The sequence below is a fragment of the Thiosulfativibrio zosterae genome, assembly GCF_011398155.1.
Classification (GTDB): domain Bacteria; phylum Pseudomonadota; class Gammaproteobacteria; order Thiomicrospirales; family Thiomicrospiraceae; genus Thiosulfativibrio; species Thiosulfativibrio zosterae.
Genome location: NZ_AP021888.1, coordinates 503,015 through 616,189 on the forward strand (window position 1 = coordinate 503,015; position 113,175 = coordinate 616,189).

Sequence of the window (113,175 nt, forward strand, 5' to 3'; positions counted from 1 at the left end):
CCTATTTGTCGAATGGCATGAGTGCGGTGCCACCAGATTTAATGTTTACCACCATCGTGTCGAATATTCCTGCCAAAGTAGGTAAGGAAATGTTGGCGATTATTTTGCACGATGTGCATGCCCAGTTAGCGCCCGGCGGTCAATTTGTGGTGGTTACCATTAATGGTCTGCGTGATTATATGAAGCGTAACTTTAATGAAGTGTTTGGCAACTACGACAAAGTGAAGCAGGGCAAAGACTACACCATTTCGCGTTGTGTCAAAAAAGGGTAACCTTGAAAGGTTGCGAAAAGATTGCTTTCAACAGTACAATCGAATAGTATTAAATTCAAAATAAGTCTAATAAGGTTAAAAAAGTGAAAAATAAGTTAATTGTGCTTTTTGTTCTAATTTTTGGTGTATTTGGCATGAGTCAAATGGCTCAAGCCGCGAAGTTTGGCGGGGGTAAAAGCTTTGGTTATAGCAAGCAAGTCGCGCCTAAAAACTTTAACCAACCGGCCAGCAAGCCTGCGGCTCAACCGCAAGCCCCTAAAAACAATCCTGCAACTGCGCCAGCAGCGGGTCAAGCGGCTAAGTCCGGTGCCTCTAAATGGTTAGGCCCTTTGGCAGGTTTAGCAGCCGGTGGTTTGTTAGCAGCCATGCTGTTTGGTGATGGCTTTGAAGGCTTTCAGTTTATGGATTTTTTACTGATTGCGTTGTTAGCCTTTATCGCATTTAAATTATTCAAATCTTTTATGGGTCGTCAAGCGCAGCAAAGACAGTATGCGGGTCATGCCCCTAGAGAAGCTTATGAGCCAGAACAGCAACAGTCTTCCTATCAACCGCAAATGAGAGAAACCCAAGAGCACGAAGCCTACAATCCGCATGGGGGTTCTATCATAGGTTCAGGGTTGTCGGATGCGGCGGTGCCTGTGCAAGATGTCCCCGCTTGGTTTGATGCAGCAGGTTTCTTAGAAGGTGCTAAAACTCATTATTTGAATATTCAAAAAGCCTGGGATGCAAAAGATTTGGCAGAAATTCAGTCTTACTGTTCAGCGGAACTCTATGAGGCGTTACAAGGTGAAATTGCCAATTTAAGTTCAGATAACTATACTGAAGTTGAATCCTTAGATGCCGAGATTGCCGATATGGCGATTGATGGACAATATTTTGTGGTCAGCGTGCGTTACAGTGGATTTATAAAAGAAGGTCGCTTTGAAGATGCACATGCCTTCACTGAAATTTGGCACATTCGCCGCAATGCTGCGGATGAAGGTAACTGGGAAATTGCCGGTATACAGCCAGAAGTGAGAGATGGCGCAGGCATCTAAGTAAATTGTTTTGACGAGGCTCTTGAGGAGGAGACGATGAAGAAACTGTTATGGATGGGGGCGATTTTGTCCCTAATGATGATGGGAGGCTGTTCTAAAGATCCTGTCAAAATAATCTCTGCGCAAGTGGTTGATGACATGGATAAGGGCTCTGGAAACTTTGATAGAGTGCTGAAAATCTGTTTTGATAAGCCAATTTCATCTGACTATTACCACAAGATTATCTTAGTGACTAACGAAGCCTTTAAGTTAGATGGTGGAAACTATTTAAAACCCATGGCTTCTGATCCAGACAATAAATGCCAGTATCGTAATCTTTACACTTATATTCATAAAGACTCACCGTTAAATGCGCGTCAAATGATTAAGGATTATGTGCGTCCGGGTAATATTTCGCAGTTACTCATTCAAATTTATAACGACAAGCCCGAAGGTAAAGAAATCCCAGTGGATGAAAAGTTGTTCAAAAATATCTAAATAAACGCCTCAACTGGCTAAAAAATAACCAGGCCTGGTCAAATTAACCAGGCTTTTTTTGTTTCTAAATCTCGAGAAAACTCATGTCTTATGCTTTTAATCAACTGGCTTATGCCTATGGAAAACCTGAGTGCCAAGGGCAACTGAAAGCCAAGCCTGAAGACTTTCAAGTTGAAGAAATCTTAGGCTTTGAACTGAGTGGCGAAGGGGAGCATTTGTGGCTTTGGGTTGAAAAGCGCGGTGAAAATACCGATTGGGTGGCGCAACAACTGGCTAAATGGGCAGGAGTCAATGAACGCTATGTGGGGTATGCCGGCAAAAAAGACCGCCAAGCCGTCACTCGACAATGGTTTAGTGTGCATTTGCCGGGTAAGCCGAATCCTGATCTGGATTTATTAAATCTAGACAATGTAGAGGTGTTAAAAGTTCAGCGCCATCAAAAAAAATGCCAAACAGGCTGTTTGGCGGGTAATCGATTTGTTCTGGTATTACGAGATTTACAAGGTAATCTAACCCAGTTACAAACCCGCTTACAATCCATTCAACAACAGGGTGTGCCTAACTATTTTGGCGAGCAGCGCTTTGGCAAAGACATGGGTAATCTTAAGCAAGCAGAAGCTTTATTTGCACAATTGCCCGCTGAGAGAGCGGCCAAAAAGCGCCATAAACTATCTGCGGCGCAACAAAACCAGCGCGGCCTGTATATCTCTGCGGCACGCTCATGGATTTTTAATCAAGTATTAAATCAACGCATTTTGGCAAAGTGCTGGGCAGATGAAATCGAGGGGGATTTACTGAACCTTGAAAGTTTGCCAACCGGTCCATTGGTCGGTAGAGGTCGATTAGGGGTTGCAGGTAAAGCACTGGCTTTGGAAACCGAGGTGATGGCTGAGTTTACCGAGTGGTTAAATGCATTGGAGCATTTAGGCTTGCAACAAGAGCGTCGGGCGTTGGTCTTAAAACCGCAAGCAATGACTTGGGCGTTGCAAGACCAGCATTTGCAATTAGCATTTAGCTTACCGGCAGGCAGTTACGCCACTATGTTGGTGCGGGAGCTGGTGGTCGCCAGCGAGTAAAAATTTCTTGTGAGATTAAAAGCAGGCTAAAGCCTGCGCCCCAAAATAGACGATTATCAAAGGGGCGAAGGCTTTAGCCTTCTTGGAATTTTTGCCCTTTGTTCTTTTCACTTCTTCTTAAAGGGCAAACGGCTCTGTCAGACTTCCTAAAGCCCCCTTTGAATCATTTCGTGATGCACCTTAACGAAAGGACTGGAGAAAAAGTGGCGCTGTTTGAGCGCAGCGAGTTCGCCACTTTCCAGTCCTGAGTTTTAGGGGCATAGAAATGATGAGAGGGTCGACTTTTTGGTTACTTTTTGGGCGAGCCAAAAAGTAACAAGGGCGCTAAGAACAAATCTCAATCAGGAAACACAAAGCCAAAAAGCGACCTTAATAAAAGAATCGCAAAAGGTTTTTTGATTTGAGTTGAAAGCAGGCTAAAGCCTGCGCCCAAAGGAGACGATTATCTAAGTGGCGAAGGCTTTAGCCTGCAATCCTGCGCTGCATTAAGATTAAATTCTTTAGAGCAAGAAAGCGTCAGTTACTTTTTGTAAAGGTCTTCTGGGTTGATGAGTGGGTCGCTGGTGATTTCGGCGGTGTGGTCATGTACTTCTGTGTAAAAGCAGCTGCGGCGCCCAGAATGGCAAGCGGGGCCGGTTTGGTCAACTTGCAATAAAATGGTGTCGCCATCGCAATCAAATGCTAAGCTTTTCAGCACTTGAATCTGCCCAGACTCTTCGCCTTTGCGCCAGTAAGCTTGGCGTGAACGCGACCAATAACAGACTCGCCCGGTTTCTAGGGTTTCGCTCAAAGACAACTCATTCATCCAAGCCATCATCAGCACTTCTTTGGTGTCGTACTGTTGCGCGATGGCAGGAATCAAACCCTCTTTGTCGTATTTGATTTGGGATTTGAGCTCATCCCAGTCAAAGGTGTCGCCCTTGTGGGCTTTTTCTAAGCTTTTAAAACTGGTCATGGCCGAGCCTACTTGCGTTTGGCTTGCGCAAAAGCTGCGGCAAAAGGGTTATTAGAAATTTCTTCTTTAAGCGGTTCTGGTTTTTTCATTTTCACTTGCGATTTACGACCCTTTTCCAGCATGCCATTAAACAATTCTGCGGTGGCACGCGCATCGGCTAGGGCATCATGTGCATCGCCAGGGAAAGGCTTGCCTAATAGGGTTTCGTAGGCATCGGTGAGTTTTGGGGTTTTATAGAACCAATACATTTTTTCAGATTGCCAGCGCAATGCACCAATCAGGTCTTTGCTGAGTTCGGCCACATCTAACCAGGTGTTGTAGTCCAACTCAAAGTTAAGCATTTTTTTCTCAGCGCCTTTTTGCAAATAGGCAAAGTCTGATTCGGTGCTATAAGCCAACACCACATCCGCTTCTAGTAGAATTTTGTGCATGGCATCCCAGGCTTCCGCTAAAAATGGCGCACCTTGAACCATCTCAGTGGTGATATTGTGCTTTTCATTGTCAGGAATGTCGTAGCCAGGGTTAATGAGCTGGTTGTAAAGTTCGGTGCCCGCCAAATCGCAAATGGATACTTGAATGATGTCTGCAGTGTCCTTGGTGGAAATGTCAGTGGCTTCTATGTCGATACAAACCACATTTTTTCCCTTGAGGGTTTGGTCGTGTTCTTTTAATTTAAACTGCGCATCATTACGACGCTCGGCCAACAAGTTCACCACTTCGGAAGAAGTAAATTCCTTCACCAGCGTATCTAATTTTTCACGCAGTTTTTTGATCGATTTGGTCAACGCAGTTCTAACAGCTTCGTCTTCACTGGCACGCTCAATGAGTTGTGTCACCGTGAGAAGTTCATCGCCAATCACCAAATTGTCTAAGATGGCGTCCACAATTTTGCTGCCGTTAAACTGCAAAGCTTCAAGCGGGGGAATTTTAAGAGTGGCGGTGAGCAACGCTTTTTCGCCTTTGGCGGGTGAGGCAATAATTTGCAAACCCTTGATGTCTAGGCCGTCTGAGGCGGCGACAGCGACGATATATTCTTTAATGGGTTGGTTGCGTTTATCAATTAAGATGAGTTGTGCGTTGCTCATAAGGTTAGGCATCATAAAATTAAAAAAGCGTATTTTATCAGTATTCCCTTATAAAGACTGATTTTTGCCTTAAAAATGACCAGGCCTGGTTAAATTTGAGTACTTTTTGGCTTAAAAACTATAAACGAATGGCTTTCCAGTAGGTTTTTTGCCAATAAACATTTTGTAAATTTGAGATGGTAATGCCTTTGCTGCTGGAGGCATGAATGAATTGTTGATTGCCAAGATAAATCCCATTGTGACGCGAGTTGCGTCCGGTTCTGAAGAAAACAATATCGCCCGGTTTAAGGGCTTTTTTGGCAATGGTTTTGCCCACTTTAACTTGTGCCAACGTGGTTCTGGGCAGTCGATGCCCTAACTTTTCGGCAAAGGTGCGCTGCACAAAGGCTGAACAGTCAATACCTTTTTGGTTGTCGCCACCATACAAATAGGGGGTGCCTTTCCAAACGCGGTATTGGTCTAGCAGTTTTTGTTTAACTAAACGCGTGTTATTCAAATCAACTGGCTTAGTGACCTTAAGCGGGGTTACGGTGGCATGATGAATTCGGCTGGTCGTACTACAACCACTGAGTTGGCTAAGGCTCAGCGCAACCAAAACACAGCATAAACTGAGTTTTGGCAGCAGAGGAACAGCGGATGCTTGGTTGGGTTTCGCAAACAAAAACATAAGGTCACTGAGTTAAGTTGAATAATGGGTTTTGTAAAAGCAAGGGTTGTTCCAACTTTTAATTAAGTGGGCGGTCATTTCTTGAGTGGGTAATGAAAAAGTTGATTTAAATCTATTAATGAGCCGATATTGCAGGATGCTTGAAGAAGTTGGTTTAGAATTGCCCCCTTAAATTTAGGAATCACCATGAAACGGAATTTGCCTAGCCTTATTCTTCTAATCGTCAGCAGTCTGTTGAGTTTGTTTATCGTGCGCATGGCAGCGGCGGCAGAAACAAGCCCTCTCTTTTTTGCCCCCTTGCCGTTAGAAAATGCGCAGGTGTCTATGGCCAAAAGTCAAAAATTGGCAGATTTTTTGAGCCAAGTGATTGGGCAGCCTGTCGAACCTAAATTTTATAAATCTTATGAATCTATTCTGAATGACTTAGCCGCAGGCAATCTAGCGTTTGCCGAACTCGGTCCCTTCAACTTTTATAAACTCAAACAGCAAACTTCAGCCATTCAACCCTTGGCGTTTATTCGCCATTATGCCAGTCAAGAAGGTTACCGTTGTGTGCTTGCCTCGGCGATTGATGGTGTCAGTACGCTTAAAATGTTAGATGCCGAAGCGCATCCGAGCGTGTTGTTAACCCAACCCTTATCTACCTGTGGCTGGTTTGCCAGTGAATATTTTTTTCGCAAAGCGGGCATGGATTTAAATCAATATGCCCATCCCTATGAAGGGTCACACGAAGGTGTCGCTTTGGCCTTGTTACGCAAAGAAGGCAGCGTGGGGTCTTTAGCCGACTTTATGGCACAGCGTTATCAAGGTTTGGGATTAGAGGTTTTGGAGATTTCGCCGCCTTTGCCGTTTTTCTCGATGGTGGCCAATACGCAATTGGTGAGTACGTCTCAGCTGCAGGCAATCAGTCAGCGTTTGGTTGATTTAACCGCCACGGAAACCCAGGGATGGGGGTTAGGAGAGCATGGATTTTTAGCGTTTGATGCCCAATTACAGGCCAGTTTTGAAACCATGATTACCGAAATGCAACCCGACTTAGGACGCCCGCATGAGTGATATGTTGCACAAGTTTCAAGTGGATTCGTTAAACGAACGCTTATTAGCGGGATTTTTGGTGGTGGTGCTCTGGTTGTTTGGCATGGCCTCTATTTACAATAACTTTCAAACGCACGAAAAACTCTATTTAGACAAGCAGGGTTCTACCCAAGGGGTTGCTTGGAAAGCGGTTGAATTGATTCACCGCACGGGCATAGATGCCTATTTCAACACCCAAATTAATACGCCAGAACTGCACCAATTATTGCGGGATGCACAAAATCCAAATATGGAGAAGATGGCGCGCTTAAATCTTTATCGTCAGCTTTATCCCGCCTATCAAAAACTCACCCAGCAAGGCATCAGTATTCTGCATTTTCATACGCCAGAATTGCGCAGTTTTTTGCGCTTTCACAGCCCCGAAAAATTTGGGTGCGACTTGTCTAAAGTTCGTCCTTCTTTAAAGGTGGTTAAATCAAGTCGCCAGCCAGTGCATGGGTTTGAAGTGGGGTTGCTCTATTCGGGGTATCGCCATCTTTATCCCATTGTCGATCAAGGCGAATATTTGGGCAGCGTGGAATTGTCACAGCCATTTGAGTCGTTACGCCAAGAAATCAGTCGTTTAAACAGTGAAAAAGAATATGCCTTGATACATCAAAAATCAGTTTTGATTGATAAGCGTTTATTTGGATTGGGGCATTTGCTGCAAGACAGTGTGTTTTCCAAAGACTGGTTGGAAGAAGACCCGTTAAGAATTTTGCCTGGTGCAGCCTCCATGATGTCGGTGGATATGCAGCAAGGTGCCAAAAAAATGTTTGCGGTGCCCAGGTTGCAGGCCAATCTTAAAAATGGACAGCCATTTTCGATGAGTGTGCGGTTAGATGGCCATTATCGGGTGTTTGTGTTTACCCCTATCCAAGACATCGAAAATAAAAATACCGCTTATTTGGTGTCTTTTGCCAACGCTGAAGAACTCGACTTAAGAATGCAAGAAGCTGTTTGGTATGGCGCTGGCCTAACGCTGATGATGGCGTTACTGACCATTTTGTTATTTCAATGGATAGCGACCAAACGTTCCCAAGAAGCCAGTTTGCAGTTCTTAGAAAAAATTAACGATACCATGCGTGAAGCCTTGTATGTGGTGGATGAGACAGGGCGCATTATTGAGATTAATGCGTCTGCCTTAGCCTTTTTAGGGATGGAAGAACGCCAAGTGATTGGGCGTTCGGCCTTAGATTTATTTTTACCCAAATTGAGCGCAGACACATTGGCAGACATCTATCCCTCGAGTCACCATGCGCTAAGTCGCAGTCGTCAGGATTTAGAGTCTTTGTGTGTGTTGGATGAGCCCTTTATGGGCGAATATACGCTGATTCAAGCTGGGCAAAAAGTGGTGTGGGTGCATTTGTCGAGCCAGCCGATTGTTGCTCATAAAAAATTCATTGGCAAGGTCGTGGTGTTTCGCGATATTTCGGTCGAGCGCAGCCATAAAGAACAATTGCGGGTAGCGGCGGCTGCGTTTGAGACGCAAGAAGGTATTTTAATTACCGATGCCGCCGGCAAGATTGTCCGGGTGAACCAAGCCTTTAGCGCTTTAACCGGTTATGACGCCGAAGAAATTATTGGCCAGACCCCTGCGATTTTAAATTCGGGCAAACAAGATGCCGCGTTCTATCAGACCATGTGGCAGGCACTGTTAACCCATAAGTGTTGGCAGGGTGAAATTTGGAACCGTCGTAAAAATGGTGAACTCTATTTGGAATGGCTCACCATTACCGCTGTGGCAAACTCCAGTGGTCAGGTCACCGAATATGTGGCGATTTTCTCGGATATTACCGAGCAAAAAAGAGCGCAAGACGAAATTGTGAAACTGGCTTTTTACGACCCCTTAACGGAACTGCCCAATCGTCGTCTATTAGGCGAGCGTTTGACCCATGCGTTAATCAGCAGTGAACGCCAGCGCAATTATGGGGCGGTAATATTTATTGACCTAGATAACTTCAAACAGCTCAACGATACCAAGGGGCATTCGGTGGGCGATATGTTGTTATTAGAAGTGGCCAAACGCTTAAAAGCCTCGGTGCGTGAGATGGATACGGTGGCGCGCTTGGGTGGCGATGAGTTTGTGATTTTATTAGAGTCTTTGGGCACTAAAGAATTAGACGCCATGGATTCCGTGGAGTTAATTGCTTACAAAATATTGCAGGCGTTCCAAAGCCCGTTTTTATTGGACTCAGGCGAACATCGCACCACGCCGAGTTTGGGCGTAGAAATTTTTCAAGGACAAACGCTGAGCACTGAGCAAATATTGCAACATGCCGATGTGGCCATGTATCAAGCCAAACAAAGCGGTCGTAATACGGCCTGTTATTTTGACCCAGAAATGCAACAGCACATTGAAAATGCTTTGTTATTAGAAGAAGACTTGCACCGAGATCAAGCGCTAGGTTTTCAACAGTTGGAACTCTATTACCAGCCGCAAGTGGATGTATTCGGCAAGGTGCAGTCAGTTGAGGCTTTAATTCGTTGGCAGCATCCGGTACGCGGCACAGTTTCGCCTTTAGAGTTTATTCCCATGATTGAAAAAAATGGCCAAATTTTGGCGGTAGGGCTTTGGGTGATTCGCCAGGCCTGTGCGCAATTGCTGCTGTGGGCGCAACATCCAAAGACGGCACACTTGACTTTGGCGGTCAATGTCAGTGCAAAACAGCTTGCAGACCCAAGTTTTGTCGATCAAATCACGCAAATTTTATACGATACCGGTGCTCGTCCTGAGTTGTTAAAAATTGAGTTGACCGAAAGTTCGGTGGTCGAAAATGTCGAACAAGCCATTAAAACCATGCAAGCCTTGCGTGCTTTAGGCCTAGAGTTGTCGATGGATGATTTTGGAACGGGTTATTCGTCTTTGTCTTATTTAAAACGCTTGCCGCTCAGTCAGCTCAAAATAGATCAAGCCTTTGTGCGAGATTTAGAAAGCCAGGCAGACAGCTTGGCGATAGTGCAAACCATTATCGCCATGGCGAAAACCTTAAAACTTAAGGTGGTGGCCGAAGGGGTTGAAACCCTAGGGCAAAAAGAATGTTTGGCCATGCAAGGCTGTGAACTCTACCAAGGTTTCTATTTTAGCCGACCTTTAACGGTGGCCGACTTTGAGCTGTATTTGAACGTGCAAGATGCATAAAAAAACCCAGCCGTCGCTGGGTTTTATGGGTAATTATGAGCCAGTGAATGGCTACAGGCTTATTTAGCCGCAGCGTATAACTCAGAAACTTTGTTCCAGTTAACCACATCCCACCAAGCTTGCATGTAAGCTGGGCGTAGGTTTTGGTATCTAAGGTAGTAAGCGTGTTCCCAAACATCTAATCCTAGAATGGGAGAACCTTTTACTTCCGCGCAATCCATTAAAGGGTTGTCTTGGTTAGGCGTAGAAGACACTTGTAGTTTGCCATCGGCACCCACAGATAACCAAGCCCAACCTGAACCAAAACGCGTTGCGCCAGCAGCATTAAATTTCTCTTTAAGCGCATCTAGGCTACCAAAAGTGGCATTGATGTCATCCGCTAAAGCACCTGTTGGCGCGCCCATGCTGTCGCCAGTCATGATGTTCCAGAAGAAAGCGTGGTTAAAGTGTCCGCCACCGTTGTTACGCACGGCAGGAGGTAAAGTGCCAGCAATGGCGCATAACTCTTCAACCGTTTTGTCTTCAAGCTCTGTGCCAGCAATGGCGTTGTTCACATTGGTGATGTAAGCTTGGTGGTGCTTAGTGTGGTGGATTTCCATGGTGCGCGCATCAATAGAAACTTCAAGGGCATCATAATCATAAGGTAAATCTGGAAGCGTAAAAGCCATGCTAAATTCCTTTCTTTTAATAACAAAATATAAATGGTGTGTGCCTATTCTAATCAGTTTTTGAGATTTGTAAATGCCCGACTGTTTTAATCGGGAATTATTTATCAGTTGTAGACTTAAAATTTAAAAAATATTGTCAAGGCGTTCTGGTGGAGGTGGCATGTCACTGAGTTTTTCGATTTCACTGGGCGGCATTTGAATGAAGTAGCCTTTGGTGGTTAAGGCTTTCATCACTTCAGCGGCATCGGCTCTGGGCATCTTGCGGGTTTCTGTGAGTTCGAAATCAATCACATGTTCTGGTTGACCAAACATCACCAATAATTCTTTGGGTAGATTTTCGAGCTCTGTGTCTTGTGGGATGTATAAAAAAAGTTCATTTTTTTTAGGGCTTTTATAGGCCGAAACGGCTAGGGTTTGCATGATGGGTGAATCCTATGGTTAGTTTTGCGCCCTATTTTAACAAAATTATTCAAAATTATCCTGAGGGTAGTGGCGTTTAAAACTTGACCTAAGCCGGTCAAGTTTTTATGATTGCTCGGTTAAGTTAATCTAATAAGGGAATAGCATGCTTGGAAATAAGGTAGTTGTCTTAGGTGGCGTTGGATTTGTGGGCCGTGCAGTGGTTAATGAATTGTCTAAAAAAGGCTATGAAACGACCGTTGCCGTTCGTCGTTTAGAGAGATATCGCGAGTTTGCATTGTTTCCTAAGACGCGTTTGGCGCATTTGCCTGATATGTCTGAAGCGGCTTTGAATAAGGTGCTGGCTGGGCAAGATATTTTAATTAACTTAACGGCTGACATGACCTCTGGTACAGAAGCCTTAGAAGTTTCTCAGTTGGTTGCCGCCACCCAAAAAATTAAGCAGGTTGCGGATCACCAGGGCATTAAGCGCATTATTCAGTTTACTCAGATTGGCGCAGATGCGACTCAGGTATCGAATGCATTTTTGTCAGCATTAGGTGAAGCTAACGCAATTATGGCCAATTCGATTGCAAAAATCACAACGATTAAAGCAGGTTTGTTGATTGGCGAAAAAGATGCGACCACGTCACAGTTTTTAGCACAATTGAACAGAATGCCGATTTTGCCAGTCGCACAAGGCAAGCGCGTGGTTCAGCCTTTGTATATTCAAGACTTTGCGGTGGCATTGGTGCAAACCCTTAAAGACATGAGCTTGGCTGGCAAAAAGCTAGAAATCGTTGGTGAAGAGCGTTTAACTTTTAAAGAGTTGGCGCAACTAGTGACTGAGATAGCTGGGCAAGAGGATGCACTGGTTTTCCCTATGTGTGGCTTGAATGCCAAAATTATGTCTAAGTTAGGACGCTTTGCGCCGATTGTGTCGGTTAATGAGCAACAGTTGCTGAATGTGTCTTGTGATTTAACGTCTGATATGGATTTTTCAAAGCAGTTTGGATTTGAACCCAAAAGTTTGGTGGCTACGCTGGCGCGTTATGTAGCGCCACATACCATCCGCACGCGTTATAACGGCCATCGCCAAGATGCCGGTCGTAATGCAGAAGAGTTAATTTAAGCACTCTTAATGCTGATTGAAAGCCGTCTAAATGACGGCTTTTTTGTTTAAGTTTTACCTTTCAGGGAGTCGTCGATGCAAGTGTATTTGGTGGGTGGAGCTGTTAGAGATGCTTTATTGGGCATAGCCGTTAAGGATCGCGATTGGGTTGTTGTGGGCGCAAGTCCGCAACAAATGCTGGCAGCAGGCTATGAGCAAGTGGGAAAAGATTTCCCGGTTTTTTTGCACCCCAAAACCAAAGAAGAATATGCCCTGGCTCGCATGGAGCGCAAAGTTGGGCAGGGATATCACGGCTTTGCCATAGACTATGATCCCAAGGTGACCCTTGAAGAAGATTTAATTCGCCGCGATCTGACCATCAATGCCATGGCACAAGATGAGCATGGCCAATTGTTTGATTACTATGGTGGGCAAGCAGATTTACAAAATCGTGTGCTTCGCCATGTGTCAGACGCTTTTGCTGAAGATCCTTTGCGAGTGCTGAGGGTGGCGCGTTTTGCCGCCAAGTTAGCACCCTTGGGGTTTAGCCTAGCACCTGAAACACGAACCCTAATGCAGCAAATGGCGCGCTCGGGTGAATTGCAAGCCTTAACGCCAGAGCGTGTCTGGCAGGAAGTGGTCAAGGTGATGAGCCTTGCAAAGCCGAGTGTCTTTTTTGAGGTTTTGGATGAGGTGGATGCCTTAAGTGTGTTGTTCCCAGAATTGTCGCAATTAAAAGGTGTCACTCAACCCTTAGAGCATCATCCTGAAGGCGATGTTTGGACACATACTTTGATGGTTTTGGATGCTGCCGCCAGCCTGACTGAAAACTTTGATGTGCGCTTAGGCGCCTTGTTGCACGACTTAGGCAAGGGTGTTACGCTCCCCGAGCTTTGGCCAAAGCATCACGGGCATGAACAAGCCGGTGTGCCACTGGTGCAAGCGTTGTGCGCTCGCTATCGTGTTCCCAATAAAAGTGCCTTGTTTGCCGAAAAGGTTGCTGCCTTACATGGTCTGATTCACCAAGGGCTGGATAAGGAGGACAAACCGCACCTCAAACCAGCCACTTTTTTAAAAGTGTTAACGCAAGGCATGGCGCTGAAATCCCCAGAACTATTTGAGCACTTATTGCTGGCTTGTGAAGCAGATGCCAAAGGGCGTTTGGGATTTGAAAATCGCGCGTACCGCCAAAGAACTTTTTGGTCGCAATTGGCAAAAGCTGCCAACCAAGTAGATAACCAAGCCATTTTGGCAACCGGGGTAACCGGCAAAGCGATTGCGGATGCGATTGAACAGGTTAGGCTGCAAAATATCCAAGATTTTATAAAATATTGGCATTTTGAGGGTTGAGTATTAAAGGCTGTTTGTCAGCGAAACGGTCATAAAAACGACCAGGCCTGGTCGTTTTTATGTGTTTTTAGAGGAAATTACATTGCTTTTGAAAAGCTAAATGCGCCGCGAATTTGACCCATTTGATAACCTGTCGCTTGATCTTGTGGGTAGAATTTTGCAATGGCTTCTTTAACCGGTGCGGCCACATCGGTACCGTGGCATTTTAAACACACTTCACCCGTTGGAATGGCTTTCATATAACGAAATTCTTGTTGACCGTTATGACTCACGATTTCTGAAAACTCGATGGTTTTCACATCAATGCCCGACGCCAGTTGAGCATTAAATTTTTCCATCACAGCGGTTTCCCAGCTGTCTGGTGTTGCACTGGCACCACGTGGCTTTAAGCTTACACGATTAACATTCCAACCGCTGCTCTTAGCCAAGTCATGCGCAATTTGGGGCGCTTTGCTGTGGCAAACGCCAATCGCATTGACCGGGCCACCGTTTTTCATACCGGCTTTTAATTCAGGTTGTAGTTTTTCAACAAAAGTTTTTGCCAAACCGCGCGCTTCTTGAGCGCTGGGTTCTTGCGCCATTAGGCTTAACGGGAATAGGGTGGTTAGGGCAATAAGGCCGATTTTTTTCATGGGACTTCCTTTTGATTATAAAAATTAATGACTTAATAGATTTTACTGATGAAAAATATAAAAGCAATTTGACAAGTCTTAATAAAAAATTGAGCAAAGGTTAATCAAGTTTTTCTGAGCTTAGGTTGTTGCAAGCTTTCAAGCTTGTTTGCAGGCTTTTACTGGATTGCGGTGTTTGTTTGTGCCATGAGTTTGGTAGAATGTTGTTTTTAATTTTTGAGTGACGAACCATCATGGCCCTAATACAAAGTTTGAGGGATAAAAGCGGACAGTTTGTAAAAAGTGCGCTGATTCCGTTATTGATTCTAGCCACGGCTGTCGCTGTTTTTGTGTATTTCAAAAACAGTAAGCCGGTGCAACCGCCCGTCGAAATTAAACAAAAGGTTTGGCCAGTTAAGGTTATCAGTGTTGCGATAGATCGCATTTCGCCGTTACACAGTTTATATGGTTCGGTTGAGTCGAATGCCATGGTGGCGGTTTCTGCCCCTTTGAGTGGCGAAGTGGCAGAAGTGACGGTGAAACCTGGAGATGAATTTAAGGCAGGTGATTTACTGATTGCGTTAGATGATGCCGATTTAAATCTGCCATTGCGCGTGGCTCAGGCGGATGTAGAAGATGTGCAGGCGCAACTGGATTTAGAAAAACTGGCCTTTGAAGCCAATGAACAGAAGTTACAAAATGAGCAAAAGGTGTTGGAGTTTAAAAGAACCGATGTGTCGCGTAACTCAAAACTCATTCAAAAAGACCTGACTTCTCAAACGACCTTAGATCAAAGTAAAGAAGTCCTAGTACGCCAAGAATTTGCGGTGGTTAATGCGAAGTTGGCTGTTCAAGAACATCAAATTAAGTTGGCGCAACTCAAAGCGCGTTTGGATAAATCGAAAGCTAATCTTGAGCAGGCTAAGGTAAATGTTCAGCGTGGGCGAGTGGTTGCCCCCTTTGATGGTCGTGTTACGCAAGTGAAGGTTTCTAAGGGCGACCGTGTTGCGCCTGGAACCGTTTTGCTCAGTTATTATGGATACAATTCGTTGGAGCTTAAAGCCAAGTTGCCTGTGTTTGTGATGCCATCGGTTTATCAGAGTTTTGCCAGCGGCTATGCTTTGCAAGCCAATGCCAAGGTAGCTGGCATGAATGTCGAATTGCCTTTGGTGCGCTTAGCGGGAGAGTCTTCTAGCAGCGGTGTAGATGCCTATTTTAAACTGCCAGAAAGCCTAAAAATAACCAGGCCTGGTGATTTGATGCAGGTTTCTTTGGTGGGGCAACCGCAAGAACAGGTGTTTGCCGTGCCTTATTCTGCCATTTATGGCGCAGACAGTATTTATGTGGTTGAAGCGGGTGTGATGCAGGTTAAGACTGTGCAAAACTTGGGCGAAACGCAGGTCAATGGCGAAGCCTATGCGTTACTAAAAGATTCGACTGGCTCTATTACAAACGGCACACAAGTGGTGGTGACGCATTTGCCAAATGCCATTAGCGGACTTAAAGTGGCGGTGGTGCAGTAATCATGACAACTCAAGACACCTCGCACAATACAGAGCATCAAAAGGTAATGCGCCCCGAAGCGCATGAGGGCGATTTTGCCGGTTACCACCCTAAGCACGAAAAATTTAAGTCGCATGGTTTTATCGGCATGTTTGCTCGCCATAAGGTGGCGCCCAACCTGTTGATGATTATCATGATCTTGGCGGGTATTGTGGCCTTGATGAAACTCAATGTGCAGTTCTTTCCAAATTTTGAATTGGATTATGCGTCGGTGCGTGTGGTTTGGCCGGGGGCAAATGCCGAAGATGTTGAAACCTCTATTACCGCACCCATAGAGCGTGTTTTGCGCAATTTGGATAATCTAGATGAAATGACCTCGACCTCGGCAACCAGTGTGTCCTCGGTGACTTTGAAATTCAAAGAAGGCACCAATATGATTGAGGCGAAAGATCAAATCAATCAAAAGGTCAGCGAATTACGCAACTTGCCGCAAGATGCCGAGAAGCCGGTGATTGAACGCATAGTGCGCTACGAATCGATTGCGCGTTTGTTGTTGATTGGGCAACAGGGTTCGGTTGAAGAAATGCGCCATTTGGCGCGTAAGTTTGAGCGTGAGCTGTTAGATGCCGGTATTGATAAGGTGAATTTCAAAGGCTTGCCTGACGAAGAGATGGCCTTAGAAATATCTCAACGCCAATTGCAAAATTACAATTTATCGCTCGATCAAATCAGCAGTAAAGTGGCGGGCATGAGTCGTGATTTGCCAGCGGGCTCGGTGGGCGATGCCGACAGTGTGCGGGATATTCGCGCGATTCAACAGGGTCGCAATGAAATGGACTTTAAGCAACTGCCTTTGCTTAACACAGATGCACAACAAGTTAAGTTGGGCGATGTGGCCACCATCGAGCGCCGTGCCAAAAAAGATGCCGCAGAGCTCTGGGTGGAAGGGCATCCCGCCATCGAAATGCAGTTAATGCGTTCTGAGTCGGGTGACACTTTAAAATCATCCAAAATCATGCAAACCTGGTTGGCTAAAACTGAGCCGACCCTACCTCAAGGTATGCAATTTAAGGTTTATGACGAAACCTGGTCTTTGGTGAATCAGCGCATCATGTTATTGGTGAATAACGGGATTGGTGGTCTGATTTTGGTGGTGTTAATTTTGTATATTTTCATGAACGGTCGCGTCGCCTTTTGGGTGGCGGTAGGGATTCCGGTGTCTTTTATGGCGACCTTGATGATTATGTATTTGGCGGGCGGCAGTATCAATATGGTCAGCTTGTTTGGGCTGATTATGGCGCTGGGGATTATCGTGGACGACGCCATCGTGGTGGGCGAAGACGCATTGGCGCATCATGAAATGGGCGAGTCGGCTTTACGAGCCGCAGAGGGCGGAGCGCATCGTATGTTGGCACCGGTAACCGCTTCATCGATTACCACGGTGGCTGCATTTTTGCCGTTGATGATGATTGGCGGGGAAATGGGCAATATTTTATTTGCCATCCCTTTAGTGATTATTGCGGTCATTTTTGCATCCTTGTTAGAAAGTTTTACCATTTTGCCGGGGCATTTGCGCCATGCGCTTCACAAGGTTAAGCCCGTTGAGCCGGGTTCGATTCGCTATCGCTTAGATGGGGTGATTGACCATTGGCGTAATGTGCAGTTTCGTGGGGCCATTCGTTGGGTGTTGGCGCACCGAGCCATTACCATTGCGGCAACGGTTTCGATGATGATTTTTGTGATTGGATTATTGGCGGGTGGTCGCCTAGCGTTTGTATTTTTCCCATCACCTGAGTCGATAAAACTCAATGCGGATGCACGCTTTGTGTCTGGCACGCCTGCCGAAGTGAGTCAGGCCTATGTGGATCATTTGTACAAGGCGTTGTTAGAAACCGAGCAAGAACTTGAACCCGGCATTTTAAAAGTGGCGGTGGTGCATTACAACGAAACCTCAAGACAGCAGGGGGCGAATTTCAGTGGCATTAACATTGAATTGGTGGAGCCAGATCAGCGTAAAACCCGTAATGAAGAATTTATTCGCGTTTGGCAGTCTAAAGCTGGCACTGTCCCGGGATTAGATGTGTTGACGATTGAAGCGCCACGCATGGGCCCTCCGGGCAGTGATTTGGAAGTGAGATTATGGGGTGTTGAGCCACGCGACTTAAAACAGGCAGCCTTAGACTTGCAAGAAGTCTTAGGGCAAATTCCGGGTGTTATTGGCGTGCGCGACGATTTGCCCTATGGCCGTGATCAAATGGTTTATGAGTTGACATCGCATGGCAAAGCGCTTGGGTTTACGGTGGCGAATTTGGGTCAGCAATTATCAGATGCCTTCTCTGGGCGCTTGGTGCAGATCTTTACCGATGGCGAAGATGAAGTCGAAGTGCGCGTGCAATATCCTAGAGATGAGCAAGCAACGATTGCGACGATGGGGCGAATGCAAGTGGTTGCTCCGAGCGGTGAAAGAGTGGCTTTAAGTTCGGTCGCCACCTGGAAAACCCAACGCGGTTTTGATGCGGTGCGTCATGTGGATGGTCGCCTCGCAGTGACCGTGATTGCAGAAGTGGATAAAAGCGTGAATAACGCCAATCTCATTTTGGCGCAGCTTAAAGAAAGTACATTGAAAACCTTGGTTGAAAATTATGGTTTGCAATATTCATTAGAAGGTCAAAATGCGCGTCAAGCAGAAACCATGGGCGATATGAAAATCGGTTTATTGATTGGTTTATCGATGATTTATATTGTTTTGGCTTGGGTGTTTGCATCCTATGCATGGCCATTGGTGGTGATGTTAGCCATTCCTTTTGGATTGGTGGGCGCTGTGCTTGGGCATTGGTGGTTGGGTATTGATATGACCATCTTATCGATGTTTGGCTTCTTTGGTTTATCAGGGATAGTGGTTAACGATTCTATTATTTTGGTGAGTTTTTATAAACGCTTGCGAGAAGAGGGAATGGCGGTCAATGATGCACTGGAGGAGGCGTCTGTTCAGCGTGTTCGGGCTGTATTGTTAACTTCTTTAACCACTATTGCAGGGCTATTGCCTTTGTTGTTTGAGACCTCATTACAAGCGCAATTCTTAATCCCTATGGCGGTGTCAATTGCTTTTGGTTTGGCTTTCTCAACCATTTTGATTTTGTTGGTCATTCCTGCAACCTTATCTTTTTATGAGTCTTGGCAAGAAAAGCGCCAGAAACAATCGGCGCAATTAGTTGAGCAGGTTGCCTAAGTTTTGAAGGGCTGAAAGGCTAAAACAAAAAAGGGTTGCTATGCAACCCTTTTTTGTTGGCGTTCAAAACTATTCGTTGGTATAACCTGGGTTCCACGGATGGTCACAGCGAATCAAACCGTTTTCAATCGGCGGGGTAGAAATAGCGCCACCAAAAGCTTTCCAGGCATTAAATCCACCACTTAAGTTGACCACATTGGTGTAACCCATTAGGTGCATGGTATAGGCAGCTAAAGCGCCTCTTCCGCCAGCCTGGCAAAAAATAATCCAAGGTTGGTTAGGGTCTGAGAGTTCGGATTGGTGTCCGTCAAAACACATATCGCATTTAGGTTCTAGTAAACCGCGCGGTATGTGCAAAGACATGGGGATGGTTCCATCTAGATATTCCGAGGCTTCGCGAACATCTAATAATTTATAACCTTGGCATTGGAGATTGGCCACTTCGTCGCAGCTAACTTCTTTTATCGTTTCTTTGGCAGTCGCTACCAAATCTTTTAATCTGAGTGGCATAAATCCTCCTAGGTATCAAAAAAATTATGACATCACAAATTTTAGCACAGCTTTAGTGCATAAAAAGGCTATCAAACCGCTTTCATAAAATATTCAAATTAAGGTCACAAAAAACATTGATGTGATTTTCATGCGGCTGTCATTTAAAGTGAATAGGCTTGATGTGCTAAATTTTTTAAGTAACTTAGTTTGTAGGATTTAAAACAAAGATTTTGAGTCCAAAGATAAGAAAACTTGATGATTTTGCTGATTTAAGCGACAATGCACGTCCTAATCTTTAGCTTGTCTGTGAATTTTGTTCGCACGAAATTCAAAATTCAGCTTTTAAGTTGTTGAATTTAAAAGAGCTTAGGCTGCTGAAAAGTCAAGAAAACCGAATTTTTATAACTTTGAGGGAAGTTGCCAATGTCAACTCGTAGAGAACTTGCTAATGCTATCCGTGTTTTAAGTATGGATGCTGTTCAAAAAGCTAATTCTGGTCATCCAGGTGCCCCAATGGGTATGGCGGATATCGCCCAAGTATTGTGGAATGACCACATGAAATACAACCCAACCAATGCTAAGTGGGCTGATCGTGACCGTTTTGTACTATCAAACGGCCATGGTTCAATGTTGCTTTATTCACTATTGCACTTGACTGGTTTTGATTTAAGCATGGAAGACATCAAAAACTTCCGTCAACTTCACTCTAAGACCGCGGGTCACCCAGAATATGGTTATGCCGATGGTATCGAAACAACCACAGGTCCTCTAGGGCAAGGTTTAACCAATGCAGTAGGTATGGCGATTGCAGAGCGTACTTTAGCCGCACAATTCAACAAACCAGGTCATACAGTTGTTGATCACAACACTTATGTATTCATGGGTGATGGTTGTTTGATGGAAGGTTTGTCTCACGAAGCGGCTGCGATGGCAGGGACTTTGGGGCTAGGTAAATTAATCGGCTTCTGGGATGACAATGACATCTCTATCGATGGTCACATTTCTGACTGGATGGAAAAAAGTGTTCCAGGCCGTTTTGAATCTTATGATTGGCATGTTATTCGTGATGTTGATGGTCATGATGCTGAAGCAATCAACAAAGCCATTATTGCAGCTAAGGCTGAAACCAATAAGCCAACTTTGATTTGTACGCGTACGACCATCGGTTTCGGTTCTCCAAACCTATGTGGTTCTCATGATTGTCACGGTGCACCTCTAGGGCATGACGAAATCAAATTGACGCGTGAAAACCTAGGTTGGACGCACGAGCCTTTCGTGATTCCTGAAGAAATTTATGCAGGTTGGGATCACAAAGCTAAGGGTGCGGCAGATGAAGCAGCTTGGAACGAAGCCTTTGCTGCTTATGCGTCTGAATACCCAGCTGAAGCGGCTGAATTTAAGCGTCGTATGGCGGGTGAATTGCCAGCGAACTTTGAAGTTGACATGGATAAGTTCATCGCTAAGGTTCAAGCCGATATGCCAAACATTGCTTCTCGTAAAGCATCACAAAACGCCATTGAAGCCATGGGGCCATTACTACCAGAAATGTTCGGGGGTTCTGCTGACTTAACTGGTTCTAACCTAACTAACTGGTCAGGTACGGTTAAAGTCAACCATGCAAACGCTAACGGTAACTACCTATCTTGGGGTGTTCGTGAGTTTGGTATGGCGCACATGATGAACGGTATGGTATTACACGGCGGTTTCAAAGTGTACGGCGCAACTTTCTTTATGTTCATGGAATTCATGCGAAATGCATTGCGTATGTCTGCTCTAATGAAGATTGGTACTATCTATGTTTACACTCACGATTCTATCGGTTTGGGTGAAGATGGTCCTACGCATCAGCCAGTTGAACAAATGGCCACTATGCGTGTGATTCCAAACTTCCAAACTTGGCGTGGATGTGATGCGATTGAATCAGCGGTTTCTTGGAAAGTTGCGGTGATGCGTAACAATGCGCCAACAGCGTTGGTTTTCTCTCGTCAAAACCTAACGCCTATGCCTCGTACAGCTGAACAAGTTGCGAACATCGAAAAAGGTGGTTATGTATTGAAAGATTGTGCGGGTACGCCAGATGTTATCTTGATTGCAACTGGTTCTGAAGTTGGTTTAGCGGTTCAATCGGCTGAAGCTTTAGCGGGCAAAAAAGTACGCGTGGTTTCTATGCCATGTACCAATGCATTTGACGAACAAGACAAAGCTTACCGTGATTCAGTATTAATTCCGGGTGTTAAGCGTGTTGCGATTGAAGCCGGTGTTGCTGAATCTTGGTACAAGTATGTTGGTTTAGATGGCGGCATCGTTTGCATGAAGTCATTTGGTGAATCAGCACCTGCGCCTGCTTTATTCAAAGAATTTGGTTTCACGGTTGAAAATGTTGTGGCCACAGTTGAGTCAGTTTTAGCGTAATTTTAAGTTAGTAATTTTTGTAATCCAGGCCTAAAAATAACCAGGCCTGGTGATTTTAGGAGAAAAAGTAGATGACAATTAAAGTTGGTATCAATGGTTTCGGCCGTATCGGTCGTATGGCTTTCCGTGCAGCAGCAAAAGACTTCAAAAACATTGAAGTGGTTGCGATTAACGATCTTTTAGATCCAGAATACCTAGCTTACATGTTGAAGTATGATTCTGTTCACGGTCGTTTTGACGGTGATGTTTCTGTGGTAGACGGTAACCTAGTGGTTAACGGTAAGACTATCCGTATCACAGCTGAGCGTAATCCTGCGGATTTAGCTTGGGGTGATGTTGGCGCTGATTTGGTTATCGAATGTACTGGTTTCTTCTTAACTGAAGAATCTTGCCAAGCGCACATTGAAGCCGGTGCTAAGAAAGTTGTGCAATCTGCACCTTCTAAAGATGCTACGCCAATGTTTGTTTACGGTGTTAACCACACTGAATACAAAGGACAAGCGATCGTTTCTGCGGCCTCTTGTACTACTAACGGTTTAGCACCTGTGGCTAAAGTATTAAACGACAGCTTTGGTATTAAGCGTGGTTTGATGACAACTGTTCACGCGGCTACTGCAACTCAAAAAACGGTTGATGGTCCTTCTTCTAAAGATTGGCGCGGTGGTCGTGGTATTCTTGAGAATATCATCCCATCTTCAACAGGTGCGGCTAAGGCGGTAGGTGTTGTTCTACCTGCGCTTAAAGGTAAGTTGACTGGTATGGCTTTCCGTGTACCTACTTCTGATGTGTCAGTGGTAGACTTAACGGTTGAGTTAAACAAAGAAGCGACTTACGAAGAAATCTGTGCTGCTATGAAAGCCGCTTCAGAAGGTTCTATGAAAGGTGTTCTTGGTTACACTGACGAGTCTGTGGTTTCTACAGATTTCCGTGGTGATTCTCACCCATCTATCTTTGACGCTAAAGCCGGTATCGCATTAGATGCTACTTTCGTTAAAGTGGTTGCATGGTACGACAACGAGTATGGTTACACTTGTAACATGATGCGCGTTGTAGAGCATGTTGCTAACAACTAATCGAAAGAAAAGTTGACGAGGAAGGCGGTTTTTACCGCCTTTCTTTCAATCAGTTTTCTTTTAAGTATTGTTCAGTGCTTAAACGAAAATTTATTGTTAAAAACCAACAGTATTCGCATTCTGCTAATACTTCATTAATCAAAAAGAGGACTTACTATGTCTGTTATCAAGATGTCTGATTTAGCCCAAGCTGGCAAACTCGCTGGCAAACGCGTACTAATTCGTGAAGACTTAAATGTACCGATTAAAGATGGAAAAGTAACTTCTGATGCGCGTATTCGTGCATCTATGCCGACCATTAAGATGGCCGCTGAAGCGGGTGCTAAGGTTATGTTGATGTCTCATATCGGTCGTCCAGAAGAGGGTGTTTATGATGAAGCTTCATCACTAGCGCCTGTGGCTAAAGACTTATCTGAAAAACTAGGCAAAGAAGTTCGTTTGATCAAAGACTATATTGATGGTGGATTTGAGGTTGCTGATGGTGAAGTCGTTCTTTTAGAAAACGTGCGCTTCAACAAAGGCGAAGGCAAAAACACAGAAGAGCTTTCTAAGAAATACGCAGCCCTTTGCGATGTTTATGTTATGGATGCTTTCGGTACTGCTCACCGTGCGCAAGCCTCAACGCATGGCGCGGGTGCATTTGCAGACACCGCATGTGCAGGTCCTTTATTGGCAGCTGAGTTAGAAGCCCTAGGTAAAGCATTGCACAATCCAGCGCGTCCTTTAGTGGCGATTGTTGGGGGTTCAAAAGTATCTACTAAGTTAACAGTTTTAGAATCTTTATCTGAAAAGGTTGATCAGTTAGTTGTGGGTGGTGGTATCGCTAACACCTTCATCGCAGCCGCTGGAAACAATGTAGGTAAGTCTTTATATGAAGCAGATTTAATCCCTACTTGTAACAAATTGAACGAAATTATGTCTGCGCGTGGTGCAGCCATTCCTTTGGCAACAGATGTTGTAACGGGCAAAGAATTCTCGCCAACAGCCGCTGCTGAAACTAAAAATGTTTCTGAAGTGGTTTCTGATGACATGATTTTTGATATCGGTCCAGATTCAGCCGCTGAATTAGCAGCAATCATCAAAAATGCTGGCACAGTGGTTTGGAATGGTCCAGTAGGTGTGTTTGAATTTGACCAATTTGGTGAAGGCACAAAAGCCATCTCTATGGCGATTGCAGAATCTTCAGCCTTCTCTATCGCAGGCGGTGGTGACACTCTAGCTGCGATTGACAAATACGGCATTGAAGATCAAGTGTCTTACATCTCAACTGGGGGCGGTGCGTTCTTAGAGTTTTTAGAAGGCAAAATCCTACCAGCCGTTGAAATGCTAGAAAAAGCAGCAGCTAAAAAATAATCGAATTTTCGATTAAAAACCACCAGGCCTGGTCATTTTTCAATGTGTCAGGCCTTGTTTTTACAACTATTTGAAGTCTATTACCAAGCGTTGAAAGACAAGAGGATGTCACGGACAGTGAACTTAATGTGAGTTTCTTGTTCGAGTCATCTTGCTTTCATTTGGAATAGCAAAATTTGATATAAGGAATTAAGTTAAATGGCATCAGGATTAAGAAGAGCCAAGATTGTCGCCACTTTAGGGCCAGCGACTGACCGCGAAGGCGAAATGGAAAAAATGATTTTGGCAGGTCTGGATGTTGTGCGTATTAATATGTCGCACGGCGAGCCAGAAGAGCATATCGGTCGCGCGAATCGCGTTCGTGAATTGGCAGAAAAATATGACCGTCAAGTCGGTGTATTAGTCGATTTACAAGGTCCTAAGATTCGTATTACCCGTTTCAGAGATGGGTTTATCATGTTGAAAGAAGGCGATAAATTCGCACTCGATAACAATGTTGATAAATACGAAGGTAACCAAAACGAAGTTGGTTTAACCTACAAAAATTTACCCTATGACTGTAAAGCAGGCAATCGTTTACTACTGGATGATGGCCGTATCGTGATGGATGTTGACAGTGTTGAGGGTGAGCGCGTTAACTGTACGGTTGTTGTGGGTGGAAAGTTATCCAATAACAAGGGTATTAACCTAATGGGTGGCGGTTTATCGGCAGCAGCGTTGACTGAAAAAGACAAAGAAGACATCCTAACTGCGGCTAAGATTAACTGTGATTATTTAGCCTTATCTTTCCCGCGTTCAGCCGAAGATGTAGAAGAATGTCGTGCATTGGCTGAAAAAGCCGGTTTGTTCTGCAGTATAGTTTCGAAAGTAGAACGCGCTGAAGCCGTTGCCGATGATTTTACCTTAGATGGAATTATTCTAGCCTCAGATGTCATTATGATTGCCCGAGGTGATTTAGGGGTTGAAGTCGGTGATGCACAGCTTCCTGCACTACAAAAGAAAATGATTAAACGCGCCCGTCAGTTAAATCGTGTCACCATCACGGCAACGCAAATGATGGAAACTATGATTGATAACGCTATACCGACTCGTGCGGAAGTGTTTGATGTGGCCAACGCGGTTATGGATGGTACGGATGCGGTTATGTTATCTGGCGAAACCGCTGTTGGCCATTCTCCAAGCTTGGTCATTAAGACCATGGGTGAAATTTGTCGCGAAGCAGAAAAATCACGCTCAACCCGTGAATCAACGCACCGTATTGACGAATCCTTTACGGCTGTGGATGAAACCATTGCTATGGCTGCGATGTATGCTGCCAACCATTTTAATGTGTCTTGTATCGCCGCCTTAACAGAATCGGGTAACACACCCTTGTTAATGTCGCGTATTAGTTCTGGCATTCCAATTGTTGCTTTAACGCCGCATTTAGCAACTCGCCGTAAAGTTACCATGTACCGTGGTGTTTATCCTTCAACAGTGGATTACACCGGCTTAACTGACGAAGAAGTACAAACCAGTATTATTAACCAACTTAAGTATCGCAATATTGTAAAATCGGGTGATACTATGTTGATCACTCGTGGACAAGCTCGTGGCGCCATGGGTGGCACGAACCAGTTAGAAATTGTTAAAGTTCCTTAATTGCAACCTTAACGCTTTTTACTTAAACAAAGATATTTCAACCGGCTGAGAAGCTTGTTAAAATAACTAAATTAAACCATTTTTTAATAAACCAACTAGAGGAGTCACGCACAATGGCGATGATTACACTTCGTGAATTAATGGACTACGCAGCAGAACACAGTTTTGGTATGCCTGCGTTTAACGTAAACAACATGGAACAGGTTCGTGCCATCATGCGCGCTGCCGCTGCCGTTGACTCTCCAGTAATCCTTCAGGGTTCTGCAGGTGCGCGTAAGTATGCGGGTGAGCCAATGTTGCGTCACATGATCGCAGCCGCTTGCGAAATGTACCCAAATGTTCCAGTTGTTATGCACCAGGATCACGGTTCTGATGTTGGCGTATGTTTACGCGCAATCCAGTCTGGTTTCACATCAGTTATGATGGACGGTTCTTTAATGGCCGATATGAAAACACCAGCTTCTTATGAGTACAACGCTGGAATCACTGCTGAAGTGGTTAAGATTGCCCACGCAGGTGGTGTATCTGTTGAAGGTGAGCTAGGCTGTTTAGGTTCTCTAGAAACTGGTAAGATGGGTGAAGAAGATGGTCACGGTTCTGATGATGTTTTAGACCATTCTTCATTGTTAACTGACCCAGAAGAAGCCGCTCAATTCGTTAAAGATACTAACGTTGACTGTTTAGCGGTTGCAGTAGGAACTTCTCACGGTGCTTACAAGTTCACTTCTAAGCCTTCTGATGATGTTCTAAAAATTGATCAAATCAAAAAAATCCACGAGCGTATTCCAACAACTCACCTTGTAATGCACGGATCTTCTTCTGTTCCAGAAGATTGGCTAGAAATCATCAACAACTACGGTGGTGACATGGGCCAAACTTACGGTGTGCCAGTTGAAGCCATCGTTGAAGGGATTAAGTACGGTGTTCGTAAAGTTAACATCGATACTGATTTGCGTATGGCATCTACTGGTGCAATCCGTAAACACCTACACGACAACGCTTCAAACTTTGACCCACGTAAATTCTACAAAGCAGCTGAAGATGCCATGATGGAAATCTGCAAAATGCGTTTCGAAGCTTTCGGATGTGCGGGTCACGCTTCAAAAATCAAATCACTTGGTTTAGAAGAAATGCAAGCACGTTATGCAAAAGGTTCTTTAGATCAACAAGTTCGTTAATTCGACATTGATTTGAATCAATCTAAAAGCCCGAGTTTATCTCGGGCTTTTTTGTATGGATAAAAAAAGGAAAAATTATGTGTGTTGGAATCAGTCTAGCCCTGACTTTTTTAATGGCCTATTACACCTACGCAACGCTAGTCGATTACAGTCTGGCACAAACAATCAACGAACAAACCGTCGTTGTGGCCAATGGCATGGAAATGATTGAAGTGATTTGGCCAGTGATGTTTTTGGGTGCTATTGTAGGGGTAATGCTGATGTTGGTATGGATGAAATATAAAAAGATTCTGTAATAAATGGATATATTACTTATCTTAGGAAGTATGAATAAAAAAAACTGATTTTGACAATTAAAAGTTAGTGTTGGTAAGTGCTACTTTCATTAGGTACAATCTCTTTTTATTTATTGATAGAACTATAAAAAGGTAACTCCCCTTTGGATAAGCGTTTTAAAATTTTTTCAGTGTATTCAACAGTCTTTATCAGTGTAATCACTGTTTGGATGCTAGGTAAATTGATCGCAGAAAGCTTACACATATCTTCAGGTTATCCTATGCCTCAACTCAAAGCACAAATCAATTCAACAAATACTTCTGGGGTAGATTCTTATTTATTTGGTCAGGTTGTGAAATCTCAAGCAACATCAGTTGTAAAACCCATGGCCATTTCACAAGAAGTTGTTGCAACCAAACTAAACCTAAAACTACTCGGGATTATTGATTTAGGTGATCGAGGTGTTGCTATTGTTCAGAATGGGGGTAAAACTCAAGTTGTTGCGGTTAATGAAGAGTTTATGTCTAAGGTGATTTTATTGGATGTGTTTGCTGAGGGGATTTTGATTGATAATCGCGGTAAGCGGGAGCGTTTATTGCTTGAGCAAGATGCCAATCATTTGGTGAGCAAAGTCAAAGAAAAAGAAGCTGTCCCCGTCGCCTTAGTCGGGCGTTTAAATGAGGCGGAGCAAGAGCAACTAAATTCTATAGGGGATACTTTACGCAAGTCGCCTATGTCCATCTCTAAATATATTAAGTTTCAACCTTTAAATGAAAACGGCCAGTGGGTTGGCGTTAAGATATGGGCTAATTCAGATCCTAAACTCTATAAAAGTTTGGGCTTTGAAGAAGGTGATATTTTGCGCGAAGTAAATGGCAACTCTATTCAAGATATGGTGAAAGATCCTAAGCTGTGGCAGACTTTCTTGAATTTAGATCAATTTGATTTGGTGGTGGATCGCAATGGGTCGCCACAAATGATTAATGTTAATTTTCGATAACGAATACAAAGACACACTAAATGAAATTCTTTAATACTCGATGGCTAGCGGCCAGTTGTTTAATACTCAGTTTTGCAATGCCTCAGGCATTGGTGGCAGCACCTGTTAACAGCCCACTGGCTCAAAACAAAGTTCAACTCACCCAGAGTTTTCAGCAAGCTGAACTGGAAACCGTTATCGAGGCGGTTGCTAAGTTAACTGGTAAAAACTTTATTATTGATCCACGCGTTAAAGGCAAGGTAACCTTGTATGCCCCAGAACCCATGGCGCCAGAAGACTTATATGAAACTTTGCTTTCTATTTTAAGAGTGCATGGTTTTGTGGCAATTCCGGGTAAAACGGCCATTCAAATTATTCCAGCCAATACCGCGCGTGATCAAGTGCCTTATGACTTTAAGGGCGCAGAAGAAAGTGATTGGATTACAGAGGTTTTAACCGTCAACAATGTTGATGCTTCTAAGTTGGTTGCGGTACTGCGTCCATTGGTGGCGCGTGATGGACATTTAGTTGCTTTATCTGACAGTAACAAACTGATTATTACCGATAGTTTGATTAATGTTGAGCGTGTTAAAACGATCTTAAAAAGAGTGGATGTCGATGAGTCTGCGGGCTATGAAGTGATTAAATTAGAATATGCTTCAGCAGAGGATTTGGTGCAAACTATTAAGAAAATTGCGCCAAAATCGGCCAGTAATGCTGTCAATATTTCTTTTGATGAACGCTCTAATAAAATCATTATGGCTGGCGATTTAACAAAGCGTCGCGAGATTCGTATTCTGATTGCAGAATTGGATGTCAAAGTGCCTTCCGAGGGTAATGTTCAAGTCATTTATTTACACTACGCCAAAGCCAAAGATTTGGTGCCTGTGTTGCAAAAAATTTCAACTAACCGCTCTTTACTCAATTCAGCAGCGGCGAATGATGGCGGGGCAACCGAAGTGCCTGCCACCGCAGAAGCGACTGCGGAAACTAAACCTTCTGGGGTTAAAGTCACGCAGTTAGATGATAAAACTCTAAAATCACGCATTAGCATCGAAGCAGAAGAGCGCATGAATGCAATTGTTATCAGTGCGCCACCTTCGGTGGTCACCGCTTTAAAAACCGTGATTAAACAGCTGGATATTCGCCGCGCACAGGTCTTGATTGAGGCTATTTTGGTTGAGGTTTCTGAATCAAAGCAGGCAGAGTTAGGCGTGGAATGGGGTGCTGCTGGACCCAATGGCGTGGGTTTGATTAATTTCTCAGGCACTTTACCGACAATCGTTGGTAGCATTGCTGCGGGCACGCCTGCTACAGGAGTCACCGCATTGGGGCGAGGTGCCAGTACAGTGGTTGGCGAAGTGAGTGCTGATAACACTGGTTGGGGGGCTTTAATTCGTGCACTCAACAGCGACACGGGATCAAACATCTTAGCAACACCCTCTTTGCTCACTTTGGATAACGAAGAAGCCGAAATTGTCGTGGGTAAAGAAGTACCCTTTCAAACAGGCAGTTATACGGGCACAGGCACTTCAACCACACCGACCAATCCCTTTAATACCATTGAGCGTAAAAATGTTGGCTTAAGTTTAAAGGTGACCCCGCAAATTAATGAAGGCAATGAGGTCTTTTTAGAAATTGACCAAGAAGTCTCCGATGTTTTGCCCAAAGGCGATGCGGTTGATATTCAAACCTCTAAGCGTCAAATCAAAACCAGCATTATTGTGGGCGATGGCAATATGATTGTGTTGGGTGGTTTGTTAAGCGAGAAAGAAACCGAAGTCGAGTCAAAAGTACCAGGCCTGGGTGATTTACCCTTAATTGGTGGGTTATTTCGTTCCACATCCAACCAGCGTGAAAAGGTCAATTTAATGATTTTCTTGCGCCCAGTCATCGTGCGCAATAATGAAATGAGCGATTACTACTCGAGCAAAAAATACAGTTATATCCGAGATGAGCAGTCTAGAGTGCTGGAGCAGGATTCTGGATTGTTAAATGGCTTGCGCCCAAGAATGCCCTCGGAACAGCAATGGAAAAACTCAGAACCTGCTAAACCCTATGTTTCAGAATTAGAGGCAAAAAAACAAGCCGATCTTGATGCAGAAAAGGCCAAGCAAGCGGCCGTCAAAGCCGCACCTGAGAAAACCTTTGCCGAGGAACTATTGGGGTTATGAGTTTTTCTATGAGCCGAGAAATTCCATTTTCTTTTGCCCGCAAACAGGGGGTGATGTTGCGCAATCATCCCGACCAAGGATGGATGTTGTCCTGTTTAGAGCGCACGCCTTTAGAGGCCTTGTTAGAAATTCAGCGTTTACAACAGGGTAAGGGTTTCCCGATAGAAGTGCTCAGTGAAGCAGCATTCGAAAAAGCCTTACAAACCCAATATGCCAACCAAAGTGCTTCCATGGAAACCATGGATGATGTCGATGTCGACGATCTTGAAAGTGTGATGGCCCAAGCCAATGCCGCGGAGGACTTGTTAGAAAGCGCCGATGATGCACCGATTATTCGCTTGCTGAATGCCATCCTAGCTGAAGCCATTCGTAAAAACGCATCAGATATTCACATTGAACCTTTTGAAAATCAATTGCGTATTCGTTTTCGCATGGATGGTCAGCTTAAAGTCGTGCTCACGCCTAAGGTTGCCTTAGCCACTATGTTGGTATCGCGTATTAAGGTTATGGCAAAACTCGATATTGCAGAAAAACGCTTGCCCCAAGACGGAAGAATTGCCACCAAGCTAGGCGGCCGTGCTGTCGATTTAAGGGTTTCGACCATACCTTCAAGTTTTGGTGAACGCGTGGTGATGCGTTTGTTAGATAAGAGTGCAGGCCGACTCAATCTAAGTGATTTGGGTTTGCCAGCCGCGCAGCTTGAAGGACTTAAAAAACTACTCAATAAACCTCATGGTATTTTATTAGTCACCGGTCCGACCGGTTCGGGTAAAACCACCACGCTCTATGGAGCGTTAAGTCGTCTTAACAATCATCAGCGCAATATTATGACCGTTGAGGACCCGGTCGAATATAACATTGAAGGCATCAACCAAACCCAAGTCAATACCAAAGCCGACATGACATTTGCCAAAGGCTTGCGTGCCATTTTGCGTCAAGATCCAGATGTGGTGATGATTGGGGAAATTCGCGATATTGAAACCGCAGAAATTGCCGTGCAAGCTTCTTTAACCGGACATTTGGTGTTATCCACTTTGCACACCAATACGGCGGTGGGTGCTATTACGCGTTTAAAAGATATGGGGGTTGAACCCTTCTTGCTCTCGTCAAGTTTATTGGGTGTGATGGCACAGCGTTTGGTGCGTAAGTTATGCCCCATTTGCAAACAAGCCCATGAAGCGGATGCGGCAGAATGCGCGACCTTAAGTGTGCCTCAGGCCACCATTTATCAACCGGTTGGCTGTGATGCTTGCAATCACACTGGCTATCAGGGGCGCATGGGGGTTTATGAGCTGGTGTCGGTAGACGACAAAATGCGCCAGATGATTCACAGTGAAACTGCTGAGCAAGACATTGAAGCCTATGCGCATCAATTTACTCAGTCGATTCAAGCCAGCGCACAACAGTTAGTCTTAAGCGGTCAAACCAGCCTTGAAGAAGTGCTGCGAGTCACTCAGAAGTAATCATGGCAACCTTTGAATATAAAGCCTTAACCGCACAGGGTAAAACGCAAAAAGGGTTTAGTGAAGGCGACTCTGCGCGCCAAGTGCGCCAAGGTTTGCGAGACCAAGGCTTAACACCTTTGGAGGTGACGGCGGTTGAAGCCAAAAAATCGGCGCACACCGGTAATGGGTGGTTTGTTCCTAAAATTAAAACGGCAGATTTGGCCTCTTTAACGCGCCAGCTTTATACCTTGCTAGAGGCGGGCATGCCGCTCACAGAATCGCTCAAGGCAGTGGCGCAACAATCAGACACCAAACTGGTCAAAGGGTTTGTGAATAGCCTTTATAACAAGGTGACAGAAGGTCATTCCTACGCCCAAGCCTTACTGTTGTCGCCTTATAAAGTGTCCGAAGAATATATTGCAACGATTCGTGCCGGTGAGGAAAGTGGTCATTTAGAACAGGTGCTGTCGCGTTTGGCGGATGCCATTGAACAGCAAGAAAAAATGAATCGCAAACTCAAGTCCGCCATGATTTACCCCACCCTAATGGTGGTGATGTCAGTAGCCATTATTGTGTTTTTAATGGCGTTTGTGGTGCCCAAAGTGGTGTCGGTGTTTGACAATATGTCGCAAGAACTGCCGCCCTTAACCCAAGGCATGCTGGTGATGAGTGATTTCGTACAGCATCAATGGGGTTTGTTGCTACTGATTATTTTGGGGTTGGGGATTTTGTATAAAATTTTAATGCGCAATCCCCGCTGGAAGTTTCGTCGCGACAGCGTTTTGTTGCGTTTACCCTTGGTTAAAAAATTTTTAATCTATGCTTCTGCTGCTCGTTGGGCCAGAACGCTAGGCGTGTTATTGTCGAGTGGTGTAGCGGTGACCGACGCATTACGCATTTCATCAGAAGTGATGACCTTGCTGCCCCTCAAAGAAAAAGTGCTTAAGATGGTTGAAGAAGTCCGCGAAGGCAAAAAGCTGCAAGACGCCATGCGCGATGCCAGATTTTTTCCCGCCTTAATGTTGAATTTGGTGCAAACCGGCGAAGGTCAAGGTCAGGTTGATGCCATGTTGCTTAAAGGTGCCAGTCATTATGAGCAAGAAGTAGAAAGTGTTGCCGCCACCCTGGTCGCTTTGTTAGAACCTTTAATGATTGTGGTGATGGGGGGTGTGGTTTTGACCATTGTCCTGGCCATTATGCTACCGATATTCCAAATGAACCAAATGGTGGGTCACTAATGCTATTTAAAAGAAACGAGGAAAACATGAAAATGCAACAACGCAAAAAACAACAAGGTTTTACGCTGATTGAGTTAATGGTGGTTGTGGTGATTTTAGCCATTTTGGCGGGGATTGCTGTGCCCATGTTAATGGACCGACCTGACGAAGCCCGTATGGTCAAAGCCAAGCAAGACATTGCCTCCATGTCATCGGCTTTGCAATTATACAAACTGGATAACTACCGTTATCCGTCCACCGATCAAGGCTTAGAGGCTTTAGTGAGCAAACCCAATGGCGAACCCGAAGCTCCCAATTGGAAACCTTATATGCAACAACTGCCTAAAGATCCTTGGGGCAAAGACTATATCTACCTCAGTCCTGGTGAGCATGGTGCATTTGATTTATACAGTTTAGGGGCAGACGGTGAAGAAGGCGGCGAAGGTGTCAATGCTACCTTTGGCAACTGGACGCTCAAATAAGTTATCCATGAACCGTCACTCCCAACAAGGCTTTACTTTGATTGAACTCATGGTGGTGGTGTTGATCGTGGCGGTGTTGCTGGCAGTCGGCATGGTGTCGATGGCGCCGAATGATTCGGCTTTGTTGCGTCAACAAGTTAAGCAGGTGCAAGGGGCTTTGCAACAAACTTGTGACCAAGCTGCTTTTTCGCAGCACATGATGGCCTTGGTGCCCAGTGACAAGGGACTAGAAATGCTTGAAGTTTCGCAAGGGCAGTGGCAAGCCTTTGCTGGCGCCAAAGATATGGCTTGGCTAGCCGGTATTAGAGTGACTTGGCAAGCAGATGAAACCGTCGCAAAAGCCCAAAAACTGACCAGGCCTGGTTGGATTTGCTGGCCCAGCGGTGAGATTTTACCCGGTGAAATGCGTTTTCAATCCACGGATTTAAAAGCACAATTGAGTTGGAACCCGATTCTACGATTTGAGTTGAAGCAATGAAGCCTGGTATCAAACAAACTCAACAAGGTTTTACCCTAATAGAAGTGCTGATTGCGCTGGTGATCGTCGCGGTGGCTTTAGCTGCACTCAGCCAAACCTTGGGGCAAACGGTGTTTCAGCAAAGTGGTTTGCAAAATCGGGTGATTGCCACTTGGGTCGCGCAAAATCGCTTAATTGAATTGCAACAGGCTTTGGATACATCAAGTTCGGGTGGCGACAAAAAACAAACCGTTAATTTTATGGGTGCCGACTGGCAAACCGAACTGGTGTTAGAACCCACTTTGGTGCCCGATGTGCAAAAAGCCACGCTTAAAGTCACTTTAATTGAGGCCGGCAATCGACAAGTGGAACCCAGTGCCGCCATCATCACGGTGGTGGGCAAGTGAAACAGAGCCAACGCGGTTTTACGCTGATTGAGTTATTGGTCGCTCTGGCGATTTCGGCGGTGATAGCTGTGCTGGCCTATCAGTCGATTGCTGAAGTGACGGAGGTGTCGCAAAACCTAGAAAGCAAGAGCACGGAGTTTGCTGACTTGCAGCGCGCGGTTTGGTGGATGGAGCAAGATTTTTCGCAGATGGCACCCCGCACCGTGCAAGATGTATTGGGTTCCAGTTTGCCTGCCTATTGGGTGCAGCCAGATAGAGTGGAATTGACCCGAATTGCGCTTTATCCCTCGCCTTACGGCATTTCTGGGTTGGTGCGCGTGGCTTATAGCGTGGATAATAAAAAATTGATTCGTTGGGTGTGGCCAGTGCTGGATAGAGCGCCGAATACGGAGCCACAAAAAATAGAAATTTTAGACGGCGTGACCCAGTTTGAAGTGCGTCAGCTTAATGCTCAAAAAGCTTGGCAAACCAACTGGCCAGAAGCAGAACAAACCGCCACAGAACTCCCAGGCCTGGTTGAAATTCGGTTTAATTATGCTGGTTTTGGTGAAGTAAGGCGTTTGATTTTAGGCGTAGATGGTTTAGCTGCGATTGCCGGTGCGAGCAAAGCCACAGGGACGACGCCGCCATGATCTGCAAACATCAACAAGGATTTGCGCTGATGACCGTGATGTTGGTGGTCGCGCTGGTGTCGATTATCGTGTCGCAGTTGTTGTATCAACAGCATTTGGATATTTTGCGCAGTCAAAATCGTCTAAACCAAGCACAAGCCATGGCCGTGGCAAATGGGCTAGAAGTTTGGGTTAAGAAAGGTTTGTCTTTGGATGCACAAGCCAATAAGTTTGACCACTTAAATGAACAATGGGCTCAGCCCATGCCGCCAATTCCTTTTGGCGGAGGACAGATTTCGGGTTTTTTAACGGACCAACAAGGTCATTTGAATCTGAATAATGTTATGGAAAAAGACGAAGCCAAGCGCAAGGTGTGGCAAGCAATTTTACAACGCTATTTTGAGCGCAAATCCTTGGCGCCCGATTTAAGTGATGTGGTGACCGACTGGGTGGATGCGGATAACACCATCAGTCCCATGGGGGCGGAGTCTGAAACCTATTTGCTGAATCAGCCGCCTTATCGCACCGCCAATCAACCCTTGGTGTTGGTGCAAGAGTTACGCTTGTTGAAAGGCTTTGATGATCAAGCCATGCAACTGCTGCAAGAGGAAGTCGCCACCTTACCAGAGGTGACCCAAATTAATGTCAATACCGCGCCAGCGGGCGTTTTGATTGCATTGGCAGATTGGATGACTCCAGAATTGGCGAAAGCTTGGGAAGATGAGCGACAGTTAAATCCGGTGGAGCAGGTCGCGGATTTTAGAAAATTTATGGTCGATCAAACGCAGTTTGAAGTCGAAGAAGTGAATAAAGATTTACCCGATACGGTCTTGACCACGCAAAGCAATTATTTTTTATTGCAGGGTCAAATCAGTTTTGGGGTTGCTGACCAAGCATTGTCAGCCATTTTATATCGGGGTGCTGATAAACAAGTCAGTTTAGTACAGCGTTGGTTTGGGGTATTAGAAACTCCACAACCGCCGACAGACAACACAACGCCTGAAGAATAAACGAGAATTTATGCAAAACACACACTTACCGCCTGTTTCAAGCCAGCCGCCAAAGCTGGGGTTTGATTTACAGGGACAACTTTGCGGTTTAGAGGGACACAGCCCCGAGGCCTTGAGCCAAGTGACTTGGGTCAGCGTGCCCAGTCAACAGGTGTTGTTAATATCAGCTCCAGTGCCTGGTAAAAGCAAATCGCAATGGCAGCAAGCCTTGCCTTATGTGTTTGAAGAATGGGTGACACAACCCATTGATCAAGTCTTTTTTAAGGTCTTAAATCGCACAGCAGAGGGTGTGACTCAGGTAGCAGTGGTCGATAAGCATTTGATGCAAACTTGGATTGATACCCTACAAGCCGCAGGTTTGCCACAAGCGCAACTGATTCCTGAATGTTTGACTTTGCCTGAGCCAAAGCCAGCGGATGAGCCTGCGACTGCTCCTACAACTTGTTGGGTGCAAACCACAGCCTTTGCCGAGCAAGACTCTCAAGTGGTGCGTACGGGGCGTTATACTGGATTTAGCGGCTCGCCAGCTTGGTGTGCTTTTATGGCACAAAAGCAAGGCGTGCTGTTTGAGTCGATTCAAATTTTAGAGTCTGTTGATTCTGTTATTTTAAATCGTGCGCAGCTTAAAGCTTTTGGTTTGCGTGACGGGGTTTATCAAGCCAAATCGGTGGCTAATGTTGCTTACAAAACATGGTTGCCAGTGGCACTGGCAGCGAGTCTGTTGGCGCTGACTTTATTGGGGCAAACGCTTTGGCAAACTCAGCAACTTGAAAAAAATCGCCAAGTCTTAGAGGCGCAAACCACGCAGTTGTTCCAGCAAATGTTCCCCGATATTAAACGCATCGTCAATTTAAAAGCGCAGGCCAAAACTGCCTTGGCTCAAACGAGCACAGAAGACAATTTAGGGCCAACAGCCATCGTGCAAAAGGTTGAGCAGTTGTTGAAAAATCAGCCCACCATTCAAGTGCAAAGTTTAAGTTGGCGCGGTCAAGAAATGCAGTTGGTGTTGCAAGCCAATGCCTTGGCAGTCTTGCAAACCCTAGAACAACAGTTAAAACAAAATGCGGCATTCAAAGTGCGCTTAGAGGTACAAACTCTAGAGGCCTCCAAAGTCAGTGCAAGGTTGGTGATTCATGTTTAAAACTTGGATGCAGTCTCCCAGTCTGCAAAAATGGTTAGCGCTTTATGAGGGTTGGTTGCAACAACGCACCCCTCGAGAAAAACAATTACTCAGCGGCTTGCTGGTCATTTTGGTGGTTGCGATTTTATATGGTTTAATTTGGGCGCCGATTCAAACGAACCATCAAAAAGCTCAAGCGAAGATGGCAGTGGCAGAAGAAAAGTGGCAATGGCTCAAAGCGCAAATTCCCACTTGGGAGCAGCAGGGGAAGGCTTCGCCCAGCTTAAAATTAAGCTCGCAAAGTGCTTTAATGCAATATGTGCAAACTCAGTTAAAGCAACAAAATCTGTTTCAAGCCATGGACAAAATGACGCCACAACAAAAACAAATCGACATCTCTTTTAAATCGGTCAATGCGCCCAGATTTTTCCGTTGGTTATCGCAAATGGAGCAGCAAGGGTTAAGCGCCAAGACTTTACAAGTCGATTTGCAAGCCCCAGGTTTGGTGGATGCCAAAGTCAGCTTTGAGGTGATGTTATGACCCTAAAGCGCGGTTTGATTGGCTTTTCCCTGTTTGGCTTGACCTTATTGGTGTCTGTGGTTTGGCATTTTCCGGCCAGTTATCTGGTATCTTTGCCAGCAGTACAACACAATTTACCGAAAGCCTTGCAGTTATCCAATGTGCAGGGCACTTGGTGGGCTGGACAAACCCAAGTGAATTGGCAACAGCAGCCCTTGGGGCAAGTCGCTTGGCAGTGGCAGCCGTTGGATGCGCTGGGTGGACAACTGGGTGTTACGCTTAAGTGGCAGCAAGCAGAAGATGAAGTGCTGGCAAATGTAAAAACGAATGGCGAAACGCTGACTGTGGCGAATGTTAATGGGCATTTACAGTTGTCGCGTTTAAGCGGTGTAAATCCAGCGTTGGGATTGTTGGCGGATGCCAAAGGGGATGTGATTTTTAAAAATTTAAACCTGGTTTCACCTCTGCAAGCGCCATGGCCAACTGAGATTGCAGGGCAGGTAGTCTTAGTGGATTTAAATGCCATGGGCATGGAGATTAATACCACCGAAATCACCCCAAGCCTGCAAGATAAAACCCTCGTACTCACCACGCAAGCAAAAGACAAGGGCTGGCAGTTAAGTGGTAAAACCTTGCTCAATGCGCCTAATCGATTTACCCATGATTATCAATTAACCGCCAACACCGCCCAGACCCTACCTGATTGGACACCGCTATTTATGCGCCAGACCTCACCCACACAAGCCATTTTAAAAGGTAGCGGCGCTTGGTAAACCAAAAACTGACAGCCGGACTTTTGCTACTCTCACTGGCAGGTTGCGGTGGCGGCGGTGGTGTAGCAGTTTCAGTGTCGCCAGAAGAAGATACCTGGACAGGTACGGAACTGCCTGAAATCACAAGCCTTGATGACCCACTCTTGTCTTATCAATGGTATTTAAACAATACCGCTCAATTAGCCGATTCACCCAGCGCTGGAACCGCTTACGAAGATATGCACGGATTTTCGGGGGGGATTTATGCGCGAAATTACACGGGTCGAGGCATAAAAATAGCGTTAATCGATACAGGATTAGAAATTGCCCATGAAGATTTAAGCACTAATGTACTGCCGAATGGTTCTTTCAATTTTGTGACCGGTACAACCGATCCTACCAGCACCTTAACTTCAGGTGATCATGGCACGGCAGTAGCTGGTTTAGCTGGCGCTAGAGGGGGTAATGGCATAGGCATTTCTGGCGTGGCGCCTTCAGCTTATTTGCAGGGGTTTAATTTGTTATCGAGTAGTGGCGAAATCACCAAAGAGCTGGCGGCCTTAGGCTATGAGTCCGCGCGTGTAAACTTTGCCAACCTAACCTCTCATTGGACAGATATTTTCAGCCGAAGTTATGGTAATAATCAGGACATAGTCAATCCTGTAAATTCTAGCGATTATCTTTATACCGAAAGTGTTTTAGATGGCATTCAATCAGGCACTGAACAATTGCGCGATGGCAAAGGGGCTTTATATATTAAAGCGGTCGGCAATGAATATAACGGCGGCAGTGCATTTTCAAGTAGTTGGTGTGCTGAAGCTGCGGCTCATCAAGTAACTTGTTATAACGCGAACCAAGAAACCGAAAATGCCACACCTTTCCAAATAGTGGTGGGGGCGTTTAATGCCTCAGGGGTTCGCTCTGACTATAGTAATACGGGTTCTGCACTTTGGATTTCAGCCGCGGGCGGGCAATATGGTGATGATGCACCCGCTTTAATGACCACTGATCAGTCGGGTTGTCGTTCTGGTTATAGCCAAAGCTATCGATATCGGGTAGATGTGGATACTGCATTTAACTTAGGTTTTAGTGGGTCTGGTAATGAAAGTTGTAATTACTATTCAGCATTTAATGGCACCTCAGCCGCCACCCCGTTGGTCAGTGGTGTTGCTGCTTTGCTTCTGGAAGCCTACCCAGAAGCCGGTTGGCGCGATATTAAGCATTTTTTAGCGGCCAGCGCGCGCCAAATTCAACCGGCTTTGGCGGCCAAAACCTTGGATATTAATAGCACTCGCGTCACGATAGAGCAAGGTTGGGTGACCAATCAGGCAGGTTATCACTTTAGTAATGAGTTTGGCTTTGGTGCGGTCGATGTGATTGCGGCGCTAGATAAAGCCCTAGAGTGGAAAAATCTGGGGCAAAAACAACCAGGCCTGGTTGAAATTGAGAGCCAAAATCAGGTTTTAAGTGTCAATAACGAGATTCCGAATTTTGATGCTACTGGCATTTCACGAACGCTGAGTTTTACGCAAACCCGCACAGTTGAAACCATGGAATTAACGCTGAGCATCATGGGGCTTGATAACAATGCGTCTGGCAGTACGGCACATAAGATAGATGCGAGCGATTATTTAATTCAACTCACTTCTCCTTCGGGCACAAAAAGTATTTTAATGACGCCGTTTAATGCCTATCGCTCAAGTTATGACATGCCCAACCTGCGCTTGGTGAGCCATGCTTTTTATGGCGAATCTTTGAATGGCACTTGGACCTTACAAGTATTAGATGTGGATCAGAATACCCAAAATGCCATTCAAGATGTTGGCAAAGGCAAGTTGACCGAGTGGTCTTTAAGGGCCTATGCCCACTGATGTTCACTGATGCTTAGTGAGCCTTAAAGGGAATCAGTTCACAAGGGTAGGGTTTGTGTTTGAGTAGGGCTTGTAAATCTTGGTAGTTGTCTGTGTCCGCATCAGGCGTTATTTGGTTAACCAATACGGCAGCAATCTGTAATCCACTATTTTCAATCGCCGTTATGCTCAATAGGGCTTGGTTAATGCACCCCAAACGATTGCCGACCACCAAAATAAGAGGAAGCCCTAATGCCTTTGCTAGGTCGGCATTGAGTCCATCGGGTGTTAAGGGGGAATAAAATCCACCCGCACCTTCCACCAGTCTAAAGCCATCCGCTTCACAGGCTTTCAGCAAATCTGGTAATAAAATATTTTGTTCTGATTGCGCTATCGCTCTAGCTGGAGAGATAGGTGGCTCAAACACATAAGGGCAAACCATTTCTAAAGATTCGTGAGCGCCGCAGGCTTGCTGAATTAAAAAAGCGTCCTCACTACGCAAAGTGCCATCAGCCAGCAAAATCGCGCCAGAAGCAATCGGTTTGCGCCCAAAAATAACCAGGCCTGGGCAGTTTTGGCGTAAAAACTCGGCAATTTGGCAAGTCACATAGGTCTTACCGCTGTCAGTATCCGTGCCTGTAATGAAAAAACCACCGCATTCGGTGGTTTCAAGCAAGGCTTTTAAAGCATCAAACGGTGGTGGCATTAAGGATTTTCCATCAGTCTGGCTTGGGCTTCTTGGTATTTTTGGATGGTCATGTCGACCACTTCTTGGGGTAATTCAGGCCCCGGTGCGGTTTTGTCCCAGTCGAGGGTTTCGAGATAATCACGGATGTATTGTTTGTCGAAACTCTCGGGGTTTTTGCCGACCTTGTATTTTTTGGCTGGCCAAAAACGCGAACTGTCTGGTGTGAGGGCTTCGTCAATCAAATGAATGATGCCGTTTTCATCTTCACCAAATTCAAATTTTGTATCGGCAATGATAATGCCTCTTTCCAAGGCAAACTCTGCTGCCATTTTATAAAGCGCAATACTAAAATCACGCACTTGTATGGCTTTGGCTTCGCCGATGAGTTTAACGACTTCTTCATAAGAAATGTTTTCATCGTGATCACCAACGGCGGCTTTGGTCGAAGGTGTGAACAAGGGTTGAGGCAATTGTTGCGCTTTTTCTAAGCCTTCAGGTAGCGGAATGCCACATACTGTTTGGGATTTTTTATATTCTTTCCAGCCAGAGCCCACCAAATAACCACGCACAATCGCTTCAACAGGCAAGGGCTTAAGTTTGCGAACAATCATGCCACGGCCATCAATTTGTGCCAATTCGTCTTCGGTGAGCACATCTGCCAAGAATAAATCGTCTGCCAATTGATTAGGTAAGATGGCGGTGGCTTTTTTCATCCAGAAAATGGCGGTTTCGGTCAAAATGCGACCTTTGCCAGGAATCGGGGTGGGAAGCACCACATCAAATGCCGACACTCGGTCAGTGGTGACAATCAGCAGATGTTTATCATCAATATCGTAAAGGTCACGCACCTTGCCTTTGTTAATCATTTTAAGACTGGTGAGATTGGATTCGTATAAAGGTTTCATATCAGGCACCTAAAAAGTTGTTCGGCAGTTGTTCGGTATTATTCGGCTAGGTTTTTTTCGAGTTGTTCGCGGTCTGGGTAGGGCAGTTTTAAATGACCATAGCGCACAATCAAAACGGTTAAGGCAATAATCATCATGGTGACCGCAATCGCCAGCATTTGCCACTCGGTAAGATTTTTCATGTCTAAAATGAGATAACGCGCCAAGGCGATCAAAGCGATATACATTGGGAAGCGTATTGGTAATTTACCGGAATCTAGGTAAATCGCCACCATGGCTAGAATTTCTAGGTAAATAAACATGAGTAACAAATCGCCCAAATGAACTTCCATTAGGCTGACCACTTTGTAAACTTCTTGAATCATGGCAAAGATGGTCGCTAAAGCCACAAAAATCAGGCCAATAACTTCGGCAATTCGGATGCCGCGTTTAACGCTTTTAACAGCGGGGTAATGATGTATATTGCTCATGGCAAGTCCTTCAAAGTTAATTTTGGCAATTTTAGCGCAAAAAGGCAGTAGGAAAAGTTTGTTTTTTTGTTATTGATTAAATTTGTGTCTAGCCAGTGGTGAATGATTTTTGTTTTTGAGAATGAAATCACAGTCTGTTAGAATGGACAAGATTTTACTTTTATCATAGAAGGGCTTAAACATGGCTAAGAAAGAAAACTGGATTGCTCCATCGATTTTATCTGCAGACTTTTCACAATTGGGTAAGGATGTTAAAGATGTCATCGCCGCGGGCGCCGACATTGTGCATTTTGATGTTATGGATAATCACTATGTCCCTAACTTAACCATTGGTCCTCTAGTTTGCGAATCTTTAAAGAAATTCATGGTTCGTGAAGGCGTTAATGCACCGATTGATGTGCATTTAATGGTCAAGCCAGTTGACCGCGTGATTGGTGACTTCGCTTCTGCCGGTGCAGACATTATTACTTTCCATCCAGAAGCCTCTGAGCATGTTGACCGTTCTTTACAATTAATTAAGGCAGAAGGCTGTAAGGCTGGTTTGGTTTTTAACCCTGCAACTTCTTTATCTTACCTTGAGCATGTGATGGACAAAATCGATATGATTTTGATTATGTCGGTTAACCCAGGGTTTGGTGGTCAAGCCTTTATTCCACAAGCGCTAGAAAAATTAAAAATGGCGCGCCAGTTAATTGATGCTTCTGGCCGTGACATTCGTTTAGAAATTGACGGCGGTGTTAAGGTTGAAAACATTCGTGAAGTGGCGGCCGCTGGTTGTGATACTTTTGTATCTGGTTCTGGTATTTTCGGAAAAGCGAATGCTGCTGACGCTAATCGTTACGACACGGTTATTAAACAAATGCGTGAAGAGTTAGCTAAGGCATAACTTGATCAATCAAGAGTTTGTTTTCATGCCTTAGGTATGAGTTTTAGACCAACGCCAGTTAAGCTGGCGTTTGTCTTTTAAGAAAATTGAATTTAAAAGAGATTTCCATGGAAAAGTTTAAACCCGGATTTGTATTGATCGATCTAGACGGTACTTTGGTTGACAGCGTGCCAGACTTGGCTTATTGCGTCGATGAAATGATGAAGCAGTTGGACATGCCATTGCGTGGTGAAGCGGCTGTGCGTAATTGGGTGGGCAATGGCGTACAACGCTTGGTTGAGCGTTCGTTGATTAATGCCATCGATGGCATGCCCGATCCAGAGCTAATGGCAAAGGCTTATCCTATTTATTTGGAACTTTACAAGCACAATACTTCACAACGCAGCTGTGTGTACGAGGGCGTGATTGAAGGTTTAGACTGGATGCAAGCCCAAGGTTACACCTTGGCGTGCGTGACCAATAAAGCCGAGGCTTTCACGGTTCCATTACTGAAAGACAAAGGCTTGTTTGACTACTTCAAAGTTATCGTGTCTGGTGACACTTGTGCTGAGAAGAAGCCACATCCAATGCCCTTGTTATTTGCCGCCGAGCAATTAGGTGTTGCACCTGAAAATGCCTTGATGTTGGGTGATTCTAAGTCTGATGTGAAAGCCGCGCGTGCTGCTGGATTCCATGTATTCTGTACTACTTATGGCTACAACCACGGTGAAGACATTCGCAATTATAAGCCAGATGTCGTGATGGATTCCTTTATGGAATTGCCTAACTATCTAGTCGCAAAAGGCGAGTAATTTTTTAAACGCCAGCAAAGAGACGGTCATGAGCGAAGCGCATTTTTCTAATCTTGCACAGCAGGGCTATCAATCAGCTCCGCTGATGCGTACCATTTTGTCTGATTATGATACGCCCTTGAGTGTCTATCATAAGGTGGCAAATGCTCCCTATTCCTATTTATTTGAATCGGTTCAGGGCGGTGATAAATGGGGGCGTTATTCCATTATTGGTTTGCCTTGTCAAAAGCGACTGCAGGTGATAGGTCAGCAAGTCACACTTTGGAATGGCGATAAGGTGATAGAGCAGCAAATTTCTGATGACCCTTTGGCTTGGATTGAAGCCTATCAAAAACGCTTTAAAGTCTTTCCGCAATTAGGTTTGCCAGCTTTTAATGGTGGTTTGGTTGGCTATTTTGGCTATGATGCTGTGCGTTATATGGAGCCACGCCTTAAAAAATCTGTGCCCCAGAAAGATGATATAGGTGCCCCAGACATAGAGTTAATGGTGTCTGAGGAACTGGTGATTTTTGATAACCTCAGCGGTCAATTGCATGTGATAGTGCATGCAGATTTAACCCAGCCAAAACCCTACGCTAAAGCACAGGCGCGAATGTCCGAAATTGCAGAACTGATTAATCAGCCAATGCCTATGCCCAAAGATTTGCCCAGCGCCACTAAACTCGATGAGCAAGATTTTTCCTCCAGCTTTGGTGAAGAAGCGTTTAAAGCTGCGGTGACCAAAATTCAAGACTACATTCTGGCTGGCGATGCCATGCAAGTGGTGATTTCACAGCAAATGTCGGTTAAGTTTGAAGAAAGCCCGATTGATTTATATCGCGCTTTACGCCATTTGAATCCTTCTCCTTATATGTTCTTTGTAGACTTGGGCGAGTTACAAATTGTGGGCTCATCTCCAGAAATTTTGGTGCGCCTAGAAGAAGGGCAGGTGACGGTGCGTCCAATTGCCGGTACGCGTCGTCGCGGTTTAACACGCGAACTCGATTTAGAGCTTGAGCAAGATTTGCTAAATGACCCTAAAGAAGTGGCTGAACATTTAATGTTAATTGATTTAGGTCGTAATGATGTGGGGCGAATTGCCCAGATAGGTTCGGTTGAATTGACCGAAAAAATGGTGGTTGAGCGTTACTCTCATGTCATGCATATCGTGTCGAATGTGAATGGTTTAGCTAAGCCAGGTATGACGGCGATGGATGTATTACGAGCCACTTTCCCAGCGGGAACCGTATCGGGTGCGCCTAAAATTCGAGCCATGGAAATCATTGATGAGCTGGAACCGGTCAAACGCGGCATTTATGCCGGTGCGGTCGGTTATTTAGGCTGGCAAGGTAATATGGATACCGCCATCGCCATTCGCACGGCCGTTATCAAAGATAAAACTTTGTTTGTGCAGGCGGGTGCGGGTGTTGTAGCAGACTCTGTTCCCCAAAGTGAATGGGATGAAACCATGAACAAAGGGCGAGCGATTTTTAAAGCAGCTAAGTTCGTGACCGAAGGCTTGCAAACGGCAAATCCTCAAGCGGAACATAAATAAGGGTAAGGATTTAAGATGTTGTTAATGATTGATAATTATGATTCTTTCACTTATAACCTGGTGCAATATTTTGGTGAGCTGGGCCAGCAGGTTGAAGTTTACCGCAATGACCAAATAGATTTGGAAACCATTCAAACCCTGAATCCTGATTATTTAGTGATTTCACCAGGCCCTTGTACGCCAACCGAAGCCGGTATTTCGGTTGCAGCGATAAAACACTTTGCGGGTAAAATTCCGATTTTAGGCGTTTGCTTGGGGCATCAGTCGATTGGGCAAGCGTTTGGCGGGGATATTATTCGTGCTAAACAAGTCATGCATGGCAAAACTTCACCAGTGTTTCATCATAATGTTGGGTGCTTTACAGATTTGCCTAATCCCGTGCAAACCACGCGCTATCATTCGTTGGTGATTGACCAAAACACTTTGCCCGAGTGTTTAGAGGTCACCGCTTGGACACAAACTGCCGATGGTCAGTTTGATGAAATTATGGGGGTGCGCCATAAAACCCTTGCCATAGAAGGTGTACAATTTCACCCAGAATCTATTTTGACCGAGCAAGGTCATAAGATGTTACAAAACTTTTTAACCCTGTCCGTTCAGTCTTAATTTGTAAGCTAGGAGTTCGCCCCATGATCAAGCAAGCCTTAGAACAACTGTTAAACCGCCATGAGCTTTTCCCAGAGCAAATGGAAGAGATTATGCGTTTAATGATGTCGGGCCAGGCGACACCCGCTCAGGTGGCGGGTATCTTGGTGGCCTTGCGTATGAAGGGCGAAACCACTGAAGAAATTACCGCAGCGGTTAAGGTGATGCGAGAATTATCCACGCCCGTTGTGGTTGCAGATGCTTCTTTATTGGTGGACACCTGCGGAACCGGTGGGGATGGTGCGAATACCTTTAACATCTCTACGGCCAGTGCTTTCGTGGTGGCTGCAGCTGGCGGTAAGGTGGCCAAGCATGGTAACCGTTCGGTCTCCAGTAAGTCTGGGAGTGCTGATGTGCTTGAGGCCGCTGGGGTAAATTTAAATTTAACGCCACAACAAGTCGCTGAGTGTGTTGAAGAATTGGGCGTGGGCTTTATGTTTGCACCCAGTCATCATAGTGCGATGAAGCATGTCATTGGTGTACGTCGTGAATTAGGCGTCAGAACCATTTTTAATATGTTGGGTCCTTTAACCAATCCAGCCTGCGCGGCGGCGCAAGTGCTTGGGGTTTATGACAAGCGATTAACTAAGTTATTTGCTAAGGTGTTGCAAAAGTTGGGTTCGCGTCATGTGATGGTGGTGCATGCACAAGATGGGCTAGATGAAATCTCGATTGCCAGCAAAACATTTGTGTCTGAACTTAAAGATGGAGTGATTACCGACTGGGAAATTGATCCTTATGATTATGATATGGATCATCCGTCTTTAGCGGATTTGTCGGTGGATTCGGCACAAGACAGCATTAATATTATTCGTTCGGTATTTGCCAATAGTGACAGTGCCGCCAAAGATATCGTTTGTTTGAATGCCGGTGCATCCTTGTATGTGTCTGGTTTAGCCGACACTTATGCGCAAGGCGTAATCTTGGCGAGAACCGTGTTGGCCAGCGGTGATGTTCAGAAAAAACTCAATGCGTTTATTGAAAAAACGCAATCTTTTAACGCTTAAAAGTCCCAAAAAGCCGCTAAAAATAACCAGGCCTGGTTAAATTTAGCGGCTTTTTAGCTTCTCAATACGAAATAAAAATCATGAGTCAAACCCCCGATATATTAAAAAAAATTATTTTTCGCAAGCTAGAAGAAATTCAAGAAGGTTGTGAGTCAATCCCGTTGCGCGATATGAAAATGCGCGCCATGATGGCTAAGCCACCCAAAGATTTTGCAGGTGCCATGCACGCAAAATTGGCAGCGGGTGAGTCGGCGGTGATAGCTGAAATCAAAAAGGCGTCTCCCAGTAAAGGCATCTTGCGCGATCCCTTTGATCCGGTTGAGATTGCTAAAAGTTACGAGCAACATGGCGCAGCTTGTTTGTCGGTATTGACCGATCAAGATTTTTTTCAAGGCAGTAATGAGTATTTGCAGCAGGTGCGTGCAGCCGTTGATTTACCGATTATTCGCAAAGATTTTATTGTGGACGATTATCAAGTCTACGAAGCGCGTGCAATTGGCGCAGACTGTATCTTACTGATAGCTGCAGCCATTGGGGATGCGCAGATGTTTGAGTTGACGCAAACGGCTATGCAACTCAATATGGATGTCTTGATTGAGGTGCATAATGAAGAGGAATTGGAGCGTGCCTTGCGCTTGCCCTTACCGATGATTGGTATTAATAATCGTGACCTGCACAGCTTTGAAGTGTCTTTAGAAACCACCATTCGCATGTTGAGTTTAATTCCAGATGACAGAATTATCATTACTGAAAGTGGTATCTTAAGTTCGGCAGATGTCGCTAAAATGCGTGATCATCAAGTCAATAGTTTCTTGGTTGGGGAGGCCTTTATGCGTGCGCCAAATCCAGGTGAAATGTTGGCAGAGCTTTTTAAATAAAATCAAATCCTTAGCTAAGGTTTTTAGCGTTTTTAAAAACCTTTTGTTAAGTGAAAAAAACACTTGCAAACTTTTAAAAAAAGTTAATAATACGCAACTCCTTTTTTCTCAAAGAAAAATGGTTAAAACCTCACACGGTTGCCGTATCGCTCAGTGTGGTTGGGGTTCGTCAAGCTAGCCTTGTCTTGGCGAATTTTTGTTAATCATTCATTCGTGTAACCAAATTGCGAATGTTTCAGTAAGGTCCTTCCTATGCCAAACTCAGAAAATATTTTAGTCACCGGTAATGAACATTTTGAGGTGATTGAAAAAACCACCCTCATTGATAATACTTGGCCAACTCATGACCAAGCAGCCAGAGATTTAGATTTAACGCTTGACCACTTTATTACTAAAAATGGTAAAACTTATGCGGGTACGCATATTATTGCTGACTTTTGGGGTGCTAGCCAGTTGGATAATTTGGCGTTAATGGAACAGGCATTGCGTGAAGGGATTAAGCAAGCTAAAGCAACTTTGTTGCACATTCATTTGCACCACTTTACCCCCAATGGCGGCATATCGGGTGTTGCAGTTTTGGCCGAATCCCACATCAGTGTGCATTCTTGGCCTGAAAGACAATATGCCGCATTTGATGTTTTCATGTGTGGGGATTCAGAACCTGAGAAAGCTATTGAAGTTTTAAAAGCCGCATTTAATCCATCCAAAGTAGATGTCAATAATCTATTACGCGGTGAGGTCGTTGGCGATGGCCAATAATTATCTTGAAACCTTATATGCTGGCTGGGGTCAGCAGTTTGTGATGGATGAAATCTTGTTCGAAGCTCAAACCGAGCATCAACACTTGGTTATTTTTAATAATGCCCAATGGGGGCGAGTCATGGCATTGGATGGCGTGATTCAAACGACCGAGAAAGATGAGTTTGTTTATCACGAAATGATGGTGCATGTGCCGCTTTTGTCGCATGGTTCTGCGCAGTCAGTTTTAATCATAGGCGGCGGTGATGGTGGTATCCTAAGAGAGGTGCTAAAACACCCAACGGTAAAGCAGGTCACTCAGGTCGAAATCGATCAACAAGTGATTGATTTGTGTAAAGAATACTTACCTAATCATTCTGCGGGCGCCTATGAAAATCCTCGTGCCAATATCGTGATTGGCGATGGGGTAGAATTTGTCAATCAAACGCAACAAAAGTTTGATATTATCATTTCCGACTCAACCGATCCGATGGGACCGGGTGAGGTTTTATTTACATCGCGTTTCTATCAAGGTATTGCATCTTGTCTAAACGAAGGTGGGATTTTTGTGGCACAGAATGGGGTGAGTTTTTTACAAACTCAAGAAGTGATCACAACCGCTAAAAGATTAGCGCCATTATTTGACCAAGCCAGTTTTTACACGGCAGCGGTTCCCACCTATGTGGGCGGAATAATGACTTTTGCTTGGGCAACCAATCAATTAGCACACAAAAATGTGGCATTAGCCACGCTTGAGGCGCGTTACCAAGCCGCAAACTTGCAGACGCGTTTTTACACACCCTCATTGCATCAGGCAAGTTTTGCTCTGCCGCAATATATTATGGAAGCTTTACATAATGGATAAGCAAACACAACAATTCGTAGATACTTTTGCTGAACAATCTCACCCAGATGTTCTTGAGCAGTTTGACCGTGCCAGTTTGGAAGAATTGGTGGCTAAACATGACACGCCATTTATGGTGCTCGATTTAGAAGAAATCGACTATCAATATAAATCGTTACAGGCAGCCTTGCCTGGTGTGAAGTTGTTCTACGCATTGAAATCTCTTTCTCACCCTGAATTGATTAAACGCCTAAAGTCATTGGGCAGTTATTTTGATTTAGCGACCATCGGTGAAGTGGAATTGGTTGAGTCTTTAGGGATTAAAGGGGATCAGTGTATTCACACGCATCCTATCAAAAAAGACAAAGAAATTGCGCGTGCTCTAGAGTTTGGCTGTACGCGTTTTGTGGTTGATAACTTTGAAGAAATGAAAAAGTTCTATAAGTATGCGGGCCAAGTTGAGTTAATCATTCGTATCAGTTATCGCAGTAAGCAAGCGGTGGTGGATTTGTCGCGTAAATTTGGTTGTGTGCTAGAAGAATTGCCAGTGTTGGTTGATATGGCACAGCAAAATGGTTTAGATGTGGTTGGTTTATCTTTCCATGTGGGATCGCAGTCGTTATCGCCTATGACACAGGTGAATGCCATTCGCTCGAGTATCGCGGCGATGAAAGTCATGAAAAATGTGAAGTGGAAATTCCTAGATATTGGTGGCAGCTTCCCAGTTTCTTATCAAGAAGAAGTGATGCCGATTGCAGACTTCTGTGTACCAGTTATGGAAGCCCTTGCAGAATTACCAGAAGGCATTGAAATATTTGCTGAGCCAGGTCGTTTTATCTCTGCGCCTTCGATGATTGAAGTCGTATCCATAGTGGGTAAAGCTAAACGCGGTGCCAGAACTTGGTATTACCTAGATGATGGTGTTTACGGTGGATTTAGTGGACAAATGTTTGACCATGCTGTTTATCCTTTAGCGCCATTAAAAACCATTGATGCGCATGGTGAGTTTTATCCCAGCGTTCTAGCGGGTCCTACTTGTGACTCGATTGATGTGGTCGCTGAAGATATTGAATTACCCGATATGCAAATTGGTGATATTTTGGTTGGCAAGCAAATGGGTGCTTATACCCTGGCCTCTGCAACAGAGTTTAACTACTATCCAAAACCAAAAGTGATTGTGGTCGAAGATATTTTTGACCCAGAAACTGAAGCACTGTAATTCTTAAATAAAGCGGAGAAGTGGTATGACAATGTTGGTTAAATGGCAAGGTGGTATGGCTTTTCAAGCAACGACAGAATCAGGTCATCAGGTTATGATGGATGCTGCTCCTGAGGTTGGCGGTGCTAACTTGGGCGCGCGTCCGATGGAAATGCTGTTGATGGGTTTGGGAGGATGTTCTGGTATCGATGTGATCATGATGTTACAAAAAGGTGGTCAAGAAGTGACCGATTGCCAGATTGAAATCAGTTCACAACGCGCCGAAACCATTCCGAAAGTCTATACTGAGATTCAAGCCCACTATAAAGTGTACGGCAAAGGACTCAGTGAAAAGAAAGTTCAGCGTGCAGTGGAACTCTCGGCAGAAAAATATTGCTCGGTTTCTAAAATGTTAGAAGCGACTGTAAAAATGTCCCACACCTTTGAAATTATTGAAGCTTAAAACCTTTAAACAATTCAAAACTGTCTAAATTAAACCGGCCTAGCCGGTTTTTTTGTTTTATAGGTTTGCATTTAGGATGTTTTTAATTGCCTTAGCCATGCCATCAAGCAGCTTGTTTAGTTGTTCTTTCGGAATATTAAACGCTGGCATAACATACACCAAGCGGCCAAAGGGTCTAAGCCAAATGCCTTGTTTAATCGCTTCAGCTTGTACAAGGGGGGCTAAATCAGAGCGTTTTAATTCTACGACACCAATAGCGCCCAATACTCTGGCTTCTTTAACGCCGGCCAAATCATTTAAGGGTAAAAGCATGGTTTTAAGGGTGTTTTCGATATTTTGCACATGAGTTTGCCAGTCACTCGCAAGCAAAAGGTCAATGGATGCAACGGCTGTGGCGCAGGCAAGAGGATTGCCCATAAAAGTGGGGCCGTGCATCAATAACCCCGGAGTGCCTTGGCTAATAGTGGTGCTAATCTCGTCCGTACAAAGTGTGGCGGCTAAGGTGATATTGCCGCCTGTTAAAGCTTTGCCAACGCATAGAATATCAGGGGTAATCTGAGCCCATTCGCAGGCAAACAATTTGCCTGTTCTGCCAAATCCGGTGGCAATTTCATCGGCAATCAAGAGTACTTCGTATTTTTCACAAAGCGCTTTAGCTTGTCTTAAATAGTCAGCCCGGTAAAACCGCATACCTCCCGCGCCTTGCACTATGGGTTCTAGGGTCAAAGCCGCGATTTCTTGGCGATGTTTTTTTAAGATGTTTTCTAATTCCTCTATGTCATCATTATGGTTATGCAAATTGGGGGCTTTAACAAAAAAATGCGGCGCGAGGATGCTACTAAATAAATGATGCATGCCATTGTCAGGGTCGCAGACCGCCATGGTCGCAAAGGTGTCGCCATGATAGGCATGGCGCAAGCTAACTAAACGATTTTTCTCGGGTTTTTTTTTGCTCATCCAATATTGCAATGCCATTTTAATCGCAACTTCCATCGCAACCGATCCCGAATCGGATAGAAACACTTTATTGAGTCCATCAGGCGTTAAAGCAACTAGGCGTTTGCACAGCTCAATAGCGGGTTGATGGGTGAGTCCGCCAAACATGATATGAGGCATAATCTCAATCTGTTGGTGCATGGCTTGCATGATTTTAGGATGGTTATAGCCATGAATGGCGGCCCACCAAGAAGACATACCATCAATGAGTACTTGACCATTGGCCAGCGTAATCAATGACCCCTGGGTTCTTTGCACCTTGATGGGTGCTTGCTGCGCTGGCATTTTGGCATAGGGATGCCAAATGTGCTGTTGGTCGAATTCATCGGTTAAACTGGCGTCTGTCATAGCGTTGTCGTGTTTGTTTAGAATAAAACATTATAAATCGATGACGAAATTGTGTGAGTGTTAAAATCCCTTTATATTTGATTACTTAGGATAACAGCAGTGAGCTCAACCGATTTTTCTTCCCTTAAATTACACGCAGATACTCTGCAAAATTTGATGTCATTGGGTTATGAAACCATGACCCCAATTCAAGCGCAAAGTTTGCCAGCCATTTTGGCGGGTCAGGATGTGATTGCGCAAGGCAAAACCGGTTCTGGTAAAACCGCGGCATTTGCACTGGGTCTGTTAGAGAAGTTAGATGTCAGTAATCTTGAGGTACAAAGTTTGGTGCTATGCCCAACGCGTGAGTTGGCCGATCAAGTTGCCAAAGAAGTCCGCCGTGTAGGGCGTGCAATTCCCAATGTTAAGGTATTGACCTTATGTGGCGGTATGCCTTTTAAGCCTCAGTTAGGGTCTTTAGAATTTGGCGCACATATTGTGGTGGGTACACCGGGGCGAATTGAAGAACATTTGCGTCGAGGTGCTTTGCGGTTGGCGCACTTAAATACTCTGGTGTTAGATGAGGCGGATCGTATGTTAGAGATGGGTTTTCAACCGTCTTTAGATGCGATTGTTGATCAATTACCGGATGAAAGACAAACCCTGTTATTCAGTGCAACTTTCCCAGAAGGGATTGCCTCTATCGCAAAACGCATTTTAAAAAAGCCTATTCGAGTCACTGTTGAATCCACTCATAGCGAGCTGACGATTGAACAGCATTTTTATAAGGTTAGGGATGATGCGAATCGTTTGCAAGCTTTGAAATTGGTTATTAATGCCTATGGGCAAGAGTCGATAGTGGTTTTTTGTAATACTAAAGCAGATACCCAAATGGTTGCAGATGCCCTAGCGGATGAGGGCATGACTGTTTTGGCTTTAAATGGTGATTTGGAGCAGAAAGAACGCGATCAGGTGTTGGTTCGTTTTGCCAATAAGAGTGTGTCTGTGTTGGTGGCAACCGATGTTGCGGCCAGAGGTTTGGATATTGATGGCCTTGATTTGGTCGTGAATTATCATGTTGCGCGTGATGAAGAAGTTTATGTGCATCGTATCGGTCGTACAGGGCGAGCGGGTTCGCGCGGTGTTGCCTGTTCATTGTTCAGTGAAAAAGAAGGTTATAAAATTGCTATTTTGGGTGACTATTTAGGAACCACAATTGAAGGTGAAAGTTTATCTCTGTTAGAAAAGGCACCTAAAAAGACGCTAAAACCATCCATGGTAACTTTGCAAATTGATGGTGGTAAAAAAGAAAAGCTGCGTCCAGGCGATATTTTGGGTGCTTTGACAGGTGAGGGCGGAATATTAGGCTCGCAAGTGGGTAAGATTCAGTTGTTTGACTATAGAGCCTATGTGGCTGTGCATCGAACAGTGGCTAGCCAAGCGCTGACTAAATTACAAACGGATAAGCTCAAAGGACGCAATTTTAGAGTCTGGTTGATCAAGGGGTAATCGACATTTGAATAAATTTAAGGTTTTCGCTAAATATAGTGTTTGACATTAGTTAGCTTAAGCCTATAATGGAGTCTGGCTTGTTAGTAAGTCTTATATTTATGTACCATTTCGATGTCCTGTCTTAGTTCTAGTTCTGTTTTTTCATAAGTAATAGCAACACTTTCAGCCACCCGGCTTTTAAGGGGTTTTCTCTTAAGGTCAATTAATTACTTTTGAATAAATTTAGGAAATATTATGTCTACTACTACTGGTACAGTTAAATGGTTCAACGAAGCTAAAGGTTTTGGTTTTATCGAACAAGAAAATGGTCCAGATGTTTTTGCTCATTTCAAAGCAATCACTTCAGGAACTGGTTTCAAAACTTTAGTTGAAGGGCAAAAAGTGTCTTTCACTGTGACTCAAGGCCAAAAAGGTCCTCAAGCTGAAAACATCGTAATTCTTTAATTTTAAAGAGTGATGTTGCATACCCTAGGGTATGTATCAGGCTAAATTCTAAAAGGCTGCTTCGAAAGAAGTGGCCTTTTTTTTGTTTTAAGGCTGACTAAAGTTTAAAAAGTGACAAGCTTTAACAAAGCTCGGCTCTAGTGGTGCAGTGATAGAAAGCGGTGTTTTGAGTGACGGGTGGGTTAAGTGCAGCTCGGTTGCAGCAAGATATAGCCGGTGTTGTCCAAGCTGTTCATGGAACAGGTGATTATGATTTCGGTCGCCATGACTGACATCGCCAATAATCGGGTAGCTCAATGCATTTAAATGTCTTCTTAATTGGTGTTTTCTACCAGTGGTGGGCGAAAGTTTAATGAGTGAGTAGCGCTGCGATGAGAATTTATTTAGAGGAATCTCTAGGGTACTGGTGTCTAGTCGTTTCCAGTAAGTTGAAGCGTTTTGGTCGGGCTTATCTATTTGCGATTGTTTGACCATCTTGTCAAAGTGTTGCTTGAGCGGGAGGTGGGTTTCACCTATCTCTGGTATCCAGCCTCTAACAATGGCAAGATAGTGTTTTTGAATAAGCTGATTTTGCATTTGTTGACTAACTTGATTGGCTGTTTGGCTATTTAAAGCAAATAATAGAATGCCTGAGGTTGCCTTATCTAAACGATGTATAGGAAACACGGGTTGATTTAGAAGGCTTTCTAATATTTGGGTTGCAAATTGGGTTTCATGTTTGTCTATAGGTGAAGGATGCACTAATAAGCCAGCAGGCTTATGAATGGCAACTAAGTAATCATCTTGGTAAATGATTTTAAAGTTTTCTAATTGGCAAATAGTTTGCATAAAAGCTTCCAAAATCCATAAAAGTGGCCTACAAGTAACCAGGCCTGGTTAATTTTAGGCGTCTTTTTGGAATTTTTGCACTTTTGTTAAAGAAATGTCACATTTTTTTGTTTTTAATGTTGACACTGAGCGAAACTTCTATAAAATACGCCACACAAATCAGGAGGGTTTCCCGAGCGGCCAAAGGGGGCAGACTGTAAATCTGCTAGCAATGCTTTCGGTGGTTCGAATCCACCACCCTCCACCATTTGCGGGTATCGTATATTGGCTATTACCTCGGCCTTCCAAGCCGATGAGAGGAGTTCGATTCTCCTTACCCGCTCCAAATTCAAAAGCTTCTTTTTAGTCCTAAAAAGGGAAAGGAAAGGGGCTTTTTTTATATTTGCTCTTATAGCTCAGTCGGTAGAGCGCATCCATGGTAAGGATGAGGTCATCGGTTCGATTCCGATTAAGAGCTCCATTTTATTAATGACGCTGGGCTACCTGTGTAGTGCTGCGAAAACGGAGTTTGCATCATGGCAAAAGCAAAGTTTGAACGCTCAAAACCGCACGTAAACGTTGGAACTATCGGTCACGTAGACCATGGTAAGACCACATTAACAGCGGCATTAACAATTGTACAAGCACGTAAATTTGGTGGAGAAGTTAAAGACTACGGTCAAATTGACAACGCACCAGAAGAAAGAGAGCGTGGAATCACCATCTCTACATCACACGTAGAATACGAATCAGAAGCCCGTCACTACGCACACGTAGACTGCCCAGGCCACGCTGACTATGTTAAAAACATGATCACTGGTGCTGCACAGATGGACGGCGCAATCCTAGTATGTTCAGCAGCTGACGGCCCAATGCCACAGACTCGTGAACACATCCTATTATCACGTCAAGTAGGTGTACCATACATTGTAGTATTCCTAAACAAAGCAGACATGGTAGACGACGAAGAGTTAATGGAACTAGTAGAAATGGAAATCCGCGAACTACTAGACATGTACGACTTCCCAGGTGATGACACACCAGTAATCATGGGTTCTGCACTAAAAGCAATCGAAGGTGACCAATCAGAAATCGGTGAACCAGCAATTGCGCGTTTAGTAGAAGCACTAGATACCTACATCCCAACACCAACTCGTGAAACAGACAAGCCATTCTTAATGCCAGTAGAAGACATCTTCTCAATCCAAGGCCGTGGAACAGTAGCAACTGGACGTATCGAAACTGGTGTGATCAAAGTAGGTGAAACAGTACAAATTATCGGTATTCGCCCAACCACTGAAACAACAGTAACTGGTGTAGAAATGTTCCGTAAACTACTAGACCAAGGTGAAGCGGGTGACAACGTAGGTATCCTATTACGTGGAACCAAGCGTGAAGACATCGAACGTGGTCAAGTATTGGCACACAAAGGCACAGTAACTCCACACACCAAGTTCGAAGCAGAAGTTTACGTACTAGGTAAAGATGAAGGTGGTCGTCATACACCATTCTTCAACGGCTATCGTCCACAGTTCTATTTCCGTACCACTGACGTAACTGGCGCATGTCAATTACCAGCGGGTGTTGAAATGGTAATGCCAGGTGATAACGTACAGATGACTGTAGAGTTGATCAACCCAATCGCCATGTCAGAAGGTCTACGTTTCGCAATCCGCGAAGGTGGTCGTACTGTAGGTGCGGGTGTTGTTGCTAAAATTCTTGCTTAATTTCAAATAAAGCTTGAAAAAAAGAAAGGGGGTTTGTATAATCCCCTTTTTTTTGAAAGATGTAAAAAATTCCAGGGGTGTAGCTCCAACGGTAGAGCAGCGGATTCCAAATCCGCGTGTTGGGAGTTCGAATCTCTCCACCCCTGCCAAATTCAATAAACGACCCTTTACGGGTCGTTTTTATCTGTAGTGAAAAATTATGAGTAAGAAGATTGAAGAAAGCGCAACCTCGATGGATAGCGTTAAGTTAATTCTTGCTGTCACAATATTGGTGGGCACCTTGGCTGCCTATTATATGTTTGCGGATGTGCATGCGGTTATTCGAGTATTAGGTGTGATTGCCGGTACCGCAGTGGCTGGTTATGTTTTTTATCTAACTGAAAAAGGCCGTGATTGGTTTTCATACTTGTCAAATGCAAAGAAAGAAGTTGAGCAAGTCGTTTGGCCAACCAGACAAGAAACAACGCAAATGACCTTAATGGTATTTGTGGTCGTAATAATAATGGGTATTTTCCTTTGGTTGGTGGATATGTTCTTTTTATGGGCAGTTCAGCTACTAACAGGTCAGGGTGGATAAAAGATGGCACAAAGATGGTATGTGGTACATGCTTATTCCGGTTATGAGAATAAGGTTAAAAAAGCGCTGGTGGAATATGTTGAGCGCTCAGGCTTGGAAGAAAAGTTTGGCCAAATTCTGGTGCCTTCTGAAGAAGTTGTTGAAATCCGTGACGGTAAGAAAAGAACCAGTGAGCGTAAGTTTTTTCCAGGTTATGTCCTAGTGCAAATGGAAATGGAAGAAGCAACCTGGCATTTGGTTAAAAGTGTGCCACAAGTTATGGGTTTTATCGGTGGAACCAGTGATCGTCCTGCGCCAATCTCTCAAAAAGAAGTAGACCGTATTTTGAGTAAGGTTGAAGAAGGCGTTGATAAGCCAAGACCAAAAGTTATCTATGAACCTGGTGAAATGGTTCGCGTAGTTGATGGTCCATTTAAAGATTTTGAAGCAGTTGTTGAAGAAACTGACTATGACAAAAACAGATTGCAAGTGTCTGTTTTGATTTTTGGTCGTTCTACACCTGTTGAGCTTGAGTTTACTCAGGTTGTAAAAAGCTGATTTGCATATAAGCAATCATTCAAAGGTTTTTCATTAAACCTATTTTAAACCCTGGGGAGTCGAAAGGCGCTTTACCCACAAGGAGATAATCATGGCTAAGAAGATAGCAGCCTATATCAAACTGCAAGTACAAGCAGGTAATGCAAATCCAAGTCCACCAGTTGGTCCAGCTTTGGGTCAAAAAGGTGTGAACATTATGGAATTCTGTAAAGCGTTTAACGCACAGACTTCTCAAATGGAAAAAGGTTTGCCAATTCCAGTTGTTATCACAGTTTATAGTGATAAAAGTTTTACCTTCATCACCAAGACACCACCAGCATCAGTATTGTTGAAAAAAGCGGCCGGTATTAAAAGCGGTTCAGCTGTACCTAACATGAAGAAAGTTGGTACGGTAACTCGTGCACAAGTTGAAGAAATTGCCAATACTAAAATGGCTGATTTGAATGCAAATGACCTTGAAGCTGCAGTTAAAACCATTTCTGGTTCTGCGCGTTCAATGGGCTTGTTGGTAGAAGGGTAATCGAAATGGCAAAATTAACAAAAAAACAAAAGTCATGGGCTGGAAAAATTGATGTTGCTAAGGCTTACCCTGCAACAGAAGGTTTTGCACTAATTTCTGAACTAGCAACGTCTAAGTTTTCAGAATCAGTTGATGTTGCAATCAAACTAGGTATCGATCCACGTAAGTCAGACCAAGTTGTTCGTGGCGCTACGGTTATGCCAAACGGTACAGGTAAAGATGTTCGCGTTGCAGTATTTACAGGTGAAGCAAACCAAGCGGCCGCAAAAGCTGCAGGTGCTGAGTTTGTAGGTATGGATGAATTAGCTGCTGAAATTAAAGGTGGCATGATGGACTTTGATGTCGTTATTGCTTCTCCAGATGCGATGCGTGTTGTTGGTATGTTAGGTCAGGTTTTAGGTCCTCGTGGTTTAATGCCTAACCCAAAAACCGGTACTGTGACGCCTGATGTTGTAACAGCGATTAAAAATGCAAAAGCTGGTCAAGTACGCTTCCGTGCAGATAAAGCGGGTATTATTCACGCTTCTATCGGCAAAGTATCTTTTGCTCCAGAAAAACTAATTGAAAACTTACAAGCATTGATTGAAGATTTAAACAAGGCTAAGCCATCGACTGCTAAAGGAACTTACATGAAAAAAGTTTCTATTTCTAGCACGATGGGTCCTGGTTTAACTTTAGATCAGTCATCCTTGTAATCATTAAAAGAATTTTCTACAGAACTTGTTCTGTAGATTGCGTCGGGTCTCCTAGAAGTTGCCTTCTTTGAGCCCATCGCAGACCGTAGGTGAGGGTAGATGTTACCTTCTTAATAGATTTAAGCCTACGTAGATGGAAGGGTTTGATTGCTTTATATCAAACCGTTTGGAGGTTAAATGGCACTTAATATCGAAGATAAAAAGCTAGTCGTTGAAGAAGTTGCTGCAGTTGCTGCAAATGCGGGTTCAATGGTTGCTGCTGAATATCGTGGATTGACGGTAGAAAATATGACCCAACTTCGTAATGTGGCTCGTAAAGCAGGTGTGCAAATTCGTGTTATTAAAAACACTTTAGCGCGTCGTGCAATTATGGGTACTAAATTTGAAGACTTAGGTGAGACTTTCACAGGTCCACTCGTATTTGCTTTCTCTGGTGAAGAGTTAGGAAATGCTGCTCGTGTTTTCAAAGATTTCGCAAAAACGAATAACAAGTTGGTTGTCAGATCTATGTCAATCGGTGAAGGCGCGTGGGATGCTAGTTACTTAGACAAAGTAGCAGCTCTACCGACTCGCGATGAAGCATTGAGCAAACTACTTTATGTCATGAAAGAACCTGTAGCTAAGTTAGCTCGTGGTCTTGTGGCTGTTAAAGAACAAAAAGAACAAGCGGCTTAATTGACGCCCAATAGACAATTTTAGGAGATTACAATGTCTGTAACAAAAGAAGATATTTTAGAAGCAGTTGCCAATATGTCAGTATTGGAAGTTGTTGCTTTAGTTGAAGCAATGGAAGAAAAATTTGGTGTATCAGCGGCTGCTGTTGCAGTTGCTGGTCCAGCTGCTGACGCAGGTGCTGCTCAAGAAGAGCAAACTGAATTTAACGTAATCCTAACCGGTGCTGGTGCTAACAAAGTTGGTGCTATCAAAGCAGTTCGTGCTGCCACTGGTTTAGGTCTTAAAGAAGCTAAGGACGCTGTTGAAGGTGTTCCATTTGTTCTTAAAGAAGGTGTTTCTAAAGCAGAAGCTGAAGCTTTGGCTAAAGAAATCAAAGAAGCTGGCGCTGAGTGCGAAATTAAATAATTTCGTTTCCACAGTTGCTTTAGCAGCATGAAATGGCTGGCGTTTAGACGCCGGCCTTTTCTCGTTTATAGCAGTGTGTAAAAGTGTAATTATTGTTTTGTTTCTGTTATTACAGTTTTATGCATTTTCTAAATAAAACCGAGTTTTATTTTATCCACTAGGATCAAGAGGTAATCAATGGCCTATTCTTTAACCGAAAAGAAACGCGTCCGTAAAGACTTTTCTACCAGTGCTTCAATTCTTGAAGTCCCTTACTTGTTGTCTTTACAAAAAGAATCCTTTCACGAATTTTTGCAAATGGACAAAAAACCTTTAGAGCGTCAGCTACAAGGTTTACATGCTGCATTCAGTTCTGTTTTTCCAATTCATGGTGTTGCAGGTACCGCCGACCTTGAGTATGTCAGCTATCACATGGGGCAGCCTGAGTTTGATGTTAAAGAGTGTAAACAACGCGGCGTGACTTATGCATCACCTTTAAGAGTTAAGATGCGTTTAGTATTGTTTGATAAGGATGCACCTGCTGGTAAGCGTCCTGTTAAAGATGTTAAAGAGCAAGAAGTCTATTTAGGGGATATTCCTCTAATGACAGATAATGGTACTTTTGTTATTAATGGTACAGAGCGTGTTATCGTTACTCAGCTTCACCGTTCTCCTGGTGTAATCTTTGATAGTGACAAAGGTAAATCGCACTCATCAGGTAAAGTTTTATTTAATGCTCGCATTATTCCTTACCGTGGTTCTTGGTTAGATTTTGAATTTGATCATAATGACGCTGTTTTTGTTCGTATCGATAGACGCCGTAAATTACCGGTTTCTGTTCTTCTTCGTGCCATGGGTTATAACAACGAAGAAATTCTGAATGAATTCTTTGCTACCAGTGAAGTCATAGGCAAAAAAGGTAAGTTTACTTTAACCTTAAATCTTGATCAGTTAAAAGGTCAAATGGCTGTTTTTGATATTGAGCATGAAGGACAAAAAATTATCGAGTCTGGTAAGCGTATTACAGCTCGAAACATTAAGCAGCTTAAAGATTCAAAAATTACAACTTTAGAGGTCTCTCCAGATTATCTGTTAGGCAAGGTTTTAGCCAACGGTATTATGGATACTGAGTCAGGTGAGTTATTGGCCCGTGCTAATGATGTAATTACCGCGGATCTAATCGATTCTTTCTCAGGTATGAAAGAAATTAAACTTTCTTTGTTATACATTGATGAAATGGAGCAAGGGCCTTATATTTCTGACACCATCAATTTAGACTCTACGACCTCGCAACTAGAAGCGCAGATCGAAATCTATCGCATGATGCGTCCTGGTGAGCCACCAACAAAAGAATCTTCAGAAGCTTTATTCCAAAGCTTATTCTTTGATGAAGCACGATATGACTTGTCTGCCGTTGGTCGTATGAAATTAAACCGTCGTTTAGGTCGTGATGAAAACGAAGGTGTTGTTGTTCTTGAAAATAAAGATATCGTTGATGTTGTTCACGAGTTAATAAAAATTCGTAACGGTTTAAGTTCAATTGATGATATCGATACCCTTGGAAATCGTCGTATTCGTGCAGTTGGCGAAATGGCTGAAAATGCTTTCCGTGTTGGTTTAGTCCGTGTTGAGCGTGCTGTTAAAGAGCGTTTAAATCAAGCAGAAACCGATGGTTTATTGCCACAAGATTTAATTAATGCTAAGCCTGTTTCTGCGGCAATCAAGGAATTCTTCGGTTCTTCTCAGTTGTCGCAGTTTATGGACCAAGTGAACCCTTTATCTGAGATTACGCATAAGCGTCGTGTTTCTGCGTTAGGGCCAGGTGGTTTAACTCGTGAGCGTGCAGGCTTTGAGGTTCGCGACGTTCACCCAACGCATTATGGTCGTGTTTGTCCTATCGAAACTCCTGAAGGTCCAAACATCGGTTTGATCAATACTTTGGCTATTTACGCAAAAACCAATAAATATGGTTTCCTTGAAACACCATACCGTAAGGTTATTGATGGCAAGGTAACAGATGAAGTTGAATATGTTTCTGCGATTGATGAAGCCCAGTATGTCATCGCACAGGCAAGTGCTAAAGTGGATGCGGATGGATACCTTGTTGATGATTTAGTTTCTGCAAGACATCAAAACGAATTTACGCTGTCATCTTCTAAAGATATTAACTACATGGACGTGTCTCCAATGCAGATCGTTTCAGTTGCGGCATCATTGATTCCGTTCCTGGAGCACGATGATGCTAACCGTGCCTTGATGGGCTCGAACATGCAGCGTCAAGCAGTTCCTACTTTAAGAGCAGACAAGCCTTTGGTTGGAACCGGGATTGAAAAAATTGTTGCAGCTGATTCTGGTGTAACTGTCGTTGCGTCTCGTGGTGGTAAGGTTATTTCTTCGGATGCCAGTCGCATCGTTGTTAAAGCGAACGAAAATGAAATCGAAGAAGGTGCTTCTGGGGTAGATATTTATAACCTAGTTAAGTACCAGCGTTCTAACCAAAATACTTGTATCAACCAAAAGCCAATTGTTAAAGCGGGTGATGTTGTTACTCGTGGTGACGTTTTAGCTGATGGTCCTTCAACGGACTTGGGTGAATTGGCTTTGGGGCAAAACATGCGTATCGCCTTTATGCCATGGAACGGTTACAACTTCGAAGACTCTATCTTAATTTCAGAACGCGTTGTTCAAGAAGATCGCTATACAACAATTCACATTGAAGAACTAACGTGTTTAGCACGTGACACTAAGTTAGGTTCTGAAGAAATTACTGCAGATATTCCAAATGTCGGCGAATCAGCTTTAGCGCGACTAGATGACTGCGGTATTGTTTATGTCGGGGCTGAAGTTAAGCAAGGTGATATTCTGGTTGGTAAGGTGACGCCTAAAGGTGAAACTCAGCTAACACCAGAAGAAAAATTACTGCGCGCTATCTTTGGTGAAAAAGCTTCTGATGTTAAAGATACCTCATTGCGTGTTGGTAAGGGTATCGAAGGAACGGTTATAGATGTTCAGGTCTTTACTCGCGAAGGTGAGAAGAAAGACAGTCGCGCTTTAGCGATTCAGGCGGATGAGCTTCAAAAAGTCCGTAAGGATATTGACGAGCAATATAAGATTTTAGAGCAAGATTCTTACGAGCGTATCAAAGTGATATTGGTCGGTAAGAGCTTGGTTTCAGGTGCTGTTATTGATGAAGAGATGTTGTCAAAAACAGAGAAATCTAAATGGTTTAATTTAAATGTTGCTGATGAAGAAGTTGTTAGATACCTAGAGTCAGTTGAAGCTCAGCTTAAAGCTAAGCATGAGCAACTTAATGCATTATTTGAAGAAAAGCGTAAGAAGTTAACACAAGGTGATGATTTAGCGCCAGGTGTTATTAAGATGGTTAAGGTGTATGTTGCGGTTAAGCGTCGTATCCAACCTGGTGACAAGATGGCGGGTCGTCACGGTAACAAGGGTGTTATTTCGCGCATTTGCCCAGTTGAAGACATGCCTTACGATGAAACAGGCCGTCCTGTTGACATTTGTTTGAACCCTCTTGGGGTTCCATCACGTATGAACGTTGGTCAGATTCTTGAAACTCACCTAGGTCTAGCGGCTGAAGGATTGGGTGTCAAGATTGATGCTATGTTAAAGCGACAAGCAGACATTAAGGAAATTCGTGGTTTCTTAGATCAAATTTATAACGAATCACAAGGTCAAAAAGTGGCTTTTGAAGAGTTCTCTGATGAAGAAATTATCGAGTTGGCAGGCAATCTTCGTAAAGGTGTACCTTTAGCATCGCCAGTTTTTGATGGCGCATCTGAAGCCCAGATTAAGGCTTTCTTGAGATTAGCAGATTTACCAGAAAGTGGGCAGATGACACTATTTGATGGTATTTCTGGTGAAGCTTTTGACAGACCTGTAACCGTTGGATATATGTATTACTTGAAACTTAACCACTTGGTTGATGACAAAATGCATGCGCGTTCAACCGGTCCTTACAGCTTGGTAACTCAACAGCCTTTAGGTGGTAAAGCGCAGTTCGGTGGACAGCGTTTTGGAGAGATGGAGGTATGGGCGCTTGAGGCTTATGGTGCAGCCTTTACCCTACAAGAAATGTTAACGGTTAAGTCAGATGACTTGAATGGTCGTACAAGAATGTATAAAAACATTGTTGATGGTAATGAATATATGGAACCTGGTATTCCAGAGTCCTTCAGTGTATTACGTAAAGAAATTCGTGCACTGGGTATCGATATTGAGTTGGAGCAAGATTAATGAAAGATTTATTAGGATTCCTAAAACAACAAAACGCTTCAAGTGATTTTGATGCAATCAAAGTCTCTCTTGCTTCCCCAGAAAAGATTCGTTCTTGGTCGTTTGGTGAGGTTAAGAAGCCAGAAACCATTAACTATCGTACCTTCAAGCCTGAGCGTGATGGTTTATTTTGTGCCAAAATTTTCGGACCTATCCGTGATTATGAGTGCTTGTGTGGTAAATACAAGCGTTTAAAACACCGTGGTGTTATTTGTGAGAAATGTGGCGTTGAAGTAACTCAATCTAAAGTGCGTCGTGAGCGCATGGGTCACATAGATCTTGCGACTTCAGTGGCACATATTTGGTTTTTAAAATCATTGCCCTCTCGTATTGGTTTAATGTTGGATATGACGTTAAAAGAAATCGAAGCGGTACTTTATTTTGAAGCTTTCATGGTTGTTGACCCCGGTTTAACACCTTTAGAGCCTTGGCAGTTATTGTCTGAAGAAGAGTATTTAGATGCTTTAGATGAATATGGCGACGAATTTGAGGCGCAAATGGGTGCTGAAGCCATTAAGAAAATGCTTCAATCGATTGATTTAAAATCTGAAGAAGTTCGCTTGAAAGAAGAGATGGATACAACCAACTCTGAAACTAAGCAAAAGAAACTTTCAAAACGCTTAAAGTTAGTGGATTCTTTCTTGCAGTCAGGCAACCGTCCAGAATGGATGGTATTAGATGTATTGCCAGTATTGCCACCTGAATTACGCCCTTTAGTTCCACTTGATGGTGGTCGTTTTGCAACGTCTGACTTAAACGATTTGTACCGCCGTGTGATTAACCGTAACAACCGTTTGAAGCGTTTATTGGATTTGATGGCGCCAGATATTATTGTGCGTAACGAAAAGCGTATGCTGCAAGAGTCGGTTGATTCATTATTGGATAATGGTCGTCGTGGTCGCGCAGTAACAGGTACTAACAAGCGTCAGTTAAAGTCTTTGGCAGATATGATCAAAGGTAAGCAGGGTCGTTTCCGTCAAAACCTGTTAGGTAAGCGTGTTGACTATTCTGGTCGTTCGGTAATCGTGGTAGGTCCTACTTTGCGCCTGCATCAGTGTGGTTTACCGAAAAAAATGGCTTTAGAGTTATTCAAGCCTTTTATTTTCAGTAAATTGCAAAAGCGTGGTTTAGCATCAACGATTAAAGCTGCCAAGAAAATGGTAGACCAAGGGTTGCCAGAGGTTTGGGATGTACTTGATGAAGTCATTCGTGAACATCCAGTACTATTAAACCGTGCACCGACACTCCACAGATTAGGTATTCAAGCATTTGAACCTGTGTTAATTGAAGGTAAAGCAATTAATTTACATCCGTTAGTTTGTTCGGCATTTAACGCTGACTTCGATGGTGACCAAATGGCGGTTCACGTTCCTCTATCGTTAGAGGCACAATTAGAAGCGCGTACTTTGATGATGTCTACCAATAACTTGTTATCACCTGCAAACGGTGACCCAATTATTGTGCCTTCTCAGGACGTTGTTCTTGGGCTTTATTACATCACTCGTCAAAGCATTAACGAAGTTGGCGAAGGTAAGGCTTTCTCTAACTGGCAGGAAGTTCAGCGTGCATTGGATGCCAAAGTTGTCCATTTGCACACGATGATCAAACTTAAGTTAGAGCAAACAATTGTTGATGAAGCGGGTGTTGAAAGTGTTACTCGTGGAATCATTGATACAACGGCTGGTCGTGCGCTATTGTTAAGAATTTTGCCTAAAGGTTTGTCTTTTGATTTGGTTAACAAAGATTTAACGAAAAAAAGCATTAGTCAGGCATTAAATGCTTGTTATCGTTTGTTAGGTCCTAAAGAAACGGTAATCTTTGCTGACCAATTGATGTATACCGGTTTTAAATGGTCTACTTTAGCAGGGCTTTCATTCTGTTCAGATGACATGTTAATTCCTGATGAAAAAGCAGGCATCATTGCTCGTGCAGAAGAGCAGGTTGCTGAAATTCAAGGACAGTTTTCACAAGGTTTAGTAACCGAGGGTGAGCGTTATAACAAAGTCGTTGATATTTGGTCTCATACGAATGAATTGGTTACCAAGTCCATGATGGACGAGTTGCAGTTTGAAACTGTTATTGATGCTAAGGGTAATGAAGTTAAGCAAACATCATTTAACTCTGTTTACATGATGGCGGATTCTGGTGCGCGTGGTAGCGTTGCACAGATGCGTCAGTTAGGTGGTATGCGTGGGTTGATGGCTAAGCCAGATGGATCTATCATTGAAACACCGATCACTGCAAACTTCCGTGAAGGTCTAAACGTACTTCAGTACTTTATCTCTACACACGGTGCGCGTAAAGGTTTGGCAGATACTGCATTGAAAACAGCAAACTCTGGTTACTTAACGCGCCGTTTAGTTGATGTTGCGCAAGATGTTGTTGTGACAGAAAATGATTGCGGAACCTCTGCGGGTATTACTGTATCTTCACATGTTGAAGGTGGTGATGTTGTTGAGGAGCTAAAAGATCGTATTCTAGGTCGTGTACTGGCAGATGATGTGGTTGGCTTAGATGGGTCAGTCATTGTCGCCTCGGGGACTTTATTAGATGAGCGCTTAGTTGCAATCATTGATAAGAGCGGTGTGGATAGCGTCAAAGTCCGTTCAACCATTACTTGCGAAACAAAGTTTGGTATTTGTCAGCGTTGTTATGGTCGTGATTTAGCGCGTGGTCATTTGGTTAACCTGGGTGAAGCAGTCGGTGTTATGGCTGCTCAGTCAATCGGTGAGCCAGGAACTCAGTTAACGATGCGTACATTCCATATCGGTGGTACAGCATCCGCATCTGCAGCTCAAAGCCAAGTTGAAGTGCGTCATGAAGGTAAAGTTAAGTTTGATAACCTAAAAACAATCGCCAACTCTGAAGATCGTTTAATTGTGACTTCTCGCTCGGGTGAAGTTTCAATTTTAGATGAACTTGGCCGTGAAAAAGAGCGTTATAAAATTCCTTACGGTGCTGTGCTAAAAGTTAAAGACGGCATTATGGTTCAGTCAGGTGAAGTTCTGGCTGCATGGGATCCTCATACGCATCCAATCATTACTGAGACTAAAGGTCGTGTTGAATTTGGTAACTTTGAAGGGATTGTAGAAGAGCATACCGATGAATTAACAGGCTTAACAACCCATGTTGTTAAGAGTGCTAGAGATCGTTCAGCAGTCAATAAAGAAACGCGTCCATACATACAGTTAGTGGATGCTGCGGGTGAAGTTGTACCTTTCCCAGGAACGCAAACACCAGCGATGTATTATTTACCTGAAAATGCAATTGTTGTTGTACAAAGTAATGATGATATTCACCCAGGTGACATTATTGCTCGTATTCCTCAAGCGTCTTCAAAGACAAAAGATATTACCGGGGGTCTTCCTCGCGTAGCTGATTTGTTTGAAGCGCGTATGCCTAAAGAACCTGCAATCATGGCAGAAGTAGCTGGTGTTGTCGGTTTAGGAAAAGAAACAAAAGGCAAGCAAAGATTGATCATTACCCAAGACAGTGGTGAACAATATGAATTGCTAATTCCTAAATGGCGTTCATTGGATGTCTTTGAAGGTGAGCGTGTTGAGAAGGGGGATATTGTTGTTGAAGGTAATCCAAATCCGCATGACATTTTAAGACTGTTAGGTGTTGAAAAACTGACGGAATATGTTGTGAGTGAAGTACAAGATGTTTATCGCTTACAAGGTGTAAAAATTAACGACAAGCATATCGAAACGATTGTGCGTCAGATGTTAAGAAAGGTTGAGGTTAAAACTTCAGGAGATACTAACTTAATCAAAGGTGAGCAAGCAGAATATGCAAGAGTTCTTGAGTTTAATGAACTTGCTCGCAGTAAAGGTGAAGTTGAAGCGACTTATCAGCGCGTACTTCTAGGGATTACTAAAGCGTCTTTGGCAACTGAGTCATTTATTTCAGCGGCGTCTTTCCAAGAAACAACTCGTGTTTTAACAGAGGCTGCGGTCAGTGGTAAGCGCGATCAGTTAGTTGGTTTAAAAGAAAACGTTATTGTAGGTCGCTTAATTCCAGCCGGAACAGGTTATGCCTATCATAAAGCGCGTAAAGCAGCGAGTGAGCAGACTCAAATTGAATTGAAGTCTTTTATTGCTGCTCAAGATACTACAACTGAAGAAGTTGTAGAAGTTATGGAAGAGACAACAGAGTTATAATTTTGATAAGTGTAAATCTATATGATTTCAAAAACTTATTCTTGACAAATAGCATGTCAGTCTCTAAAATCTTTCAACCTTGCTCACGGAAGTCTATTTCGTGGGCATTTCGTGTAAATTAAGAGTCAAATCTTAAATGGAGTAAGAATTAATGGCTACTATTAACCAGTTGGTGCGTAAGCCGCGTAAAGATAAAGTAAAAGTATCAAACGTTCGTGCGTTAGAAGCTTGTCCTCAGCGTCGCGGTGTTTGTACGCGTGTTTATACAACAACCCCTAAAAAGCCTAACTCTGCCCTGCGTAAAGTTGCTCGTGTACGTTTAACGAATGGTTTTGAAGTTTCTACCTACATTGGTGGTGAAGGTCATAACCTACAAGAACACTCCGTGATCCTTATTCGCGGTGGTCGTGTAAAAGATTTGCCTGGTGTGCGTTATCACACAGTGCGTGGTGCATTAGACTGCGCAGGTGTGACTAAGCGTAAACAAGGTCGTTCAAAGTACGGTGCGAAGCGTCCAAAAGCTTAATTGCTTTTAACATACCCTTTGCAATATTAGAAATACATTTATACCGGAAGAGTTAAGAATGGCAAGAAGAAGAGAAATACCAAAAAGATTGGTTTTACCCGATCCTAAGTTTGGTGATACTACGTTAACAAAATTTGTTAACATGATTATGGTAAGCGGGAAAAAGGCTGTAGCTGAAAAAATCGTATATGACGCATTAGATGTTGTTGTTGAGAGAAAAAAAGGTGGAGACCACGCTTTATTATTAAGAGAAGCATTAGATAATGTTGGTCCAATGGTTGAGGTTAAATCTCGCCGTGTAGGTGGAGCAACTTATCAAGTACCAGTAGAAGTCCGTCCTGAGCGTAAAGTTGCTTTAGCTATGCGTTGGTTAGTTGACGCTTCTCGTAAGAGAAGTGAAAAGGGCATGATGCTTAGATTAGCAGGTGAGTTGTCTGACGCGCTTGAAAATCGTGGTTCTGCGATCAAGAAGAAAGAAGATACCCATCGAATGGCAGAGGCTAACAAAGCCTTCTCACATTTCCGTTGGTAATCTAATTGAGGCCCTGGAAAGGGCCTTTATTATTTGTGTTTTAATAAAAGGTTATTAAAGTGGCACGTACAACTCCTTTAGAAAGATATCGTAATATCGGTATCATGGCCCACATTGATGCGGGTAAAACAACAACAACTGAGCGTATTTTGTATTACACCGGTGTTTCTCATAAAATTGGTGAGGTTCATGACGGTGGCGCAACCATGGACTGGATGGAGCAAGAGCAAGAACGTGGTATTACCATTACTTCTGCAGCGACAACAGCGCATTGGAGCGGGATGGCTAAGCAATATGCACAGCACCGTATTAACATTATCGATACGCCAGGTCACGTTGACTTTACAATCGAAGTAGAGCGTTCATTGCGTGTTTTAGATGGTGCGGTTACTTGTTTCTGTTCAGTTTCTGGTGTAGAGCCTCAGTCTGAAACAGTGTGGCGCCAAGCGGATAAGTATGGCGTTCCTCGTATGGGCTTTGTTAATAAAATGGACAGAGCTGGAGCTAATTTCTTGAATGTTAACCAGATGGTTATCGATCGTCTAGGTGCAAAACCTGTGCCTATGCAGTTACCAATTGGTGCAGAAGAAACTTTCCGTGGTGTAGTTGACTTGGTTAAGATGCAAGCAATCTACTGGGAAGAAGAGAATATGGGTATGCAGTACCGATATGAAGACATTCCTGCAGACATGATTAAATTGTGTCAAGAATGGCGCGAAAAAATGGTGGAGTCTGCCGCCGAAGCATCTGAAGAATTAATGGATAAATATCTTGAAGAAGGTGATTTGTCAGAAGCTGAAATTAAAGAAGGTATTCGTAAGCGTTGTATCGCAGTTGAAATCGTACCTATGTTCTGTGGTTCTGCCTTTAAAAATAAAGGTGTTCAAACTTTACTTGATGGTGTTATTGATTACTTGCCTGCGCCAATTGATGTTCCTGCGATTAAAGGTGAGCTTGAAGATGGTACACCAGCAGAGCGTCATTCGACTGATGACGAGCCTTTTGCAGCACTTGCATTCAAAATCATGACAGATCCTTATGTTGGGACGCTTACATTTATGCGTGTTTACTCTGGTTTCTTGGCAGCAGGAAGTCCAGTGTATAACTCGGTTAAGCAGAAGCGTGAACGCGTAGGTCGTATGTTGCAAATGCATGCAAACTCTCGTGAAGAGATTAAAGAAGTGCGTGCAGGTGAGATTGCTTGTGCCGTTGGTCTTAAAGATACAACGACTGGTGATACTTTGTGTGATCCAGACAATAGAATTATTCTTGAGCGTATGGATTTCCCAGAGCCAGTAATTTCGATTGCAATTGAGCCTAAAACCAAAGCTGACCAAGAAAAAATGGGTATTGCTTTAGGTAAATTGGCAGCTGAGGATCCTTCTTTCCGTGTACATACGGATGAAGAAACAGGCGAAACGATTATTTCTGGTATGGGTGAATTGCATTTAGACATCATCGTTGATCGTATGAAGCGCGAATTTAGTGTTGAGGCAAATATTGGTGCGCCTCAAGTTTCTTACCGTGAAACTATTCGCACTGCTGTTGAAGCTGAAGGTAAATTTGTTCGTCAGTCTGGTGGTCGTGGTCAGTATGGGCATGTTGTATTCAAAATGTTCCCACAAGAACCTGGTACTGGCTTTGAATTCGTCAATAGCACAGTAGGTGGTTCTGTTCCGCGTGAATACATCAGTGCGGTTGAGAAAGGTGCAAAAGCTCAATTGGAAAACGGTGTAATTGCTGGCTTCCCAATGGTTGATGTTAAAGTTGAATTGATTGATGGTTCATACCATGATGTTGACTCAAACGAAATGGCGTTCAGTGTTGCTGCTGGTATGGGTGTTAAAGCCGGTGCTGCAAAAGCAAATCCTGTAATTCTTGAGCCAATCATGGCTGTAGAAGTAACAACGCCTGAAGAGTATATGGGTGACATCATTGGTGACCTTAACCGTCGTCGCGGCTTAGTATTGGCTATGGATGACATTCCGACTGGAAAGTCAGTAAAAGCTGAGGTACCACTTTCAGAGATGTTTGGTTATTCTAACCAAATGCGTTCTTTGACTCAGGGTCGCGCTAACTACAGCATGGAGTTCAAGAAATACAATGACGCTCCTCGTAACATTCAAGAAGAAATTATCGCAAAGTCGAAAAAAGGTTCTTAATTAAACTTTAGCCCCGTTGGCGGGGCTTCTAATAAGGTAGATAAAAATGGCAAAAGCAAAGTTTGAACGCTCAAAACCGCACGTAAACGTTGGAACTATCGGTCACGTAGACCATGGTAAGACCACATTAACAGCGGCATTAACAATTGTACAAGCACGTAAATTTGGTGGAGAAGTTAAAGACTACGGTCAAATTGACAACGCACCAGAAGAAAGAGAGCGTGGAATCACCATCTCTACATCACACGTAGAATACGAATCAGAAGCCCGTCACTACGCACACGTAGACTGCCCAGGCCACGCTGACTATGTTAAAAACATGATCACTGGTGCTGCACAGATGGACGGCGCAATCCTAGTATGTTCAGCAGCTGACGGCCCAATGCCACAGACTCGTGAACACATCCTATTATCACGTCAAGTAGGTGTACCATACATTGTAGTATTCCTAAACAAAGCAGACATGGTAGACGACGAAGAGTTAATGGAACTAGTAGAAATGGAAATCCGCGAACTACTAGACATGTACGACTTCCCAGGTGATGACACACCAGTAATCATGGGTTCTGCACTAAAAGCAATCGAAGGTGACCAATCAGAAATCGGTGAACCAGCAATTGCGCGTTTAGTAGAAGCACTAGATACCTACATCCCAACACCAACTCGTGAAACAGACAAGCCATTCTTAATGCCAGTAGAAGACATCTTCTCAATCCAAGGCCGTGGAACAGTAGCAACTGGACGTATCGAAACTGGTGTGATCAAAGTAGGTGAAACAGTACAAATTATCGGTATTCGCCCAACCACTGAAACAACAGTAACTGGTGTAGAAATGTTCCGTAAACTACTAGACCAAGGTGAAGCGGGTGACAACGTAGGTATCCTATTACGTGGAACCAAGCGTGAAGACATCGAACGTGGTCAAGTATTGGCACACAAAGGCACAGTAACTCCACACACCAAGTTCGAAGCAGAAGTTTACGTACTAGGTAAAGATGAAGGTGGTCGTCATACACCATTCTTCAACGGCTATCGTCCACAGTTCTATTTCCGTACCACTGACGTAACTGGCGCATGTCAATTACCAGCGGGTGTTGAAATGGTAATGCCAGGTGATAACGTACAGATGACTGTAGAGTTGATCAACCCAATCGCCATGTCAGAAGGTCTACGTTTCGCAATCCGCGAAGGTGGTCGTACTGTAGGTGCGGGTGTTGTTGCTAAAATTCTTGCTTAATATTTAGTTAAGTACAGCGTTTTGTAAAAAGAGAGCTTCGGCTCTCTTTTTTTATTTTAAATTAATAAGTTGCAGTTTAAAAAAGAAGTCAGTATAATCCGCTTCTTTAGTTTGTGGGTGCTTTCAGTGCATCTGCTTTTCTATATCTTAAAATAACGAGAATGAAATTATGGCGACTCAGAATATTCGTATTCGCTTGAAAGCGTTTGATCATAGATTGATTGATCAATCTGCTAAAGAAATTACTGAGACAGCAAAAAGAACTGGTGCACAAGTCCGTGGTCCAATTCCTATGCCTACTCGTAAAGAGCGTTTTACAATTTTGGTTTCACCGCATGTTAACAAAGATGCGCGTGACCAATATGAGCTTCGTACTCACAAAAGAATGCTAGATATCGTTGATCCTACAGATAAAACTGTAGATGCATTGATGAAATTAGATCTTGCTGCGGGTGTGGATGTTCAACTAGAGTTACGTTAATTCGTAACAAGTGCTAGCTATCAATCGTAATAGCTAGGTTTAATAATAATGAGGTGTATTATGAGTATTGGTGTCATTGGGCATAAGATTGGTATGACTCGTATTTTTGATGAATCAGGTGTTTCTACGCCTGTTACAGTCATCGAAGTTCAGCCAAATAGAATTACTCAATTAAAAACTGCTTCAATTGATGGCTATTCTGCAGTCCAGGTTACTTTAGGTAAAAAGCACGCTGGTCGTGTTTCTAAGCCTGAAGCCGGTCACTTTGCAAAAGCTGGTGTTGAAGCAGGCGTTGGTTTGTGGGAATTTCGTGTAGATTCTGACACAGATCTAGCTGGTTTAGAATTGGGTGGAGAGATTACTGTTGCACAACTTTCAGATTTGAATGTAGTTGATGTGACTGGTGTTACGAAAGGTAAGGGTTTCCAGGGTGGAGTTAAGCGTCATAATTTCAGAACGCAAGACATGACTCACGGTAACTCTGTTTCTCACAGAGCACCTGGTTCTATCGGTCAAAACCAAACCCCTGGTCGTGTATTTAAGGGTAAGAAAATGGCGGGGCACATGGGTGCAGTTCGTCAGACTACTCAAAACCTTGGCTTAGTCAAAGTAGATGTTGAAAACAATCTTTTATTGATTAAAGGTGCAGTTCCTGGTGCTAAAGGTAGCACTGTTATTGTACGTAAGACAGTCAAGTAAGGCGGGTGTCATGGAATTTAAATTAATTGAATTAACAACTGGTAAAGAATCAGGTTCTGTATCAGTTGCAGAAAATGTATTTGGCGTTGAGTTTAACGAGTCATTGGTTCATCAAGTAGTTACTGCTTACATGAATGGTGCTCGTTCTGGAACTAAAGGCCAAAAAAATAGAGCAGCAGTCAGCGGTGGTGGTGCAAAGCCTTGGAATCAAAAAGGTTCTGGACGCGCTCGTGCCGGTACTTCTCGTAGTCCAATTTGGGTTGGTGGTGGTCGTGCATTTGCTGGTCACAATAGAGATTTTTCTCAAAAAGTAAATCGTAAAATGTACCGTGGTGCAATGCGTTCAATTATTTCTGAGCTTGGTCGTACTGGTCGTTTGGTGATTGTTGATGAGTTTAAGATTGATGCGCCTAAGACTAAAGAATTTAAAGCAAAATTAGCAAACCTTAGCATTGAAGATGTTTTAGTTGTTACTGAAGGTTTTGATGAGTATTTATACTTGTCAGCTCGTAATTTATATCATGCAGATGTGTGTGATGTTGCGTCTTTAGATCCAGTAAGTTTGATTGGCTTTAAGAATGTCATTATGACTCAAGGTGCTGTTAGACAGCTTGAGGAGAGCTTAGCATGAAGCAAGAACGTTTATTAAAAGTATTGTTGGCTCCACATATTTCTGAGAAGTCAGCTTATGCAGCTGAAGCTAATCAGTACGTATTTAAAGTCGAGCCTACTGCAACTAAGCCAGAAGTAAAGGCAGCGGTAGAGTCACTTTTTAATGTAAAAGTACAGTCAGTAAACATGATTAACTTAAAGGGCAAAACAAAAGTCTTTAAGGGTCGTGTTGGTAAACGCAATGGTGTGCGTAAGGCAATCGTTCGTTTGGTAGAAGGTCAAGAAATTGACTTTTCTGGCGCGGAATAAGGAGTCTTCTGATGGCAATTATTAAAAAATCAAAGCCAACCTCTCCAGGTCGTCGCTTTGTTGTTCAGATTGTTGAACCAACATTGCACAAAGGCAAACCACATGCAGCTTTATTAGAAAAAAAATCTAAGAAAGGTGGTCGTAATTCAAATGGTCGTATTACTGTTCGTCACCAAGGTGGTGGTCATAAGCAACATTACCGTTTAGTAGATTTTAAACGTGATAAAGATGGTATTCCAGCAACTGTTGAGCGTTTAGAGTACGATCCAAACCGTACAGCTCATATTGCTTTAATTAAGTATGCAGATGGACACCGTGCCTATATCCTAGCACCTAAAAATGTTACAGCAGGCGATGTTATTGAGTCTGGTGCGCATGTGTCTATTAAGCCAGGAAATTGTTTACCTTTAAGAAACATCCCGGTTGGTACAGTTGTGCATGCATTGGAAATGCGTCCAGGAAAGGGTGCACAGATTGCACGTAGTGCTGGTGCGGCAGTTCAAATTGCAGGTCGTGATGGTGCTTATGTTTTAGTAAAACTTCGTTCTGGTGAAATGCGTAAGATTCTTTCTGAATGTCGCGCAACTATCGGTGAAGTGGGTAATTCAGAACACAGTCTTCGTAAGCTAGGTAAGGCCGGTGCTTCTCGTTGGAGAGGTGTTAGACCTACTGTTCGTGGTGTTGCGATGAACCCTGTTGACCATCCGCACGGTGGTGGTGAAGGTCGTTCTTCCGGTGGTCGTCACCCTGTCAGTCCATGGGGTGTTCCAACTAAAGGTAAGAAGACTCGTAGTAATAAGCGTACTGATAAAATGATCGTACGTCGTAGAAACAGTAAGTAAGGAAGGATTCATGCCACGTTCAGTTAAAAAAGGTCCTTTTGTAGATCATCACCTTTATAAAAAGGTGATGGAGGCACAAGAATCTGGTAATAAGCGTCCAATTAAAACTTGGTCAAGAAGATCGGTGATTTTACCCGATATGATTGGTTTAACTCTTGCCGTTCATAACGGTAAAGAACATATCCCAGTATTTGTATCAGAAAATATGGTTGGCCATAAATTAGGTGAGTTCTCTATGACTAGAACTTTCCGTGGTCATGCTGCTGATAAAAAAGCTAAGCGATAGGAGAATAATCATGCAAGTCAGTGCAACACATAAATTTGCTCGTATCTCTCCTCAAAAAGCTCGTTTAGTAGCAGATATGATTAGAGGGAAAGATGTCGAGTCAGCCGTCAATATTCTAACTTTTAGCAATAAAAAAGCAGCTGAGTTAATTAAGAAAGTACTTAATTCAGCCATTGCAAATGCTGAGAATAATGAAGGTGCAGATATCGATGAACTAAAAGTAACTGCAACCTTTATCAATGAAGGTCCAATTATGAAGCGTATGCGTGCGAGAGCAAAGGGTCGTGGAAACCGTATCCAAAAGCGTATTAGTCATATTACAGTTACTGTTGGCGATAAGTAAGGAGAACCAGAATGGGTCAAAAAGTACATCCAGTAGGTATTCGTTTAGGAATTACCAAGGATTGGAACGCTCGCTGGTATGCGGATAGTAAGCACTATTCGGATTTCCTTGTAAGCGATGTCGAAATCAGAAAGATTTTAAATGAAAAATTATCACATGCTTCAATCAGTAAGATTCACATTGAGCGTGTTGCTAATGGAGTGCGTGTAACACTTCATACTGCGCGTCCAGGTGTTGTTATTGGTAAAAAAGGTGAAGATATTGAGAAAATCAAACAGTTGTTAATGGCTAAGACTGGCCTACCTGTCAATATCAATATCGAAGAAATTAAAAAGCCTGAGTTGGATGCTAAATTGGTTGCTGAGAGTATTGCTCAGCAACTAGAAAAACGTATCCAGTTTAGACGTGCAATGAAGCGTGCTGTTGGCAATGCTATGCGTATTGGTGCTGGTGGAATCAAAGTGAACATTTCTGGCCGTTTAAACGGTGCTGAAATTGCTCGTGCTGAATGGTATCGTGAAGGTCGTGTGCCTCTACATACTTTCCGTGCTGATATTGATTATGCGACTTTTGAAGCAGATACAACCTACGGGAAAATTGGTGTTAAAGTTTGGATCTTTAAAGGTGAAAAGCTTGGTAAATTTTCTCTAGATAACGAAAAGCAAGCTACTGCCAAAAAAGGCCGCAACTAAAAGGATACTAAATTATGTTATTACCTAAACGTACAAAGTTTAGAAAAGTTCATAAAGGGCGTAACCGTGGTTTGGCTTTAGTTGGTAATAAAGTAAGCTTCGGTGAGTTCGGCTTAAAAGCTGTTGAGCGTGGCCGTATGACATCAAGACAAATTGAAGCCGGTCGTCGTGTTATGACTCGTAAAGTAAAACGTGGTGCTAAGATTTGGATTCGTGTATTCCCTGATAAGCCAATTACCAGTAAGCCTCTTGAGGTTCGTATGGGTAAAGGTAAAGGGAGTGTTGAATATTGGGTTGCTCAAATTCAACCAGGTCGTATGATTTATGAAATGCAGGGTGTTGAGGAAACAGTTGCTCGTGAAGCTTTTGAGCTTGCAGCTGCTAAGTTACCATTTAAGACCCAGTTTGTAACAAGAACGGTGATGTAAGATGTCAGTAAAATCATTACAAGAAAAATCGGTTGATGAGTTACGCGCAGAGTTAATCGCTTTGTTGCAAGAGCAATTTAACTTAAGAATGCAACATGCAACTGGTCAGTTGAAAAATACTGCTCAATTGAAGGCCGTCCGTCGTTCTGTTGCAAGAGTTAAAACCATCATTCGTCAAAAAGTGAGTAAATAAGAATGTCTGGTACAGAAACAAAAGCACGTATGATGCAAGGAACAGTTGTTAGCAATAGCATGCAATCATCTATTGTTGTAAAAATTGATCGTTTCGTTAAGCATCCAAAGTATAAGAAGTTTATTAGAAAGTCTACAAAAGTTATGGCTCACGATGCTGAAAATGCATGTGAAGTTGGTGATACTGTTTCTATTAAAGAATGCAGACCATTATCAAAGAACAAAACTTGGACTTTAGTCAGTATTGACGCAAAAGCTAAACTTTAATATTTAACAATTTAAATTTTTAGCAAATAACCGCCAAAATAACCAAGCCATGAAAATGGGACTAGTTATTCTGGTGGTTTTTGTGCTATAATCGTTTTTTTTCACAATTTAAGTATGGAGTATCACCATGATTCAGATGCAAACAGTACTTGATGTTGCTGATAACAGTGGCGCTAAACGCGTTCAATGTATAAAAGTATTGGGCGGTTCAAAGCGTCGTTATGCTGGTATTGGTGATGTTATTAAGGTTGCAATTAAAGAAGCAGCCCCTCGTGGAAAGGTCAAGAAAGGTGATGTATACAATGCGGTTGTTGTCAGAACAGCTAAGGGTGTACGTCGTCCAGATGGTTCGTTAATTAAATTTGATGGCAATGCTGCTGTTATTCTTAATAACAAAAAAGAGCCAATTGGAACCCGTATCTTTGGACCAGTAACTCGTGAGCTAAGAAATGAAAAATTTATGAAAATTGTTTCATTAGCTCCTGAAGTGTTATAAGGATTTAGATAATGAATCGTTTGAAAAAAGGTGATGAAGTAATCATCATTACTGGTAGAGATAAAGCTAAGAAAGGTTCAATTTCTGCTGTTCTATCAGGTGACAAAGTAATCGTTGATGGTATTAACTTAGTCAAAAAGCATGTCAAAGCAAATCCAATGACTGGTGAGCAAGGTGGTATCGTTTCGAAAGAAATGCCTATTGCTGCATCAAATGTTGCTTTATATAACCCTGAAACACAAAAAGCTGACAAGGTCGGTGTACGTGTAGAAGATGGTGTTAAAGTGCGTTTCTTTAAATCTACAGGAAAAGCGGTTGACGCTTAATTAGGTTAGGAATATGGCAAGATTAAAAAAAATTTATAAAGAAGAAGTATTACCAAAGCTTATGGAAAAGTTTGGTTATTCTTCTCCTATGCAAGCACCTAAACTGTTAAAGATTACAGTTAACATGGGTGTCGGCGATGCAATTGCAGACAAGAAAGTTCTTGATAATGCAGTTGCTGATATGGAAGCAATTACAGGTCAAAAAGTTGTTCGCACCTTGGCTCGTAAATCAGTTGCTAGCTTTAAGGTCCGTGATGGATATCCTTTGGGTTGTAAAGTAACTTTACGTGGCGAAAAAATGTATGAATTTTTAGACCGTTTAGTGAATATTGCTTTACCACGCGTTAGAGACTTCCAAGGCGTCAATGCAAAAGCATTTGATGGCCGTGGTAACTATAACCTAGGTCTTAAAGAGCAAATCATTTTCCCTGAAATTGAATTTGAAAAAGTCGATAAGATTCGTGGTATGGATATTAACTTCGCTACAACTGCAGCAACAAATGAAGAAGCTAAAGCTTTATTAGAAGCATTTAACTTCCCGTTTAAGAAGTAAGGAGTATCTCGTGGCTAAGAAATCAATGATTGCTAGAGAGAACAAAAGAGCTGAGACTGTTGCTAAGTATGCTGATAAGCGTGCTGAATTAAAGGCTGCAACAGTTAATATCAATTTAAGTTATGAAGAGCGTTTAGATGCAATTGAGAAGTTAAGTAAACTACCTCGCAATTCTTCTTCAGTTCGTCAGCGTAACCGCTGTCGTTTGACTGGGCGCCCTCATGGTGTTTATAGAAAGTTTGGTTTATCACGTAACATGCTAAGAATTTTAGCAATGCAAGGTGATGTTCCAGGTTTAAGAAAAGCTAGTTGGTAAGGATTAAGTAATATGAGTATGTCTGATCCAATTGCGGATATGTTAACTCGCATCAGAAATGGCCAGATGGCTGGTCATTCAAATGTTGTCATTCCTTCTTCAAAAGTTAAGGTTGCCTTAGCTAAAGTTCTTAAAGATGAAGGTTATGTAAATACATATAGCATTAAAGAAGTAAACGGTAAGTCTGAGTTGTCTGTTGATCTTAAGTACTATGAAGGTAAGCCTGTCATAGAAATGATCAAGCGTGTTAGTAGACCAGGTTTACGTGTTTATAAAAATAAAAATGAATTACCACAAGTAATTGCTGGTATGGGTGTAGCTATTATTTCTACATCTCAAGGAATCATGTCTGATCGTCAAGCTCGTACTGCGGGTGTTGGTGGTGAGATTATTTGTTACGTTGCTTAAGGAGATTTAGATGTCAAGAATTGCAAAGTCTCCAATTACATTACCCTCTGGTGTTGATGTAAAAGTAAATGGAACAATGGTAACTGTTAAAGGCGCTAAGGCAACTTTGGAAAAACAGTTAAACAATAAAGTCGTTATTAACATTGCTGATAATGTAATCAATGTTAGTCCAGTCTCTGAAAGTATTGAAAACTGGGCACAAGCCGGAACTGCAAGAGCTTTAATCAATAATATGGTTAAAGGTGTAACAGTTGGTTTCGAAAAGAAACTTATTTTGGTTGGTGTTGGTTATCGTGCGAAAGCTGAAGGTCAAAATCTTAATTTGACATTAGGTTTTTCTCACCCAGTAAATCATGCAATCCCAGCTGGAATTACAGTTGAAACCCCAACACAGACAGAAATCTTAATTAAAGGTGCTGATAAACAGGTTGTTGGTCAAATTGCTTCAGAAATTCGTGGATACCGTCCTCCTGAGCCTTATAAAGGTAAGGGTGTTAAGTATTCTGATGAGTTTATTCTTCGCAAAGAAGCTAAGAAGAAATAGGTAGGGAATTGAAAATGGATAAAAAAACTACCAGACTTCGTAGAGCTAAAAAAGTAAGAGCTAAAATTGCTACTCAAAAAGTTGCACGCTTAAGTATCCACAGAACACCAAGACATATTTATGCGCAGTTGATTTCAGCTGATGGTGTGACTGTTGTTGCTTCAAGTTCTACTTTACAAGCAGAAGTCAAAAAAGAAATCAGCTATTCTGGTAACAAGGATGCTGCAAAAGTTGTTGGTAAATTCATCGCTGAAAAAGCAAAAGCTGCAGGTATTACTGCAGTTGCCTTTGATCGTTCTGGTTTTAAATACCATGGCCGTGTAAAAGATTTAGCTGATTCTGCGCGTGAAAACGGACTAGAGTTTTAATAAAAGGGTTCAAAATGTCTTCAAAGGAATTACAAGAAGGTCAAGATGGCCTAGTTGAAAAGCTCGTTTCTGTTCGCCGTGTTGCTAAAGTAGTAAAGGGTGGTCGTGTATTTGCGTTCTCAGCACTAACTGTTGTTGGTGATGGAGAAGGTCGAGTTGGTTATGGAAGTGGTAAGGCAAGTGAAGTTCCTGTTGCAATTAAAAAGGCAATGGAGCAAGCTCGTCGTAACATGAAGTCTGTTAGCTTAGATGGCAGCACTTTACAGTATCCAATTAACTTCAAGCAAGGTGCAGCTAACATTGTTATGATGCCAGCTTCTGAAGGTACTGGTGTTATTGCTGGTGGTGCAATGCGTGCTGTTCTTGAAGCAGCGGGTGTTAAGGATGTATTGGCTAAATGTATCGGTACAACTAGACCTGTAAACGTAGTACGTTCAACCGTAAATGCATTAACTGGAATGAGCAGCCCAGAACTAATCGCGGCAAAACGTGGTAAAACTGTTGCTGAAATTTTAGGTGAATAAGATGGCTGATCAAAAAAAATTAAGTGTTACTTTGGTTAAAAGTTCTATTGGTCGTATTCCTAAGCATGTAGCATGCGTTAAGGGTTTAGGTCTTAGAAGAATGCACCATACTGTAACGGTTATTGATACTCCTGAAAATCGTGGAATGATCAATAAAGTTTCATATATGTTAAAAGTTGAGGAAGCATAAGATGCAACTAAATACTTTACAACCCGCTGAAGGCGCTAAAAAAGCCTATAAGCGTAGAGGTCGTGGACAAGGTTCTGGCTTAGGTAAGATGGGTGGCCGTGGTCACAAGGGACAAAAGTCTCGTTCTGGTGGTATGCCAAGAATCGGTTTTGAAGGTGGTCAAATGCCTTTACAACGTCGTCTACCAAAAGTTGGTTTCACGTCACGCAAAGCAGCAAGCGTTGCAGAGATTCGTTTAGATACCTTGTCTAAAATTGATGCTGAAATTATTGATGTTGCCGTTTTAAAAGCAGCAGATTTTTTTTCTGACACAATTAAAGAAGTTAAGGTAATCAATTCTGGCGAATTAACAAAAGCAGTAAAATTGTCAGGTTTGAGAATTACAGAATCGGCTAAATCAGCTGTTTTAGCAGCCGGTGGTTCAGTCGAGTAATTTATGAAGAGTCAAGCAAGCGTATCAAGTGGAGCTGGTGAGTTAAAAAATAAAATATTTTTTGTACTTGCTGCTCTCATTATTTATAGATTAGGAACTCATGTTCCTGTTCCTTTAATTGATCCAATTGCTCTGGCTGCAATGTTTGAACAACAAAAAGGTACCATTCTTGACATGTTTAACATGTTTTCGGGTGGTGCCTTGCAACGTTTATCTATTCTGGCTTTAGGGATTATGCCCTATATTTCAGCATCTATCATTATGCAGCTTTTAACGGTGGTTTCCCCAACCTTAGAGCAGATTAAAAAAGATGGTGAAGCAGGTCGTCGTAAAATCACCCAATATACTCGTTATGGAACAGTTGTATTAGCAACTTTTCAGGCATTAGGTGTGGCGATTGCGCTTGAATCGCAGAACATAAATGGCATGTCAGTCGTTGTTCAAGCTGGATTTATGTTCAAATTAATTGCAGTTGTAACACTGGTCAGTGGAACAATCTTTTTAATGTGGTTAGGTGAGCAAATTACAGAAAGAGGTATTGGTAACGGTATTTCTTTAATTATTTTTGCTGGTATTGTTGCTGGATTACCGTCAGCTCTTGGTGGTACTTTCGAACAAGTTAATTCAGGTGCTTTACATGCTATTACCATTTTTATTTTATTAGCTTTGGTTTTTGCAGTAATCGCCTTTGTTGTATTTGTAGAAAGAGGTCAGCGTAGAATTCCAATACATTACGCACAGCAAATGCGTGGTCGTAAGTTCTATGGTGGTCAAGAAGGTCATCTACCACTTAAATTAAATATGGCAGGCGTTATTCCTCCTATCTTCGCATCAAGTATTATTTTGTTTCCTGCGACTTTGGGTGGTTGGTTTGGATCTGCTGAAAATTTAGGTTGGTTAAAAGATATAGCAACAACTATGTCACCTGGTCAGCCTTTGTATATATTATTTTATGCAATGGCAATTATATTCTTCTGCTTCTTTTATACAGCGATTGTTTTCAATCCTGATGAAATTGCAGATAACTTAAAAAAATCTGGTGCTCAGATTCAAGGTTTGCGTCCTGGTCCACAGACTGCGCGTAAGATTGACAGTATTATGGGTCGCCTCACTTTAGCGGGTGCGGTATATATTACAGCGGTGTGTTTGTTACCAGAGTTTCTAATTTTGTATTGGAATGTTCCTTTCTATTTTGGTGGAACCTCCTTGTTGATTATCGTTATTGTTGTTATGGATTTCATGACGCAAATTCAAACGCATATGCAGTCAGGTCAATACGAAAAGATGATGAAAAAAGCAAATCTAAAGGGTAGATAATTCTTTTTGAATTATCTCTAGTAATTTATTGTGATTATGGGTATAATTGCCCGTTTTCGAAAGATGGATAGTTAAGGAGCGCAAAATGGCTCGTATTGCCGGCGTAAACATTCCAGCGAACAAGCATATTGTTATTGGTTTAAGATCAATTTTTGGTATTGGTCAAACTTCTGCACAAAAGATTTGTGCAGCTGCAAATATTAACCCTGTAACTAAGGTTCGCGAACTAACTGAAGATCAGTTAGAAGCACTTCGTACTGAAGTCACAAACTATAAAATTGAAGGTGATTTACGTCGTGACATTTCTATGAACATCAAGCGTTTGATGGACATGGGTTGTTACAGAGGTATTCGTCACCGTCGCAGTCTTCCTGTACGTGGACAAAAAACTAAAACCAATGCTCGTACTCGTAAGGGTCCTAAAAAACCAATCAAGAGATAATAAGCATTAATTTGCGAGATTAAGTTATGGCAAAATCAAATTCGCGTGTTGCAGTAAAGAAAAAGAATAGACATGTAGTCACTGATGCAGTGGCGCATGTTCATGCTACTTTTAACAACACCATTATTACGATTACTGATCGCACTGGAAACACACTAAGCTGGGCAACTGCCGGTGGAAGTGGTTTCCGTGGTTCAAGAAAAAGTACACCATTTGCTGCTCAAGTTGCTGCTGAAAAAGCAGGTCAATTGGCTACCGAATATGGTGTTAAAAATATGGATGTCATGGTCAAAGGACCAGGTCCAGGGCGTGATTCAGCTGTGAGAGGACTTAACAGTGTTGGTTTTAAAATTACATCGATTTCTGATGTAACGCCAATTCCACACAATGGTTGTCGTCCACCGAAAAAACGTCGCGTATAAAATTCTGAGGTAATCATGGCTAGATATATTGGTCCAAAGTGTAAACTATCTCGTCGCGAAGGTACTGATCTATTTCTTAAAAGCGGTGTTCGTAGCATCGAATCTAAGTGTAAGATTGATCAGTTACCTGGGCAGCACGGGGCAGGTCGTAAGCGCGTAACCGAATATGGTTTACAGCTACGTGAAAAACAAAAAGTTCGTCGTATTTACGGTGTACTAGAAAAGAAATTCCGTTTGTATTACAAAGAAGCTGACCGTCGTAAGGGTTCAACTGGTGTTAACTTGTTGCAAATTCTTGAAAGCCGTTTAGACAACGTAGTCTATCGTATGGGCTTTGCCTCTACACGTGCTGAAGCTCGTCAGTTGGTATCTCACAAGGCTATCCAAGTAAACGGTTCAAATGTAAATATCCCTTCGTATGAAGTTTCTGCAGGTGATGTTATCAGTGTTCGTGAAAAATCAAAAAACCAAAGCCGTATTGTTGCTGCGATGGGAATGAGTGTTCAAGCTGGTCATGTTAGCTGGGTAGAAGTTGATTCAAACAAACTTGAAGGAACTTATAAAGCAGTTCCTGATCGTTCTGATTTGTCTGCTGATATCGCTGAAAACTTGATTGTTGAGCTTTACTCTAAGTAATACTGATACGGAGAAAATTTCTAATGCAAGAAATGTTAGAACAACTACTAACCCCGCGTTTGGTTGATATTAAAAGAGTTTCAGATTTCCATAGTCGTGTTGTTCTTGAACCAATGGAACGTGGTTTCGGTCATACATTAGGTAATTCTCTCAGAAGAATTTTATTATCTTCTATGCCAGGTGCAGCTCTTGTTGAAGCTCAAATTGATGGTGTTCTTCACGAATATTCTTCTATTGAAGGTGTTCGTGAAGATGTTCTTGAGATTTTGTTAAATCTTAAAGAAGTTTCTATAAAGCTAAACCAGAAATCTGAAGCTCAATTAACTTTGAACAAGAAAGGCCCAGCAATCGTAACTGCTGCTGATATTCAGTTAAATCATGATGTAGAAATCATGAACCCTGATCTAGTCATAGCCCACCTGAGTGAAGGTGCTGTATTAAATATGACTTTAAAGGCTGAAAAAGGTATTGGTTATCGCGCAGCAGTACAGTCTGATTCTGATAGTTCAACAGGCGTTGGCGTTTTAAAGCTAGATGCTAGCTTTAGTCCAGTTCATACCGTAAGTTATGAAGTGCAAAACGCGCGTGTTGAACAAAGAACTGACCTTGATAAACTAATTTTAGAAGTCGTCACAGATGGTACTTTAGATCCTGAAGATGCAATTAAGCAAGCAGCTACAGTTCTGCATTATCAACTACGCGCATTCGTTGATTTGAAGCATCAAGAGATTGAAACGGTTGAAGAGCCCCAAGAAGAATACGATCCAATTTATTTACAACCTGTAGATGACTTGGAGCTAACTGTTCGTTCTGCAAATTGTTTGAAAGCTGAACAAATCTACTATATTGGTGATCTTGTTCAACGTGCTGAATCACATTTATTGAAAACACCTAACTTGGGTAAAAAGTCTTTACAAGAAATTAAAGATATTTTGGCTCAAAGAGGCTTGAGTTTAGGTACTAAATTAGAAAATTGGCCACCCGCTAGCCTTGTTAGCAAAGAGTCAATTTAATTAGAAGGAAGCTATTATGCGTCATCGCAAAAGTGGTCGTAAATTAGGTCGCAACAGCTCTCATCGTAAGGCTATGTTTAGCAACATGACTTCGTCTTTAATTGCTCATGAAGTTATTAAAACGACTGTTGCTAAAGCAAAAGAGTTACGTGGTGTTGCTGAGCCTTTAATTACTTTGGCTAAAGAAGACAGTGTTCATAACCGTCGTCTTGCTTTTTCTCGTTTACGTGATAAAGCTGCCGTTGGCAAATTGTTTACTGAGATTGGTCCTCGTTACCAGACTCGTCCAGGTGGATATATCCGCATTTTAAAATGTGGTTTCCGCGATGGTGACAATGCACCTATGGCATATGTTGAGTTGGTGGATCGTCCTGCCGCTCAAGCTGCTGAGTAAGACCAAAAAAAGCCAGTTTAACTGGCTTTTTTTTCATCCAGTCTAATTGTTTTGAGATATTTTGATACACATTCTCACCAAGGGTATGATCTTCCAGGTCACCATTTATCTCAATTAATCGTCGAAACTCTTCCCCGTTTACCAAAATCACTTTTAAGCCTTAATTTACCCAACACTACATTTTTATATGCATTGGGTCTTCATCCTTGGTTTGTCAAAGACTTTACTAATCTAGAATCATTTAAAGAAGAATTGGTTGATCATAATGTTTCAGCAATTGGTGAAATTGGTTTAGACTTTTTTCCAGATTACCTTCCGTTTAAGCAAAAACAGTTGGTGTTATTTGAACAACAGCTTTCTATTGCTTTAGAACTGAATTTGCCAGTTTCAATACATTGTCGTGCTGCTTTTTCAGAGCTTTATAAGTTGCTCATTCAGTATCCTGTGAAAGGTTGTTTGCATGGTTTTATGGGTAGTTATGAACAAGCAACCCAATTTACAAAATTAGGTCTAAAAATTGGTATTAATGGGGTCGTTTGTAGATCCAATGCAAATAAATATCATCGACTAGCTCGGGAATCTTTGCTTTCTTCTATTGTTTTAGAATCCGATTTTCCTTATGTGACTGATCGTCAGAATAATCCTTTATTGGTAGATAGTGTTGCGTTCTCTATTGCTGCGCTTCGTAAGATGCCGCTGGATGAATTAGTTGAAACCACTTATGATACTGCAACAAAAATATTTAAGGGGTGTGAATGAAGCCATTATTTGAAAGAAGTTTGCTGATTTTTGATGAAGCAGGTATTACTCGATTACAAAATGCGCATGTTTTGGTGGCAGGTGTCGGAGGTGTTGGTGGTTTTGTTATTGAAGCTTTGGCGCGCGCGGGTATTGGTGAGCTAACAATTATTGATCATGACCAAGTGTCTCCCTCAAATTTAAACCGCCAGATTATTGCTTTGGAGTCCACCGTTGGACTTAACAAGGTTGATGTCATGAAAGATAGAATTCTGTTGATCAACCCAGATTGTAAGGTAAATACGCTGGCTTCATTTATAACACCTGAGGCAATGCCTGAATTATTAACGCAATCTTTCAGTTGTGTGGTGGATGCCATAGATAGTTTAAATTGTAAGGTAGCACTGGTTAAAGCCGCTTGTGATGCTCAGGTGCCTGTTTTTTCGAGTATGGGAGCAGGTCGGCGTACTGACCCAAGCAAAGTGATGGTCAGTCGTTTAGACAATACTCATACTTGTGGTTTGGCTCGTAATATGCGTCAGCGTTTAAATAAACACAAAACGGCTTCAAAAATTCCTGTGGTATTTTCAACTGAATTACCACTGCCGCCAGGTCCAATGGAAGACATCGAAGGTGCAAGAGGGCGTGTTGTGAATGGTACAGCCAGTTATATGCCGGGTATATTTGGTTTAATGCTGGGTGGATTAGTAATTAATTACCTTGTTAAAGAAGATAATAAAGGTTAAGGGGTTTGAAATTGATAAAGGCCGCCTGTCTTGACCGACTGGTAGGCATTTTGAATGGTTTGGTCTTTTAACATTTTTTGAATGCTTGCTTTCAGAATTGGCTGACTTTGTGAAAAGCTCATGCCTGCTTTGATTGCTGGATCATAAAGCAGTTTTAACATCACATAGTCTAATCCCGTTAAATAATCGAGTTTACTCGCATCATTGGCAATGCTTGGATTCACCCAGTCAGAATCATTGGGTAATCCAAGGGCTTGGGTGGTTTCTTCCACAATACAGGCTGGTAAAAGCCCACGGCTCATCGCATGGTCAACGGGTATGACCACGCTGGCTTGTATAATTTCATGATGCTGGTTTCGTTTAAAACTGGCGATACAATTGGATTCTTTCGCTAAATAACCCATCTTTGAGCCTGCCCATTTTTCAATGGTTGTCTTAAAATAAGCGTCTTTGGTTAAGATGATTCTAAAATTGGGTTTATCTTTAAGATGACTTTGTTTTATAGCGTGGTTCGTGATGCTGGCAAGATGATTCATTTGAACTTGAGCCATTTCTTCGATTAAAGGAATGGGTCCTTGAAGATGCTCGTAGCTTAATTGATAAATAATCGGCACTTGCCATTTTACAATTCTGAGATCTGTTTTTTGATATTCGTTTTTCAATGCAACTTCGTTAAAGGCGCGTTGAATGTACTCAGGGTCTTGCCAATCAGTCAAAGCGTTGGCCTGGCATATCCCACTGAACAAAGCCAAGCTAAGTGGCAAATGCATGGCCAGTCGCAAACTAACTGAATTAAATAATGCCATTTTTGCCTCAAATTTGACCAGGCCTGGTCATTTTAAACCTAATAATGGCTTTAAATAGTGGCCAGTGTAAGAATCAGGATGCTTGGCAATGGTTTCTGGTGTGCCGGTGGCGATAATCATTCCGCCGCCTGAACCGCCTTCAGGGCCAAGATCGATAATCCAGTCGGCGGTTTTTATCACATCTAAGTTATGCTCAATAATAACAATTGTATTACCTTGGTCACGCAGGTTTTGAATAACTTTTAACAGCAATTCGATGTCATGAAAGTGCAGACCTGTCGTCGGTTCATCCAAAATATAGAGCGTATTGCCAGTATCTCTTTTAGACAATTCTTTGGCTAATTTGACGCGTTGCGCTTCTCCACCCGACAAAGTGGTGGCGCTTTGTCCTAAACGAATATAGCCTAAGCCAACTTCAATCAGCATTTGCAGTTTACGAGCAATGACTGGAATGGCATCAAAGAAGGCGCGTGCATCTTCAACGGTCATGTCCAAAATTTGGTGAATATTTTTGCCTTTGTACTCAACGGCTAAAGTTTCACGATTATAGCGCGCGCCTTGACAAACATCGCAAGCCACATAGACATCGGGCAAAAAGTGCATCTCCACTTTAATAACGCCATCCCCTTGGCAAGCCTCACAGCGTCCACCTTTCACATTAAAACTAAAACGCCCAGGTGTATAGCCTCTGGTACGAGATTCAGGTGTGGCAGAGAGCAGTTCTCGTATAGGAGTAAATAAGCCGGTGTAGGTGGCGGGATTTGAGCGAGGCGTTCTGCCAATGGGGCTTTGATCGATATTCACTGCTTTATCAAAGTGTTCGATACCTTCTAGTTTTTGATAAGGGGCAGGTTCATGCATCGCGCCATTGAGTTTGTTGGCGACAATCTTAGACAAGGTTCCGTTAATTAATGTAGATTTGCCCGAGCCAGAAACGCCGGTGACGCAAGTGAGTAAGCGTGCTGGAATTTCAAGGGTGACATTCTTTAAGTTGTTACCCGATGCGCCAATAATGCGCAACCACTCTTTCGGGGTGGGCAGTCTATTTTCTGGCACTTCAATTTTTCTTGAGCCATTCAAAAATTGCCCCGTTAAAGAAGCGGGCGTATCCATGATTTGTTGTGGCGTACCTTGCGCCATAATGCGCCCGCCATGCACACCCGCTCCAGGGCCTATGTCTAGTACATAGTCTGCCGCTCGAATGGCATCTTCATCATGTTCAACCACTATGACGGTATTTCCTAGGTCTCGCAGATGAATTAGGGTCTGTAGTAAACGGTCATTGTCGCGTTGATGTAAGCCAATAGAAGGCTCGTCTAATACATACATGACACCGACGAGGCCAGCCCCAATTTGACTGGCTAGGCGAATGCGTTGCGCCTCTCCACCGGATAGTGTGTCGGCACTGCGGTCAAGGGTTAAATAGTTAAGACCTACATTCACCAAGAAAGACAAACGGTCGCGCACTTCTTTAATGATTTTGTCAGCAATTTGACCTTTAGCACCTTCCAATTCCAGTTGATTGAAGTAAGCCTGCAATTCGCCAACGGGTAAGTGAGTGAGTTCTGGTATGGTTCGATTGTCAACAAACACATGGCGTGCGATTTCGTTTAAGCGCGTCCCATGGCAGCTTTTACAGGGTTGTGACATCCGATATTTGTCGAGTTCATCGCGCACGGTTTTGCTGTCTGTTTCAGCATAGCGACGCTCCATATTGGGAATAACCCCTTCAAAACGACGCGTGTCGCTATAACGACCATGCGGCAATGGAATTTTTTTGGTGCCAGAACCGAATAGGATGACATTTTGATGCGCCTCACTTAGAGAGTCCCAAGGGGCTTCAATATCAAACTTGTAATAGTCAGTGACGGCTTTCAGGATATCGTAATAATATTTATGGCGTCTATCCCAGCCACGGATCGCACCACCCGCCAAACTGAGTTCGGGGTGAATAATAACGCGATGCGCATCAAAGGTTTCTTTAATGCCAAGACCATCACAACTTGGGCAAGCGCCATGTGGATTGTTAAACGAAAAAATACGCGGTTCTAACTCAGGAACCGAATAGCCACAATGCGGGCAAGCAAAGCGTTCTGAGAATACTAAATGAAAATCATCGGCTTCGTCCATGGGGACAATTTCAGCAATCCCATCGGCTAAATGAAGTGCTGTTTCAAAAGATTCCGCGAGGCGTTGCTTTATATCTTCACGAATCTTAAAGCGGTCAATGACCACATCGATGTTGTGTTTTTTGTTTTTATCAAGCGCAATAGAGCCCTCTAAATCATGCAGCTGGCCGTTAATGCGTGCGCGTATAAAACCTTGTGCTTTCAGTTCTTCCAGCAGATTGACATGCTCACCTTTTTTGCCACGCACCACTGGTGCAATCAGCATACATTTGGTTTCGGCAGGCAGTTCAAGGGTTCTGTCGACCATTTGACTGACGGTTTGCGCCTCTAGGTCGCAGCCATGCGTTGGGCAGCGCGGCGTGCCCGCACGTGCAAATAGCAGGCGCAAATAATCATAAATTTCGGTTACCGTACCAACGGTCGAGCGCGGATTGTGAGAGGTGGATTTTTGTTCAATTGAAATGGCCGGAGATAACCCTTCGATATGATCGATATCGGGTTTTTCCATCACCGATAAAAATTGGCGCGCATAGGTCGAAAGCGACTCGACATAACGGCGTTGCCCTTCGGCATAAATCGTATCAAAGGCTAAAGAAGATTTGCCTGAGCCCGATAAACCGGTAATCACAATCAGTTTATCTCTTGGCAAAGTTACATCAATATTCTTTAAATTGTGTGTACGAGCCCCACGAACAATGATCTCTTCTAACATGCTAAACCCGCGCTGAATAAAAAGCGCATTATAACAAAACAAAAAAAACTTAAGTTTTTGATTTATTTGTCGTTAAACACTATAGAATAAAAATACTAGACAAAATAAAGAAAATTTTATCGGCTCGGCAAGGGAAAAGTTCGAGAAGGAATTTAATTATGGCGAATACAATTACAAATATGCCAAGCAATATTGCACAGTTATTGGGCAATACCGATGGCACCAAAAATGCCAAGGAACAGAATACTCTGTCACCTGCGCAACAGTCAGCCAATCAAAAAGCACAAGACTTGTTGTCTAAACAGCCGAGAGATGAATTTTCACCCTCTGCCAAAGGCTTGCAAGCGGCTGCATCCATTGAGAAATATCAAAATACCTACGCTTATAGCCAAACCATGAGTATGTCTTTGACCACTCAAGAGGGCGATACGGTGAAGGTAGATTTTCGTCAGCTTTATGCACAATATCAAGAATACAAAAGCGAGCAATCTGCCGAAACGGGCCCTAAAGGAGCTCGTATGTTTGAATCTAAACAAGCGATGGAAGCCACCGCTTTTGAAGAGCAATTTGGGTTTTCGGTTGAGGGTAATCTCAACGAAAATGAACTCAAAGCCGTTTTTGATGTGTTTGAGCAGGTCGATAGTTTAGCCAATGAGTTTTATGGCGGTAACATCGAAGCGGCTCTGCAAAAAGCACAAGACTTGAATGTTGATTTTGGGCAGATCAAAAACATGAGTTTGGATTTACAAAAATCTGAATCTCGCTCCACCAGTTATCAGCAAGCGGCAGCCTATAAAGGGGTTGCCCAAACCCCTGCAGATGCTCAACAAAAACCTGCGGATGACGAACAAGCCGCTGGCAATATTGCAGACTTGCCTCCCTATTTACAAAAATGGCAAGATGCGATTAATAGCTTAAACGAACGGTTTGCCAATGCCCGTGCCGCATTTGATGAAATGATGTCGGGTGTTACGGCACAGCGTTTTCCAGAGCAGGATACTCAGCCTGGCTGGTATGAACGCATTAAAGGTTTTCACGATATGTTAGCGGAAGCGGCAAATCTAGATAAAATCACACTGGCACCGAGCGGGGTAGAAATCCCAACAGGTCCATTGGTTTCTGATGCGGAAAGTGCTACCGAAAACATGACAGAAAATGGTGAAGAAAATAGTTCAGAAACCCCTAAAGAAACTGCCTAGTCAGGCGATAACTTAATTAGTGGTTAGGGTTTCGCAGAAAATCCAAAATCCCTCAAAAAGGAGAGCGGCCGAAGGTGATGAAAATCTCTTCGGCTTTTTCGTTTTAATGGTTTAGTTTTTATGGTAGTTTCGTGCGCCAAAAATATCGGTACCAATTCTTACTAGGGTTGCACCCTCGGCAATCGCCGCTTCTAAGTCACCTGACATGCCCATTGATAAAGTATCCAGCTTAGCTTCAGGAAAGGCGGCTTGGCAACGGGCAAGTAGTTCACGCATTTTGGCAAAAGGCTGGCGTTGCTGTTCAAAGTCGGTTGCTATTTCAGGAATGGCCATGAGTCCGCGGCATTCTAGATTTTTCATCGCCATGATTTCTGGCAAAACGCTACAAACTTCCTCCGGGCTAAATCCAGCTTTACTCGCTTCTTGGCTGATATTCACTTCCAATAAGATGTGCAGTTTTCCCAATTCAACAGGGCGTTGATCATTTAAGCGTTGCGCTATTTTTAAACGGTCTACGCTGTGAACCCAAGCAAAGTTCTCTGCAATGGGTTTGGTTTTATTGGACTGAATCGGGCCAATAAAATGCCACTCCAAATCTGGGCGCAGGGCAATTTTTTCCAACGCCTCTTGCACATAGTTTTCACCAAAACACTGTTGGCCTTGTGCGGCAATCACATTCACCGCTTCAATCGGTTTGGTTTTGCTGACAGCCAAAAGCTGCACTTCTGGCTTGTGGTAGGTTTGTTGTGCCTGTTGAAGGCGTTGTTTAACAGTTTGATAATTATCGATTAAAGTATTCATAAGGGGTTTATTAGCGTTTCCTAATTAAGTGGGCTTATTTTGCGTATTAATTTATTTCATTATTCGTAAGAGTTTAGCAGGCGTAAAATGAAAAAGTTAATAAAACAAACAGGAAGTTGCATGAAAAAAATAAAATCCAGTGAAGCCAATTACCCCTACACAGATAAACTCTCTAGAGATATGTATGAACAGCAAAAAATCTTGCTACAAATAGAGCTCTTAAAATTACAAAAATGGATGAAGCAAACCGGCAACCGCATGGTGGTTGTTTTTGAGGGGCGTGATGCGGCGGGCAAAGGTGGCACCATTAAAAGGATTACCGAACATCTTAATCCGCGTGGTGCGCGTGTTGTGGCTTTGGATAAACCCAGTGAAAGCGAAGCGGGGCAATGGTATTTTCAACGCTATATTCAGCATTTGCCAACATCAGGTGAGATGGTGTTGTTTGACCGTTCTTGGTATAACCGTGCGGGAGTGGAACGCGTCATGGGGTTTTGCACACCGCCAGAATATAATCAGTTTGTGCATCAAGCGCCAGAGTTTGAGCGCATGGTCACCGCCAGTGGCATTAGCCTGATTAAGTTTTGGTTTTCGGTGGGGCAAAAAGAACAATTACGCCGTTTTAACGCCCGTAAGCATGATCCGCTTAAACAGTGGAAACTCAGTCCAATGGACTTGGCCTCATTAACGCGTTGGGATGAATATACCAAAGCCAAAGAAGATATGTTTTTCTACACCAATACCAATGAAGCGCCTTGGACAGTTATTAAATCGAATGATAAAAAGCGTGCCCGTCTTGAAGCCATGCGCTTTTTACTGTGTCAATTTGATTATGACGGCAAAGACAAAGATGCCATAGGCGTGGTAGACCCTTTGATTGTGAGCAGTGGCGAAGATGTCTTTAAAGAAGATTAAACAATATTAAAAAATAAAATTTATGAAAAGGAATCATTATGCATTTTGAAACTCGCGCCACGGATATTCTTAACCGTTTTAAAAGAATGCTCACCCCCGAGGCCTTAGACGCCATTACTGAAGAACACTTTAGCGAGCTAGAAACGCTCATTGAAGCTGCTTTGGGATCGGTTCACGCCGAAGCCAAACACAATGCCGCCAAGCGGTTAGAGCGTTTGGCGCATGAGCTCAGAATTGAATCGGGCAATGCCAGTTAATTGAATCTTAACTAATTTTAATGACACGCCAAGAGGCGGGGATTTTCCAGAGTGCTTCGAGTTCTGTTAAGTTCCCTTCAAAACAGCCTGGCAAACCCAGCGGTGAGCAAAGCCGATTGGGAATACGCCAGTCTTCTAGCAAAGGACTAGCACCTATTGCATGGGCTGCGCTCTCAGGCCAGCTGTCCAAGATAAATTTGGCCGGTTTAACCTGAAAGGGGAAGGTGGTTTCACTTTCTAGGACCATTACCAGTTGCCAATCTGATTTGAGTTGCTGAGCCAATCGAAATCCCAGCGCTAAGGCCGAACTTGAAACCCATAAGCAGAGCGTGGAATGGTTGGATGCATTGTCTGGCGAAAGGTGATTTTGAGCATAAAAATCCTCCAAAAATAACCAGGCCTGGTTGTTTTTAGGCGGTTTTTCATGCAATTCTAAGGTTTGAGGTGCGTTGTTATCGGTTTGTACCAAAAAGCTGATATTCCGACCCGATTGCATAAACAGCTGCAAAACTTCATCATCGATCACCAGCTGGTAATTCAGTGGCAGTTCTTGCGGGTGCTCCATCACATAATGCCACAGGACATAACCCTGGGCTTGGGGTGCGGTACTTTGAAGTTGTGCGCAGTTCATCACATTCAATTCAAACGGGGTTGTTACGATACACCGGACGGCCTTGGAAATAGGTCGCTTCAATTTGGGCATTAAAATGCCAGCCATCAAACGCAGTATTTTTTCCGGCGCTGACCATATCGGCTTTGTTCAATTGCCATGGAGCATCGGGATTAATAATACTAAAGTCTGCCGATAAGCTGGTTTCTAAACTGCCGGTATGAATGCCGAGCACTTCCGCTGGATTCACAGTCACCGCACGAATCGCGGTGATTAAATCTAAAGTGCCATCATCCACCATCTTCAACACCAACGGCAAAAGGGTTTCTAAACCACTCATGCCTGGCTTGCTTTCGCCAAACGGCAAGAGTTTATCATCACGCCCTAGCGGCGCATGGTCGCTGACAATGGCATCAATAATGCCAGTTTTCACGCCGGCAATCAGCGCATCACGATCAGCATGGCTGCGTAACGGGGGGGTGACATGGAAGGTAGAATTAAAACCAATCACATCATAATCGGTCAATAACAGTTGGTGAATTGCTACATCACAGGTCACGGGCAATCCACGCTTTTTGGCTTCCGCAATCATGTCGACCGAACGCGCAGTGGACAGTTGCGAAAAATGCGCTCGCACACCGGTTTCTTCAACCAACACTAAATCGCGTGCTAAATCAGTGGTTTCGGCAGATGCAGGGATGTCGGCTAAACCTAAGCGTGAAGACACTGCGCCACTGTGGGCAACGCCATTGTTTTTTAATGACTGATTTTCGCAGCGATTCATGATTAAAATATCTAAGCTGGCCGCATAGTTCATGGCATTTTTAAGGGTTAAAGCGTTTTGCAGTGGCTGATTGGCTTGGCTCATGGCGACACAACCCGCTTGTTTTAGCGAGTACATATTACTCAAGCGTTCGCCTTTTAAACCTTGCGTTAAGGCGCCAATCGGTAATACAAATGCGGTGGCTGCTTGGCGCGCACGGCGTTGAATCAGCTCGGTCACGGCTTGAGTGTCGTTGACCGGAGCGGTGTCCGGTGGGCAACAAATCGTGGTAACGCCACCTGCCACAGCGGCTTTGGTTTCCGTGGCAATATTGCCCTGAAAATTACCACCCGGTTCCGACAAACGGGCGCACAAATCCACCAGGCCTGGCAAAATCCACTTGCCAGTGGCATCAATTTCTTGGTCTGCAGTGCCAAATCCTTCGGGGGCTGTATCGCCTATGCCGGCAAAACGTCCCCGCGAAATATACAGGTTGCTCACACAGTCTAAGTTTTGGGCTGGGTCAATGATGCGGGCATTGTTAATTTGCAATCTCATTGGGCGTTCTCCATATCAAATGACTCATTTTGTGCTTGTTGTGCGGCAGCCAGTTCTTTGGCGTTTTTTACCAGAATCGACATAATGGCCATACGCACCGCAATTCCGTAGGTTACCTGCTCCAAAATGACCGATTGCGGGCCATCGGCAACCGCAGAGTCAATTTCAACGCCACGGTTAATTGGACCTGGGTGCATCACGATGGCATCGGGTTTGGCATAGGCCAAGCGCGCTTCATTTAAACCATAAAGGTTAAAGAACTCTTTTTCGCTGGGCAATAAAGCACTTTGCATACGTTCATTTTGTAAGCGCACCATGATAATGACATCCACGCCATCCAAGCCTTCTTCCATATTGTCATAAACATGAACACCCAAAGCGGCGGTGTCTGCTGGCAACAGCGTTTTGGGGCCGATGATGCGAATTTCGCGGGCTTCTAAAATACTCAAGGCCTGGATTTGTGAACGCACCACGCGTGAGTGCAGAATGTCACCGATGATAGCGACTTTCAAATCAAAAATATCGCCTTTGTGTTTGCGAATGGTGTACATGTCCAGCATGGCTTGGGTAGGGTGAGAGTGTCTGCCATCACCGGCATTAAGCACATGAATGTGTGGCGCTACATGTTGCGCAAAAAAGTGCGCAGCACCACTTTCACCATGCCGAATCACAAACATATCTGCCAACATGGCCTCTAAGTTCCAAAGGGTGTCGAGTAGGGTTTCGCCTTTTTTGGTGGAGCTGGTTTCTATATTGAGGTTAACCACATCGGCTGATAAGCGTTTTTCAGCAATTTCAAAGGTGGTGAGGGTGCGTGTGCTGGCCTCAAAAAACAGGTTCATAATGGTTTTGCCATGTAAGTCGTCCACCTTTTTGATGGTGCCGGTGGCTTCATCGACAAAACTTTTGGCGACATCTAAAATCTCTAGCAAATGATGTTGCTTTAAACCCTCAAGGGTTAAGAAGTGATGCAGCTTGCCTTGGGCGTTGAGCTGAATATTGGGCGTAGACAATCGCATGGTTGGCTCCTTAAAAATCCACTAGAGAGGGGCTGACAAAGATGAGGGTGATTGGCTGGCAAAGGTTTCGTTAAGCCAGCTTTGTAAAATGACTTGGGCAGCGTGGTCGTCGACCATCGTAAAGGTCGATTTGCGGCGTGTTTCGGCTTCGCGCGAACTGAGCTGTTCTTCAATAAAAAACACCGGGCGCTGGTAACGACCACTGAGGCGCTGTCCAAATTTTCGTGCCGATTGGGTGATGGTTTGTTCTTCACCGCTCAACCACAAAGGCAAGCCAACCACGATGGCGACGGGTTTCCAGCGTTCAAAGAGTTGGGTGATGTGTGCCCAGTCTGGCACGCCGTCACGACTTTTTACGATGGCTTCAGGGCTGGCTGTTTTGGTAATGGTTTGTCCAACCGCGACGCCAATGCGTTTGAGTCCAAAATCAAACCCCAATACCAAACCATCAACTTCGCTGGGCGTTTTGGCAAACTTGATTTTTTTGGGGGCAGGCGACTCAGTCATGGCCGGCTTCCATGCTTAAAAATTCGGGGGCGATGCCTAAAGTGCCTAAAGCCACGCGCCATTTGTCATGGGTGGGGACTTCAAATAGCAGAGATTCGTTGTAGGGAATCGTTAACCAACTGTTGCCTTGAATTTCATCGGCCAGTTGACCTTTTTCCCAGCCAGCAAACCCTAAACAGGCAATGAACTTTTGCGGGCCAGTGCCTTCGGCGATGGCTTTCAATAAGTCCTCCGAAACAGACATCACTAAACCATTCTGCAAAGGCAGAGATTTTTGCCAAGATTGTCCAGTGTCTTCATGCAGAATAAAACCATGTTCAACTTCTACCGGTCCGCCCAAAAGCACTTTTTGGTCTAGGTATGGCAGGGTCTGGTCGGCATTGAGGGTGAAATGTTCCAGTAGATTTTCAATGGTGAACGAATGGGGCAAATTCAGGGTTAAGCCCATCGAACCGTACTCGTTGTCTTCGACAACATAAACCACGGTTTTATCAAACCAACTATTGGTTAAAGTCGGCATGGCTATGAGAATTTGATGTTCGAGAGAGTGCTGTTTAGTCATAGGGATAAATTATAACAGCTTAATGCGTTGTCGCATCTGGGGTGTGAAAAAAAAGTTGCCTTGTGTATCGATGATAAACACCTGACTGATTCCCATGTTCAACGCAACCGTTTGCCAATCTTTGCCCGCAATCATCAAGGCTGTGGCAGCGGCATCTGCCCTAGTAGCATCTGGGTGAATCACGGTTACTGAGGCAAATACCGAGGCGGGTTGAGCGGTACGGGGATCTAAAATATGGCTAAAGCGTTGTCCTTGCCATTCAAAAAAACGCTGATAAGTGCCGGAAGTCACCACGCTTTCATCGCCTTGCAAGTCTAAACTGGCAATGGCTTGTTCGGGCGCTTGGGGGTTTTGGATGCCAATATGAAAAGGCTGGCCGTGTTTGCTGCCAATAATACGCATATCGCCACCAATATCGACGATGGCATTTTGAATGCCGTTTTGTTTGAGGGTGTTAATGGCAAGGTCTAACGCCAGCCCCTTGGCATTGCCGCCAAAATCTAAAGAAACCTTGGGATTGCGACATTGAAGTTGATTGCCCACAAAAGACACATCGGCAATCGATGGATGCTGAGCTAGCCAATCTTGCAAAGCTGATTTGCTGGGCGGTGGGCCTTGCCAATTTTCGCCGTGAAATCCCCATAACTTAATCAGACTGCCGATGCCAGGGTCAAATAAATACCCAGATTCTTTGGCGAGGGTTTGCGATTTAAGCACAAAGTTTTTGACGGAATCGGCCACTTCAATAGGTTGTTGTGCGGCAATGGCTTGATTAATTTTACTGAGAATACCGCCCTTGTCCCAGGCATGCCAGTCTTGATGAAACTGATAAAATTCTGCTTCAATCGCTTTGATGGCCAGCTGAGCTTCTTGCACTTGTTGCGGGTTTTCAGGAAATAAACTCAAATTAACTTCGGTACCAAAGACCAGTATTTGGTGTTTAATAGGCTGGGGAGTGGAGGGGCTGCAACCCAATAACAGCAGCAGTCCGCTGAGCAGGGCGAGTTGAGCGATAAAGCGCATGAATACTGGCATGGGAATTCTTTGGTCTAATGATTTGGACAATATGATAAATTAATCGTCGCGACAGCATTGCAAAATTGAATATTTCGGGCGTAAATTCAGCGAATTTTAACCAGGCCTGGTCAAAATTGGGGGCAAAATGGCACATCAACACAACCATCATTCCGGCAAAGCTGAGCAGGCTCACTCGCACGACCATCATGGCCATCACCATCATCACGACCACAGTCATTTAACCGGCACTAAATTGCTGATCACCATTGTGCTCAATGTGGTGATTACGGTTGCCCAAGTGATTGGGGGATTAATTTCGGGCAGTTTGGCCTTGTTGTCGGATGCCTTGCATAACTTCAGTGATGTGGTGGCCCTGGTGGTGGTTTATGTTGCCAATCGGATTGCTAAGCGCGCACCCACCGCCCATAAAACCTTTGGCTATAAGCGTGCCGAAGTGCTGGCGGCTTTATTCAATGCCGCTATTTTGGTGGGCATAGGTGTTTTGTTGGTGTTTGAAGCCATTGACAAATTTTTTCATCCGCAAGCGATTGAAGGCGTTTGGGTCATTGCGTTAGCGATACTCAGCATTATTTTGAATTGGGTCAGTGTGATGCTCATTGCCAAGGATGCCGAAGACAACACCAATATTAAAGCGGCCTATTTGCATTTGTTAACCGATGTAATGACTTCGGTGGGGGTGTTGATCAGCGGAATTTTAATTTGGGCGTATCAACTCTATTGGGTGGATGCTTTAATGACCATTATCATTGCAATTTATCTGATTTATGCGTCTTGGGATTTATTGCGCCAAACCGCCAGTGTGTTGATGTTGTTTACACCGGCGGGCGTGGATGTAGACCAACTGGTGGCGTTGGTAGATGAGTTTGAAGAAATTGACAATATCCATCACATTCATATTTGGCAGTTAGACGACCATGAAATTCACCTGGAAGCCCATCTAGATTTTAAAGAGGACTTACCGCTCAGCCAAGTGACCCAAATCGTGCAAACCCTAGAGGCCCAAATCAAGGCGCATTGTCGTATTAATCATTTTAACTTTCAAACCGAATTTGGGCGCGCAGACTGCAAAGACTTAATTAACCAAGCTACTTAAGTTTCTCTAGCGTTTGAGTTTTGGGTTTAAAACCCTAAGCGATCTTCTAGTTTATCCAAGGCGACTTGGGCACAAGCTTCGTCTTTTTCGCCACCCGGTGCGCCACTCACGCCAATTGCGCCAATGCGACTGCCGCCGCTGATAATGGGTAAACCACCCACCATCATCAAAATACCTTCAACATGATTGAGTTCAGGGCGAATATCCCCGCGTTGCGCGCGAAAGTCGCCCGACTTTAAACCCGACATAATGGTGGCATTGGCTTTTTCTTCAGCAATTTGTAAAGTGAATTTAGAGGCAAAATCATCTCGCAAAGCCACCCGTTGATTGCCATGTTTGTCCACGACCACCGCACTCACCGAATAGCCTTTTTCTCGACAGGCCATAATGGCTTCTGAAGCCAAGTCGCGTGCTAAAGTCATGCCAATATTGCGTTCTTCAAGCACTTCGGTTGCACTGGCTGTCAGCGGCATCAAACATAAAAACGCTAAGCTAAGATGGACAGATTTTTGTAGCAACATAGATAACTCCTTTACCAGATTTCATCAAACTAACATTCAATCACACTCACGGCTAAACCACCCAGCGAGGTTTCTTTAAATTTGTGCGACATTTCTAAACCGGTTTGTTTCATCGCATCAATACAACCATCTAAAGGCATAAAATGCTCGCCGTTACCTCGCAAAGCTAAAGATGTCGCGGTGTAGGCTTTGATTGCGCCAAAACCATTGCGCTCAATGCAAGGCACTTGTACCAAGCCTTTTACAGGATCGCAGGTCATGCCTAAATGATGCTCTAAGGCAATTTCGGCGGCGTTTTCAATTTGCTCAGCTGTGCCACCGCGCACGGCGCAGAGTCCCGCCGCCGCCATGGCCGATGCCGAACCGACTTCTGCCTGACAACCCAGTTCTGCGCCAGAGATAGAGCTGCGATATTTAATAATCGCACCGATGGCACTGGCGGTCAGTAAAAACTCACGCACCTGTTCTGGCGTGCCGTTTTCGTGATGTACAAAATAATACAATACCGCCGGAATAACGCCCGCCGCACCATTGGTGGGGGCGGTCACCACCATGCTGCCCGCGGCATTTTCTTCATTCACCGCCATGGCATAAGCGCACAGCCAGTCGTTTAAACTCACGCCCACTGGGTTTTGAATGGCATCAAAGAGTGCCTTGGCGCGGCGTTTAACCTTGAGCCCGCCGGGTAAAATGCCCTCTGTTTTCAGACCACTTTGCACACAGGTTTGCATGGCTTGCCAAATGCGATCCAATCCGGCATTGAGCTCTGCTGCGGTTAAATATTGCAACTCATTGGTTTGTTTCATCTGCGCCAAGCTTAAACCAGAGGATTTAGCCATTTTAAGCATTTCTTTGGCGGAGGTCAGCGGATAAATACAACTGGTGCAAGCGCCAGAGCGTGCGGTGATGACATTAGGATTTTGCATCTCCTGCAAAGTGGTGATAAAACCACCGCCAATTGAAAAATAGGTTTCGCTTAGGCACGCATCTTCGCCATGAGTCAGGGTCAAAATCATGCCATTAGGATGTTCGGCAAGCGGTGGGCCTTGGTCGAAAATAATGTCATTTTTAGGATTAAATTGGATGTTATTTAAAGGTAAGTGCGTAGATTGCCATAGAGAGTCAATGAGTGTGGTCACTTCTTGTTCAGCCAGCTCTAAAGGCGTGTAACCATGAAGTCCTAAAACCACGGCTTTATCAGTCGCGTGTCCTTTGCCAGTAAAAGACAGCGACCCTTTTAAAGTGCATTGCAGTTTTAACTGCGAAGTGGGCGGGTGGGTTGCCAGAAAATCGGCTATCAAAGTCATAAACTGATTCGCCGCTAACATCGGCCCCATGGTATGAGAACTGGAAGGTCCTATGCCAATTTTAAACAACGATAAAACACTGACAAACATGGCAAACCCTCATCAACAAAAGCGTGAAACTTGATTCTAAAAGGGAAGCGAGCAAAAGTCACGAGGGTTTTAGAGAAGATTTATCATTTAAAAGCGCAAAGGTTTGTTGAAAATGTTCGCTGTCGCCCAGTAGCTTGATGAAGACAGCGCTGAGTTGTAGGTCTTCAGTGTGGCTTTCTGTTGGGTGGTATAAACGGTCACCAATAATGGGATAGCCGGCTTGTGACAGGTGAATGCGAATTTGGTGTTTGCGACCGGTTTCGATATTCACCTCTACCAAAGAACGCTTGCGCTCGACATCAAACGCTAAACGCTTGGCGTGACTGATGGCGGGTTTACCATTGACGGGGGAATCATAATCTTGCGGATTTTCTGGAAACTCGCCTGCCACCCAGGCCTGGTAGATTTTAACGATTTTTCGCGCTTCAAACAGCTTGCGCAAGGCCACGGCGGTTTGGTGCGAGTGGGCAACCAGCATCAGTCCGTCGGTGGCCTTGTCTAGGCGGTGAATCATTAAGCAGGGTTGATTGGTTTTGCCCGGCACATTCAGTTGAATCCAACGATTGAGGGTATTGTGGTCGCTCCACTTAGATCCCTGCGAGCGCATGCCTTTGGGTTTTATCCACACGCTGTAATCGCCTAGGTCAGCAAATAATTGGGGATCGCTGACGCTTTCATTGAGCACTTTTTCGTCATAGTACAAATACAAAATATTGCCAGCTTGCAAGGACTTTTTGGCACGGCGCAGGCGTTGCGGTTTGCTGTCTTCTGCATTCAAAGCCAGCCAAACCGCACCTTTTTGCATGACGGTTTTGAGATGTTGTTTGGAAAGCCCGAGCGTTTCTGGCATGGCCGCTAGCGCATCAATGGCGCTGATGCCATCTTGAGTGATCAGCAACTGTGCTTCAAATGGTGAATGCATTATTGGGCTCGCACCGAGAAAGTATCGGTTGCTTTTAATTTAAGCACCTGCGCATTGGGCGTTTTGTGGTCGAGTAGCCATGCCATTTCGCTTTCGAGATCGGCATCGTCCAGCACTTTTTGCCAAACGCGGGCATCGGCATTCCAGCGATAGCCGCGGGCGCGCAACAGGTCTTTAATGTCAAACGGCGCACCCGCGGCTTTAACCAGTGATTTGGCTTTGCGCACCATAGGCAATAATGCGCCCAAAGCGGGTTGTTGGGTTTCACCAATTGGGCAAGACAGCAGTTGGGTGAGGGCTTGCACATCGTCTAGCGCACGATGCGCATCGTAGAAAAACTGTCCGACTTTCCAACACAAAAATTCTTGGCTTTTGGAACCCACGCCAGCCAAGCCCAACCAATCAATTTGCGCGACCGAACAGCCCCAAACTTTTTGGCTAAAAATATCGTGGTAGCGTTCCACCACTGGGCGGTCAAACCCGGCATTGTGCGCCACAATCAATTGCACATCAGCCATTTGTGCTGCCACAAAATCCCAGTCAATGTGATGGCCTTCAACATCCTTATCGGTTAACCCCGTGACCGAGGTGACTTCGGCACTGATGTGACCTTCGGGTTCGTTTAAAAAGTTTTGACTTTCTAGCACACGGTATAAATAACCCTGCGAATCAAATTCCACAATTTGATAGCCCAGTTCAATCACCTCACACACTGCTGTGTCGAGCCCGGTGGTTTCGGTATCTAAAAAGCACACCTTGTGCAAGGGCGTGGTAGTATCGGGGCTATTGAAAAGTGTTTTGGGTTGCAGACGGCTCAACACTTGAAAATCGGGCGAGGCGCTGAGTTGTTGCAGGCAGTGGTTAATATCGGGGGTTGCGGTCATGGATGGGCTCGGTGGGTCAGTTGTAATAACCACAATTTTAGCCGATATTGCCAGCGCACAAAAGTTGCTAGCCATAAAAGTTGTATTTGAGTGCTGAAAGAACCGTGATAACTCAAGCGACATTCCAGCCACAAAAAATGTCCATGTTGCTGAATTTTGAAAAGGCTAAGGTTATCAACCTTGTCGGGCCAATGTTGTGAAAGGGCTTTGGGCACATAACCCAGCAGACTATCGTTAAACCAAATTTTCAGAGCGTGGGCATCATATGGATTATCGGGTTCGGCTTGAATGCTCAATGGCGAATTTGGCTGTAATTGGTTAGACGCAAAACATGCCGCCGCATCATAATAAAAAGTGCCTTTAATCGGAAACCTTAAACTTTGAGGTCTTGCCAGCATTTATTTATCCCGTAAGAATGTCTAAAATGAAGTTTGCAATATAGCAAAGTCGAGTCAAACCATGTCAAATAAAGTCAATTCTCATGCTGTCCTGTCAAACCGCTTGGCAGTTTCTATCTCCGGTTCAGGCGGCAGCGGTGCGCTGACCACGGGGCAGATTTTGTTAAATGCCTTTGGTCTTGCTGGTTTTTATGGCGTGATGAATCGCTCGTCTGGCCCGCAAATTCGTGGTGGCGAATCGGCGGTGATGTTGTCCTTGTCTGACCAACCGCTTGAACTTTTGCCTGATGTGTTTCAAGTGCACTTTGCCTTAGATTGGCGCAACTTTGAACGCTTTGCCGATGAAATTCCGCTTAATCAAAATAGCTGGGTTTTTTTCGATAATTCTCGCGAAAAACCACCAGGCCTGGTTGAAAAAAGTGGTGCAAAGGTGCTGGGTTTGAATTTAAGTGCTACCTTAAAAGATTTGCCTGATGGGCGTGCTAATATGTTGGCTTTGGGCATTTTGGCAGCGTGGGTTGGATTGGATATTGCTGTTTGCGAACAGGCGTTGCGCAAAACGCTGGGAAAAAAGGGCGATGCGGTATTGAGTTCGTCGCTGGCGGCTTTGCAAGCGGGTCAGGCTTTGCTATTAGCCAAGTTGCCATCGCAAAATGTTTTGGCTAACTGGCAAGCGCAACCCGCATCTAAGTGGTTGATGTCCGGCAACGAGGCAGTCGGTTTGGGTGCTTTGCAAGGTGGCGTTAGATTTGCGGCGGCTTACCCGATTACACCAGCCACTGAAATTGTGGAATATTTAGCGCCCCGAATTGAAAAACTGGGTGGTCACTTATTGATAGCCGAAGACGAATTGGCCGCCATTAATATGGTTATCGGTGCTAGTTTTGGTGGCGTGCCGGCCATGACATCCACTTCGGGCCCTGGGTTTTCCTTAATGACCGAAGCCATGGGCTTGGCAATTGCCAGCGAAACGCCTGTGCTGGTGGTGAATGTAATGCGTGGTGGGCCTTCGACTGGCATTCCCACCAAGTCTGAGCAAACTGACCTCAATCAAATTTTATACGGATTTCATGGCGAAGCACCCCATGTGGTGCTTGCGCCCATCAGCATTGCCGATTGTGCGCCCTGTGCTTTTTGGGCCACCGGCTTGGCAGAAGCCTTGCAAACGCTGGTGGTTTTAATCAGCGACCAGCGCATTGGGCAGTCTAAAGCCATTTTAGAACCCCTAACCTTTAGTGACCAACCCTTGAAGCGCCAAACATTAGCGCAAGGGGAGCTCAGCGACTATCAACGCTATGCCTTGACTGAATCCAGTATTTCGCCCATGTCGGAACCTGGCCTGATGGAAGGCATTTATACCGCGGATGGACTGGAACATAATCCATCGGGTTTGCCTTCCTCGCAAGCCCTTGACCATCAGCAACAACTTCATAAGCGTGCCGCCAAACTCAATCAATTTGATTATGGCGAGCACTGGGCTTGGAGTAAAGCCTATGCTGTGCCCAACTCAGCTCGACAAATCTGTTTAGTCACTTGGGGTTCTAGCACGGCGGTGTGCCAAGAAGCCGCTTTGCAAATGCAAACTGCAAGAGTCAGTGTGCAGGTGTTGGCCTTGCGATTGTTGATGCCGCTGCAGGTGGCTGAGATTCAAACGATTTGCAAAAACCAAGAGGTTTGGGTGGTTGAACAATCAGCTTCAGGACAATTTATTCACTATTTGTGGTCGCAACAGGCCATTCCAGCCACAGCGCAATCAATTGCTCAAGCAGGGCCTTTGATGATTTCGGTACGGCAAATTTTGGATGCTATTTTGGGAGAAAACCATGAGTGATTCATCTACCTTAGACATCCCGGTGCAAGTGACCACACCTATTTTAAAACCCAATGATTATTTGTCTAACAATCACCCGGTTTGGTGCCCGGGGTGTGGGCACTTTTTTGTGCTGCGCGCGCTCACCAAAGCCTTGGCTTGGCTTAAAATTCCCAATGAGCAAATCGGTTTGATTTCGGGGATTGGCTGTTCGTCACGCTTGCCTGCCTATATGAATGTCTATGGATTTCATGGGGTGCATGGTCGTGCTCTAGCCATGGCAGCCGGTTTAAAAATGGCGCGCCCAGAATTGACGGTTTTGGTGGCGGGCGGTGATGGCGATGGCTATTCGATTGGCGGCAATCACTTTTTGCACGCCTGTCGGCGTAATATGGATATGACCTATATCGTAATGGATAACGAAGTTTATGGCATGACCAAGGGTCAACCTTCGCCGACCACAGCACCGGATTGGCACAGCAAACTTGCCCCTCTAGGCACCGGCATTAACGCCTTTAATCCGCTGGGCATTGCATTGGCAGCGGGGGCGAGTTTTATTGCACGCGGCTATGCGGGCGACCCGAATGCACTCACGCAAATTTTGACGCAAGCCATTCAACATAAAGGCTTTTCACTGGTGGAAATCAAAAGCCCTTGTGTGACTTTTAGACCGGAACAAAAAGCCTGGCAAAAATCTATGCGTTCCATGAATGTTGAACCCACCGACGATAAACAAATCGCCGCGCACCATTTAGCGGGTTCAGACGGCTTTGACACGGGCATTTTTTATCAAGCCGATTTGGCAGTGTATCCCGGTGACAGCCTTGCGCCAAATCCTGAGTCTTCGACCGCGTTGACAAAATTACTGGCAGAGGTCACTTTATGAAAATTACCCGCGGACATTTAGGCGCTCAAGCCACTCGCAAACCCGCCAAAAACTTTGGTTGGGTGCTCGCCAGTATTGATGACATGATTGAAGAAACGCGCTATTTTTGTAACGCCTTTTCGCAAACCCTGCGAGCACATCACAATGAAATGGCGGCCAATATTTTTGAACAAGCCGCCCTGGGATTTGAACAAGAAGCGCAACTCTTAGAAAGACACAAAGAAGGCAAGATTCTGCCAGATATCGCGCCCTGGGAAATGCCACACCCCGACTATGAACATCCGGTGAATTGGTTGATGGACGCGGATTATCTCATTAACGAAGCTCAAGCGTGGAAGCTGGTTGAAAGGCTGGTGCAAATTCATCACTGCTATTACAACCACCTCAAAGCAACCCACAATATCGCCGAAACCCTCAGCTTGGTGAGCGAGTTGCAAAGCCATTGTTATCATTGTGTAGAACAAGCCAGACACGCCCAACAAATAAGTTCGTCATCACTCACACCCAGCGATCTTGATCCACCATTAGACCAGAGTTAGGCATGCATTTATTGTTACCCAGTAATGTCGTTTTGAGTGTACGGCGAACGACGCGACAAGATTCTGTGGCTTTAAAAGTCACCCTTGATCGCAATACTTTGTTGGTGCCTAAACGCTTTTCGGATAAAAAAGTTCAGGCGTTTATTCAAGAGCAGTTGACTTGGATTGAGCAAAGCATTCATAAACAACGATTGCGTTTGCCTGCGCCGCAGTTAGAGGCTGAGTTGAATCAGGTGATGCGTTATGGGGAAGTCTTTCATATTGAGTTTGAGGCAGACATTAACACTTGTGTTTGGGATGATGTATCAAAGCTTGTTTTTGTGCCCAAAACCCTCCAAAATCAACCAGGCCTGGTTAAAAATACCTTAAAAAAAGCCTTGTTAAATGACATTTCTCAAACTTTGCCCGCCCAAACTTTACGCTGGGCAGAGCGCATGGGGGTGGCAAAACAATTGGGAAATATAACCATCAAAAACTACAAGTCGCGCTGGGGCAGTTGCACCCACGATGGTCGAGTGCAATTTAATTGGCGGCTGGTATTTTTTGCGCCAGAGGTGATTGATTATGTGATTATTCACGAGTTGGCGCATTTAACTCATCTTAACCATTCCAAAGCTTTTTGGGCTGAAGTGGCGCGTTTTTGCCCAAACTATAAAACCCATCAAGCCACACTCAAGCAGCAATCTAGGCAAGCCATGGCATTCTAATGTCATTTTTCAAGCTTGCTTCACTATGCAAACCCGTCATATCTATTACAATGCAACTTCTTAGTTTTTATGGGAAGCCAATATGTCATCAGAAACGCCTGTCATCAACGAAACGCTCATGGAGCAAAATACTGAAAATCTTCCTGAAGCTCCCTCTCAAAAAACTGTGACCTATGCCGGATTTTGGAAGCGGACCTTGGCGTTTTTATTGGATTATATTGTGATGATGGTGCTGATAATTGTGTTTTCATTTGGTATGGGGATGATGATGGCGCATAACGGCGTGGACGCGACTGCCGATGATACGCTGGCGTTGTTTGATGCACTCATGCAGTTGGTGGTTTTGATGCTGGGCTGGTTATATTTTGGCGTGCTGGAATCTTCTAAATACCAAGCGACTTTGGGCAAGCTACTCATTGGGCTTAAGGTGACAGATATTCACGGTGAGCGTTTAAGTTTTTGGCGTGCCACAGGGCGACATTTTGGAAAATACCTGTCCTTTTTATTGGTCGGAATTGGATTTTTGATGGTGGCTTTTACCCGACGCAAACAAGGCTTGCATGATTTTATGGCCAGTTGTTTGGTGATTAATAATCCGCACTGAATTCGAGGGAAAAAGTTTTATGCAAACCATTCACATTACCGCCAACAGTCGTTTAAGCCAATTTTTAAAACAACAACTCACGCACTTTGAGCAGGGCGTTGGCTTGACTGCGCAAGTGCAAACCTTAGCGCAATGGTGGCAAACTTGGCACTCTAACGCCTTATTAATGGGTGAACTGCCAGGCGAATTTTTAACGGCTCAAAAGTTATCCAATTTTGAAGCGCAACTGATTTGGGAAAACTTATTAGCGCAAGCCAGTGAAGCCCAAGATGAATTGCGTTTATTAAACCCCAAATCAACTGCCAAACAAGCGCACCAGGCCTGGTTGTTTTTGCAAGAATATTTGCAAGAAAAAGACTTTGAAAATCGCTTTTTAGGCGCAGAAACACGCTTGTGGTTGGACTTAAAAACGGCTTATCAGGCCTATCTCGCAAAACACCATTTGATTGATGATGCGCTATGGATGCAGCAACAATTAGCCGCTTTGAGTCAGGGCGTAGGCAGTTTGCCGGCGCAATTTTTATTGCATGGTTTTGATGACTTAAGCCCCAATATGCTGCGTTGGAAAGCCATTGTTGAAAGTCGCGGTACGCAAGTTTTGGTGAACACTGTGCCACAAAATTACCGCAAATCTAGGATATTCGAAGCACTTTCGCCCAAGCAAGAGGCGCAACAAGCCGCGCTTTGGGCGGTGCAACAATGGCAAGCCTTAGCAGCTCAAAAACCCCTAGCCCAAGTGCGTATTGGGATAGTCGCTCCCAATGTGCAAGAAGTGGTGTTTGATTTGAAATGGGCGTTAGATCAACAGTTGGTATTGGCAGGCTTGAGTGAGTTTGAGGCAGAGCAACCGGCCTACAATGTTTCTTTGGGTCAGCCGTTAACGCAAGTGCCTGTGGTTAAAAATGCTCTCATGACGCTGCAACTTTTATTTAATCCCATGCAATCTTGTCGTTATGCCGACTGGTCTGCTTGGTTGCTGTCGCCCTATACCTTAGGCAATCAACTTGAACGCCATGCGCTCGATGCGCAGTTGCGCAAAATGCAATGGGCGACCTTTAAATGGCCGAACCTGATTCAAAAATCTGAAAAGCATTTTGCCGCTTTAAGCCCCCTAAAACGCGCCTTGCAAACTTGGGAACCGCTGGCAAAAGCCATGGCTCAAAAATGCTCCTTGCCCGACTTTATTAAGCAGGTTAAAGACTGTTTGGGGCATTTTCACTGGGCCAAAACCAATGCGGCTGGCGCACTTAATTCGGTAGAATTTCAACAGGCGCAAGCCTTTATGCAAGCCTTAGATGCGCTGACCTTACTCAAAACCCCCTTTGCTCAGCAAACGGCTGCGGCTTGGCTGGGTTTACTCAATCAATATGTTGCGGAATTGGTGCATCAACCTCAAAGTACTCGAGTGCAACCCATTCAAATTCTGGGGATGCTCGAAGCGGGTGGCCAGCAGTTTGATGCGCTTTGGGTGATGGGGCTAACCGACCAAGCCTGGCCTAGAATGCCGCAACCCAATCCGTTTATTCCATTTGAATTGCAGCGCGAACACAAATTACCCCGTGCCGATGCGCAACGAGAACTGCAATATGCCCTGACCTTAACCCAAGGGTTTGCGCAAGCTGCGCCTGAAGTGGTTTGGAGTTATGCGCAACAGGTGGAAGGGGCATCGCGTTTGCCCAGTCCGTTATTGGTGGCAGAGTCAATTTACGCTGGCGCAGAATTTGGGCAGCTTGAAACCTTAGAAGTCCCGTCTGATTTTAAAGGGCTTGCAGAACTGGCGTATCAACAACCCCTTTCACAACGCTGGGTGGAGGATGCCCTAGCGCCGCCTGTGCCTTTGGGGCAAAAATCCCCAGGCGGTACGGCGATTTTGGCGGCGCAAAATGCCTGTCCTTTAATGGCGTTTATGGATTATCGCTTGGGTGCCAGTAAAGCCTTAGAAAGCGTTGAAGAGGGTTTGCCATCGACCCAATTGGGTAATCTGATTCACAAGGTTTTAGAGCAATTGTGGGCAGCATTAAAAACCCAAACGCAACTGTTAGCCTTATCCGAAGATCAACAAACAGCGCAACTGCAAGATTTGATTGCAGCCCAAATGACCTTACTCGCTGGCCAGTTTGATGCGCAATATTTGGCTTTAGAGGCACAACGCATCCTAAAATTGCTCCAGGCCTGGTTAAATTTAGAGAAACAACGCCTGCCTTTTAAGGTGTTGGATAACGAGTTAGAAACCGATATTGAGTTGGCGGGGATTCGCTTTAAAATTAAGGTCGACCGTATTGATGAAGTTAATGGCGATTGGATTATTTTAGATTACAAAACCGGCAAAGCCTCCATCAACGGACTGACTTCAGAACGGTTTGATGCACCGCAATTGGCGATTTATTTATTTGCGATGAATGCCCTGGCTCAAAAACTCAAGTTCACCGAACCGGCTGATGTGGCGGGCTTGGGTTATGGCATTTTGCACAGCGATGATGGCGTTAAAATGAATGTGTTGCTTGACCAAGACGAACGCTTGGTTGATAAGCGCACCACCGGATTTAGTTTGCAAACCTTTGACAAAATCAGTGGCAAAGAAGAGGGTGAGTTTAGCGGCTGGGTATGGTCTGATTTTTTACAGCATTTACAAGATGAAGTGGAAAAATTGGCGCTGAGTGTGCAACAAGGAGAGGCGGCCATGGTGTTTGAAAAAGATGACGATATCAAATTTGCGGCCAGTTATTTAGCCTTGCGCGTGCCAGAGGTCAAAGCCCAATTGGGCAGGGTATCCGAAACTGAGGAGGTGAGCGAATGACACCATTGAATTCTGCAAAACCTAACCCCATCTTGGCTTGCCAAGTGGATGCAAAAGTTCAAGATGGTCAAGCACGGTTTGAGGCCATTCATCTAGGGCGCTCTTTTATTGTGCAAGCGCCCGCCGGCTCGGGTAAAACTGCGTTGCTCACCCAGCGCTATTTGGCATTGTTGTCGCAAGTGGACAGCCCTGAGCAAATTGTGGCCATGACCTTTACCAAAAAAGCCGCCGCCGAAATGCGCGAGCGTATTTTTAAAAGTTTGGCGTTGGCGTTAAAACCCTTAAATCCAGAGGCCAGTGTGTTTGAGCAAAATACCTGGCATTTGTCCCAGGCTGCTTTGCAGCGCAATACCCAACAGGGCTGGGATTTATTGAAAAATCCCAATCGGTTACGCATCCGCACCATCGATTCCATGAACGGCTATTTGGTACAACAAATGCCTTTGTTATCGCGC

Annotated in this window: 120 protein-coding genes and 4 tRNA genes (2 of these 124 only partly in view); 98 read left to right on the top strand and 26 right to left on the bottom strand. The window is 43.9% G+C overall.

All coding sequences use genetic code 11. The annotated features are described in order from the left end of the window. The 4 genes from THMIRH_RS01975 to truD all read left to right on the top strand — a co-directional run. Positions 1–272 carry the 3' portion of a class I SAM-dependent methyltransferase gene (locus tag THMIRH_RS01975; protein WP_173290246.1) on the top strand. Its footprint begins 313 nt before the window's first position, so the window shows 272 of its 585 coding nt (coding positions 314–585); its start codon lies off the left edge, out of view; it ends in the stop codon at positions 270–272. Between the two features lie 134 nt (positions 273–406). After that, entirely contained in the window at positions 407–1,309 is a 903-nt protein-coding gene (locus THMIRH_RS01980; protein WP_173290248.1) for a Tim44 domain-containing protein, read from the top strand. Positions 1,310–1,345: 36 nt separating this feature from the next. Continuing rightward, complete coding sequence (locus tag THMIRH_RS01985) at positions 1,346–1,786, top strand: hypothetical protein (RefSeq protein ID WP_173290250.1); 441 nt, start codon at positions 1,346–1,348, stop codon at positions 1,784–1,786. A gap of 83 nt (positions 1,787–1,869) precedes the next feature. Beyond that, positions 1,870–2,862 carry a tRNA pseudouridine(13) synthase TruD gene (gene truD / locus THMIRH_RS01990; RefSeq protein WP_173290252.1) on the top strand — a complete coding sequence of 331 codons (993 nt, stop codon included), beginning with the start codon at positions 1,870–1,872 and terminating at the stop codon, positions 2,860–2,862. A 520-nt stretch (positions 2,863–3,382) separates the two neighbouring features. Here the strand turns inward: truD and hisI are convergent. The 3 genes from hisI to THMIRH_RS02005 form a co-directional block, all read right to left on the bottom strand. Continuing rightward, the gene (hisI, locus tag THMIRH_RS01995; RefSeq protein ID WP_173290254.1) at positions 3,383–3,817 is read right to left on the bottom strand and encodes a phosphoribosyl-AMP cyclohydrolase; all 435 of its coding nucleotides are present in this window, start codon (positions 3,815–3,817) and stop codon (positions 3,383–3,385) included. An 8-nt stretch (positions 3,818–3,825) separates the two neighbouring features. Beyond that, on the bottom strand, positions 3,826–4,902 hold the full coding sequence (locus tag THMIRH_RS02000) for a 3'-5' exonuclease (RefSeq protein WP_173290256.1): 1,077 nt from the start codon (positions 4,900–4,902) through the stop codon (positions 3,826–3,828). Positions 4,903–5,020: 118 nt separating this feature from the next. Beyond that, the gene (locus tag THMIRH_RS02005; RefSeq protein ID WP_173290258.1) at positions 5,021–5,569 is read right to left on the bottom strand and encodes an NlpC/P60 family protein; all 549 of its coding nucleotides are present in this window, start codon (positions 5,567–5,569) and stop codon (positions 5,021–5,023) included. Between the two features lie 186 nt (positions 5,570–5,755). Between THMIRH_RS02005 and THMIRH_RS02010 the strand changes: the two genes are divergently transcribed. Together THMIRH_RS02010 and THMIRH_RS02015 are read left to right on the top strand one after the other, a co-directional pair. After that, positions 5,756–6,625, top strand: coding sequence for a PhnD/SsuA/transferrin family substrate-binding protein (locus THMIRH_RS02010; protein WP_173290260.1), 870 nt, complete (start codon positions 5,756–5,758; stop codon positions 6,623–6,625). Continuing rightward, the gene (locus THMIRH_RS02015; protein WP_173290262.1) at positions 6,618–9,785 is read left to right on the top strand and encodes a bifunctional diguanylate cyclase/phosphodiesterase; all 3,168 of its coding nucleotides are present in this window, start codon (positions 6,618–6,620) and stop codon (positions 9,783–9,785) included. Before THMIRH_RS02010 ends, THMIRH_RS02015 begins: the two co-directional genes overlap by 8 nt. A 59-nt stretch (positions 9,786–9,844) precedes the next feature. Here the strand turns inward: THMIRH_RS02015 and THMIRH_RS02020 are convergent, their stop codons facing one another. Together THMIRH_RS02020 and THMIRH_RS02025 are read right to left on the bottom strand one after the other, a co-directional pair. Beyond that, positions 9,845–10,453, bottom strand: coding sequence for a superoxide dismutase (locus THMIRH_RS02020; protein ID WP_173290264.1), 609 nt, complete (start codon positions 10,451–10,453; stop codon positions 9,845–9,847). 123 nt (positions 10,454–10,576) lie between these two features. After that, positions 10,577–10,873, bottom strand: a complete 297-nt coding sequence (locus THMIRH_RS02025) for a YcgL domain-containing protein (protein ID WP_173290266.1) — start codon at positions 10,871–10,873, stop codon at positions 10,577–10,579. Between the two features lie 145 nt (positions 10,874–11,018). Here THMIRH_RS02025 and THMIRH_RS02030 point away from each other — a divergent pair, with 145 nt between their 5' ends. Together THMIRH_RS02030 and THMIRH_RS02035 are read left to right on the top strand one after the other, a co-directional pair. Next, the gene (locus THMIRH_RS02030) at positions 11,019–11,984 is read left to right on the top strand and encodes an SDR family oxidoreductase (protein ID WP_173290268.1); all 966 of its coding nucleotides are present in this window, start codon (positions 11,019–11,021) and stop codon (positions 11,982–11,984) included. Positions 11,985–12,059: 75 nt separating this feature from the next. Beyond that, positions 12,060–13,313 (top strand): multifunctional CCA addition/repair protein, encoded by a 1,254-nt coding sequence (locus tag THMIRH_RS02035; protein WP_173290270.1) that lies wholly within the window; start codon positions 12,060–12,062, stop codon positions 13,311–13,313. A gap of 77 nt (positions 13,314–13,390) precedes the next feature. On the opposite strand, the gene THMIRH_RS02040 is transcribed toward THMIRH_RS02035, so the two are convergent. Further along, positions 13,391–13,945, bottom strand: a complete 555-nt coding sequence (locus THMIRH_RS02040; protein WP_173290272.1) for a Tll0287-like domain-containing protein — start codon at positions 13,943–13,945, stop codon at positions 13,391–13,393. A gap of 233 nt (positions 13,946–14,178) precedes the next feature. On the opposite strand from THMIRH_RS02040, the gene THMIRH_RS02045 reads away from it, so the two are divergent. Beyond that, positions 14,179–15,447: an efflux RND transporter periplasmic adaptor subunit gene (locus THMIRH_RS02045; RefSeq protein ID WP_173290274.1), complete on the top strand. Its 1,269-nt coding sequence runs from the start codon at positions 14,179–14,181 to the stop codon at positions 15,445–15,447. Positions 15,448–15,449: 2 nt separating this feature from the next. Further along, complete coding sequence (locus tag THMIRH_RS02050) at positions 15,450–18,656, top strand: efflux RND transporter permease subunit (protein WP_243831473.1); 3,207 nt, start codon at positions 15,450–15,452, stop codon at positions 18,654–18,656. A 69-nt stretch (positions 18,657–18,725) separates the two neighbouring features. Here the strand turns inward: THMIRH_RS02050 and THMIRH_RS02055 are convergent, their stop codons facing one another. Beyond that, positions 18,726–19,166, bottom strand: a complete 441-nt coding sequence (locus THMIRH_RS02055) for a rhodanese-like domain-containing protein (RefSeq protein ID WP_173290276.1) — start codon at positions 19,164–19,166, stop codon at positions 18,726–18,728. A 405-nt stretch (positions 19,167–19,571) separates the two neighbouring features. Here THMIRH_RS02055 and tkt point away from each other — a divergent pair, with 405 nt between their 5' ends. From tkt to THMIRH_RS02150, 19 genes are all read left to right on the top strand, one after another. Continuing rightward, the gene (gene tkt / locus THMIRH_RS02060) at positions 19,572–21,560 is read left to right on the top strand and encodes a transketolase (protein ID WP_173290278.1); all 1,989 of its coding nucleotides are present in this window, start codon (positions 19,572–19,574) and stop codon (positions 21,558–21,560) included. Positions 21,561–21,631: 71 nt separating this feature from the next. After that, complete coding sequence (gene gap / locus THMIRH_RS02065; protein ID WP_173290280.1) at positions 21,632–22,633, top strand: type I glyceraldehyde-3-phosphate dehydrogenase; 1,002 nt, start codon at positions 21,632–21,634, stop codon at positions 22,631–22,633. Positions 22,634–22,789: 156 nt separating this feature from the next. Further along, the gene (locus THMIRH_RS02070) at positions 22,790–23,986 is read left to right on the top strand and encodes a phosphoglycerate kinase (protein WP_173290282.1); all 1,197 of its coding nucleotides are present in this window, start codon (positions 22,790–22,792) and stop codon (positions 23,984–23,986) included. 198 nt (positions 23,987–24,184) lie between these two features. Continuing rightward, positions 24,185–25,627, top strand: a complete 1,443-nt coding sequence (pyk, locus tag THMIRH_RS02075) for a pyruvate kinase (RefSeq protein ID WP_173290284.1) — start codon at positions 24,185–24,187, stop codon at positions 25,625–25,627. A gap of 113 nt (positions 25,628–25,740) precedes the next feature. After that, complete coding sequence (gene fba / locus THMIRH_RS02080; RefSeq protein WP_173290286.1) at positions 25,741–26,805, top strand: class II fructose-bisphosphate aldolase; 1,065 nt, start codon at positions 25,741–25,743, stop codon at positions 26,803–26,805. Between the two features lie 77 nt (positions 26,806–26,882). Further along, entirely contained in the window at positions 26,883–27,101 is a 219-nt protein-coding gene (locus THMIRH_RS02085) for a hypothetical protein (protein ID WP_173290288.1), read from the top strand. A gap of 260 nt (positions 27,102–27,361) precedes the next feature. Beyond that, positions 27,362–28,081, top strand: a complete 720-nt coding sequence (locus tag THMIRH_RS02090; protein ID WP_173290290.1) for a type II secretion system protein N — start codon at positions 27,362–27,364, stop codon at positions 28,079–28,081. A 20-nt stretch (positions 28,082–28,101) separates the two neighbouring features. Beyond that, entirely contained in the window at positions 28,102–30,234 is a 2,133-nt protein-coding gene (gene gspD, locus THMIRH_RS02095; RefSeq protein WP_243831474.1) for a type II secretion system secretin GspD, read from the top strand. After that, positions 30,231–31,697 (top strand): type II secretion system ATPase GspE, encoded by a 1,467-nt coding sequence (gspE, locus tag THMIRH_RS02100; protein ID WP_173290292.1) that lies wholly within the window; start codon positions 30,231–30,233, stop codon positions 31,695–31,697. The genes gspD and gspE overlap by 4 nt, the downstream gene beginning before the upstream one ends. 2 nt (positions 31,698–31,699) lie before the next feature. After that, positions 31,700–32,917: a type II secretion system inner membrane protein GspF gene (gene gspF, locus THMIRH_RS02105; protein ID WP_173290294.1), complete on the top strand. Its 1,218-nt coding sequence runs from the start codon at positions 31,700–31,702 to the stop codon at positions 32,915–32,917. A gap of 26 nt (positions 32,918–32,943) precedes the next feature. Beyond that, positions 32,944–33,378, top strand: a complete 435-nt coding sequence (gspG, locus tag THMIRH_RS02110) for a type II secretion system major pseudopilin GspG (RefSeq protein ID WP_173290296.1) — start codon at positions 32,944–32,946, stop codon at positions 33,376–33,378. Further along, a complete protein-coding gene (locus THMIRH_RS02115) occupies positions 33,347–33,856 on the top strand; it encodes a prepilin-type N-terminal cleavage/methylation domain-containing protein (protein WP_243831519.1) in 510 nt (169 codons plus the stop codon). The genes gspG and THMIRH_RS02115 overlap by 32 nt, the downstream gene beginning before the upstream one ends. Next, a complete protein-coding gene (gene gspI, locus THMIRH_RS02120; RefSeq protein ID WP_173290300.1) occupies positions 33,853–34,242 on the top strand; it encodes a type II secretion system minor pseudopilin GspI in 390 nt (129 codons plus the stop codon). Before THMIRH_RS02115 ends, gspI begins: the two co-directional genes overlap by 4 nt. Then, positions 34,239–34,874: a type II secretion system minor pseudopilin GspJ gene (gspJ, locus tag THMIRH_RS02125; protein ID WP_173290302.1), complete on the top strand. Its 636-nt coding sequence runs from the start codon at positions 34,239–34,241 to the stop codon at positions 34,872–34,874. The genes gspI and gspJ overlap by 4 nt, the downstream gene beginning before the upstream one ends. Continuing rightward, positions 34,871–35,863: a type II secretion system minor pseudopilin GspK gene (gene gspK, locus THMIRH_RS02130; RefSeq protein ID WP_173290304.1), complete on the top strand. Its 993-nt coding sequence runs from the start codon at positions 34,871–34,873 to the stop codon at positions 35,861–35,863. The genes gspJ and gspK overlap by 4 nt, the downstream gene beginning before the upstream one ends. A 10-nt stretch (positions 35,864–35,873) precedes the next feature. Next, positions 35,874–37,004: a type II secretion system protein GspL gene (gspL, locus tag THMIRH_RS02135; protein WP_173290306.1), complete on the top strand. Its 1,131-nt coding sequence runs from the start codon at positions 35,874–35,876 to the stop codon at positions 37,002–37,004. Continuing rightward, entirely contained in the window at positions 36,997–37,524 is a 528-nt protein-coding gene (gene gspM, locus THMIRH_RS02140; RefSeq protein ID WP_173290308.1) for a type II secretion system protein GspM, read from the top strand. Before gspL ends, gspM begins: the two co-directional genes overlap by 8 nt. Continuing rightward, positions 37,521–38,276 carry a type II secretion system protein N gene (gspN, locus tag THMIRH_RS02145; RefSeq protein ID WP_173290310.1) on the top strand — a complete coding sequence of 252 codons (756 nt, stop codon included), beginning with the start codon at positions 37,521–37,523 and terminating at the stop codon, positions 38,274–38,276. The genes gspM and gspN overlap by 4 nt, the downstream gene beginning before the upstream one ends. After that, the gene (locus tag THMIRH_RS02150) at positions 38,270–40,126 is read left to right on the top strand and encodes a S8 family serine peptidase (RefSeq protein ID WP_173290312.1); all 1,857 of its coding nucleotides are present in this window, start codon (positions 38,270–38,272) and stop codon (positions 40,124–40,126) included. The genes gspN and THMIRH_RS02150 overlap by 7 nt, the downstream gene beginning before the upstream one ends. Before the next feature lie 13 nt (positions 40,127–40,139). On the opposite strand, the gene bioD is transcribed toward THMIRH_RS02150, so the two are convergent. From bioD to THMIRH_RS02165, 3 genes are read right to left on the bottom strand one after another with little or no spacing between them, the layout of a single operon-like run. Further along, positions 40,140–40,811, bottom strand: coding sequence for a dethiobiotin synthase (bioD, locus tag THMIRH_RS02155; protein ID WP_173290314.1), 672 nt, complete (start codon positions 40,809–40,811; stop codon positions 40,140–40,142). Then, positions 40,811–41,698 (bottom strand): phosphoribosylaminoimidazolesuccinocarboxamide synthase, encoded by an 888-nt coding sequence (locus THMIRH_RS02160; RefSeq protein WP_173290316.1) that lies wholly within the window; start codon positions 41,696–41,698, stop codon positions 40,811–40,813. The genes bioD and THMIRH_RS02160 overlap by 1 nt, the downstream gene beginning before the upstream one ends. A 38-nt stretch (positions 41,699–41,736) precedes the next feature. Further along, the gene (locus tag THMIRH_RS02165) at positions 41,737–42,168 is read right to left on the bottom strand and encodes a phosphate-starvation-inducible protein PsiE (RefSeq protein ID WP_173290318.1); all 432 of its coding nucleotides are present in this window, start codon (positions 42,166–42,168) and stop codon (positions 41,737–41,739) included. A 181-nt stretch (positions 42,169–42,349) separates the two neighbouring features. On the opposite strand from THMIRH_RS02165, the gene rpe reads away from it, so the two are divergent. From rpe to THMIRH_RS02215, 10 genes are all read left to right on the top strand, one after another. After that, positions 42,350–43,054: a ribulose-phosphate 3-epimerase gene (gene rpe / locus THMIRH_RS02170; protein WP_173290319.1), complete on the top strand. Its 705-nt coding sequence runs from the start codon at positions 42,350–42,352 to the stop codon at positions 43,052–43,054. Positions 43,055–43,161: 107 nt separating this feature from the next. Continuing rightward, positions 43,162–43,845 (top strand): phosphoglycolate phosphatase, encoded by a 684-nt coding sequence (locus THMIRH_RS02175; RefSeq protein ID WP_173290321.1) that lies wholly within the window; start codon positions 43,162–43,164, stop codon positions 43,843–43,845. Positions 43,846–43,873: 28 nt separating this feature from the next. After that, on the top strand, positions 43,874–45,379 hold the full coding sequence (gene trpE / locus THMIRH_RS02180) for an anthranilate synthase component I (protein WP_173290323.1): 1,506 nt from the start codon (positions 43,874–43,876) through the stop codon (positions 45,377–45,379). A gap of 15 nt (positions 45,380–45,394) precedes the next feature. Beyond that, on the top strand, positions 45,395–45,985 hold the full coding sequence (locus THMIRH_RS02185; protein WP_173290325.1) for an aminodeoxychorismate/anthranilate synthase component II: 591 nt from the start codon (positions 45,395–45,397) through the stop codon (positions 45,983–45,985). 23 nt (positions 45,986–46,008) lie between these two features. Then, positions 46,009–47,031, top strand: a complete 1,023-nt coding sequence (gene trpD, locus THMIRH_RS02190) for an anthranilate phosphoribosyltransferase (RefSeq protein ID WP_173290328.1) — start codon at positions 46,009–46,011, stop codon at positions 47,029–47,031. Between the two features lie 80 nt (positions 47,032–47,111). Beyond that, positions 47,112–47,909 carry an indole-3-glycerol phosphate synthase TrpC gene (trpC, locus tag THMIRH_RS02195; RefSeq protein ID WP_173290330.1) on the top strand — a complete coding sequence of 266 codons (798 nt, stop codon included), beginning with the start codon at positions 47,112–47,114 and terminating at the stop codon, positions 47,907–47,909. A 252-nt stretch (positions 47,910–48,161) separates the two neighbouring features. After that, entirely contained in the window at positions 48,162–48,668 is a 507-nt protein-coding gene (speD, locus tag THMIRH_RS02200; RefSeq protein ID WP_173290332.1) for an adenosylmethionine decarboxylase, read from the top strand. Next, complete coding sequence (gene speE, locus THMIRH_RS02205) at positions 48,658–49,512, top strand: polyamine aminopropyltransferase (protein ID WP_173290334.1); 855 nt, start codon at positions 48,658–48,660, stop codon at positions 49,510–49,512. The genes speD and speE overlap by 11 nt, the downstream gene beginning before the upstream one ends. Further along, the gene (locus THMIRH_RS02210; RefSeq protein ID WP_173290336.1) at positions 49,505–50,710 is read left to right on the top strand and encodes a type III PLP-dependent enzyme; all 1,206 of its coding nucleotides are present in this window, start codon (positions 49,505–49,507) and stop codon (positions 50,708–50,710) included. The genes speE and THMIRH_RS02210 overlap by 8 nt, the downstream gene beginning before the upstream one ends. Before the next feature lie 25 nt (positions 50,711–50,735). Next, positions 50,736–51,152 (top strand): OsmC family protein, encoded by a 417-nt coding sequence (locus THMIRH_RS02215; RefSeq protein ID WP_173290338.1) that lies wholly within the window; start codon positions 50,736–50,738, stop codon positions 51,150–51,152. Positions 51,153–51,209: 57 nt separating this feature from the next. Here THMIRH_RS02215 and THMIRH_RS02220 read toward each other — a convergent pair whose 3' ends face one another. Then, the gene (locus tag THMIRH_RS02220) at positions 51,210–52,496 is read right to left on the bottom strand and encodes an adenosylmethionine--8-amino-7-oxononanoate transaminase (RefSeq protein ID WP_173290340.1); all 1,287 of its coding nucleotides are present in this window, start codon (positions 52,494–52,496) and stop codon (positions 51,210–51,212) included. 99 nt (positions 52,497–52,595) lie between these two features. Here THMIRH_RS02220 and dbpA point away from each other — a divergent pair, with 99 nt between their 5' ends. Next, positions 52,596–53,984, top strand: a complete 1,389-nt coding sequence (dbpA, locus tag THMIRH_RS02225; RefSeq protein WP_173290342.1) for an ATP-dependent RNA helicase DbpA — start codon at positions 52,596–52,598, stop codon at positions 53,982–53,984. A gap of 237 nt (positions 53,985–54,221) precedes the next feature. Then, positions 54,222–54,431, top strand: coding sequence for a cold-shock protein (locus THMIRH_RS02230; RefSeq protein ID WP_173290345.1), 210 nt, complete (start codon positions 54,222–54,224; stop codon positions 54,429–54,431). 87 nt (positions 54,432–54,518) lie between these two features. Here THMIRH_RS02230 and THMIRH_RS02235 read toward each other — a convergent pair whose 3' ends face one another. Next, positions 54,519–55,259, bottom strand: a complete 741-nt coding sequence (locus tag THMIRH_RS02235; RefSeq protein ID WP_173290347.1) for a pseudouridine synthase — start codon at positions 55,257–55,259, stop codon at positions 54,519–54,521. A 162-nt stretch (positions 55,260–55,421) separates the two neighbouring features. On the opposite strand from THMIRH_RS02235, the gene THMIRH_RS02240 reads away from it, so the two are divergent. The 46 genes from THMIRH_RS02240 to THMIRH_RS02465 all read left to right on the top strand — a co-directional run bounded on the left by THMIRH_RS02240 (position 55,422) and on the right by THMIRH_RS02465 (position 88,286). Then, positions 55,422–55,506 (top strand) — tRNA-Tyr (locus THMIRH_RS02240). A gap of 3 nt (positions 55,507–55,509) precedes the next feature. Continuing rightward, positions 55,510–55,584: transfer RNA gene (locus THMIRH_RS02245), tRNA-Gly, on the top strand. 59 nt (positions 55,585–55,643) lie between these two features. Next, a tRNA-Thr gene (locus THMIRH_RS02250) sits at positions 55,644–55,719 on the top strand. Between the two features lie 55 nt (positions 55,720–55,774). Then, entirely contained in the window at positions 55,775–56,965 is a 1,191-nt protein-coding gene (gene tuf, locus THMIRH_RS02255; protein WP_173290349.1) for an elongation factor Tu, read from the top strand. Between the two features lie 73 nt (positions 56,966–57,038). Further along, a tRNA-Trp gene (locus THMIRH_RS02260) sits at positions 57,039–57,114 on the top strand. Between the two features lie 50 nt (positions 57,115–57,164). Further along, complete coding sequence (gene secE / locus THMIRH_RS02265; protein WP_173290351.1) at positions 57,165–57,542, top strand: preprotein translocase subunit SecE; 378 nt, start codon at positions 57,165–57,167, stop codon at positions 57,540–57,542. Positions 57,543–57,545: 3 nt separating this feature from the next. Beyond that, entirely contained in the window at positions 57,546–58,079 is a 534-nt protein-coding gene (gene nusG, locus THMIRH_RS02270) for a transcription termination/antitermination protein NusG (protein ID WP_173290353.1), read from the top strand. A 91-nt stretch (positions 58,080–58,170) separates the two neighbouring features. Then, on the top strand, positions 58,171–58,599 hold the full coding sequence (gene rplK / locus THMIRH_RS02275; RefSeq protein WP_173290355.1) for a 50S ribosomal protein L11: 429 nt from the start codon (positions 58,171–58,173) through the stop codon (positions 58,597–58,599). A gap of 5 nt (positions 58,600–58,604) precedes the next feature. Further along, entirely contained in the window at positions 58,605–59,294 is a 690-nt protein-coding gene (gene rplA, locus THMIRH_RS02280) for a 50S ribosomal protein L1 (RefSeq protein ID WP_173290358.1), read from the top strand. A gap of 177 nt (positions 59,295–59,471) precedes the next feature. After that, positions 59,472–59,969 carry a 50S ribosomal protein L10 gene (gene rplJ, locus THMIRH_RS02285; RefSeq protein WP_173290360.1) on the top strand — a complete coding sequence of 166 codons (498 nt, stop codon included), beginning with the start codon at positions 59,472–59,474 and terminating at the stop codon, positions 59,967–59,969. A gap of 33 nt (positions 59,970–60,002) precedes the next feature. Next, a complete protein-coding gene (gene rplL, locus THMIRH_RS02290) occupies positions 60,003–60,374 on the top strand; it encodes a 50S ribosomal protein L7/L12 (RefSeq protein ID WP_173290362.1) in 372 nt (123 codons plus the stop codon). A gap of 177 nt (positions 60,375–60,551) precedes the next feature. Beyond that, on the top strand, positions 60,552–64,610 hold the full coding sequence (rpoB, locus tag THMIRH_RS02295; RefSeq protein ID WP_173290364.1) for a DNA-directed RNA polymerase subunit beta: 4,059 nt from the start codon (positions 60,552–60,554) through the stop codon (positions 64,608–64,610). Beyond that, positions 64,610–68,812 (top strand): DNA-directed RNA polymerase subunit beta', encoded by a 4,203-nt coding sequence (gene rpoC / locus THMIRH_RS02300; protein WP_173290366.1) that lies wholly within the window; start codon positions 64,610–64,612, stop codon positions 68,810–68,812. The genes rpoB and rpoC overlap by 1 nt, the downstream gene beginning before the upstream one ends. 151 nt (positions 68,813–68,963) lie before the next feature. Beyond that, positions 68,964–69,338, top strand: coding sequence for a 30S ribosomal protein S12 (gene rpsL / locus THMIRH_RS02305; RefSeq protein WP_173290368.1), 375 nt, complete (start codon positions 68,964–68,966; stop codon positions 69,336–69,338). Positions 69,339–69,396: 58 nt separating this feature from the next. Further along, complete coding sequence (rpsG, locus tag THMIRH_RS02310) at positions 69,397–69,870, top strand: 30S ribosomal protein S7 (protein WP_173290369.1); 474 nt, start codon at positions 69,397–69,399, stop codon at positions 69,868–69,870. Positions 69,871–69,929: 59 nt separating this feature from the next. Further along, positions 69,930–72,032, top strand: a complete 2,103-nt coding sequence (gene fusA / locus THMIRH_RS02315; RefSeq protein WP_173290371.1) for an elongation factor G — start codon at positions 69,930–69,932, stop codon at positions 72,030–72,032. Positions 72,033–72,078: 46 nt separating this feature from the next. Next, a complete protein-coding gene (gene tuf / locus THMIRH_RS02320) occupies positions 72,079–73,269 on the top strand; it encodes an elongation factor Tu (protein ID WP_173290349.1) in 1,191 nt (396 codons plus the stop codon). A 169-nt stretch (positions 73,270–73,438) separates the two neighbouring features. After that, a complete protein-coding gene (gene rpsJ, locus THMIRH_RS02325; protein ID WP_173290373.1) occupies positions 73,439–73,750 on the top strand; it encodes a 30S ribosomal protein S10 in 312 nt (103 codons plus the stop codon). Positions 73,751–73,810: 60 nt separating this feature from the next. Next, entirely contained in the window at positions 73,811–74,449 is a 639-nt protein-coding gene (gene rplC, locus THMIRH_RS02330) for a 50S ribosomal protein L3 (RefSeq protein ID WP_173290375.1), read from the top strand. Positions 74,450–74,459: 10 nt separating this feature from the next. Next, on the top strand, positions 74,460–75,080 hold the full coding sequence (gene rplD / locus THMIRH_RS02335) for a 50S ribosomal protein L4 (RefSeq protein WP_173290377.1): 621 nt from the start codon (positions 74,460–74,462) through the stop codon (positions 75,078–75,080). Then, the gene (rplW, locus tag THMIRH_RS02340; RefSeq protein WP_173290379.1) at positions 75,077–75,370 is read left to right on the top strand and encodes a 50S ribosomal protein L23; all 294 of its coding nucleotides are present in this window, start codon (positions 75,077–75,079) and stop codon (positions 75,368–75,370) included. Before rplD ends, rplW begins: the two co-directional genes overlap by 4 nt. A gap of 11 nt (positions 75,371–75,381) precedes the next feature. Next, positions 75,382–76,212: a 50S ribosomal protein L2 gene (gene rplB / locus THMIRH_RS02345; RefSeq protein WP_173290381.1), complete on the top strand. Its 831-nt coding sequence runs from the start codon at positions 75,382–75,384 to the stop codon at positions 76,210–76,212. 10 nt (positions 76,213–76,222) lie between these two features. Next, positions 76,223–76,498 carry a 30S ribosomal protein S19 gene (rpsS, locus tag THMIRH_RS02350; protein ID WP_173290383.1) on the top strand — a complete coding sequence of 92 codons (276 nt, stop codon included), beginning with the start codon at positions 76,223–76,225 and terminating at the stop codon, positions 76,496–76,498. 10 nt (positions 76,499–76,508) lie between these two features. Continuing rightward, the gene (gene rplV / locus THMIRH_RS02355) at positions 76,509–76,841 is read left to right on the top strand and encodes a 50S ribosomal protein L22 (protein WP_198415237.1); all 333 of its coding nucleotides are present in this window, start codon (positions 76,509–76,511) and stop codon (positions 76,839–76,841) included. 11 nt (positions 76,842–76,852) lie between these two features. Next, complete coding sequence (rpsC, locus tag THMIRH_RS02360) at positions 76,853–77,533, top strand: 30S ribosomal protein S3 (RefSeq protein WP_173290385.1); 681 nt, start codon at positions 76,853–76,855, stop codon at positions 77,531–77,533. Between the two features lie 14 nt (positions 77,534–77,547). Continuing rightward, positions 77,548–77,961 carry a 50S ribosomal protein L16 gene (gene rplP / locus THMIRH_RS02365; RefSeq protein ID WP_173290387.1) on the top strand — a complete coding sequence of 138 codons (414 nt, stop codon included), beginning with the start codon at positions 77,548–77,550 and terminating at the stop codon, positions 77,959–77,961. A gap of 1 nt (position 77,962) precedes the next feature. Next, positions 77,963–78,154, top strand: coding sequence for a 50S ribosomal protein L29 (gene rpmC, locus THMIRH_RS02370; protein WP_173290389.1), 192 nt, complete (start codon positions 77,963–77,965; stop codon positions 78,152–78,154). Between the two features lie 2 nt (positions 78,155–78,156). After that, complete coding sequence (gene rpsQ / locus THMIRH_RS02375) at positions 78,157–78,420, top strand: 30S ribosomal protein S17 (protein WP_173290391.1); 264 nt, start codon at positions 78,157–78,159, stop codon at positions 78,418–78,420. Positions 78,421–78,547: 127 nt separating this feature from the next. Continuing rightward, positions 78,548–78,916 (top strand): 50S ribosomal protein L14, encoded by a 369-nt coding sequence (rplN, locus tag THMIRH_RS02380; RefSeq protein WP_173290393.1) that lies wholly within the window; start codon positions 78,548–78,550, stop codon positions 78,914–78,916. An 11-nt stretch (positions 78,917–78,927) separates the two neighbouring features. Then, positions 78,928–79,242: a 50S ribosomal protein L24 gene (gene rplX, locus THMIRH_RS02385; protein ID WP_173290395.1), complete on the top strand. Its 315-nt coding sequence runs from the start codon at positions 78,928–78,930 to the stop codon at positions 79,240–79,242. A 13-nt stretch (positions 79,243–79,255) separates the two neighbouring features. Beyond that, the gene (gene rplE / locus THMIRH_RS02390) at positions 79,256–79,795 is read left to right on the top strand and encodes a 50S ribosomal protein L5 (RefSeq protein ID WP_173290397.1); all 540 of its coding nucleotides are present in this window, start codon (positions 79,256–79,258) and stop codon (positions 79,793–79,795) included. 10 nt (positions 79,796–79,805) lie between these two features. Next, the gene (gene rpsN, locus THMIRH_RS02395; RefSeq protein ID WP_173290399.1) at positions 79,806–80,111 is read left to right on the top strand and encodes a 30S ribosomal protein S14; all 306 of its coding nucleotides are present in this window, start codon (positions 79,806–79,808) and stop codon (positions 80,109–80,111) included. A gap of 12 nt (positions 80,112–80,123) precedes the next feature. Next, complete coding sequence (rpsH, locus tag THMIRH_RS02400; protein ID WP_173290401.1) at positions 80,124–80,519, top strand: 30S ribosomal protein S8; 396 nt, start codon at positions 80,124–80,126, stop codon at positions 80,517–80,519. A 10-nt stretch (positions 80,520–80,529) separates the two neighbouring features. Next, the gene (rplF, locus tag THMIRH_RS02405; protein ID WP_173290403.1) at positions 80,530–81,063 is read left to right on the top strand and encodes a 50S ribosomal protein L6; all 534 of its coding nucleotides are present in this window, start codon (positions 80,530–80,532) and stop codon (positions 81,061–81,063) included. Between the two features lie 14 nt (positions 81,064–81,077). Next, on the top strand, positions 81,078–81,431 hold the full coding sequence (gene rplR, locus THMIRH_RS02410) for a 50S ribosomal protein L18 (RefSeq protein WP_173290406.1): 354 nt from the start codon (positions 81,078–81,080) through the stop codon (positions 81,429–81,431). Between the two features lie 14 nt (positions 81,432–81,445). Further along, a complete protein-coding gene (rpsE, locus tag THMIRH_RS02415) occupies positions 81,446–81,955 on the top strand; it encodes a 30S ribosomal protein S5 (protein WP_173290408.1) in 510 nt (169 codons plus the stop codon). 1 nt (position 81,956) lies between these two features. Beyond that, on the top strand, positions 81,957–82,145 hold the full coding sequence (rpmD, locus tag THMIRH_RS02420; protein WP_173290410.1) for a 50S ribosomal protein L30: 189 nt from the start codon (positions 81,957–81,959) through the stop codon (positions 82,143–82,145). Between the two features lies 1 nt (position 82,146). After that, complete coding sequence (rplO, locus tag THMIRH_RS02425) at positions 82,147–82,578, top strand: 50S ribosomal protein L15 (RefSeq protein WP_173290412.1); 432 nt, start codon at positions 82,147–82,149, stop codon at positions 82,576–82,578. A 3-nt stretch (positions 82,579–82,581) separates the two neighbouring features. After that, positions 82,582–83,895, top strand: a complete 1,314-nt coding sequence (gene secY, locus THMIRH_RS02430; RefSeq protein ID WP_173290414.1) for a preprotein translocase subunit SecY — start codon at positions 82,582–82,584, stop codon at positions 83,893–83,895. Positions 83,896–83,980: 85 nt separating this feature from the next. Then, positions 83,981–84,337: a 30S ribosomal protein S13 gene (gene rpsM, locus THMIRH_RS02435; protein WP_173290417.1), complete on the top strand. Its 357-nt coding sequence runs from the start codon at positions 83,981–83,983 to the stop codon at positions 84,335–84,337. A gap of 26 nt (positions 84,338–84,363) precedes the next feature. Further along, entirely contained in the window at positions 84,364–84,759 is a 396-nt protein-coding gene (rpsK, locus tag THMIRH_RS02440; protein ID WP_173290419.1) for a 30S ribosomal protein S11, read from the top strand. Positions 84,760–84,774: 15 nt separating this feature from the next. Next, the gene (gene rpsD / locus THMIRH_RS02445; RefSeq protein ID WP_173290421.1) at positions 84,775–85,395 is read left to right on the top strand and encodes a 30S ribosomal protein S4; all 621 of its coding nucleotides are present in this window, start codon (positions 84,775–84,777) and stop codon (positions 85,393–85,395) included. A 23-nt stretch (positions 85,396–85,418) separates the two neighbouring features. Continuing rightward, complete coding sequence (locus THMIRH_RS02450; RefSeq protein ID WP_173290423.1) at positions 85,419–86,408, top strand: DNA-directed RNA polymerase subunit alpha; 990 nt, start codon at positions 85,419–85,421, stop codon at positions 86,406–86,408. Positions 86,409–86,424: 16 nt separating this feature from the next. Beyond that, positions 86,425–86,802 carry a 50S ribosomal protein L17 gene (gene rplQ / locus THMIRH_RS02455; protein ID WP_173290425.1) on the top strand — a complete coding sequence of 126 codons (378 nt, stop codon included), beginning with the start codon at positions 86,425–86,427 and terminating at the stop codon, positions 86,800–86,802. 51 nt (positions 86,803–86,853) lie between these two features. Next, a complete protein-coding gene (locus THMIRH_RS02460; protein ID WP_173290427.1) occupies positions 86,854–87,561 on the top strand; it encodes a TatD family hydrolase in 708 nt (235 codons plus the stop codon). After that, complete coding sequence (locus THMIRH_RS02465; RefSeq protein WP_173290429.1) at positions 87,558–88,286, top strand: tRNA threonylcarbamoyladenosine dehydratase; 729 nt, start codon at positions 87,558–87,560, stop codon at positions 88,284–88,286. Before THMIRH_RS02460 ends, THMIRH_RS02465 begins: the two co-directional genes overlap by 4 nt. Here the strand turns inward: THMIRH_RS02465 and THMIRH_RS02470 are convergent. Both THMIRH_RS02470 and uvrA read right to left on the bottom strand, forming a co-directional pair. After that, positions 88,283–89,092 carry a DUF2927 domain-containing protein gene (locus THMIRH_RS02470; protein WP_173290432.1) on the bottom strand — a complete coding sequence of 270 codons (810 nt, stop codon included), beginning with the start codon at positions 89,090–89,092 and terminating at the stop codon, positions 88,283–88,285. The two genes, THMIRH_RS02465 and THMIRH_RS02470, sit on opposite strands and share 4 nt — an antisense overlap. A gap of 27 nt (positions 89,093–89,119) precedes the next feature. Beyond that, on the bottom strand, positions 89,120–91,933 hold the full coding sequence (gene uvrA / locus THMIRH_RS02475) for an excinuclease ABC subunit UvrA (protein ID WP_173290434.1): 2,814 nt from the start codon (positions 91,931–91,933) through the stop codon (positions 89,120–89,122). Between the two features lie 158 nt (positions 91,934–92,091). Here uvrA and THMIRH_RS02480 point away from each other — a divergent pair, with 158 nt between their 5' ends. Further along, entirely contained in the window at positions 92,092–93,132 is a 1,041-nt protein-coding gene (locus THMIRH_RS02480; protein ID WP_173290436.1) for a hypothetical protein, read from the top strand. Positions 93,133–93,243: 111 nt separating this feature from the next. Here THMIRH_RS02480 and THMIRH_RS02485 read toward each other — a convergent pair whose 3' ends face one another. Then, the gene (locus THMIRH_RS02485) at positions 93,244–93,933 is read right to left on the bottom strand and encodes a YggS family pyridoxal phosphate-dependent enzyme (protein WP_173290438.1); all 690 of its coding nucleotides are present in this window, start codon (positions 93,931–93,933) and stop codon (positions 93,244–93,246) included. A 120-nt stretch (positions 93,934–94,053) separates the two neighbouring features. Between THMIRH_RS02485 and ppk2 the strand changes: the two genes are divergently transcribed. Both ppk2 and THMIRH_RS02495 read left to right on the top strand, forming a co-directional pair. Further along, entirely contained in the window at positions 94,054–94,848 is a 795-nt protein-coding gene (gene ppk2, locus THMIRH_RS02490) for a polyphosphate kinase 2 (protein ID WP_173290440.1), read from the top strand. A gap of 38 nt (positions 94,849–94,886) precedes the next feature. Further along, the gene (locus THMIRH_RS02495; protein WP_243831475.1) at positions 94,887–95,105 is read left to right on the top strand and encodes a hypothetical protein; all 219 of its coding nucleotides are present in this window, start codon (positions 94,887–94,889) and stop codon (positions 95,103–95,105) included. A gap of 7 nt (positions 95,106–95,112) precedes the next feature. On the opposite strand, the gene THMIRH_RS02500 is transcribed toward THMIRH_RS02495, so the two are convergent. Genes THMIRH_RS02500 through THMIRH_RS02525 form a run of 6 tightly spaced genes read right to left on the bottom strand, consistent with a single transcriptional unit; the run spans position 95,113 to position 100,159 of the window. Next, a complete protein-coding gene (locus THMIRH_RS02500) occupies positions 95,113–95,736 on the bottom strand; it encodes a hypothetical protein (RefSeq protein ID WP_173290442.1) in 624 nt (207 codons plus the stop codon). Between the two features lie 10 nt (positions 95,737–95,746). After that, positions 95,747–97,036 (bottom strand): dihydroorotase, encoded by a 1,290-nt coding sequence (locus tag THMIRH_RS02505; RefSeq protein WP_173290444.1) that lies wholly within the window; start codon positions 97,034–97,036, stop codon positions 95,747–95,749. Further along, positions 97,033–98,055: an aspartate carbamoyltransferase catalytic subunit gene (locus THMIRH_RS02510; RefSeq protein ID WP_173290446.1), complete on the bottom strand. Its 1,023-nt coding sequence runs from the start codon at positions 98,053–98,055 to the stop codon at positions 97,033–97,035. Before THMIRH_RS02510 ends, THMIRH_RS02505 begins: the two co-directional genes overlap by 4 nt. Before the next feature lie 21 nt (positions 98,056–98,076). Then, on the bottom strand, positions 98,077–98,562 hold the full coding sequence (gene ruvX, locus THMIRH_RS02515; protein ID WP_173290448.1) for a Holliday junction resolvase RuvX: 486 nt from the start codon (positions 98,560–98,562) through the stop codon (positions 98,077–98,079). Continuing rightward, positions 98,555–99,124: a YqgE/AlgH family protein gene (locus THMIRH_RS02520; protein WP_173290450.1), complete on the bottom strand. Its 570-nt coding sequence runs from the start codon at positions 99,122–99,124 to the stop codon at positions 98,555–98,557. The genes ruvX and THMIRH_RS02520 overlap by 8 nt, the downstream gene beginning before the upstream one ends. 9 nt (positions 99,125–99,133) lie before the next feature. Next, positions 99,134–100,159 carry an FAD:protein FMN transferase gene (locus THMIRH_RS02525; protein ID WP_173290452.1) on the bottom strand — a complete coding sequence of 342 codons (1,026 nt, stop codon included), beginning with the start codon at positions 100,157–100,159 and terminating at the stop codon, positions 99,134–99,136. Positions 100,160–100,286: 127 nt separating this feature from the next. Here THMIRH_RS02525 and THMIRH_RS02530 point away from each other — a divergent pair, with 127 nt between their 5' ends. Beyond that, positions 100,287–101,255, top strand: coding sequence for a cation diffusion facilitator family transporter (locus tag THMIRH_RS02530; RefSeq protein WP_173290454.1), 969 nt, complete (start codon positions 100,287–100,289; stop codon positions 101,253–101,255). A 26-nt stretch (positions 101,256–101,281) separates the two neighbouring features. Here THMIRH_RS02530 and THMIRH_RS02535 read toward each other — a convergent pair whose 3' ends face one another. Genes THMIRH_RS02535 through THMIRH_RS02555 form a run of 5 tightly spaced genes read right to left on the bottom strand, consistent with a single transcriptional unit; the run spans position 101,282 to position 105,377 of the window. Continuing rightward, entirely contained in the window at positions 101,282–101,776 is a 495-nt protein-coding gene (locus tag THMIRH_RS02535; protein WP_173290456.1) for a GlcG/HbpS family heme-binding protein, read from the bottom strand. A 29-nt stretch (positions 101,777–101,805) separates the two neighbouring features. After that, positions 101,806–103,173, bottom strand: coding sequence for an L-serine ammonia-lyase (locus THMIRH_RS02540; RefSeq protein WP_173290458.1), 1,368 nt, complete (start codon positions 103,171–103,173; stop codon positions 101,806–101,808). 58 nt (positions 103,174–103,231) lie between these two features. Beyond that, the gene (locus THMIRH_RS02545) at positions 103,232–104,095 is read right to left on the bottom strand and encodes a pseudouridine synthase family protein (protein WP_173290461.1); all 864 of its coding nucleotides are present in this window, start codon (positions 104,093–104,095) and stop codon (positions 103,232–103,234) included. After that, the gene (locus tag THMIRH_RS02550; RefSeq protein ID WP_173290463.1) at positions 104,095–104,979 is read right to left on the bottom strand and encodes a 3'-5' exonuclease; all 885 of its coding nucleotides are present in this window, start codon (positions 104,977–104,979) and stop codon (positions 104,095–104,097) included. Before THMIRH_RS02550 ends, THMIRH_RS02545 begins: the two co-directional genes overlap by 1 nt. Next, entirely contained in the window at positions 104,976–105,377 is a 402-nt protein-coding gene (locus THMIRH_RS02555; protein ID WP_173290465.1) for an HIRAN domain-containing protein, read from the bottom strand. The genes THMIRH_RS02550 and THMIRH_RS02555 overlap by 4 nt, the downstream gene beginning before the upstream one ends. A 61-nt stretch (positions 105,378–105,438) precedes the next feature. Between THMIRH_RS02555 and THMIRH_RS02560 the strand changes: the two genes are divergently transcribed. The 7 genes from THMIRH_RS02560 to THMIRH_RS02590 all read left to right on the top strand — a co-directional run. Next, positions 105,439–107,208 (top strand): 2-oxoacid:acceptor oxidoreductase subunit alpha, encoded by a 1,770-nt coding sequence (locus tag THMIRH_RS02560; RefSeq protein ID WP_173290467.1) that lies wholly within the window; start codon positions 105,439–105,441, stop codon positions 107,206–107,208. After that, entirely contained in the window at positions 107,201–108,073 is an 873-nt protein-coding gene (locus THMIRH_RS02565; RefSeq protein WP_173290469.1) for a 2-oxoacid:ferredoxin oxidoreductase subunit beta, read from the top strand. Before THMIRH_RS02560 ends, THMIRH_RS02565 begins: the two co-directional genes overlap by 8 nt. Continuing rightward, complete coding sequence (locus THMIRH_RS02570; RefSeq protein ID WP_173290471.1) at positions 108,070–108,612, top strand: hypothetical protein; 543 nt, start codon at positions 108,070–108,072, stop codon at positions 108,610–108,612. The genes THMIRH_RS02565 and THMIRH_RS02570 overlap by 4 nt, the downstream gene beginning before the upstream one ends. A 2-nt stretch (positions 108,613–108,614) precedes the next feature. Continuing rightward, positions 108,615–109,319, top strand: a complete 705-nt coding sequence (locus THMIRH_RS02575; protein WP_173290473.1) for a M48 family metallopeptidase — start codon at positions 108,615–108,617, stop codon at positions 109,317–109,319. Positions 109,320–109,401: 82 nt separating this feature from the next. Continuing rightward, positions 109,402–109,923, top strand: coding sequence for an RDD family protein (locus THMIRH_RS02580; RefSeq protein WP_198415239.1), 522 nt, complete (start codon positions 109,402–109,404; stop codon positions 109,921–109,923). 19 nt (positions 109,924–109,942) lie between these two features. After that, positions 109,943–112,720: a PD-(D/E)XK nuclease family protein gene (locus THMIRH_RS02585; protein ID WP_173290474.1), complete on the top strand. Its 2,778-nt coding sequence runs from the start codon at positions 109,943–109,945 to the stop codon at positions 112,718–112,720. Continuing rightward, positions 112,717–113,175: the 5' portion of a UvrD-helicase domain-containing protein gene (locus THMIRH_RS02590; protein ID WP_173290475.1), read on the top strand. Its footprint extends 2,997 nt past the window's final position; 459 of the gene's 3,456 nt are visible here — the first part of the coding sequence; its start codon is at positions 112,717–112,719; the stop codon falls past the right edge of the window. Before THMIRH_RS02585 ends, THMIRH_RS02590 begins: the two co-directional genes overlap by 4 nt.

Excerpts from the sequence above, each read along its gene's own strand:
- gspG (WP_173290296.1), top strand. The coding sequence starts at position 32,944 with ATGAAAATGCAACAACGCAAAAAACAACAAGGTTTTACGCTGATTGAG.
- THMIRH_RS02215 (WP_173290338.1), top strand. The coding sequence starts at position 50,736 with ATGACAATGTTGGTTAAATGGCAAGGTGGTATGGCTTTTCAAGCAACG.
- THMIRH_RS02070 (WP_173290282.1), top strand. The coding sequence starts at position 22,790 with ATGTCTGTTATCAAGATGTCTGATTTAGCCCAAGCTGGCAAACTCGCT.
- rplP (WP_173290387.1), top strand. The coding sequence starts at position 77,548 with ATGTTATTACCTAAACGTACAAAGTTTAGAAAAGTTCATAAAGGGCGT.
- THMIRH_RS02530 (WP_173290454.1), top strand. The coding sequence starts at position 100,287 with ATGGCACATCAACACAACCATCATTCCGGCAAAGCTGAGCAGGCTCAC.
- THMIRH_RS02030 (WP_173290268.1), top strand. The coding sequence starts at position 11,019 with ATGCTTGGAAATAAGGTAGTTGTCTTAGGTGGCGTTGGATTTGTGGGC.
- rplO (WP_173290412.1), top strand. The coding sequence starts at position 82,147 with ATGCAACTAAATACTTTACAACCCGCTGAAGGCGCTAAAAAAGCCTAT.
- speE (WP_173290334.1), top strand. The coding sequence starts at position 48,658 with ATGGCCAATAATTATCTTGAAACCTTATATGCTGGCTGGGGTCAGCAG.
- THMIRH_RS02485 (WP_173290438.1), bottom strand. The coding sequence starts at position 93,933 with ATGAATACTTTAATCGATAATTATCAAACTGTTAAACAACGCCTTCAA.
- ruvX (WP_173290448.1), bottom strand. The coding sequence starts at position 98,562 with ATGACTGAGTCGCCTGCCCCCAAAAAAATCAAGTTTGCCAAAACGCCC.
- rpmD (WP_173290410.1), top strand. The coding sequence starts at position 81,957 with ATGGCTGATCAAAAAAAATTAAGTGTTACTTTGGTTAAAAGTTCTATT.
- THMIRH_RS02010 (WP_173290260.1), top strand. The coding sequence starts at position 5,756 with ATGAAACGGAATTTGCCTAGCCTTATTCTTCTAATCGTCAGCAGTCTG.
- rplQ (WP_173290425.1), top strand. The coding sequence starts at position 86,425 with ATGCGTCATCGCAAAAGTGGTCGTAAATTAGGTCGCAACAGCTCTCAT.
- THMIRH_RS02035 (WP_173290270.1), top strand. The coding sequence starts at position 12,060 with ATGCAAGTGTATTTGGTGGGTGGAGCTGTTAGAGATGCTTTATTGGGC.
- trpD (WP_173290328.1), top strand. The coding sequence starts at position 46,009 with ATGATCAAGCAAGCCTTAGAACAACTGTTAAACCGCCATGAGCTTTTC.
- THMIRH_RS02090 (WP_173290290.1), top strand. The coding sequence starts at position 27,362 with ATGCCTCAACTCAAAGCACAAATCAATTCAACAAATACTTCTGGGGTA.
- rplX (WP_173290395.1), top strand. The coding sequence starts at position 78,928 with ATGAATCGTTTGAAAAAAGGTGATGAAGTAATCATCATTACTGGTAGA.
- hisI (WP_173290254.1), bottom strand. The coding sequence starts at position 3,817 with ATGACCAGTTTTAAAAGCTTAGAAAAAGCCCACAAGGGCGACACCTTT.
- THMIRH_RS02175 (WP_173290321.1), top strand. The coding sequence starts at position 43,162 with ATGGAAAAGTTTAAACCCGGATTTGTATTGATCGATCTAGACGGTACT.
- rpsQ (WP_173290391.1), top strand. The coding sequence starts at position 78,157 with ATGTCTGGTACAGAAACAAAAGCACGTATGATGCAAGGAACAGTTGTT.
- rpsK (WP_173290419.1), top strand. The coding sequence starts at position 84,364 with ATGGCAAAATCAAATTCGCGTGTTGCAGTAAAGAAAAAGAATAGACAT.
- THMIRH_RS02000 (WP_173290256.1), bottom strand. The coding sequence starts at position 4,902 with ATGAGCAACGCACAACTCATCTTAATTGATAAACGCAACCAACCCATT.
- THMIRH_RS02160 (WP_173290316.1), bottom strand. The coding sequence starts at position 41,698 with ATGAAACCTTTATACGAATCCAATCTCACCAGTCTTAAAATGATTAAC.
- gspN (WP_173290310.1), top strand. The coding sequence starts at position 37,521 with ATGACCCTAAAGCGCGGTTTGATTGGCTTTTCCCTGTTTGGCTTGACC.
- THMIRH_RS02520 (WP_173290450.1), bottom strand. The coding sequence starts at position 99,124 with ATGACTAAACAGCACTCTCTCGAACATCAAATTCTCATAGCCATGCCG.
- rpe (WP_173290319.1), top strand. The coding sequence starts at position 42,350 with ATGGCTAAGAAAGAAAACTGGATTGCTCCATCGATTTTATCTGCAGAC.
- gspI (WP_173290300.1), top strand. The coding sequence starts at position 33,853 with ATGAAGCCTGGTATCAAACAAACTCAACAAGGTTTTACCCTAATAGAA.
- rpsM (WP_173290417.1), top strand. The coding sequence starts at position 83,981 with ATGGCTCGTATTGCCGGCGTAAACATTCCAGCGAACAAGCATATTGTT.
- ppk2 (WP_173290440.1), top strand. The coding sequence starts at position 94,054 with ATGAAAAAAATAAAATCCAGTGAAGCCAATTACCCCTACACAGATAAA.
- speD (WP_173290332.1), top strand. The coding sequence starts at position 48,162 with ATGCCAAACTCAGAAAATATTTTAGTCACCGGTAATGAACATTTTGAG.
- THMIRH_RS02005 (WP_173290258.1), bottom strand. The coding sequence starts at position 5,569 with ATGTTTTTGTTTGCGAAACCCAACCAAGCATCCGCTGTTCCTCTGCTG.
- THMIRH_RS02045 (WP_173290274.1), top strand. The coding sequence starts at position 14,179 with ATGGCCCTAATACAAAGTTTGAGGGATAAAAGCGGACAGTTTGTAAAA.
- rpsS (WP_173290383.1), top strand. The coding sequence starts at position 76,223 with ATGCCACGTTCAGTTAAAAAAGGTCCTTTTGTAGATCATCACCTTTAT.
- THMIRH_RS01985 (WP_173290250.1), top strand. The coding sequence starts at position 1,346 with ATGAAGAAACTGTTATGGATGGGGGCGATTTTGTCCCTAATGATGATG.
- THMIRH_RS01980 (WP_173290248.1), top strand. The coding sequence starts at position 407 with ATGAGTCAAATGGCTCAAGCCGCGAAGTTTGGCGGGGGTAAAAGCTTT.
- secE (WP_173290351.1), top strand. The coding sequence starts at position 57,165 with ATGAGTAAGAAGATTGAAGAAAGCGCAACCTCGATGGATAGCGTTAAG.
- THMIRH_RS02055 (WP_173290276.1), bottom strand. The coding sequence starts at position 19,166 with ATGCCACTCAGATTAAAAGATTTGGTAGCGACTGCCAAAGAAACGATA.
- uvrA (WP_173290434.1), bottom strand. The coding sequence starts at position 91,933 with ATGTTAGAAGAGATCATTGTTCGTGGGGCTCGTACACACAATTTAAAG.
- THMIRH_RS02465 (WP_173290429.1), top strand. The coding sequence starts at position 87,558 with ATGAAGCCATTATTTGAAAGAAGTTTGCTGATTTTTGATGAAGCAGGT.
- tkt (WP_173290278.1), top strand. The coding sequence starts at position 19,572 with ATGTCAACTCGTAGAGAACTTGCTAATGCTATCCGTGTTTTAAGTATG.
- rplN (WP_173290393.1), top strand. The coding sequence starts at position 78,548 with ATGATTCAGATGCAAACAGTACTTGATGTTGCTGATAACAGTGGCGCT.
- rplJ (WP_173290360.1), top strand. The coding sequence starts at position 59,472 with ATGGCACTTAATATCGAAGATAAAAAGCTAGTCGTTGAAGAAGTTGCT.
- rpsG (WP_173290369.1), top strand. The coding sequence starts at position 69,397 with ATGGCAAGAAGAAGAGAAATACCAAAAAGATTGGTTTTACCCGATCCT.
- rpoB (WP_173290364.1), top strand. The coding sequence starts at position 60,552 with ATGGCCTATTCTTTAACCGAAAAGAAACGCGTCCGTAAAGACTTTTCT.
- THMIRH_RS02570 (WP_173290471.1), top strand. The coding sequence starts at position 108,070 with ATGAAAATTACCCGCGGACATTTAGGCGCTCAAGCCACTCGCAAACCC.
- THMIRH_RS02525 (WP_173290452.1), bottom strand. The coding sequence starts at position 100,159 with ATGCCAGTATTCATGCGCTTTATCGCTCAACTCGCCCTGCTCAGCGGA.
- rplW (WP_173290379.1), top strand. The coding sequence starts at position 75,077 with ATGAAGCAAGAACGTTTATTAAAAGTATTGTTGGCTCCACATATTTCT.
- gspL (WP_173290306.1), top strand. The coding sequence starts at position 35,874 with ATGCAAAACACACACTTACCGCCTGTTTCAAGCCAGCCGCCAAAGCTG.
- rplV (WP_198415237.1), top strand. The coding sequence starts at position 76,509 with ATGCAAGTCAGTGCAACACATAAATTTGCTCGTATCTCTCCTCAAAAA.
- THMIRH_RS02575 (WP_173290473.1), top strand. The coding sequence starts at position 108,615 with ATGCATTTATTGTTACCCAGTAATGTCGTTTTGAGTGTACGGCGAACG.
- rpsH (WP_173290401.1), top strand. The coding sequence starts at position 80,124 with ATGAGTATGTCTGATCCAATTGCGGATATGTTAACTCGCATCAGAAAT.
- tuf (WP_173290349.1), top strand. The coding sequence starts at position 72,079 with ATGGCAAAAGCAAAGTTTGAACGCTCAAAACCGCACGTAAACGTTGGA.
- rplK (WP_173290355.1), top strand. The coding sequence starts at position 58,171 with ATGGCTAAGAAGATAGCAGCCTATATCAAACTGCAAGTACAAGCAGGT.
- pyk (WP_173290284.1), top strand. The coding sequence starts at position 24,185 with ATGGCATCAGGATTAAGAAGAGCCAAGATTGTCGCCACTTTAGGGCCA.
- rpsC (WP_173290385.1), top strand. The coding sequence starts at position 76,853 with ATGGGTCAAAAAGTACATCCAGTAGGTATTCGTTTAGGAATTACCAAG.
- rplA (WP_173290358.1), top strand. The coding sequence starts at position 58,605 with ATGGCAAAATTAACAAAAAAACAAAAGTCATGGGCTGGAAAAATTGAT.
- THMIRH_RS02580 (WP_198415239.1), top strand. The coding sequence starts at position 109,402 with ATGTCATCAGAAACGCCTGTCATCAACGAAACGCTCATGGAGCAAAAT.
- THMIRH_RS02545 (WP_173290461.1), bottom strand. The coding sequence starts at position 104,095 with ATGCATTCACCATTTGAAGCACAGTTGCTGATCACTCAAGATGGCATC.
- THMIRH_RS02500 (WP_173290442.1), bottom strand. The coding sequence starts at position 95,736 with ATGAACTGCGCACAACTTCAAAGTACCGCACCCCAAGCCCAGGGTTAT.
- rpmC (WP_173290389.1), top strand. The coding sequence starts at position 77,963 with ATGTCAGTAAAATCATTACAAGAAAAATCGGTTGATGAGTTACGCGCA.
- gspD (WP_243831474.1), top strand. The coding sequence starts at position 28,102 with ATGAAATTCTTTAATACTCGATGGCTAGCGGCCAGTTGTTTAATACTC.
- gspF (WP_173290294.1), top strand. The coding sequence starts at position 31,700 with ATGGCAACCTTTGAATATAAAGCCTTAACCGCACAGGGTAAAACGCAA.
- THMIRH_RS02165 (WP_173290318.1), bottom strand. The coding sequence starts at position 42,168 with ATGAGCAATATACATCATTACCCCGCTGTTAAAAGCGTTAAACGCGGC.
- secY (WP_173290414.1), top strand. The coding sequence starts at position 82,582 with ATGAAGAGTCAAGCAAGCGTATCAAGTGGAGCTGGTGAGTTAAAAAAT.
- gspE (WP_173290292.1), top strand. The coding sequence starts at position 30,231 with ATGAGTTTTTCTATGAGCCGAGAAATTCCATTTTCTTTTGCCCGCAAA.
- tuf (WP_173290349.1), top strand. The coding sequence starts at position 55,775 with ATGGCAAAAGCAAAGTTTGAACGCTCAAAACCGCACGTAAACGTTGGA.
- THMIRH_RS02585 (WP_173290474.1), top strand. The coding sequence starts at position 109,943 with ATGCAAACCATTCACATTACCGCCAACAGTCGTTTAAGCCAATTTTTA.
- THMIRH_RS02510 (WP_173290446.1), bottom strand. The coding sequence starts at position 98,055 with ATGCGATTGTCTACGCCCAATATTCAGCTCAACGCCCAAGGCAAGCTG.
- rplE (WP_173290397.1), top strand. The coding sequence starts at position 79,256 with ATGGCAAGATTAAAAAAAATTTATAAAGAAGAAGTATTACCAAAGCTT.
- trpC (WP_173290330.1), top strand. The coding sequence starts at position 47,112 with ATGAGTCAAACCCCCGATATATTAAAAAAAATTATTTTTCGCAAGCTA.
- THMIRH_RS02235 (WP_173290347.1), bottom strand. The coding sequence starts at position 55,259 with ATGCAAACTATTTGCCAATTAGAAAACTTTAAAATCATTTACCAAGAT.
- THMIRH_RS02020 (WP_173290264.1), bottom strand. The coding sequence starts at position 10,453 with ATGGCTTTTACGCTTCCAGATTTACCTTATGATTATGATGCCCTTGAA.
- rplL (WP_173290362.1), top strand. The coding sequence starts at position 60,003 with ATGTCTGTAACAAAAGAAGATATTTTAGAAGCAGTTGCCAATATGTCA.
- rplD (WP_173290377.1), top strand. The coding sequence starts at position 74,460 with ATGGAATTTAAATTAATTGAATTAACAACTGGTAAAGAATCAGGTTCT.
- THMIRH_RS02015 (WP_173290262.1), top strand. The coding sequence starts at position 6,618 with ATGAGTGATATGTTGCACAAGTTTCAAGTGGATTCGTTAAACGAACGC.
- rpsE (WP_173290408.1), top strand. The coding sequence starts at position 81,446 with ATGTCTTCAAAGGAATTACAAGAAGGTCAAGATGGCCTAGTTGAAAAG.
- gspM (WP_173290308.1), top strand. The coding sequence starts at position 36,997 with ATGTTTAAAACTTGGATGCAGTCTCCCAGTCTGCAAAAATGGTTAGCG.
- bioD (WP_173290314.1), bottom strand. The coding sequence starts at position 40,811 with ATGCCACCACCGTTTGATGCTTTAAAAGCCTTGCTTGAAACCACCGAA.
- rplB (WP_173290381.1), top strand. The coding sequence starts at position 75,382 with ATGGCAATTATTAAAAAATCAAAGCCAACCTCTCCAGGTCGTCGCTTT.
- THMIRH_RS02040 (WP_173290272.1), bottom strand. The coding sequence starts at position 13,945 with ATGAAAAAAATCGGCCTTATTGCCCTAACCACCCTATTCCCGTTAAGC.
- THMIRH_RS02495 (WP_243831475.1), top strand. The coding sequence starts at position 94,887 with ATGCATTTTGAAACTCGCGCCACGGATATTCTTAACCGTTTTAAAAGA.
- THMIRH_RS02230 (WP_173290345.1), top strand. The coding sequence starts at position 54,222 with ATGTCTACTACTACTGGTACAGTTAAATGGTTCAACGAAGCTAAAGGT.
- trpE (WP_173290323.1), top strand. The coding sequence starts at position 43,874 with ATGAGCGAAGCGCATTTTTCTAATCTTGCACAGCAGGGCTATCAATCA.
- THMIRH_RS02185 (WP_173290325.1), top strand. The coding sequence starts at position 45,395 with ATGTTGTTAATGATTGATAATTATGATTCTTTCACTTATAACCTGGTG.
- THMIRH_RS02565 (WP_173290469.1), top strand. The coding sequence starts at position 107,201 with ATGAGTGATTCATCTACCTTAGACATCCCGGTGCAAGTGACCACACCT.
- THMIRH_RS02220 (WP_173290340.1), bottom strand. The coding sequence starts at position 52,496 with ATGACAGACGCCAGTTTAACCGATGAATTCGACCAACAGCACATTTGG.
- gspK (WP_173290304.1), top strand. The coding sequence starts at position 34,871 with ATGATCTGCAAACATCAACAAGGATTTGCGCTGATGACCGTGATGTTG.
- rplC (WP_173290375.1), top strand. The coding sequence starts at position 73,811 with ATGAGTATTGGTGTCATTGGGCATAAGATTGGTATGACTCGTATTTTT.
- rpsL (WP_173290368.1), top strand. The coding sequence starts at position 68,964 with ATGGCTACTATTAACCAGTTGGTGCGTAAGCCGCGTAAAGATAAAGTA.
- THMIRH_RS02505 (WP_173290444.1), bottom strand. The coding sequence starts at position 97,036 with ATGAGATTGCAAATTAACAATGCCCGCATCATTGACCCAGCCCAAAAC.
- rpsJ (WP_173290373.1), top strand. The coding sequence starts at position 73,439 with ATGGCGACTCAGAATATTCGTATTCGCTTGAAAGCGTTTGATCATAGA.
- rpoC (WP_173290366.1), top strand. The coding sequence starts at position 64,610 with ATGAAAGATTTATTAGGATTCCTAAAACAACAAAACGCTTCAAGTGAT.
- rplR (WP_173290406.1), top strand. The coding sequence starts at position 81,078 with ATGGATAAAAAAACTACCAGACTTCGTAGAGCTAAAAAAGTAAGAGCT.
- nusG (WP_173290353.1), top strand. The coding sequence starts at position 57,546 with ATGGCACAAAGATGGTATGTGGTACATGCTTATTCCGGTTATGAGAAT.
- THMIRH_RS02450 (WP_173290423.1), top strand. The coding sequence starts at position 85,419 with ATGCAAGAAATGTTAGAACAACTACTAACCCCGCGTTTGGTTGATATT.
- rplF (WP_173290403.1), top strand. The coding sequence starts at position 80,530 with ATGTCAAGAATTGCAAAGTCTCCAATTACATTACCCTCTGGTGTTGAT.
- THMIRH_RS02050 (WP_243831473.1), top strand. The coding sequence starts at position 15,450 with ATGACAACTCAAGACACCTCGCACAATACAGAGCATCAAAAGGTAATG.
- THMIRH_RS02550 (WP_173290463.1), bottom strand. The coding sequence starts at position 104,979 with ATGACCGCAACCCCCGATATTAACCACTGCCTGCAACAACTCAGCGCC.
- THMIRH_RS02535 (WP_173290456.1), bottom strand. The coding sequence starts at position 101,776 with ATGTTGCTACAAAAATCTGTCCATCTTAGCTTAGCGTTTTTATGTTTG.
- THMIRH_RS02540 (WP_173290458.1), bottom strand. The coding sequence starts at position 103,173 with ATGTTTGTCAGTGTTTTATCGTTGTTTAAAATTGGCATAGGACCTTCC.
- THMIRH_RS02210 (WP_173290336.1), top strand. The coding sequence starts at position 49,505 with ATGGATAAGCAAACACAACAATTCGTAGATACTTTTGCTGAACAATCT.
- THMIRH_RS02560 (WP_173290467.1), top strand. The coding sequence starts at position 105,439 with ATGTCAAATAAAGTCAATTCTCATGCTGTCCTGTCAAACCGCTTGGCA.
- THMIRH_RS02025 (WP_173290266.1), bottom strand. The coding sequence starts at position 10,873 with ATGCAAACCCTAGCCGTTTCGGCCTATAAAAGCCCTAAAAAAAATGAA.
- rpsD (WP_173290421.1), top strand. The coding sequence starts at position 84,775 with ATGGCTAGATATATTGGTCCAAAGTGTAAACTATCTCGTCGCGAAGGT.
- THMIRH_RS02555 (WP_173290465.1), bottom strand. The coding sequence starts at position 105,377 with ATGCTGGCAAGACCTCAAAGTTTAAGGTTTCCGATTAAAGGCACTTTT.
- THMIRH_RS02115 (WP_243831519.1), top strand. The coding sequence starts at position 33,347 with ATGCTACCTTTGGCAACTGGACGCTCAAATAAGTTATCCATGAACCGT.
- THMIRH_RS02480 (WP_173290436.1), top strand. The coding sequence starts at position 92,092 with ATGGCGAATACAATTACAAATATGCCAAGCAATATTGCACAGTTATTG.
- fba (WP_173290286.1), top strand. The coding sequence starts at position 25,741 with ATGGCGATGATTACACTTCGTGAATTAATGGACTACGCAGCAGAACAC.
- THMIRH_RS02085 (WP_173290288.1), top strand. The coding sequence starts at position 26,883 with ATGTGTGTTGGAATCAGTCTAGCCCTGACTTTTTTAATGGCCTATTAC.
- truD (WP_173290252.1), top strand. The coding sequence starts at position 1,870 with ATGTCTTATGCTTTTAATCAACTGGCTTATGCCTATGGAAAACCTGAG.
- THMIRH_RS02470 (WP_173290432.1), bottom strand. The coding sequence starts at position 89,092 with ATGGCATTATTTAATTCAGTTAGTTTGCGACTGGCCATGCATTTGCCA.
- gap (WP_173290280.1), top strand. The coding sequence starts at position 21,632 with ATGACAATTAAAGTTGGTATCAATGGTTTCGGCCGTATCGGTCGTATG.